Below are 115,343 nucleotides of genomic sequence, written 5' to 3'. Positions count from 1 at the left end.
GATTCCACCGACGCGCTGGAACTGGCCGAGGTACCGAAGAAGCTGCTCGTGGTCGGCGGCGGCATCATCGGCCTGGAGATGGCCACCGTGTACAGCGCGCTGGGCAGCCAGGTCACCGTCGTCGAGTTCATGGACCAGTTGATCCCGGGCGCCGACAAGGACCTGGTCAAGCCGCTGGCCGACCGGCTGAAGAAGCAGGGCGTCGAGGTCCACCTCAAGACCAAGGCCGACAAGGTCGAGGCCGGCAAGAAGGGCATCACCGTGCATTTCCTCGCCGCCGAGGAAGGCGCCAGGCCGGCGCTGGAATCGGGCACCTGGGACCGCGTGCTGGTGGCGGTGGGACGCGCGCCCAACGGCGGCAGGATCGGCGCGGAGAAGGCCGGCGTGCAGGTCGGCGAGCGCGGCTTCATCCCGGTGGACCGGCAGATGCGCACCAACGTGCCGCACATCTTCGCCATCGGCGACGTGGTCGGCAATCCGATGCTGGCGCACAAGGCCACCCACGAGGGCAAGCTCGCCGCCGAAGTGGCCGCCGGAGAGAAGAAGGAATGGGTGGCGCGGGTGATCCCGTCGGTGGCCTACACCAACCCGGAGATCGCCTGGGTCGGCGTCAGCGAGACCGAGGCCAAGGCCAGGGGCCTGAAGGTCGGCGTGGCCAAGTTCCCGTGGGCGGCCAGCGGCCGCGCCATCGGCATCGGCCGTACCGAGGGCTTCACCAAGCTGGTCTTCGACGAGGACACCCATCGGGTGATCGGCGGCGCCATCGTCGGCGTGCATGCCGGCGACCTGCTGGCCGAAATTGGTCTTGCGATCGAGATGGGCGCCGAGGCCGAGGACATCGGCCATACCATCCACGCCCATCCCACCCTCAGCGAGTCGGTGGCGATGGCCGCGGAGATCTACGACGGCACCATCACCGACCTGTACATCCCGAAGAAGAAGTAACGGCTCGCCATTGTGGCTGGAACACGACGCCCCGCCCGCCGGGGCGTCGTCGCGTCCGGGACGCGCTAGGCGGCGATGCATCGACCGGCTATGTTGTGTGCCTTCGATGACGATCCGTCGGGATGGTGGCGTGATGCGCAAGGGCCTGGGTGTCGCACTGCTGTTGCTGGCGCTGCCGGCGTGGGCACAGGAAGACGACCCAAACTTGCCGCGGCGCTGGCCCAGTGCCCTTCGGCGGCCGAATTCGTGCGCCTGCACGGCAAGCCCTCGGCCGAGCGCGCCGCGCCCCATGCCGATGCCGGTCCGCCGGGCGCGCCGGCGCTGCGGCAGCAACTGCTGGACATGGCACGGGTCGACCAGAAGGCGCGCAGCGGCGGCTGGTCGCAGGCGGAAATACAGAGGATGCTGGAGGTCGATGCGGCGAACCTGCCGCAGATCAAGCGGATCGTCGCCGAGCACGACGGCCTGCCCACCGTGGCCGAGGTCGGCGCCGACGGCGTGGCGGCGGCGTGGTTGCTGGTGCAGCATGCCGATCGCGATCCGGCATTCCAGGCCCAGGTGCTGGAGAAGATCTCGCCGCTCGTGCGCAGCGGCGAGATCACCTCGCACGAATACGTCCTGCTGACCGATCGCGTGCTGGTCAACCAGAACAAGCCGCAGCGCTACGGCAGCCAGTTGCTGGCCGTGGACGGCAAGTGGGTCCCCAAGCCCATGGAGGCACCGGAGCAGGTGGATCGGCGCCGTGCGGAGGTCGGCGAGATGCCGCTGGCCGACTATGTCTGCGTCGTCTCGCATCTCGCCGGACCCCCGCCCGCAGCGCCGTAGCCGCGACTCGCATTCGCCTGCCACGGACTGCACCCAGCGCGGGCTGGCAGGCGACCGGTCACGCGCTGCGGCGCCACCCCGGCGCTGCGTCTGTTCACAATCTCCCGTAGGAGCGACTTCAGTCGCGATGGGGCTTTACCGATACGGCCCCATCGCGACTGAAGTCGCTCCTACAGCTGCCTGGCCTACAGCCGCCTGTCATTTCCTGCGCCACGGCGCGATCGGCATGGCTGTGCCATGCCGATCGTGAACGGGCTTTCAGGCGTGCAGGGTGTCGGGGATGAGCACATCCAGCAGTGCCGCATGGGCGGCGATGTGGCGGCGGCGCATCCGGTACAGCGCCAGCGCCAGCGGCGGGCGCTGCAGCGGCGCCGGGGCGGCCGCCGGCGGCTCGGCATGCCAGGAAGGGACCGCATGCGCCACGACTGCGGCGTGCGGCTGCGTCATGAGGCGGTCGGTCTTGTGCATGGCACAGGCTCGGAAAACGGGGTCGTCCCGATCCTGCGCCGTACCGGCGGCGGTGTCCAATGGAAACGAGAAAACCCCGCGATAGCGCCTGGCTATCGCGGGGTTCGTGTTTGCTGCGCCTTCGCTGGAGCGGATCAGAACGCGAAGGTCACGCCGGCCACCGGGCCCTTGAACTCCTGCTTCAGGCCGATGGTGGCATCGCTGCCCTTGCGGTCGACGTCCAGCTTGAACCAGTCGTAGCCGGCGAAGATGCCGAAGTTCGGGGTGAAGCGGTACTCGACGATGGCGTTGGCGCGGCTCAGGTCGCCGTCGTAGTCGTCGAAGGTGCCCCACTTGGTGTTGAGGTACTGGCCCTGCAGGTTGATCAGCCAGTGCTCGCCGGGCTTGGCGGTGAAGCGCAGGCCGACCACCGGCGCCACGCCGTCTTCCTTCTCGTCCACGAAGCGGCCCGAGTACAGGTCGCCGAGGTCGGCATAGGCGTTGGCCTCGACCTTGGCGGCCTCGGCGCCGATCTGCAGGCCCAGGCTGTAGTTCGGGTCGTCCAGTACCGAGTAGTCGTACACCAGGCTCGCCACCTGGTACTTGAGCTTGCCCTTGACGAAGCTGCCGGACGGGACGGTGACGTCGCCATAGCCGACATCCTCGCCCAGCGTCTCGCGGCGGTCCTTGTCGTACTTGAAGTAGTCGAAGATCAGGCGCTGGCGGGTGCTCAGGCGGAACACGCCGTCCACGCGCGGCTCCCACTCCTTGCCGCCCAGGCCGAAGTCCTGCGAGCCGGACAGTTCCTGGCCGCCGATGGTGGTACTACCGCGGATGGTGTTGTCCGAATCGATGTTCATCGCGCCCAGGCGCAGGCTGAAGCGATCGTCGCTGTCTTCGGCATGCGCGGGCAGGGCGCAGGCGGCGGCGAGCGCGCAGGGAAGGGCCAGGGAAAGCAGGTGTTTCATGGACGAACTCCGAAAGTCTTTGGGGGCTTCGGCGGCTCGCTTGCCGCCAATGCCGGCCACTATCGGAAGGTCGATGTCCACCATTCGTGAAAGTACGGTGCGTGCGCAGTGATGCCGCGCTCCGGCAACAAGGTCCCGTTCATTGTCCGCCGATGCCCGCGCCTGCGGCGGGAAGGGCTGCGCGACAAGAGGGAAGCCCCGGTCGCCCGGGGCTTCCTGTGGCCTGCCAAGGAGCTGTCGACGAGGAAAAGCTACAGGCCCGACATCACAGACCGGCGCTCGCGGGCAAAGTTCCCGGCGGATGTATCGCCCTCGAGCGCGGCTGTCTGTTCATCCAGCCGCACGCCGGGCGGATCGAAACGCAGGGGTGCGGCAAAACAGCGCGGTTGTTTCACAAATGTCGGGGTTGCTATAATCCTGCGGCTCGACGAGGCCCTTAGCTGTTCCTTCCTCCAATCCGTAATTCCAGGATATTCGTGTGCTGAACTCCGTAGATGCGGGTCGGCGGCTGATGTTGCGCGCAGCGATATATCCGCTGGTTGCGGTGGCCGTCCTCGCGCTTGCCTTCCTGCTGGTGGGGCCGCGTCATGCGCTCGCCGCGCTGGCAACGGGAGTGGCTACGGTGGCGGGGGGCTGGATGGCGGCGTGGGTGGCGTTGGGCGGTGGCGTGCAGGCGGCCGGTTCGGCCGTGGCCAGGCTGGTCCTGGCCATGGTGCTGAAGTGGGTGCTGCTGTTCGTGGTGCTGGCGCTTGCCCTGCTGTGGTGGCGACTGCCCGCGATGCCGCTGCTGGCCGGTGTGGCCGTCGGCTTGATTTTCCAGGTTCTGGCCTTGGCCAGGCGTTGATATTTTCCAGGTCCTGGCCTCGGCCAGGCACTGACAGCATTCAAAAGGCTACGGACACATGGCAGGCGAGGCAGAAACCCCTACCTCCTACATCCAGCATCACCTTCACAACCTGACCTTCCACATCCAGGAAGGCGGGTTCTGGGCGATCCACGTCGATACCATCGTGACGTCGGTGCTGATGGGGCTGTTGATGGTGTTCGGCTTCTGGATGGCCACCCGCAAGGCCACCGCCGGCGTGCCGGGCAAGTGGCAGGCCTTCGTCGAGATCTGCCTGGAGTTCGTCGATCGCCAGGCCCGCGACACCTACCACGGCACCAGCAAGCTGGTCACGCCGATCGCGATCACGCTGTTCTTCTGGATCCTGTTGATGAACCTCATCAAGATGATCCCGGCCGACTTCATCGCCATCCCGCTGCAGTGGGTCGGCATCAACTACTGGAAGCCGGTGCCGACCGCCGACGTCAACGCGACGCTGGGCATGTCGATCAGCGTGTTCTTCCTGATGCTGTTCTTCGCGCTGCGCTCCAAGGGCCTCGGCGGCTTCACCAAGGAATTCCTGACCGCGCCGTTCGGCAAGTGGCTGATGCCGTTCAACCTGATCCTCAACATCGTCGAGTGGCTGAGCAAGCCGATCTCGCTGGCGATGCGACTGTTCGGCAACATGTTCGGCGGCGAGATCGTGTTCCTGCTGATCTGGGTGCTCGGCGGCGCAGGCCTGCTCGGCGCGCTGGCCGGCGGCGTGTTCGGCCTGGGCTGGATGCTGTTCCACCTGCTGGTGATTCCGCTGCAGGCATTCATCTTCATGATGCTGTCGATCGTGTACCTGAGCCTGTCTGAAGACAGCCACTGAGTTTCTGTACCCTTTTGCGTTAGTCCTTCATCCTTTTCATAACCCTCAAGCACTACGTTCCCGGAGATCAACATGTACCTCGCCGCCCTGACCAACCTTGCCCAAGTCCAGAGCTCCACCGCCATCGCTGTCGGCCTCATGATCGGCCTGGCCGCGCTGGGCGCCGGCCTCGGTCTGGCCATCATGTCCGGCAAGTTCCTGGAGTCGGCCGCGCGCCAGCCGGAACTGATCCCGGTGCTGCAGGTGCGCATGTTCATCACCGCCGGCCTGATCGACGCCGCGTTCATCATCAGCGTCGCCGTCGGCCTGCTGTTCGCCTTCGCCAACCCGCTGATCGGCGAATTCGTCTCGCGCCTCGGCTGATCGGGGCCGAGCGGCGACCGTCGGCTGACGGCCGCCGCCGATGAAGGTTCGGGGATGCTGCCCGGCGGCATCCCCATCCCCCTCACCATCGACTGAGCGAATCCCATGGAAATCGGTTTTACCATCGTTGCCCAGGCACTGGCGTTCGCCGGTCTGATCTGGATCGTCGCGACCAAGATCTGGCCGCCGCTGCTGAAGGCGATCGAAGAACGCCAGCAGAAGATCGCCGAGGGCCTGGCCGCTGCCGACCGCAGCCAGAAGGACCTGGCGCAGGCGCAGGAAAAGGTCAACGAGACGCTGAAGGACGCGCGCGTCAAGGCCAACGAGATCATCGACCAGGCCCACGCCCGCGCCAACCAGATCGTCGAGGCCGCCAAGAACGAGGCCATCGCCGAGGCCAACCGGCAGAAGGACCTGGCGCTGGCCGAGATCGAGTCCGCCGCCTCGCGTGCCCGCGAAGACCTGCGCAAGCAGGTGTCCGTGCTGGCCGTGGCCGGTGCCGAGAAGCTGCTCAAGCGCGAGATCGACGCCAACGCCCACAAGGCGCTGCTGGACGACCTGGCGGCGCAGATCTGAACAGGAAGAGCTGAACGATGAGCCTGGCCCTCACTGTCGCGCGTCCCTACGCCCGTGCCGCATTCGCCGTCGCGCGCGACGAAGGCAAGTTCGGGCCGTGGTCCGAGGCGCTGGCGTTTTCCGCACGCATCGCCGCCGACCCGCGGGTGGCGGACCTGCTGCTCGATCCCGAGCTGGCCGACGCCGACGCGGTGGCGCTGCTGGCGCCGTCTTCGTACGACGAGTCGTACGGCCGCTTCCTGGCGCTGCTGGCCGAGTCCGGCCGGCTGTCGCTGCTGCCGGAGATCTCCGGCCTGTACGAGCAGCTGCGCGCCGAGGCCGAGCAGGTGGTGCATGCCACGGTGACCTCGGCCGCCGAGCTCTCCGACGGCGAGCTGGACTCGCTGGTGGCGGCGCTCAAGCAGCGCTTCGGGCGCCAGGTGCAGGTGCGCACCGCCATCGACCCGTCGCTGATCGGCGGCGCGGTGATCGCCGCCGGCGACGTGGTGATCGACGGTTCGATCAAGGGCAAGCTCTCGCGCCTGCAGAACGTGCTGGCAAGTTAACGCAACTTCGTAGGGCGGGCCCTGGGCCCGCCGAACAGGACGGCGGGTCACGGACCCGCCCAAGACGGCGGGCCCAGGCCCGCCCCACCGGGAAATAAAAATGGCAACCACGCTCAATCCCTCCGAAATCAGCGAACTGATCAAGAACCGCATCGAGAAGGTCAAGCTGGCCGCGGAGTCGCGCAACGAAGGCACCGTGACCAGCGTGTCCGACGGCATCGTGCGCATTTTCGGCCTGGCCGACGTGATGCAGGGCGAGATGATCGAACTGCCGGCCGACGAGCACGGTGTTCCCACCTACGCGCTGGCGCTGAACCTGGAGCGCGATTCGGTCGGCGCCGTGGTGCTGGGTGCCTACGGCCACCTGCGCGAAGGCAACGTGGCCAAGACCACCGGTCGCATCCTGGAAGTGCCGGTCGGCCCCGAGCTGCTGGGTCGCGTGGTCAACCCGCTGGGCGAGCCGATCGACGGCAAGGGCCCGATCGACGCCAAGCTGACCGCGCCGGTGGAGCGCGTCGCCCCGGGCGTGATCTGGCGCAAGTCGGTCGACCAGCCGGTGCAGACCGGTTACAAGTCGGTCGATGCGATGATCCCGATCGGCCGCGGCCAGCGCGAGCTGATCATCGGCGACCGCCAGACCGGCAAGACCGCGCTGGCCATCGACGCGGTGATCAACCAGAAGAACAGCGGCATCAAGTGCGTGTACGTCGCCATCGGCCAGAAGGCCTCGACGGTGGCCAACATCGTGCGCAAGCTGGAAGAGAACGGCGCGCTGGCGCACACCGTGGTGGTGGCCGCGACCGCGTCCGAGTCGGCCGCGCTGCAGTACATCAGCGCCTATGCCGGCGCCACCATGGGCGAGTACTTCATGGACCGCGGCGAAGACGCGCTGATCGTCTACGACGACTTGTCCAAGCAGGCCGTGGCGTACCGCCAGATCTCGCTGCTGCTCAAGCGCCCGCCGGGCCGCGAAGCCTATCCTGGCGACGTGTTCTACCTGCACTCGCGCCTGCTCGAGCGCGCCGCGCGCGTGTCCGAGGAGTACGTGGAGAAGTTCACCGAGGGCAAGGTCACCGGCAAGACCGGTTCGCTGACGGCGCTGCCGATCATCGAGACCCAGGCCGGCGACGTGTCCGCGTTCGTGCCGACCAACGTGATCTCCATCACCGACGGCCAGATCTTCCTGGAGACCGACCTGTTCAACGCCGGCATCCGCCCGGCCGTGAACGCCGGCATCTCGGTGTCGCGCGTGGGCGGCGCGGCGCAGACCAAGATCATCAAGAAGCTGTCGGGCGGCATCCGCATCTCGCTGGCGCAGTACCGCGAGCTGGCCGCGTTCGCGCAGTTCGCCTCGGACCTGGACGAAGCCACCCGCAAGCAGCTCGAGCGCGGCCAGCGCGTCACCGAGCTGATGAAGCAGAAGCAGTACTCGCCGATGTCCATCGCCGACCAGGCGCTGTCGATCTACGCGGTCAACGAGGGTTACCTGGACGACGTGCCGGTGGCCAAGATCGGCGCCTTCGAGGATGGCCTGCACGCACACTTCGCCAACACCCAGGGCGAGCTGGTGCAGAAGATCAACGGCAGCGGCGCCTGGAACGACGAGATCGAGGCCGCCTTCAAGAAGGGCATCGAAGAGTTCAAGGGCACGGGTAGCTGGTAAAGAGCCTGGATTCGGGATTGGGGATTCGGGATTGGCAACAGCCTCCCGGGTACCCGCTTCCGCGAATCCCTGATCCCCGATCCCGAATCCCACGAGCGGAGCGAGTATGGCAAGCGGACGCGAAATCAAAACCAAGATCAAGAGCGTGCAGAACACCCGCAAGGTGACGCGTGCGCTGGAGATGGTCTCTGCCTCCAAGATCCGCAAGGCGCAGGAGCGGATGAAGACCTCGCGCCCGTACGCGCAGGCGATGAAGCAGGTGATCGGCCACCTGGCGCAGGCCAGCACCGACTACCAGCACCCGTTCCTGGTCGATCGCCCGGCGGTGTCGCGCGTGGGCTACATCGTCATCTCCTCCGACCGCGGCCTGGCCGGCGGCCTGAACAACAACCTGTTCCGCAGGCTGCTGGGCGAGATGCGGCAGTGGAAGGAGAAGGGCGCCGAGGTCGAGATGGTGACGATCGGGCAGAAGGCCTCCACCTTCTTCCGCCGCGTCAAGGTCGATATCGTCGGCAGCGTCGCCCAGCTCGGCGACGTGCCGCAGGTCGAGCAGCTGATCGGCGTGATCAAGGTGATGCTCGACGCCTTCACCGAGGGCAAGCTCGACCGCGTCTATCTGGTCTACAACCGCTTCGTGAACACGATGACGCAGAAGGCCAGCTTCGACCAGCTGCTGCCGCTGCCGATCACCGAGAGGGTGTCCGCGCACGACTGGGACTACATCTACGAACCCGATGCGGAGACCGTGCTCGAGCACGTGATCACCCGCTACATCGAGTCGCTGGTGTACCAGGCGGTGCTGGAGAACGTGGCCTCCGAACATGCAGCGCGCATGGTGGCGATGAAGGCCGCCAGCGACAACGCCAACAAGCTGATCGGCAACCTGCAACTGGTCTACAACAAGGCCCGCCAGGCGGCGATCACCCAGGAAATCTCCGAAATCGTCGGCGGCGCGGCGGCGGTGTAAGGCCGGGATTCGGGATTGGAGATTCGGGATCGGCAAGAGCAGCGCAGCGCGCTTCCACCCATCCCCAATCCCGAATCCCCAATCCCGAAATCCATAGAGATGGCGCAGGCCATCCGGACAGAACGAAAGTTAACCGGAGCAGCAAAATGAGTCAGGGCAAGATCGTTCAGATCATCGGCGCGGTCGTCGACGTCGAGTTTCCGCGCACCGAGGTGCCGAAGATCTATGACGCGCTGAAGGTCGATGGCACCGCCATCACCCTGGAAGTGCAGCAGCAGCTGGGCGACGGCGTGGTGCGCACCATCGCGCTGGGCTCCACCGATGGCCTCAAGCGCAACCTGGTGGCGAGCAACACCGGCCGCGCGATCTCGGTGCCGGTGGGCAAGGGCACGCTGGGCCGCATCATGGACGTGCTGGGCCGCCCGATCGACGAGGCCGGCCCGATCGACGCCAGCGACACCTGGGAGATCCACCGCGAGGCGCCGTCCTACGAGGACCAGTCCTCCTCGACCGAGCTGCTGGAGACCGGCATCAAGGTGATCGACCTGATGTGCCCGTTCGCCAAGGGCGGCAAGGTCGGCCTGTTCGGCGGCGCCGGCGTCGGCAAGACCGTCAACATGATGGAGCTGATCAACAACATCGCCAAGGCGCACAGCGGCCTGTCGGTGTTCGCCGGCGTGGGCGAGCGTACCCGCGAGGGCAACGACTTCTACCACGAGATGAAGGACTCCAACGTCCTGGACAAGGTGGCGATGGTCTACGGCCAGATGAACGAGCCGCCGGGCAACCGCCTGCGCGTGGCGCTGACCGGCCTGACCATGGCCGAGTACTTCCGCGAAGAGAAGGACGCCTCGGGCAAGGGCAAGGACGTGCTGCTGTTCGTGGACAACATCTACCGCTACACGCTGGCCGGTACCGAGGTCTCGGCACTGCTGGGCCGCATGCCGTCGGCGGTGGGCTACCAGCCGACCCTGGCCGAGGAAATGGGCGTGCTGCAGGAGCGCATCACCTCGACCAAGTCCGGTTCGATCACCTCGATCCAGGCCGTTTACGTGCCCGCGGACGACCTGACCGACCCGTCGCCGGCCACCACCTTCGCCCACCTCGACGCCACCGTCGTGCTGAGCCGCAACATCGCCTCGCTGGGCATCTACCCGGCGGTCGACCCGCTGGACTCCACCTCGCGCCAGCTCGACCCGCTGGTGATCGGCACCGAGCACTACGAGACCGCGCGCCGCGTGCAGTCCACCTTGCAGAAGTACAAGGAGCTCAAGGACATCATCGCGATCCTGGGCATGGACGAGCTGTCCGAGGAGGACAAGCAGTCGGTGTCGCGCGCGCGCAAGATCGAGCGCTTCTTCAGCCAGCCGTTCCACGTGGCCGAGGTGTTCACCGGCTCGCCGGGCAAGTACGTGCCGCTGAAGGAGACCATCCGTGGCTTCAAGGCCATCGTCGACGGCGAGTACGACCACCTGCCCGAGCAGGCGTTCTACATGGTCGGCGGCATCGAGGAAGCGGTCGAGAAGGGCAAGAAGATGCTCGAGAAGGCCTAAGGGCCGGGATTCGGGATTGGGAATTTGGGATTCGAAGGCGGGGATCGAGGTCGGTTGAATTCGGGACGATGGACAGGCGGCGCGACTGCTTCCACCGATCCCGAATCCCGAATCCCGAATCCCGCCTCACACAGTGAGGCACCATGAGCACCATCCGTTGCGACATCGTCAGCGCCGAGCAGCAGATCTTCCACGGTGAAGCGACCCTGGTCGTGGCGACCGGCGAGCTCGGCGAGCTGGGTATCGCGCCCATGCATGCGCCGCTGATCACCCGCCTGAAGCCGGGCAAGGTGGTGGTGACCACGGCTGCCGGCGAGCAGCTGGATTTCGCCATTTCCGGCGGCATCCTGGAAGTGCAGCCGCAGGTGGTGACGGTACTGGCCGACACCGCGATCCGCGCGCAGGACATCGACGAGGCGTCCGTGCGCCAGGCCAAGGAGCAGGCCGAGCGGGTGCTGGCCGGACGCGGCGATGCCATGGAAGTGGCCGAGGCCGAGGCCAAGCTGGCCGAGGTCACCGCGCAGCTGCAGGCACTGGAACGCCTGCGCAAGAACGTCAAGCACTGAGCGCGGCCGCAGGGCCGGCTGGTGGCAGCAGCGAACGCCGGGCATTGCCCGGCGTTTTCGTTGGTTCCCCGTGGATTCCCTGAGGATCGGCAGGCCGGGTCCACGCCGGGATGGAGACGCGCCGGATCGCCGAAGGAAAACGTGGCGGCTGCGGCGCCACCGGCGCGGACACGGCGGCTTCCTTCGAAGCGCCGGCAGCGCCAGGCGCCTGCGCCGCGTCAGCGATACACGAACTGGCGCAGCAGCACGAACGAGAGCATCGCCAGCGCGCCTTCGACCACGGGCTTGGCCAGCCATGCCAATTTCAGTCCCAGCAGGTTCGCGCTCGTGGCCACCAGCCAGGTGCTGAGCGCGGTCAGCACCAGCCACATGCACAGGAAGCGTGCCAGGTGCCGCCGGTTCAGGCGTCCGCCGGCCTGCTCGGCAAAGGTGATGCGGCCGTTCAACCAGAAGCCCAGCAGCGCGCCGCTCACCCGCCCCAGAAGATTGCCGGGAACGGCCGGCAGCCCAAGCGCGGTGGCGGCGACGAACACGCCCCAGTCCACCAGCAGCTGCAGCAGCCCGATCAGTATGAAGTGCCCGCCCTGGCGGAGGATTCCCATGTGAGTCCGAACGTCGCGAAAGACGCCATGCTAACCACGGCACGGCATAAAATTACGTTTTTCCCTCGAGAATGCCGCCCATGAGCCTGCCCCTGCACGTGATCATCCTGGCCGCCGGCGAAGGCAAGCGCATGAAGTCGACGCGGCCGAAGGTGCTGCAGCCCATCGCCGGCAAGCCGATGCTGGCGCACGTGATCGCCACCGCGCGCGAACTCGAGCCCGAGGCGATCCACGTGGTCTACGGCCATGGCGGCGATCAGGTGCGCGCCGCCTTCGACGACCAGCCCGACCTGGTGTGGGCCGAGCAGGAGCAACTGCTCGGCACCGGGCACGCGGTGCAGCAGGCGATGCCGGAGATCCCCGACGCGGCCACCGTGCTGGTGCTGTACGGCGACGTGCCGCTGATGCGCAGCCAGACCCTGCTGCGGCTGCTGCAGGCGCCGGGGCGGCTGGCGGTGCTGGTGGCCGAGCCGGCCGATCCCACCGGCTACGGCCGCATCGTGCGCGATGCCGAGGGCCGGGTCGCCGCGATCGTCGAGCACAAGGACGCCGACGCGGCGCAGCGCCGCATCCGCGCGGTCAACACCGGCATCATCACTGCCGAATCCACCGCGCTGCATCGCTGGCTGTCGCAGCTGTCCAACGAGAATGCGCAGGGCGAGTACTACCTGACCGACATCTTCGCCTTCGCCGCGGACGAGTTCACCCCGGCGGAAATGGTGCTGGTGCCGGATCCGACCGAGGCCGAGGGCGCCAACGATCCCTGGCAGCTGGCGCGGCTCGAGCGCGCCTGGCAACGCCGCGCGGCGCAGGCGCTGTGCCTGCAGGGCGCGCGCCTGATCGACCCTGCGCGCTGCGACCAGCGGGGCACGGTCACGGTGGGGCGCGACGTGGAGATCGATGTGGACGTGGTGCTGGAAGGCCAGGTCGAGCTCGGCGACGGCGTGCACATCGGCCCGTTCGTGCGGCTGCGCGACGTCAAGCTCGCCGCCGGCACCCAGGTGCGTGCGCACTGCGACCTGGAAGGGGTGGTGACCGAGGGCGCGGTGCAGATCGGCCCGTTCGCGCGCCTGCGCCCGGGCACGGTGCTGGCCGACGGCGTGCACATCGGCAATTTCGTCGAGACCAAGAAGGCCACGCTGGGCGTCGGCAGCAAGGCCAACCACCTGACCTACCTGGGCGATGCCACGGTGGGGGCCGGCGTCAACATCGGCGCCGGCACCATCACCTGCAACTACGACGGGGTGAACAAGTCGCAGACGGTGATCGGCGACGGCGCCTTCGTCGGCTCCAACTCCTCGCTGGTGGCGCCGGTGGAGATCGGCGACAACGCGACCATCGGTGCCGGTTCGGTGATCACGCGGCCGGCGCCGGCGGAGAAGCTGACGCTGGCGCGCGCGCGCCAGACGACCGTCGAGGGATGGAGCCGCCCGCGGAAGAAGTAGAGGCCGGCCGGCGCCGCCGCGCCGCGCGCAGGGCACGGGCTTTGCGGCAAGATGTGCGGGCGCCGCCGTTCCGTGCAGGGGACCTGCCCGCGGATCGCATGGTGCCCCTCTTCCAGGAGAACCGCGCATGGCATCCAGCCCGAAAGCCGCATTGATCGCACTCGTCCTCGCATTGCCTGCCGCGAATGCGGCATCGGCAGTGGAACGCGTGCACTACGAAAGACCCGACGGCAGTACCGCGCCGTACTCGAGCGCGGTGCGGGCCGGTACCACGGTGCACGTTTCCGGGCAGCTCGGCCTCGGCGCGGATGGCAAGCTGGCCGAGGGCTTCGAGGCACAGGCCAGGCAGGCCATGGACAACGTCGCCAAGGTGCTGGCGACGATGGGGCTGGGCATGGAACAGGTGGTGCAATGCACCGCGATGATCACCGACCGTGGCCAGTGGAGCGCGTTCAACACGATCTATGCCGGCTACTTCCGGCCCGAGCGGTTGCCGGCACGCAATGCGCTGGTCGCCGCCGGACTGCCGATGGACGCGCTGGTGGAGGTCGGCTGCAGCGCCTACGGCCCGTAGCCCAGCAGGCGGCACCGGGCCGATAGCCGGACAGCAACCGCGTTGCGCACGGATCGGCTGCGCTCGCGGTTGCGCAGCCGCCCGCGGCGATGGTGGGCCTGGGCGATCCCGGGCGAAGGCCGGGCCGGCTGGATCAGGGCGTGCACGCCCCTGCCGTCATTGTTTCAACCAAGGCCGAGCATGTTCCCGGCGCAGTGGCGGCTATCGCCCACCCTTGCTCAAGCGCCGGACTTACGGCGTCCGCCGGTCCTGGTGGCGTTCGCCCGCTCCGGGATGTCCGCGGCGGCATGGGACTGGTCGCGTTTGCGGATCTCGTCCAGATAGTTGTAGATGGTGAACCGGGTCACCCCGAGCGCCTTGGCCGCCTGGCCCACGCTGTTCCTGACCAGGAACAGGCCGCGCCGCATCATCGCCTCGACCGCATAGAGCTTTTCCTCCTTGTCCATCAGCTTGGCCGGCTTGGTGAAGCGGGTGACCGCGTCGGCGATGATCTCCTGCATCAGCGTGTCCATCTGCGAGGAGGTGACGGCGGGCGCGGCCGGCTGGCTGCGCCGGTGCAGCATCTGGTCGAGCCAGGAGTGCGCCATCTCCACCACGGTCATGTCCGCGTTCAGGCACAGCGCCGCAAACGGTTCGCCGGCGCCGTCGCGATAGAGCACGGTCGCCGAGCGCAGCTTCCTGCCGCCGCCGGTCGCGGTCGGGTAGTCGTTGATCACGCTAGAGGAGATCCTGCCGTTGCCATGGACCTCCCGGTGCAGTTCCACGAAGCCGGCATCGTCCTTGGGGCCGCTGAGAATGGAGTCGCCGACGCCGCGGCCGGAGACGTGGCCGTTGCCGATGGCGACGATCGACCGGGCCGGGGACCTGAGGTCGTGGAGGACGATCTCGATGTTGTCTCCAAGCATGCCGCCCAGCATTTCCACGACGGGACGCAGGGTGTCCAGCAGCGCGTCCTGTTCGCTCTGCGGGGGCGGAGCGGCGGGGCCGCGCGGCCGTGCGGTGGCGGTGGTTCTCGGTCGCTTGGATTTCGTGGGCATGGAAACCTCGGGGAAAGCCCAGGCAGTGTAGTTCGCCGACCGCGCTGGACACCATGCCGCCGGGCCGCGGGATCGTCGCGCAGGCAGGGCCGGTACCGGCCCTGACATGGCCCGCCCGGCGTCGTCCATGCCGTGGCCGGTGTCGGTGCGAACTGCGGCATGCACCTGCAAGGTGCATGCCGATTCCAGGCGAATAAAGCGTCCTGGCGAAGGTTTGCCGGATCATGGTGCGAGGCTTGCACGGCGATGGCGCAAGGTGCGGAAACGAAGTGCGGCGAGAGTGTTTGACACCCTCCCGATCGCTGTGTATATCAACAAAATGTTGAACTGGATGACACTAGTTCATCTTGACGCCGGGAAAGACGCGGCGTCCGTCTTTCGGCAGGCGGTCCCGTGAGGGAATGCACGGGGCGGCAATCGGCCGCCGCCTGCCGATGAATCGGTCGTACGTCAATCAACCACACAGGGGTCAACGATGAATCGTGCAGCGAGCAGGTGTTCCGGAGTTGCGGTGGCGGCCAGGCCGCTGAGCAGGGTGTTGCGGCAGGTGCTGCTGGCAGGCGCGGGTGGCCTGGCGGCGCTGCCGGCGCTGGTGCAGGCGCAGGATGGCGGGGAAGGCGGATATGCCACCCAGCTCGACGCGGTGACGGTGACCGCGCAGAAGCGGATCGAGCGGATCCAGGACGTGCCGATGGCGATCAGCGTGCTCAATGCGCAGCACCTGGCGGCGCAGGGCCAGGTGCAGCTGACCGACTACTTCGCGCAGGTGCCGGGGCTGAGCATGAATGCCCGCGGTTCCGGCCGCAACCAGCTGCTGATCCGCGGCATCGCCGCCGGTACCGAGCAGAATCCCACGGTCGGCGTGATCGTCGACGACGTGCCGTTCGGCTCGTCGACCACGGACATCCAGGTGCCCGACATCGACCCGGCGGACATGGAGCGCATCGAGGTGCTCAAGGGGCCGCAGGGCACGCTGTACGGCGCCAGCAGCATGGGCGGCCTGCTGAAGTACGTCACCCTCGACCCGGAGACCGATGCGTTCAGCGGCCGCGCGCAGCTGGACGCCTCGACCACCGCCCACGGCGGCGAAGGCTATGGCGGCCGCGCCGCGTTCAACCTGCCGCTGGTCGAGGACGTGCTCGCGTTGCGCGTCAGCGCCTACGACCGCCAGGACCCGGGCTACATCCGCGACCTGCAGCAGGGCCGCGACGAGATCAACGAGGCCAGGGTCAAGGGCGCGCGCGTCTCGGCGCTGTGGAACGCGGGCGAGCGGACGACGGTCAGGCTGGCGGCGATGGCGCAGAACGCCGAGGCCGACGGCACCGCCAACGCCGACGTGGATTTCGACCACGTGCCGGCCTACGGCGGCTACGCGCGCATGCGCATGGCCGGCACCGACGGCTACGAGAACAAGGTGCGCCTGTACAACCTCAAGGTGAACGCCGATCTCGACTGGGCCGACTTCGATTCGATCTCCTCCTACGGCGAGTACGACTACACCTCGCTGCAGGACGTCAGCGCCACCTTCAGCCGCTTCACCGGCATCTTCCTCGGCGTGCCCAACGCAGGCGTGACCATCGACAACGACAGCCGCACCGAGAAGTACACCCAGGAGTTCCGCCTGAGCTCGAAGGGCGACGCTCCGCTCGGCTGGCAGGTCGGCGCCTACTACGCCAAGGAGGACACGACCGGCTACCAGGCATTGCGCGGCGTCGATCCGGACGACGGCGCGAACCTGGGGTATGCGCCGTTCTACCAGGCCACGGCACTGTCGCGCTACGAGGAGAAGGCGCTCTACGGCGATATCGACTACCAGTTCAGCGATCGCTTCGACATCCAGGTCGGCGGCCGCTACAGCGACGTCGGGCTGCAGGCCAGGACCGTCTACGACGGCCCGATGGCCGGTGGCCCTTCGGTGGACAGCGATCCCTCGGGTGGGGAGAAGGTGTTCACGTACCTGTTCTCGCCGCGCTTCAAGCTCGATGCCGACAGCATCCTGTACGCGCGCGTGGCCTCGGGCTACCGTGCCGGCGGCCTCAACGGGACGCTGCTGGGCGATTTCCCGCAGACCTACGACTCGGATACGCTGGTGTCCTACGAACTGGGCTACAAGGGCATCTACCTCGACAACCTGCTGGCCTGGGACCTGTCCGCGTTCTACATCGACTGGTCGGACATGCAGATCGGCGTGGTCGACCAGGCCACCTCGATCTCGTATACCGACAACGCCGGCAAGGCATCGAGCAGCGGCATCGAATCCAGCCTCACCTACCGCCCGCTCGACGGGCTGGAACTGACCTGGAACGCGGCCTACACCGATGCCAAGCTCGAGCAGGACCTGCCCAACGGCACCTTCGGCCGCAAGGGCGACCGCCTGCCGTACTCGGCGCGCTTCACCAGCAACCTCAACGCCACCCTGAACTTCCCGCTGGGGTCGCTGTACGGTTTCGTCGGCGGCGGGGTGAACTACGTCGGCAGCCGCCTGGCCGGGTTCAACAGCTCCGCGGCGACCGCGCGCTTCGTCATGCCCAGCTACACCACGCTGGACCTGCGCGCCGGCGTGGAGGCCGAGCGCTGGGCGCTGTCGTTCTACGTGAAGAACCTCACCGACGAGTACGCCTTCCTCAGCGCCACCGCGCGCAATGCCACCACCGGGCAGAGCCTGTACGGCGTCGGCATCCTGCAGCCGCGTACCTTCGGCACCTCGTTCAGCTGGAACTTCTGAACCATGGAACGTGACGGTGGGGCGGCGGCGCGGTGTCTGCGGGCCTGGCGCGGGAGCGTCGGCTGGCTGTTGCTGGCGGCGTGTATGGGCAGCGGCCCGGCCATCGCCCAGGCCCGGGACGGTGTGGCCGGTGCCACTGCGCTGCCCGCGGCCCGGGCGGGCGTGGTGCAGGAGTCGCTGTCGGTGGTCTCCAACGGCGAGGTCGTCGGACACCTGCAGGTCGATGGCGACGAGCGCCGCCAGCACGTCCGCTACGCGGTCGACAACAACGGCCGCGGACCGAAGCACGAGGAGATCCTTGAACTCGACGCCGGCGGCATGCCGCTGAGCTGGACGGTCAAAGGCAGCTCGCTGATGGGCGGCGAGGTCGACGAGCGCTACCGCTGGCATGCCGGCCGCGCGCAGTGGACCAGCGCGGCCGATGCCGGTGAGGCCGCCGCGGCGCGGCCGGGGCTGTATGCGCTCAACGACGCCAGCCCCTGGGCCAGTGCGGTCTACGCGCGGGTCCTGCTCGATGCATCCGGGGGCACGCTGCCGGTGCTGCCCGGTGGCGAGCTGCGGCTGCAGCGGCTGCGGCAGATGCAGGTCGGCGCGGGCGCCAAGGCGGTCGCGGTGACGGTGTATCGCCTCGGCGGCCTGTCGCTGGCGCCGAGTTACCTGATGCTGGATGCGCGGCGCCGGCTGTTCGCCGAGTTCACGCCGGAAGACATCGCCGTGCGCGGCGGCTACGAGGACCAGGCGCCGGCCCTGCTCAGGCTGGCTGGCGAGCTGGAGATCGAGCACGCGCGCGAGCTGCAGCGCCGGCTTGCGCACACCGGCGCCGAGCCGCTGCGCATCGCCAACGTACGCGTGTTCGACCCGCGCGAGGGCCGGCTGGGGCCGCCGGTCTCGGTGCTGGTGCGCGAGGGCCGCATCGCCGCCATCGAGGCCGGCGCCGGCGTGGCCGCGCGGCCCGGCGAGCGCGTCTACGATGGCGAGGGCGGCACCCTGATCCCGGGGCTGCACGACATGCACTCGCATACCACGCTGTCCTCCGGCCTGTGGTACCTGGCGGCCGGGGTGACCTCGACCCGCGACATGGGCAACGACAACGACTTCCTGCTGGACCTGGTGCCGCGCATCGAGGCCGGCGAGATCGCCGGGCCGAGGATCGTGCGCAACGGTTTCCTGGAAGGGCGCAGCCCGTACTCGGCGCGCAACGGCTTCATCCCGGCGACGCTGCCCGAGGCACTGGAGGACGTGCGCTGGTACAAGCGGCACGGCTACTGGCAGATCAAGATCTACAACTCGATGGACCCGGACTGGGTGCCGGCGATCGCCGCCGAGGCGCACCGCCTCGGCATGACCGTGACCGGGCACATCCCGGCCTTCGCCACACCGGAGCGGATGATCGAGGCCGGCTACGACGAGCTGACCCACGTCAACCAGCTGATGCTGGGTTGGCTGCTGCGCCCGGACGAGGACACCCGCACGCCGCTGCGGCTGACCGCGATGGCGCGGGCCGGGTCGCTGGACCTGGACGCGCCGCAGGTCCGGCGCACGCTGGCGTTGATGAAGCAGCGCGAAATCCCGCTCGACCCCACCGCGGTGATCCTGGAACGGCTGATGCTCAGCCGCGCCCGCCAGGTCGGCGAAGGCGATGCCGCCTACCTGGCGCACATGCCGATCGGCTACCAGCGCTATCGCAAGCGCACCTTCGTGCCCGGGCTCACGCCCGAGCTGGACCGGGACTACCGGCGTTCGTTCGACACCATCCTGGCCCTGCTCAAGCGCCTGCACGACCAGGGCACGCGGCTGCTGCCCGGGACCGACGACACCACCGGCTTCACCGTGCTGCGCGAGCTGGAGCTGTATGCCAAGGCCGGCATCGAACCGGCCGAGGTGCTGCGGCTGGGGACGCTGGGCTGCGAGGAATACCTCGGCCGCGCCGGCCAGCTGGGCACGATCGAACCGGGCAGGCGCGCCGACTTCGTGCTGCTGGCCGGCGACCCGGTCGAGGACATATCGGCCATCCGCCAGGCACGGATGGTGGTCAAGGACACGCAAATGTACTTTCCCGAGGAAATCTATCGCGCGCTGGGCGTGGTGCCCTTCGCCCCCGCGCCGGTACGGATACGATGAACACGCTGCCACAGGATCTCCCGCAACCCCTTTCGTCCATGGCGGACGCCCAGGCCGGCCCGATCGAGCAACGCCTGCAGCGCATGGGGCTGGTGCTGCCGCCGGCACTGACGCCGCCGCCCGGCGTGGTGCTGCCGTTCGCGATGGTGCAGGTGCGCGGCAACCGCGCGCTGATCTCCGGGCATGGCCCGCAGCGCCCGGATGGCTCGATGGACGGGCTGGGCGGCAAGCTTGGCGGCGCGGTCTCGCTGGAGCAGGGCTATGCGGCGGCGCGGCTGACCGCGCTGTCGATCCTCGGCAGCCTCAAGCGCAGCCTGGGCAGCCTGGAGCGGGTGCGCTGCTGGGTGCGCGTGCACGGCATGGTGAACTCGGCGCCAGGCTTCAACCGCCAGCCGAGCGTGATCAACGGCTTCTCCGACCTCATCCTCGAACTGTACGGGCCGGAGCGGGGCATGCATGCGCGCAGCGCCGTGGGCATGGCGGAACTGCCGTTCGACGTGCCGGTGGAGATCGAGGGCGAGGTGGAGATCGAGTCCTAGCGTGGTCAGCGATCCTTTGGCAGCGATTTGGAGTACCGAGATGAGCGACGACAGCGACAGCGGGAGACTGCCGGCCATGGCCGCCGGCAACGGCTTCGACCCGGCGCGCAGGCGCTGCCTAGGTGTGCTCGGGGCGCTGCCGGTGGTCGGCGCGCTGGCGCCGCCCGCGGCAGCGGGTGCGGCGGGACGCGGTGCAGCGACGGCCGGCGGGCTGGACGGAGCACGCGGCCAGTTCGAGATCGACGGCATCCATCTCAACGGCGCCTACACCCATCCGCTGAGCCGCACCACCGCGCAGGCGCTGCGCGACTACCTCGACGGGCGCCTGCTCAACGCCGCCAGCCGCGCCCCGGGGCGGCCGAGCGAGCCGCCGCCGAACCCGGCGCTGTTCGCGCGGCTGATCCATGCCGACGAGGACGAGATCGCCCTGGTCCCGAGCACGATGGTGGGTGAGAACCACGTGGTGTCCGGGCTGGGCCTGCCGGGCAGCCGCCAGCGCGTGGTCACCGACGCGTATCACTTCGACGGCTCGCTCTACATGTACCAGGAGCTGGCCCGGCAGGGGCTGGAGGTGGAGATCGTGCGCCCACGCGACAACCGCATCCGGCTGGAGGACCTCGACAGGGCGATCACTCCGGGCACGCGCCTGGTCGCGGTCACCCTGGTGTCAAGCATCAACGGCTTCCAGCACGACCTGAAGGCGGTCTGCGACCTGGCCCATTCGCGCGGGGCGCTGGTCTACGCCGACATCATCCAGGCCGCCGGCACCACCCCGATCGACATCCATGCCAGCGGCGTCGACTTCGCCGCCTGCGCCACCTACAAGTGGCTGATGGGCGACTTCGGCATGGGTTTCTTCTACGCGCGCCGGCACAGCCAGCCGCAGCTGCGGCGCAGCCAGTGGGGCTACCGGCAGATGGCCGGCCACACCACGCATTTCCTGCCTTTCGACCCGCCTGGCGCCAACGTGCAGGATTCCGTGGTGCGCGAGGACCTGCCGGGCAGGATCGAGGTCGGCACGATGAGCAATGCCGCGCGGGCGGCGCTGGGGCCGTCGCTGCGGTACCTGCTGGCGCTGACGCCGGAACGGATCGAAGCCTGGCGCCAGCCGCTGCTGCGGCGCCTGCACGAGGCGCTGCCGCGCCTGGGCTACCAGCCGATGACGCCGCCGGACTCGCGCTCGGCGCTGGTTTCCTTCGCCGGCGAGAACGTCGGCGCCAGGATCGCGCCGCGGCTGGCCGCGGCCGGCGTGGCGATCAGCGTGTACCGCAACCATTTCCGGGTGTCCCCTTCCTTCTACAACACGCTCGACGATGTCGAGCGACTGATCGAGGCCTTGTCGTGATGCGAAAGATCGCCGTGCTGGTGGCGCTGTGCAGTTGCGCCTGCGTGGGCCTGGCGCAGCCGGGCGGGCTTGCGTCCCCGGCCGAGCAGGACCGGTTGCCGGACTCCGTGGCGGAACTGGCGATCTTGCTGAGGCCGCTGCCCTCCGCCGATGGCAGCGGGATCGAGGCGCTGGAGGTCGTCGAGACACTGGCCGGCGCGACGGCCGAACCGGGCGGCGTCCTGCTGGAGATGCCGTACGTCAGCTCCAACGTGCCCACGGCCATCGCGCAGATCGGCGAATTGCAGGCCCGCGACGAGCGCGGCGCGCTGGCGCTGGCGGCGCACGACGAGGGAGCCGATCCCGAGCGGCGGCGACAGTGGCGCATCGATCGTCCCGTGCACGGGAGCATCCGGCTGAGCTACCGGGTCACACTGGCGGCGCCGCTGGCCGCGCGCGGCGCCGCGCCGCCGATCGAACTGCGCAGCGAGGACGGCGGTTTCTCCGGCGGCGGCGCGACCTTCCTGCTGCGCCCGCCTGGCGGGAGCTACCGGCTGCGTGCGGATTGGGACCTCTCGCGCCTGCCTGCCGGCGCGGTGGCCGCCAGCAGCCTGGATACCGTGGCGGACGCACCGCTGCCGGTGGCCACGCTCGACAAGGCCTACTTCATGGCCGGCAGCGTCGGCCGCTACCCGGCTGCGCCGAGTGCGACGGGGTTCTTCTCGGTATGGCAGGGCAGGCCGCCGTTCGACGCGACCGGACTGATGTCCTGGGCCGAACGCCTGCGCACGCACTACGAGGCGTTCTTCGCGGTCGAGCGCACGCCGTATGGCGTGTTCATGCGCCGCAACCTGGTCAACCCGGGCGGCGGCATCGGCATGTACCGCTCGTTCGTCATCACCTACGGCGAGCAGGAGGGCAGCGATCCGGAGGAGCTGAAGCTTACGCTGGCGCATGAGATGTTCCACACCTTCCAGCCGCGGATCGAGGATGCCGGCAACGGCCTGGAAAGCGCCTGGTTCAACGAGGGGCTGGCGGTGTTCTACCAGCGCTCGCTGCCGCTGCGCTACGGCATGCTCGACGCCGACGGTTTCCTGCGCGACCTCAACTACCATGCCGCCCGCTACTACACCAACGCGCTGGGCAACGTGCCCAACCGCGAGGTGCCGGCGCGGTTCTGGGAGGACACGCGGGTGCGCACGCTGCCCTACGATCGCGGCTTCCTGTACTTCGCCACGGTCGACGATGCGGTGCGCAAGGCTTCGCACGGGCGCCGCTCGCTCGACGACCTGATGCTGCAGATGCATGCGCGCCAGCGCCGCGGCGTGGCGATCGACAACGCCGACTGGGAGGAGCTGCTGCGCCGCGAACTCGGCCAGCCCGGCGTGGATGCGTTCCACGCCATGCTGCAGGGCGCCACGCCGTTGCCCGCGTCCGATGCGTTCGGGCCCTGTTTCCGGCGCATCTCGGTGCCGCTGCGGCGCTATCAGCTCGGGTTCGAGCCCAAGGTGCTGACCGAGCCGCGGCGCATCGTGCACGGGCTGATCCCGGGCTCGGCGGCCGAGGCGGCCGGGCTGCGCGACGGCGACGAGATCATGGTCCCGGTGGGGCAGGACGCGATCCAGGGACGCCAGGACGGGGTACTGGTCCTGCAGGTGCGGCGCGACGGACAGGACCTGCGCATCGCCTACCGTCCGCGCGGGGAGACCGTGGACGCCTGGCAGTGGCAGCGGGTCGACCCGGTGCCCGGGCAGCGCTGCAGCCTTGCGCCGGATGCCGCCACAACCGATCGCCGTGCGCCGGCGATCTTCCCGGTCGCCCGCATCGGACTGGCGGGTCCCCGTGTCGATCGACGGTAGGCCGGGACGGCACAGTGCGGTCGAGGACGCGCAGGGGCTGATCGGAGCCGCCCTGGTCGCCGCCGTGGGCATTGCGGTGTTCAGCGCCGGCGGGCTGATGCTGGGCGGCATGGCCGGGGTGGCGCTGCTGCTGCACTACGTGACCGGGATGGGATTCGGGGTGCTGTTCACGCTGTTGAACCTGCCGTTCTACTGGCTGGCGGTGCGTCGCATGGGATGGACGTTCACCCTCAAGACCTGCTTCGGCGTGGCGGCCTGCGGCGCACTGGCGGATCTGCTGCCGCGCTGGGCCAGCTACCAGCAGGTCACGCCGCTGTACTCGGCGGTGGTCGGCGGCATGCTAACCGGGCTGGGCATCCTGATGTTCATCCGCCATCGCGCCAGCCTGGGTGGGCTCAACATCCTGGCGCTGTTCCTGCAGGAGCGCCGCGGCTGGAGCGCGGGCAAGCTGCAGATGGCGTTCGACATCACCCTGATGGCCATCGCGCTGCTGGCGATCGAGCCGTCGCGGGTGTTCTATTCGGTCATCGGGGCGATCGTGCTCAACATGGTGCTGCTGTTCAATCACCGTCCTGGCCGCTACACGGGCATGTAGGGATCGGGAAGCGTCCGCCCGCAAAGCGGCCCGCCGGGAGCGCGCCGGTCGCGTGGCGTGGGTCTTGTGCGGGAGTCAGGGGCGGGCAGCGGCAGGTTCTGCAAGGGACGGGTGTTCTTCCAGCGGTAGCCGCGGAAATCGCGCTGGTCGTTGAAGAGGATGCGGCCTTCGTGCAGCTGTTCGGCCAGGCCCATCCGCGAAGGCGTCGGCCAAGTTCATCGGCAGGTCGCGGTGGCGCCGCATCAGGTGGGCGCCGCGGGCCGGGCCGTCGTCCGGTGGCGCGAACACTGCGCAGGCACCCTGCGCCACGGCGTCGACGAAGGCCAATGCCTGGCGGTTACCGATACGTGCGTTCAATGGATGCGCGACCCCGGCCGGCAGCGGCCAGGTGCTGGCGAAGCCCTTCAGCGTTCGGCCGCCGCGCGCGCGGCGCCGTGGTGGCGGTGGCGCAGGGCTCCCCGTAGGAGCGACTTCAGTCGCGATGGGCTCTACCGGTAAAGCCTCATCGCGACTGAAGTCGCTCCTACAGGTCGCTACAGGGGATGTCGAACGGGGCCTCAGGCCAGCGGCAGCAGCAGCGTCACGCACAGCCCGCCGTTGTCGCGGTTGCGCAGCGAGATGCGGCCGTCGTGCGCCTCGACGATCTCGCGGGCGAGCGCCAGGCCCAGGCCGGTGCCGTTGCGCTTGGTGGAGTAGAACGGGGTCAGCGCGTTCTGCAGCACGGCCTCGTTCATGCCGCTGCCGCGGTCGAGCACCTCGATGCGCAGCCATTCCGGGATGCGCGACAGGCGCACCACGACGTCCTCGCCCCTGGACGCCTCGCCGCTCGCCTCGTGGGCGTTCTTGATCAGGTTGAGCAGCGCCTGCTCGATCTGTGCCGTGTCGATGCGGGTGCCGGCATCGCCTGCCTGGTTGTCCAGCTCGAACGGGATCTGCTGGCGCAGGCCCTGCAGGAACAGGTCCCAGCGGACCGGCTGCAGCCGCGGCTGCGGCAGCTTGGCGAAGCGGGCGTAGCCGCGGATGAAGCCTTCCAGGTGGCGCGCGCGTTCCTCGATGGTGGCGAACACCTCGCCCAGCCGCTCGCCGCGGTTGCGCCGCAGCAGCTCGGCGCCGGAGTGCGCCAGCGAGGCGATCGGCGCCAGCGAGTTGTTGAGCTCGTGGCTGATCACCCGGATCACCTTCTTCCAGGTCTGCACTTCCTGGCGGCGCAGCTCGGTGGTGAGCGAGCGCAGCAGCAGCAACTCGTGCTGGCGCCCGTTGAGATGGAACTGGCGGCGCGAGAGGTGATACACCTGCTCGCTGTCCTCGTCGTCGCTTTCGCCGCGCACCGCGAACAGGCTGTCGCTGCCGCGGCCCAGGGCTTCGCGCATCTCGGCGGGCGCGTTCTCGAGCACGCTTTCGATGCGCTTGCCTTCCAGCTTCCAGCCGCCGTGCAGCAGCTTGCGCGCGGCGATGTTGGAAAACACCACGCGGCGCACGCCGTCGCCGCCGGCGGCCAGCAGCAGCATCGCCACCGGCGTGTTCTGCACCATCGTGTCCAGCAGCAGTTCGCGCTGCATCAGGCCCTGGCGCTGCTCGCGCAGCACCTCGCCGAGTTCGGCGTGGGCGCGCACCAGCTGCGACAGCTCGTCGTTGCCGCCGCGCCAGTGCACGCCGAAGTTGTATTCGCCGTCGCGGTAGCTGCTGGTGGCGCCGGCCAGGGCACGGAACAGCGAGCGCATCGGCGCGGTGGCGCGGCGCAGCGTCCACCACATCAGCGCCAGCAGCAGCACGGCGGACACGACGATGACCTCCCAGCCGCGATCCATCCAGTAGGCCAGCAGCCACGGCATGGCGGCGGCCAGCACCAGTAACGGCAGCAGGCGCAGGAACAGGTCGAAGGTGAAGGAGCGGCGGATCATGCGCGCCGGCTCATTTGGGCGCGATGCCGTGGCGCTCCATGCGCCGGTACAGTGCCTGCCGGCTCATGCCCAGGTCCGCGGCGGCCTGGGCGATGACGCCGCCGGCACGGGCCAGCGCCTGCTCGATGCGGACCTTGTCCGGCTCGGCCGCGGGGCTGGGGCGTGCCGGTGCCGGGCGCGGCAGGTTGAGGTCGGCCGCCTCGATGCGATCGCCGGGGGCGAGCAGCTCGGCGCGCTGGATCACGTTGCGCAGCTCGCGCACGTTGCCGGGCCAGGCATGCCGCTGCAGCGCCGTGCGCGCGGAGGCGGCCAGCGGCTTGCCGGCGGCGAGGAAGTGCTCGGCCAGCGGCAGGATGTCGCCGGGCCGCTCGGCCAGCGGCGGCAGCGCGATCTCCACGGTGTTGAGGCGGTAGTACAGGTCCTCGCGGAAGCTGCCGTCGCGGATCATCGCCGGCAGGTCGGCGTTGGTGGCGCTGATCAACCGCACCTTGACCCGGCGTTCGCGGTTGGAGCCCAGGCGCTCGAAGCGCCCGGTCTCCAGCACGCGCAGCAGCTTCATCTGCCCGGCCGGCGGCAGGTTGCCGATCTCGTCCAGGAACAGGGTGCCGCCGTCGGCCGCCTCGAACTTGCCCTCGCGCGCCTTGTTGGCGCCGGTGTAGGCGCCGGCCTCGGCGCCGAACAGCTCGGCCTCGATCAGCTCGGCCGGCAGCGCGCCGCAGTTGAGGGTCACGTAGGGGCCGTGGGCGACCTGCGAGTTGGCCTGCACGATCTCGGCGATCTTCTCCTTGCCGCTGCCGTTGGCGCCGGTGATCAGCACCGGCAGTTCCGAGCGCGCGACCTGGCAGGCCAGGGCGATGGCGCGCTCGCTGGCCGGGTCGGCGAAGACCGCGCCGCGCAGGTCGTAGCGGCCCTGCAGCTGGTCGCGGTTGCGCTGCTCGCGCATGCGCCGGTGTTCGAGTTCGCGCCGCGCCTCGGACAGCTCGATCAGGTTGTTGACCGTGGTCAGCAGCTTGGCGTCGTCCCAGGGCTTGGCGATGTAGTCGGCGGCGCCGGCCTTGACCAGCTCCACCGCGCTGCCCAGATGGGTCCAGGCGGTGAGCAGGATGACCGGCAGGTCCGGGTGCGCGGCGCGGATCTGCCGGAACAGGGCCTGGCCCTCCTCGCCGGAGGTGGTGTCGGCGCTGAAGTTCATGTCCTGGATCGCCAGGTCGAACGCCTGCGCGGCCAGCGCCTGCAGCCCGGCCTGCGGCGAATCGGCATGCATCGTGTCGATGTCGTGCAGCGAGAACAGCACCTCCAGCGCGGTGGCCACGGCGGGGTTGTCGTCGATGATGAGGATCTGGGGCATGGGTCAGGCCGGGTCCGGGCAGATCAGCCGCAGTCTGGGAAAGTGGCTGCGATGGCGCCGTACGTCGCGTGTGAGCTGCGGCAGCCTCGCGACGGCGGCGTGGGCGCCGATCAGGAAGTCCGGCAGCGGCGAGTGGTGCTGGCCGCCGTCGCGGGGATAGCGCACGAACGCCTTGCCGGCCAGGAAACCGGCTTCCCAGCGCAGCGGAAGGCGGGTGAAATCGGCCGGGGGCAGCGCTTCGTCCAGCTCCTCGATGCGTTCGAAACCGACCGAGACTTCCGCGTAGATCAATGGATTGCTGCAAAGCGGCGCCTGGGCCGCTTGGTCCTCCAGCGTACGTGCCGACCAGTCGAACCAGGCCGGGGCCTCGGTCGGCACGTCGAGCAGGACGTTGGCGTCCACCAGCACCTGGCTCACGGGGTCTCGCCGCGGGTCAGGGCCATGATCTGCTCCGTGCTCGGGCGGGCCGTTGCGGGGCCGCGCAGGCGCGTCACCAGCCCACGTGCCTGCGCGGCGCCGGGCGCGCGCCTGCGCAGCCAGACGCGGCCGCCTTCGCGGACGAACCCGATCTCGCTGGAAGGCCCCAGGTCCAATGCTTCGCGGATGTCCTGGGGAATGGTGACCTGCCCCTTGGATGTCATGGGCATGGGGGAATCTCCTTGGATCCTCGGTAAGAGTATTACTGCGTGCAGGCTCTTTCCAATGCACGCGACTGCCGATCGAGAGAACGCCATTCACGCGCTGCGCGTGGCCACCGCCGGCGGCACCGCGGCGGCGCGGCGGGCCGGCCAGAACACCGCGAACTGGCCGAGCCCCCACAGCAGCGCCGCGCCGACCGGCAGGTAATGCAGCGGCAGTCGCGGCAGTTCGTAGTACTGCATCAGCCACAGGTTGGCGGCGTAGGCCAGCGGCATGCCCAGCAGCAGGCCGAGCAGGGTCAGCAGCAGGTTCTCGGCCTGGAAGTGGCGCAGGATCTGCCCTCGGGTGGCACCGAGCGCGCGGCGGATGCCGATCTGGCGGGTGCGCTGGTCGATCCAGTAGCCGGTCAGGCTGGCGATGCCGATGGCGGTGATCAGCGCCACCACCGCGCTGACCGTGCCCAGCAGCCACACCGCCGCCCGGCGCGGCCTGAAGGCTTCGCGCCGCAGGCTCTCGTAGTCCTCCACCTTGGGCTCGATGCCACGCAGCAGGCCGTCGCCGAAATCCCGCTTGAGCAGCGCCGGGATCGCCGCCTTCGCCGCCTCGCGCTGCGCCGGGTCGACGCGCACGGCATAGCTCAGGATCGGGGTGCCGACGATGCGATGGGGCAGCAGGATCGAGTACTCGGCCTTGCCGTCGTCCAGCTCGCCGATCTGGTAGCGCAGCAGGTGGCGGACGATGCCGACCACCACGAAGCTGTCCGAGCCATCGGCTTCGTCGCCGGGGAGGACGCCGCCCAGTGCGCCGCCGTCCGGGAACAGCTTGCGCGCCAGTGCGGCGGTGAGGATCACCGGAGAGCTGCGCGAGCCCAGGCCCTTGGAGAGATCGGTGTCGCTGTAGTCGGCGCTGTCGAAGTCGCGCCCCTGCACCAGTTCCAGCCCCAGCGTCTGCACCAGGTTCTCGCCGGCGAAGGCGCTCGCGTTCACGGCAACGCCGCTGGGGCCGGTGAGATCGTAGGCCATCGTCATCGACTGCAGCATCGGCAGGCCGAGTGCCGGCGACACCGCACGCACGCCGGGCACGGCGCGCAGGGCGTCGGTCCCGGCACGGATCCGGGCGCCGTTCCACGGTCCCTTGCCGCCGATCAGCTGATCGACCAGCAGCAGCTCGCCGCGGGCGATGCCGTCGGGCAGCAGCATCGGCGCCAGCCGCTGGCCGAGCAGGAACAGCGCATTGGCAAGGATGGCGCAGGCCAGGGCGATCTGCACCACCAGCAGCAGCGGCATCAGCCGCTGGCGCAGCAGGGGAGCGACGATGGGACCGGGGAAAGGCATGGAAAGCATGGGGGATCCTCGTCAGAGACTCTTCACTTGCAGCGCCGGCTCCAGCCGTGCGGCGCGCCAGGCCGGCAGCAGGCCGACCAGCAGTCCGGTGAGCGCGGCCAATGCCAGCAGCGCCAGGAACAGGCCCGGGCTGAAGTGCGCCTGCTCGGTGTAGTCCTGCTCCTGCATACGCACCACCCACAGCCCGAACAGCGTCAGCGGCAGCGCCAGCAGGCCGCCGGCCAGGCCGGCCAGCCCGGACTCGACCAGGCACTGCAGCACGATCGCGCGGCGTGGCGCGCCGAGCACGCGGCGCACGCCCAGTTCGCCGGAGCGGCGCAGGAAGCGCGCGGCGAGCAGCCCGGCGACGTTGACCATGCACAGCGCCAGCAAGCCCAGCGCCAGCCACAGGTTCAGGCGCACGCCGTCGGGCACCACGCGGTTGGCGGCGAGCCATTGCCGCACGCTGTAGAGCCGGGCCTGTGGCGCTCGCTCGAAGGCGCCGGCGGCGCGGCGGTCGCGGGCGTAGGCCAGCAGCGCGTCGTCGAATGCGGCCACCTGCTGCGGCGTGTGCAGCTCGACCCACAGCTGCAGCCAGCGGCAGGCCTGGATGTCGAGCTCGTTGAACTTGAAGCCGCCGGTCAGTTCGCGGTCGCATAGCTGGGTGGCCATCGGCACGACGCCCGCATCGGCCGCGGCCTGCGCCGGGACGAACACCGTTTCGCCGCGGTTGCCGCCCCACCAGACCGGGCTGCCCGATCCGAGCGCGTAGAAGCGCGGCTGCGGCGCCCAGCGGCCGCTGATGCCGACCACACGGAACAGGTTCCTGCCCAGGCGCACGTTGCGGCCGACGCCGTTCTGCGTGCCCAGCAGCTTGAGGCTGATGTCGCGGTCGATCACGATGACGCGCTCGCGCGCACGCTCCTCCTGCGCGGTCCAGTAGCGCCCGTGCAGCAGCGGCACGCCGAACATCGACGGCAGCGGCCCGGTCGCCAGGATCCCCTGGCCGGAGTCGCTGCGTTTGCCGTCCTCGCTGGACAGGTTCAGCGGTGTGGACACCAGCGCGGCCTGCCGCACCTGCGGATGCGCCGCGGCCATGGCCTGAACGTCGGCCAGCTTCCACAGCGACGGCGGCGCGGCGCTGTCGTCCTCGGGCTTGCTGCCGGGCTTTGATGCCTGGCGCGAGTCCACCCAGCCCAGGTACAGGTTCTGGCTGAGGCCGGGCAGCGGGTCGGCCGAGAGCATCGCCAGCAGGCTCAGCATCGTCATCGTCGCGGCCAGGCCCAGCGCCAGCGTCAGGATCGACAGCGCCATCGTGCGCGGATGCCGGCGCAGCCCGCGCAGGCCGAGTTCGAGCGTGTAGTTCACCGGATGCCTCCTTCCTGCATGTCGTGGTTCCTCTTCATGCGCTGCGCGTGGCCACCACCGGCGGCACCGCCGCGGCGCGGCGGGCGGGCCAGAACACGGCGAGCTGGCCGAGCGCCCACAGCAGCAACGCGCCGATGGGCAGGTACCAGATCGGCAGCCGCGGTAATTCGTACTTGCTCATCAGCCACTGGTTCAGGGCTACCGCCGCGAGCATGCCGGCGACCGCACCGGTCCCGACGATCAGGGTGTTCTCTGCCTGGAAGTAGCGCAGGATGTCACGGCGCGTGGCACCGATGGCGCGGCGGATGCCGATCTGGCGGGTGCGCTGCTGCACCCAGAAACTGGCCAGCCCGCCGATCCCCAGCGCGGTGACGAACAACAGCGCCAGGGTGGTGGCCAGCAGCAGCCCGACCATGGTGGTGTCGCGCTGGAAGTAGCGATGGCGCACATCGGCGAAGGTCTTCTGGTCCTTGTCGGAGAGCAGTCGCATCGGTCCGGCCTTGATCAGCGCGTCGCGTGCCTGGCGCAGTACGCGCTGGCGGTCCCCGGGCGCGCTGCGCAACAGGTACTGGGTGGTGGTGGCGTCCGGCAACTGCGGCGTCAGCGCCACCAGCCGATCCTGGTCGGAGCTGCGCAGCCTTGGCCGCAACAGGTCATCGATCACCCCGACTACCACGTGCGGGCTGCTGCCGTAGATGGTCTTGCCGACTGCCTGCTGGTCCGGCCACATGCGCTGGGCCAGCGACTGGCTGACGATGACCGGCAGGTTCCTGATGTCCGTGGCGTACTCATCGGGCAGGAAGTCGCGCCCGGACACCAGATGCGCGCCCAGCGCCTGTGTGAAGCCGGGGGAGCCGGCGTAGTAAGTCGCCTCCACACAGGAAGCGATTCCATCGGCCGAGCGCGCGGCCATGGCTTGCTCCAGTGCGGCCTGTGACGCGCAGCCGCCCATGTCGTTGGCGCCGCCGGACAGCGGCAGCGTCGATTCCACGGCCGCGGCAGCGGTGACGCCGGGCACGGCACGTAGCGCGGCCAGGTCCGTCTGCTGCTGGGCCTGCACGTTGGTGTCGTCCTGCACGCCCTGGACCGAGATCAGCGAGATCTCGCCTTCTGGCAGGCCGGTGGGCGTGCCGATGCGTTCGACGCGAACGCCAATCAGGAATACGGCATTGATCACGATCGCACAGGTCAGCGCCACCTGCAGCGACAACAGCGTGGTGGTCATGCGGTGATGGCGCAGGCTTGCCAGGATGGGGCGGAGGGGCAGGGACATGTCAGCTGGCCTTGATCTGCAGGGCGGGGGCGATGCGGCTGGCACGCCAGGCCGGCAGCAAGCCGGCCAGCAGCGTGGCGGCCAGTGCCAGCAATACGGTCACCACGAGCATCGTGGTATCCATCTGCGCTACCTTGGCATAGGCATCGGGGCGTTGGCGTACGCTCCACAGGCCCAACTGGGCCACGCCGATGCCCAGCACCCCGCCCAGCACGCCGATCAACACGGCTTCTGCGCCAAGTTGGGTGAACACATCGCTGCGACGCGCCCCGAGCGCGCGTCGGATGCCGACCTCGCTGCCGCGGCGCAGGAATTTTGCGAGCAACAGCGCCACGATGTTGAGCAGGCTCACCACCAGGAAGCCCACCGCCAGATGGGTCTGCAGGCGCAGGTCGTCGGGCACCAGGCGCAGATGCGCCAGCCAGTCCATCAGCGGATACAGTCTGGCGGTGTCGGGGCCTCGCTCGAAACGGCCGCTGGAATGCTGCTGCGCGGCGTAGTCGTAGAGGAAGCGCCGATAGTCGGCCACCTGTGCGGGGGTGTCCAGTTGGACCCACATCTGCAGCCAGCTGGTGGACGGATCGGTATACATGTCCTTGCGCTCGGCACGGGCCCAGCCGGCGACGTGATTGGACGTGCCCAGTTCCAGCTCCATTGCCGTGGACAGCGGCAGGAAGAAGGCATCTTCTTCGCCGAAGCCGCCCTTCTGGCCCGCGTCGGCATAGAACTGCGGCTGCGGGTTCCAGTCGGCGGCCACGCCGACGACGCGGAAGCCCACCCGCTTGCGTGTCACCTGGACCATCCGGCCGACCGGATCGGCGCTGCCGAACAGCTTGCGTGCGGTGGTATTGCTCAGCACCATCACACGGGCGCGGGCCGTGTCGTCTGCCGTGCTCCAGCCCTGTCCATGCTCCATCGGTACACCGAACATGGGGAAGAAGTCGGCCGTGGCAAAACGGCCCGGTAGTTGCACCGGCAGCGGCTCGCCTTCGACGGGCCACAGCAGCGCTTCGCCACCGGCCAAGATTGCCTGGCGTGCCGCCTTGCCGTTGCGCAGCAGCGCCATCGCATCGGGCCAGGTGAGGTTGTCGGCTGGGCTTCCCCATTCGTTGTCGCGCGGGAAATTCTTAGGCAGCGGATCCAGGTGAGGCACGAACAGCATGCTGCTGCGTTCCGGGATCGGGTCGCGCGACATCACGTGCAGTACGGTCAGCATGGTCATGCTGGCGCCGATCCCCAGGCCGATGGCGCTCACCATCAGCGCGGTCATCACCGGTGTACGACGCAGACTGCGCAGCGCCAGGCGCAGGTAGTAAACGATCAAGGCGTGCTCCTTGTCATGAACGAATCCATGCGGTTCATGCGCTGCGCGTGGCCACCACCGGCGGCACCGCGGCGGCGCGGCGGGCGGGCCAGAACACGGCGAGCTGGCCGAGCGCCCACAGCAGCACCGCGCCGATGGGCAGGTACCAGATCGGCAGCCGCGGCAGCTCGTACTTGCTCATCAGCAGCTGGTTGAGCGCGTACGCCAGCAGCATGCCCAGCACGATGCCGCTGGTGGTGAGCAGGAAGTTCTCGGTCTGGAAGTAGCCCAGGATCTGCCCGCGCGTCGCGCCGAGCGCGCGGCGGATGCCGATCTGCTTGGTGCGCTGCTGCACCCAGAAGCTGGCCAGGCCGACGATGCCGAGCGCGGTGACGATCAGCAGCGCCACGATCACCGCTCCCAGCAGCCAGACCATCGAGCGCGGCTGCCGGTAGAACTCGCTGCGCAGCTGCTGCACGGTCTTGGTGTTCTTGTCGAGAATGATGCGGTTGTTCGCGTTGGCGCGCAGGGCGGCGACCGCCGCCTTCAGTACCTCGTCGCGGCGTTCGGGCTGCGTGCGCAGCACGTAGTTGCCGCCGACGTTGTAGTGCGTGCGCACCGGGAAGACCATGCTGTACTCGCGCGCGGTCGGTCCGCCCTGCATGCTGGGCCGCACCAGGTGCTCGATCACGCCGATGATGCGCGTGGGGCTGTCTCCCCAGCTGTAGAACGTCTTGCCGACCGCATCCTCGCCGGGGAACAGCGTCTCGGCCAGCTGGCGGGTGACCAGCGCGACCGGGATGTGGGTGGCGAAAGCGTCGGTCCTTTCGATGACGCTGTAGTCCATGTATTCGCCGGGCTCGAAGTCGCGGCCGGAGACGATGCGCAGGCCCAGGGTATCCACGAACTGGTCCGCAGCCATGTACACGGTTGCGTTCAGCGTGTCCCGGTCCTGCTCCTTTTCCAGCTGCAAACCGCTGTTCCACGAGGAGTTGACGAACGGCACCTGGTTGAGCACGGTCGCCGCCCGCACTCCCGGGATGGAGCGCAGCGACGCCAGGTCGGTCCGGGTCAGTGCGTCGGCGTCGTCGTCGCCGCCGATGCTGGTCAGCTGCACCCGTACCAACTCGTCTTCGGCCAGCCCGCTGACCTCGTTGATCTGTTCGAGCCGGCTGCCGACCAGGAACAGCGCGTTGCAGACGATGGCGCAGGCCAGCGCGATCTCCAGCACGATCAGGCTGGCGGCGGTCTTGTGCCGGCTCAGGGTGGAAAGGATGGGGCGGATTTCCATGGTGTTCTCCGGGCGGTGCGGTTCCGGCCATCGCCGGAACGGCTGGATCATTGCGATTTCAGCTGCATGGCGGGTGCGATCTGCATGGCGCGCCAGGCGGGCAGGGCGCCGGCCAGCAGGCTTGCGACCAGGGACAGTGCAAAGGTGAGCAGCAGCATGGCCGGGTCCAGCCGCGCCAGGTCGGCATAGTCGACCGGCTGCTGGCGCACCGCCCACAGCCCGAGCAGGGCCAGGCCCAGGCCGAGCACGCCGCCGCACACGCCGATGGTGCCGGCCTCGACCATGCACTGCCGGAACACCGCACTGCGGGTGGCGCCCAGGGCGCGGCGCACGCCGATCTCGCTGCCGCGGCGCAGGAACTTGGCCAGCAGCAGGCCGATGGTGTTGAGCAGGCAGACCAGCAGGAAGCCGAAGGCCAGCCACATCTGCATGGCCACGTCGCGCGGGACCAGGCGATGGAAGTCCATCCATTCGGTCACGTCGCGCAGGCGCACGTTGGTCGGACGCTCGAAACGCCCGGCGGTGCGTTGCTGGTCCGAATAGTTGGCCAGGTACTGGCGGTACGCGCTGACCTTGTCCGGCGAGTCCAGCTGCACCCAGTACTGGATCCAGGCGCACGGGGCGGTGGGGCTGGTCGGGTCGCCGCCGTTGTCGCCCCAGCAGTCCATGCTGCCGTTGCGGTCCATCTTCAGGTCGCGCGAGGTCGAGAACGGCAGGAACACCTGCTCGGTCTCGCCATAGCCGCGCTGCCCGAACACGTCGTAGAACTTCGGTGTCGGCCGCCATTCGTCCAGCACGCCGACGATGGTGAAGTCGGCGGTGTCCAGGCGCAGCGTCCTGCCGACGCTGTCGGCACCGCCGAACAGCTTGTCGTTCAGGGAGCGCGAGATCACCGTCACGCGTGCATGCGCCTGGTCCTCGCCCGCGTTCCAGGCGTTGCCGAACAGGAACGGCATGGCGAACATCGGGAACATGTCCGCGGAGGTATAGCGAGCGTCTGCCAGGAACGGTGGTAGCTGCTGCTGTTGCGGCGTGATCGAAACGGAGCCGCCTGTCATCATGGCCTGGCGGTCGCCCTTGTTCTCGCGCAGCAGTGCCTCGGCGTCGTAGCGGGTCAGTTGCGGCTGCGGTTCCTCGCCGGCAACGTATCCGCTCATGCTCTGGGCATCGAGCTGGGGATGGAACAGCATCTGGCTGCGCCCGGGCAGCGGATCGCCGGACAGCACATGGAACACCGTCAGCGTGGTCATGCTGGCGCCGATGCCCAGCGCGATCGCCAGCACCATCAGCGCGGTGAGCACCTTGTTGCGCCTGAAGCTGCGCAGGGCGAGGTTGAAGTAGTAGCCGAACATGGGTCGATCTCCTCGGGGTTCTCAGGCGCTGCGGGTGGCGACGACGGGGGCGATGGCGGCGGCGCGCAGGGCAGGGCCGAGCACGGCGAGCTGCCCCAGCGCCCACAGCAGCACGGCACCGGCGGGCAGGTAGGCCAGCGGCAGCCGCGCCAGCTCGGAGTGCCGCATCAGCAGCAGGCTGCCGGCGTAGGCCAGCAGCATGCCCAGCACGATGCCGGCCGTGGCGAGCAGGAAGTTCTCGGCCTGGAAGTGGCGAAGGATGTCGCCGCGGGTGGCACCGAGCGCGCGGCGGATGCCGATCTGCTTGGTGCGCTGGGCCACCCAGAAGCTGGCCAGGCCGACGATGCCCAGCGCGGTGACCAGCAGCATCGCCGCGATCACCGCCACCAGCATCCAGGCCATCGCGCGGTCGCTGCGGAAGTAGCGTTCGCGCAGGCCGGAAAGGGGCAGGCTCTGCGCCTGGTCGAGGACCGATTCGGGCACCGCGCGGGCCACCACCTCGCGCGCGGCCTGCATCGTGCGCGGCAGGTCCAGTGGATCGGCGCGCAGCACGTAGCTGCCCGATTGCGCGTCGCTGCGCACCGGCACGATCACCGACCATTGCGCGCCGGCCACGCCTTCCTCGCTGCGGCCCGGTGCGGGGACGGCGAAATGCTCCAGCACGCCGGCCACGCGGAAATGCGCGTCACCGCTCCAGAACTCCTTGCCCAGCGGGTTCTCGCCCGGCCACAGGTGCTCGGCCAGCGAGCGGGTGATCCAGACCGAGGCGTCGTTCGGCACGAAGCTGTCGATCGGCTGGAAATCGCCGGCGGCAAAATCGTTGCCCTGCGCGGGATGCAGGTCGAGCGCTTCGATCGCCGCGGAATCGAACAGGTAGAAATGCAGCACGCCGCCGAAATGCTCGCCTTCGCGGTCGAGGTGGATGCCGGCATAGGCGGCAGGCGGGCCGAATGGGAGGGCGTTGACCGTGCCGGCCGCGCGCACGCCAGGGATCGCGCGCGGCGCGCCGAGCACCCGCGCGTTGAGGTCGGCGTGGTTGCAGCCGTCGCAGCCGCTCAACGTGATCGTTCCCAGCGAGTGCTCGTCCATGCCGCTGTCGATGCGGGTCAGGCCAAGGCGGGTGGAAACCAGGAAGAAGGCGTTGCACAGCACCGCGCAGGCCAGGGCGATCTCCAGCACGATCAGCATGGTGGCGATGCGGTGGCGGCCGAGGGCGGAGAGGATGGGGCGGATATGCATGGAAGGTGCTCCGGTCTGCTTCCGCACGTCATTCCCGCTTTCGCGGGAATGACGGCATTGGGGTTCGGCGAACGTCGACATTCGATCATTGCGCCTTCAGCTGGATGGCCGGGGCGATGCGGCTGGCGCGTGAAGCGGGGAATACGCCGGCGATCAGGCTGGCGGCGATCGCCAGCGCGAAGGTTGCCGCGAACATCGGCAGGTCCAGTCGCACCAGGTCGGCGTACTCCACCGGCTGGCTGCGTATCACCCCCAGCCCGAGCAGGGTCAGCAGCAGACCGAGCACGCCGCCGAGCAGGCCGATCAGCCCGGCTTCGGTCAGGCACTGGGCGAAGATCGCGCGCCGCGAGGCGCCCAGCGCGCGGCGCACGCCGATCTTGCCGCCGCGGCGCAGGAACTTGGCCAGCAGCAGGCCGACGGTGTTGAACAGGCAGATCGCCAGGAACGCCAGCGCCAGCCAGCCTTGCAGGCGCGCGTCGCGCGGCACCACGTGGTTGTAGTCCAGCCATTCCATCAGCGACAGCAGGCGCGCATTCTGCGGGAAGCGGATGCGTCCCAGCGCCTTCTGCTGCGCGGCATAGTCGGCCACGAAGCGGCGGTAGTCGGCCACCTTGGCGGCGCTGTCCAGTTGCACCCACAGTTGCAGCCAGACGCAGTCGGTGTTCTGCAAGTGGCCCGGCACGGGCGGCGGCGCATTGCAGGTGAACTGGAAGAAGTGACCGTCGTTGATGTCCAGCCCGGTCCGGAACGGCACCATCACATCCTCGGACTTGCGATAGAAGTCCGCGGTATCGCCTTGCGCGTAGTTGCCGCCGGCCACGGTGTAGAACTGCGGGGAGGGCCGCCACGGCTTGAGCACGCCGACGATGCGCAGGTCGGCGTCGCGGATGCGCAGGGTACGGCCGACGCTGTTCTCGCCGCCGAACAGTCTCTGGTTGAGGTCGGACGAGATCACCGCGACCCGTGCATGCCGGTCGTCGTCCTCTGCGCTCCAGCCGTTGCCGTAGGCGAACGGCACCTGGAACATCGGGAAGAAATCCGCGTGGGTAGACAGCATCGTGGCCATCAGCGGCGGCTGCCCGGTTTCCGGCGCCTGCAGCTTGACCTCGCTGTCGTTCACCAGCGTCTGCCGGTCGGCGCGTTTTGCACGCCACAGGTCCATCGCCGAGGTGTAGTCGAGCATGTCCGGCGGATTTTGCTGCGCCTGTTTGATGGACAGCGCATCCACCTGCGGATAGAAGATCTGCTGGCTCCTGCCCGGCAGCGGATCGCCGGACAGCAGGTGCAGCACCGTCAGCGTGGTCATCGCCGCGCCGATGCCCACCGCGATGGACAGCACCATCAGCGCGGTGAGCACCTTGTTGCGGCGGAAGCTGCGCACGGCCAGGTTGAGGTAGTAGGCGAACATGGAGTCTCCGCGCTCAGGCGCTGCGGGTGGCCACGGCCGGCGGCACCGCGGCCGCCTTGCGTGCCGGGGCGAGTACCGAAAGCTGGCCCAGCGCCCACAGCAGCAACGCGCCGACCGGCAGGTACCACAGCGGCAGCCGCGGCAGTTCGTACCTGCTCATCAGCAGCTGGTTGAGCGCGTACGCCAGCAGCATGCCGAGGACGATGCCGATCGTGGCCAGCAGGAAGTTCTCGGTCTGGAAATAGCGCAGGATCTGCCCGCGCGTCGCGCCCAGCGCGCGGCGGATGCCGATCTGCTTGGTGCGCTGCTGCACCCAGAAGCTGGCCAGGCCGACGATGCCCAGCGCGGTGACCGCCAGCAGCAGTGCGCAGACCACCAGCAGCAGGCCGATCATGTCGCGGTCGCCGCTGAAGTAGTCGCGCCGCATTGCCTGGTAGCTGTCGTGCTCGAGCAGGATCCGGCTGGCGTCGTTCTTCAGCAGTGCATCGGTTGCGGCGGCCATCACCTCGTCGCGTCGCGCCGGGTCCTTTACCCGGACCACGTAGGAACCGCCATTGCCGTAGTTCATGCGCGCCGGCAGGACCATCGCGTAGGCGCCGTCGTTGCCCGCGTTCGCTCGCGCCAGAGTGGAGACGATGCCGACCACGGTCAGCGGCAGGTCGCCGGTATAGAGCTTGCTGCCGAGTGCATTGCCGTCCGGGAACAGCCGGCGCGCGGTCTCCTGGTTGATCAGGACCGGGGCGCGCAGCTTGCTGAAGTCGATGCTTCCGCTTTCGATCGCCGAGTAGTCCAGGCAGTCGCTGGCTTCCAGGTTGCGTCCGGCCACCACGGCCAGGCCGAGGGTCGGCAGCAGGTCTGCGCAGGCCAGGTACAGGGACGTCGACAGGGTGGGGGCGTCCTGGTCCGGCAGCAGGCCCAGCGAGGTGTTGAACTCGCCGTTCTGCGACAACGGCATCTGCTGGACGATGGTCGCCGCTTCCACACCCGGCAGCCCGCGCAGGATGGCCAGGTCTTCCCGGGTACGGGCGTCGGCGTTGGTGTCCTTGCCGACGCCGCCGAGGTTGATGCGCAGCAGCCGGTCCTCGTCGATGCCGCTGGGCTGGTGCAGGGCGTTCCAGCGCTGGCCGACCAGGGACAGCGCATTGCAGATGATCGCGCAGCTCAGCGCGATCTCCAGCACGATCAGCGCCGCGGCGATCCGGTGGCGGTTGAGGGTGGACAGGATGGGACGGATTTCCATGGGGTCTCCGTGGATATGCATGGTCCGGGCAACCGGCGTTCTTTCGTTCCCTGTAGGAGCGACTTCAGTCGCGATGAGGCTTTCCCGGTAGGGCTTCATCGCGACTGAAGTCGCTCCTACAGACCGCTCCTGCATGGGTCATTGCGATTTCAGCTGCAGCGCCGGTGCCACCCGCATCGCGCGCCAGGCCGGCAACAGGCCGGCCAGCAGGCTGGCGGCGAGCGCCAGGACGAAGGTCAGTACCAGCATCGAGCCGTCCAGCCGGGCCAGGTGCGCGTACTCGGCGGGACGGTTGCGTATGGCCCACAGTCCCAGTGCGGCCAGGCCCAGGCCGAGCGCGCCGCCGGCCAGGCCGATGGTTCCCGCCTCCACCAGGCACTGGCGGAAGATCGCGCCGCGCGAGGCACCCAGCGCGCGGCGCACGCCGATCTCGCCGCTGCGGCGCAGGAACTTGGCCAGCAGCAGGCCCACGGTGTTGACCAGGCATACCAGCAGCAGGCCCAGCGAGAACCACAGCTGCAGGCGCACGTCGCCGGGCACCACGCGCTTGTGGTCCAGCCATTGCATGACGTCGCGCAGCCGGGTATTGGGCGGGCGCTCGAAACGGCCGGCGTCGCGCTGGCGTGCCGAGTAGTTGTCGAGATAGGCCTTGAAGTCGGCGGCCTGGGCGGCGCTTTCCAGTTCCACCCAGTAGTGGATCCAGGTGCAGGGCGCATTCAGCGCCATCTGGTCGGAGGCGACCTTGTAGCAGTTCACGCTGCCGTTGTGGGACTGGCCCAGCTCGCGGGCGACGGAGAACGGCTCGTAGACCTGCTCGTTGCTGGCGAAGCGCCCGCCGCTGAAATCGAAGAACTTCGGCGTCGGCTTCCAGTCGGCGAGCACGCCGACCACGCGGAAATCGTAGCCGTCGATGCGCAGCGTCCGGCCGCTGCTGTCGGCGCCGCCGAACAACTGGTCGTTGAGCTTCTTGCCGATCACCACCACCCGCGCCCGCGCCTCGTCGTCGTCCGCACTCCAGCCGCGGCCATGGACGAAAGGTGTCTCGAACATCGGGAAAAAGTCGGCGGTGACGTTGCGCGAGGCGATCCGAAACGGTTTCACGGCGCTGTCGTCGGGCTCGACGGTGACGACCCCGCCGTTGGTCTGGGTCTGCCGCAGTGCGTGGCGCTCGCGCAGCAGCTCCTGTGCATCGAAGCGGGTCAGCAACTCCGTCGGTTCTTCGCCCGGCTGATGACCCTGGAGCGGCTGCGGGTCGAGCTGCACATGGAACAGCCGCCCGCTCTTGCCCGGGATCGGGTCGCCCGACAGCACATGGAACACCGTCAGCGTGGTCATGCTGGCACCGATGCCCAGCGCGATCGCCAGCACCATCAGCGCGGTCAGCACCTTGTTGCGCCTGAAGCTGCGCAGGGCCAGGTGGAAGTAGTAGCCGAGCATGACCACGCCTCCTCAGGGCTGGGACGACTGCATCGCCTCGGGCCGCACCAGCACCGGTTCGCGCTGCAGGTCGGTGGCCTGGCCATCGACGATGTGCACGTTGCGCTGCGCGCGCGCGGCCAGTTCCGGGTCGTGGGTGACCATGACGATGGTGGTGCCGGCGGCGTTGATCTCCTCCAGCAGTTCCAGCACGCCACGCGCCATCTGCGTGTCGAGGTTGCCGGTGGGTTCGTCGGCCAGCAGCAGGCGCGGGCTGCCGGCCAGGGCGCGGGCGATGGCCGCGCGCTGCTGCTGGCCGCCGGACAGCTCGGCCGGGTAGTGCTTCATGCGCGAGCCCAGGCCGACCTTGGTCAGCGCCTCCTCGATGCGCTGGCGGCGCTCGGACGCCGGCATCTTGCGGTAGCGCAGCGGCACGTCGACGTTGTCGAACAGGTTGAGGTCCGGGATCAGGTTGAAGCCCTGGAAGATGAAGCCGATCTTCTGGTTGCGCAGGCGCGAGCGGGCATCGTCGTTCAGGCCGGACACGTCCTGCCCATCGAGCAGGTACTGGCCGCTGCTGTAGGTCTCCAGCAGCCCGGCGATGTTGAGGAAGGTGGTCTTGCCGGAACCGGACGGACCGGTGACGGCGACGAACTCGCCCTCGCGCACGTGCAGGTCGAGCGAGCGCAGGGCATGCGTCTCGACCTGTTCGGTGCGGTAGACCTTGGAGACCTGGCGCATTTCGAGCATGGCGGTGTTCCTTCGTTGGGGAATGGGGAATGGGGAATCGGGAATCGGGAATGGGGGGACTTCGGAAGCTGCGTCGGGAGACCCTGGATTTCGCTCTCCCGATTCTCCATTCCCGATTCCCCATTCCCTGCTTCAATGGATCGTCACCCGCTCGGCATCGCCGAACAGGTCGCTGCCGGAGACGACGACGCGCTCGCCCGGCTGCAGCCCGGACAGCACCTCGACCTCGCCCAGGCTGCTCAGGCCCAGCTGCACCGGCCGGCGCACCGCCGATTTGCCGTCCATGACGTAGGCATAGCGGCCGCCGGACTGCTCGACGAACGGGCCGCGCTCGAGCTTGAGCACGTCCTTGCGCGTGCCCAGCAGCACCCGCGCGCTCATGCGCTGGCTCTGCCGCAGGCCCGGTGGCTGCTTGTCGGAGAAGCGGATGCGCGCGGTGACCTCGCCGTTGACCACCTCCGGCGACACCGCCGAGATCTCGCCGGGGAAGGGTTCGCCGCTGCCGCTGGTGAGCTGGGCCGGCATGGCGATGGCCAGGTCGCGGGCGAAGCTCTCCGGCACCTTGATCTCGACCTCGAACTTGGTCAGGTCGACCACGCCCAGCACCGGCGCGTTGGCGATGACCTGGGTGTGCTGCACCGCCTGCACCTGGCCGACCTGGCCGTCGAACGGCGCGCGCAGGGTCAGCGCTTCGACCTGGCGCTTGACCTCGGTCACCACCGCGCGCTGGCGGTCGGCCAGCAGGCGCTTGTTGCGCGCGTCCAGGTCTGCACCCTGGCCCTGCAGGCGCGCGTCCTGCTGCGCGTGCTGCAGCTCGATGTCGGCCTTGCGCAGCCCGTCCTGGGCCTTGGCCACATCCACCTGCGCCACCGCGCCGCCGTCGAAGCCGCGCTGGTAGCGCTCCAGGTCGCGGCTGGCGGCCTGGCGCTCGATCTGTGCCTGGTCGGTGAGCTTGCTGGCGTTGGCGCGGGCCAGGGTGGCATCCAGCGCGGCGCGGCCGGCCTCGGCCTCCAGGCCGGCCAGCGTCGCCTCTTCCTGCGCCAGCTTGCTGCGCAGTTCCGGGCTGTCGATCACCGCCAGTTCCTGGCCCTGCCTGACCACGTCGCCGGCCACCACCTTCAGGTCCACGGTGCCGGCGGAGATGGCGTACAGCACCGGGCTGTTGGCGGCGATGACGCGGCCATCGGCGGCGATGTCGCGCACCAGGTCGCCGCGCTTGACCTCGGCGATGCGCACGCGCGAGGCGTCGAACGAACGCGAGCCGCCCAGCCAGCCGGAGATGGCGTAGCCGATGGCGGCCAGCAGCACGACGGCGGCCAGCGCCGGCCACAGCCAGCGGCGCCAGGCGGCGGAAGCGCCGGGAGAGGAGAGGACCTGGTCCTGTGCGGAAGTGTCGCGGATCATCGATCGAATGACTTGCCGGTGGTGGATGCACGGATCCAAAGCATGCCGCGTGCCAACTGCAATGTGTTGAAAAGAAAGGGGATTGTTGCGGTGTGCAAGGTGTCCGGGTGTCCGCGGACACCGGGGGCGGACACTTCATTGGGGGGGGATTGGGGATTCGGGATTGGGGATTCGCAAAAGCGGGGGGGCGGGCTCAGGCTTTTCCCGAATCCCGAATCCCGAATCCCGAATCCCGAATCCCGAATCCCCCAAGCGGTAGAATCTCCGGTTTCCCAATCCATCGGCTTCTCCTATGTGCGGCATCGTTGGCGCGATCGCGGATCGCGATGTGGTTCCGGTCCTGATCGAGGGCCTCAAGCGGCTCGAGTACCGCGGCTACGACTCTTCGGGACTGGCGGTGATCGAGGGCGGGCAGATCCACCGCGTGCGCCGCACCGGCCGGGTCGCCGAGATGGAACGCGCCGCGCTGGCCGAGGGCCTGCAGGCCGACATCGGCATCGGCCACACCCGCTGGGCCACCCACGGCGGCGTCACCGAGGCCAACGCGCATCCGCACGTCAGCCACGGCGTGGCGCTGGTGCACAACGGCATCATCGAGAACCACGAGCAGCAGCGCGAGCGGCTCAAGGCGCTGGGCTACGTGTTCGAGTCGCAGACCGACACCGAGGTCATCGCGCACCTGATCCATCACCACCTGAGCGCCGGCGACAGCCTGCTCGCGGCGCTGCAGCGCACGGTCAAGGAGCTGACCGGCGCCTATGCGCTGGCGGTGATCGACAACAAGGAGCCGGACCGCGTGCTGTGCGCGCGCATGGGCTGCCCGCTGCTGATCGGCCTGGGCGAGGGCGAGAACTTCGTCGCCTCCGACGTGTCGGCCATCGTCCAGGCCACGCGCCGGGTGATCTTCCTGGAAGAAGGCGACACCGCCGAGCTGCGCCGCGAGGGCGTGCGCATCTTCGATGCCGACGACCGCGAGGTGGTGCGCGAGGAGCACCTGTCCGACGTGTCGCTGGCCTCGCTGGAGCTGGGGCCGTTCCGCCACTTCATGCAGAAGGAGATCCACGAACAGCCGCGCGCGCTGGGCGACACCATCGAGGCGGCGATCGACGCGGCCGGCTTCCCGGCCTCGCTGTTCGGCAAGAACGCCGGGGACGTGCTGCGCGGCATCGAGGGCGTGCAGATCCTCGCCTGCGGCACCAGCTACTACGCCGGCCTGACCGCGCGCTACTGGATCGAGTCCATCGCCAACCTGCCGTGCAGCGTGGAGATCGCCAGCGAGTACCGCTATCGCAAGGCCTACGCCAATCCCCGGCACCTGATCGTCACCATTTCCCAGTCCGGCGAGACGCTGGACACGATGGAGGCGCTCAAGTACGCCAAGGCGCTGGGGCATACGCACACGCTGTCGATCTGCAACGTGCCCGAGAGCGCGATCCCGCGCGCCAGCGAGCTGGTCTGCTACACCCGCGCCGGCGCCGAGATCGGCGTGGCCTCGACCAAGGCCTTCACCACCCAGCTGGCGGTGCTGTTCCAGCTGGCGGTGGTGCTGGGCAAGCTGCACAACGGCATCGACGCCGCGCAGGAGGCCGACTACCTGGAACAGCTGCGCTTCCTGCCCGGCAGCGTGCAGCACGCGCTGAACCTGGAGCCGCAGATCGTGGCCTGGGCCGAGCGCTTCGCGCGCAAGGAGAACGCGCTGTTCCTCGGCCGCGGCCTGCACTACCCGATCGCGCTGGAAGGCGCGCTCAAGCTCAAGGAAATCTCCTACATCCACGCCGAGGCCTACCCGGCCGGCGAGCTCAAGCACGGTCCGCTGGCGCTGGTGGACGACACCATGCCGGTGGTGGTCATCGCCCCCAACGACAGCCTGCTGGAGAAGGTGAAGTCCAACATGCAGGAAGTACGCGCGCGCGGCGGCGAGCTGTTCGTGTTCGCCGACCAGGACAGCAACTTCAGCGAGTCCGAGGGCGTGCACGTGATCCGCACCCCGCGCCATGCCGGCCTGCTGTCGCCGGTGGTGCACACCATCCCGGTGCAGCTGCTGGCCTACCACACCGCGCTGGCGCGCGGCACCGACGTGGACAAGCCGCGCAACCTGGCCAAGGCGGTGACGGTGGAGTAGCCGGCGGCCGGCGGCGCGCGCCTCGCAGGCTGGAGCGTGCTTGCCGCCGCCTGATTCCCCGGCAGTCGCATCCCACCGCTTCGAAGTTCCCATGCTCGACAGTGCCGCTTGGGTTCGCGGCGGCGGCGTCCCTGCGCAGGCGGATCAACGCCGGCGAAAGTGCAGGATCGAGCAATCACCGGTCGAAGTGGCGGAACTCATGGATGCTTGAACGGGGCGTCCCCGCGGCTTTCCGCAGCCGAAGCGCCTCGCTACGGCCGTCCTGCGGCAAGGTCGCTGGCCTCTCGCCTGTGCGGGAACGGGCATTGCGCGGATCTCGTTCGAGAACGCTGCAGCCGTGGCGGCCTCGGTGTTGTCATATCGGGTCGGCATCATCGACTCGGCACGCGGGCGCAGGGCCATGCGTGCCGATGTCTCTCCGCCGACCGTCGAAACTGCAATGAATCCCGCCCGCAACCGCCTTGGCCTCGCCTGCGCGCTCGCGCTGGCCGTATCCGCCGTTCTCGACCGTCCTGCCGCTGCCGCCGAAGCCGCCGAGGAATTTCCTCCGCTCAAGCTGCTGGATGGCGTCCAGGACGGAATGTGGTGGCATATCCGCAAGGTCAGCCCGGAGCATCCGGTGTTGCGCGACGGCTCGGAAAGCGGCTGCGTGGCGATCGCAGACTTCATCCAGGCGACGGCCAATCTCCAGCGCCCGGCGGGCATGCGCTGCACTGTCGCGCAGGTGCTCAAGGACCGCGCCCGCTCGGCCGAACTGCTGGCGCGCTGCGTAGCGGCCGATGCCGCGGGGCAGGCCGGTGCGGCGGCAATGGACCCCGACGACGGCGTGGTCCGCTACACGTTGAAGAAATCCGGTGCCGACGAGATCGAACTGCAGGCCGAGCAGGGCGGGTACCGCCACAGCAGCCGCTTCCTGCGCATCGGCGAGTGCGACCCGTAGTAGCGGTGTCGCCGTCGCCTGTGCCCGATCGGCGTCGAGTGCCGGCAACCTCGGCCCCTCTTCCAATGGCACGAAGAAGTGCCTGGCTTGTACCGCACGGGAGCGCGGTGGGCGAAGTGCGGCCGGCGCCCGGTACCAATCGGACGCCCCGGTGTCGCAGGCGACTGCCGTGCATGCCGGCCCCAGCCCTGGCCGCGAACGTCGGCGCGCGAGACGAGACCCGCGAACGCGCCGAGTAGCTTGACGGCACGGTGCGCCACCGCCAGCCGGGCAAAAACGCAGGCATAATACGCAACTGTACCGGTTGGTACAGTACAGGTTTCACTCACCCCACCTCCCGCCCGGCCAGCCCGGAATTCGCCCCGTCAGGTCGCGGAGGTCCTGTTCGAGCATCGATACATGAATACATCTGCATACAAAAAGGCGCCGCGCCGTCGCTGGCCGGCGACGCTGTTCGGCGTCGTCCTGCTGGCCATCGGACTGGTCCTGGCCATCGGCGGCGCACGGCTGGCGACGCTGGGCGGCTCCTGGTACTACCTGCTGGCCGGCATCGGCCTGCTGGCCTCCGGCGTGCTGTACGTGCTGCGCAAGGCGGCCGCGGCATGGCTGTTCGGCCTGGTCGCGCTGGCGACGGTGGCCTGGTCGCTGTCCGAAACCGGCCTGGCGTTCTGGCCGCTGGTGCCGCGGCTGGCGCCGTTCCTGGTGCTGGCGCTCGTTGCCGCGCTGGTGCAGCCGCAGCTGCGGCCGGCGGCGCCGCGCAAGGCGGCCTACGGCCTGGGCGCGGTGCTGGCGCTGGGCATCGTCGCCGGCTTCGTCGCCATGTTCTTCCCGCACGGGGTGATCCATGCCCCGGCCGGCACGGCCGCGCAGGTGGCCGATGCGGCCGCCGCCGGCAGCCAGGGGCCGCTGGACTGGCGGCACTACGGCCGCACGCCGGCCGGCACCCGCTTCGTACCCGCGCGGCAGATCGACCAGGACAACGTGGCCGACCTCGAGGTGGCGTGGAGCTACCGCACCGGCGAGATGGCCGAGGGCGCCTCCGAGTTCCAGAACACCCCGCTGCAGGTCGGCGACCTGGTGTACGTGTGCACCCCGCTGAACAAGGTCATCGCGCTGGATGCCGACACCGGCGAGGAGCGCTGGAAGTTCGACCCGCAGGTGCAGGACCGCCACACCTGGAATCGCTGCCGCGGCCTGGGCTACTACGAGCCGGGCGCGGTGCGGCAGCCGTTCGAGTTCGCCGAGGACGCCGCACTGCGCCAGGCGCGTGCCGCCGCCCCGGCCGCCCCGGTATGCGCCGGCCGAATCGTGATGACCACGATCGACGCGCGCATGATCCAGATCGACGCCCGCACCGGCAAGCCGTGCGAGGACTTCGGCAAGGGCGGCGCGGTCGACCTGACCGTGGGCCTGGGCAAGGTCGATTACGACAACGTGCTCTGGTACTACCTGACCTCCGCGCCGACGGTGGTGCGCAACATGGTCATCCTCGGCGGCTGGACCTTCGACGGCCGCTCGGTCGACGAGCCGTCCGGCGTGGTGCGCGCCTTCAGCGCCGACACCGGCGAGCTGATCTGGGCCTGGGACATGGGCCAGCCCGGGATCACCAAGCTGCCGCCGGAGGGCGGTACCTATTCGCGCGCCACCCCCAACGTGTGGTCCACCCCGTCGTTCGACGAGCAGCTCGGCCTGGTCTACCTGCCCACCGGCAACCAGCAGCCCGACTTCTGGGGCGGCAACCGTCCGGAAACGACCGAGAAGCACTCATCGGCGGTCGTCGCGCTGGACATCGCCAGCGGACGCGAGCGCTGGACCTTCCAGACCGTGCACCACGACCTGTGGGACTACGACGTGCCGGCGCAGCCGGCGCTGTACGACGTGCCCGACGGCAAGGGCGGCAAGGTGCCTGCGCTGGTGCAGCTGACCAAGCGCGGGCAGATCTTCCTGCTCGACCGCCGCGACGGCAAGCCGCTGGCCGAGGTGGTGGAGAAGCCGGTGCCGCAGGACGTGGCCGCCGGCGACCGGGTCTCGCCGACCCAGCCGTACTCGGTGGGCATGCCGGCGCTGGGCAGCGAGCCGCTGACCGAGCGCGACATGTGGGGTGCCACCTTCCTCGACCAGCTGGCCTGCCGCATCGCCTTCCGCCAGCTCGACTACAAGGGCGAGTTCACCGCGCCGTCCACCCGCGACACGCTGATCTACCCGGGCTACTACGGCGGTTTCAACTGGGGCAGCGCGGCGATCGACGAGGACACCGGCTACCTGTTCCTCAACGACATCCGCATCCCGCAGGTGGTCAAGCTGATCCCGCACGACCAGGTGGACGAGAGCAAGCTGGTGGCCGGCCACGGCGTGGGCAGCACCTATCCGATGCACGGCACCCCGTTCGTGATCGATCACAAGGCGTTCAACTCGCCGCTGGGCATTCCCTGCCAGGCGCCGCCGTGGGGCGTGTTCGCCGCGGTCGACCTGAAGTCGCGCCAGCTGGTGTGGCAGCGCCCGGCCGGCACGCTGCGCGATGTCAGCGTCGATGGCCTGAGCTTCCATGCGCCGTTCCCGGTCGGCATGCCCACGCTGGGCGGCGGCGTGGCCACCGCCAGCGGCCTGGTGTTCTACGCCGGCACGCAGGACTACTACCTGCGCGCGATGGACATCGCCACCGGCAAGGAACTGTGGAAGGGGCGGCTGCCGGTCGGCGGGCAGGCCACGCCGATGAGCTACGTCTCGCCCAGGAGCGGGCGCCAGTACGTGGTCATCGCCGCCGGCGGCGCCCGCCAGTCGCAGGACCGCGGCGATTACGTGATAGCGTACGCGCTGCCTTCCAAGCCCTGACGCACGCAGCATGAGCCCCACGCGCCCCCGCATCCCGCCCGTGCAGCCACGTGGCGAGATGCGGCGCACGCGCATCCTGCACTCGGCCAGCGAGGCCTTCCTGCGCCACGGCTACGCCGGCACCAGCGTGGATGCGCTGGTGGCCGAGGCGGGCGGCTCCAAGGCCTCGATCTATCGCTACTTCGGCAGCAAGGACGGGTTGTTCATGGCCGCCGTCGAATACCTGTGCGGCCGCTTCCTGGAGAACCTGAAGGCGATCGACATCGCCGAGGGCACGCTGGAACGGCGCCTGGACGCGATCCTGCGTGAGCTGGTGGCGGTGGTCGCCTCGCCGCGGCACGTGGCCTTCTACCGCATGGTGGTCGAGGGCCAGGCGCACGTGCCCGGGGCGGGCGCGGCCTGGTTCGAGCACGGGCCGCAGGTCTGGTACCAGTTGCTGCGCCGGGTCATCGAGGGTGCCGGCGGCGCCCCGGCACGGCGCCGCCGGAAGGTGCCCGCGGTCGTGCCCGAACTGCTGTTCGACGCGTTGTTCGCCCGGCTCACCATCCAGACCGTGATGCTGGGACAGGATGCGTCCGCCGCCGATCACGAAGCCAGCATCGCCGCGCTGATCTCGATGGCGAAGCGCTACCTGGACGATCCGCCGTAGGGCATTGCCAGTCGATCCTTTGCAGGATCCTCGCTCCCGCGCAGGCGAGAGCCCAGCGACTTCGTCTTCGATGGATTGCCGGGAGTTCTCCTGGCTGATCGACTTCCCCGGCAGGATGTCGCCGGTTCCCGCCAGCGCGGGGCTCGGCTGTTCCCGGGGTCTCCGTTGCTCGCATTACGGGCTACGTTCAATGCAGTCGTCGCAGCAACGGCCTGTAGGAGCGACTTCAGTCGCGATGGGGTTTTACCGGTAGAGCCCCATCGCGACTGAAGTCGCTCCTACACGGGAAGGGGCGGCCGCGTTCGAGCGCGATGGCTCCGTGCGCGCAATCGGCATGCCGACATGCCTCAGCCGGCCGGCGGCGGGTAGCGGCGCCGGTTCTCGCGCACGTAGTCCAGGAAGGCGTCGGCCGGCAGCGGCCGCGAGAACAGCCAGCCCTGCGCATACTCCACGCCCTGCGCGCGCAGCCGCTGTGCCTGCCGCTCGGTTTCCACGCCCTCGGCCACGGTGCTCAGGCCCAGTGTGCGCGCGATGTCGATGATGTGGGAGGTGATCGCGCAGGCATCCTTTTCGTCGTCGAGCGGATCGACGAAGGACTTGTCGATCTTCAGCGCATCCAGCGGCAGGTGCTGCAGGTACTTCAGGCTGGAATAGCCGGTGCCGAAGTCGTCGATGGCCACCATGTGGCCCTGGGCGCGGGCGCGGCCGATGGTCTGCAGCGCGGCATGGTGGTCCATGAAGCCGCGCTCGGTCGCTTCCAGCCAGATCTGCGCGGTCTGGATCCCGGTGTGCTCCAGGGTCCGGGCGATGACGTCCAGCACGCGCCCGCTCTGCAGGTCGGCCGCGCACAGGTTGATGGCGATGTGCAGGGTGCGGTCGGCGACCAGTGCGCGGTTGAGGTCGTGCACCACCCGTTCGATCACCTGGTCGGTGATCGGCATGATCAACCCGCTCTGCTCGGCCAGCGGGATGAAGTTGTCCGGCGACACCAGCGTGCCGTCCTCGCGCCGCCAGCGCACCAGCGCCTCGGCGCCGACGCAGACGCCGTCGCGCATGTCGATCACGGGCTGGTAGTGCACCAGGAACTCGCGCCGGCGCACCGCCCGCTTCAGTTCGCCCAGCGGCGACAGGCGCCGGCGCGAGAGCAGTACCACGGCGGCGACCAGCAGCGCGGCCACGCCCGCGCCCGCGGGAACCAGCAGCCAGGCCAGGTGGCGGAAGCCGGCGGCCAGGTCCGAACGCGGCGCCGTCGCCACCGCGGTCCATTCCCCCTGCCGCGCCAGCGCATACACGCTGCGTTCGGTCAGGCCGGCGGCGGGCAGCCCGTCGAGTCGCTCGGCGAGTTCCGCCTCGGGATGGTGCAGGGTGGCGACGACCTTGCCGTGCGAGGTCAGCAGCACGGCCACGTGTTCGGCGATCACGATGTCGGCCAGGCTGGATGGCGGCACCAGCACGTCGTATCGCCCGGAGCGGAACGCCATCATCGGCGTCTGCGGATTGATCATCGGGCGGATGCCGAGCGCCACGTCCAGGCCGTCGGCGGTGGTGAAGGCGGGCGCGGCAGGAATCAGCGGCCGCTCGTTCCTGCCCCACGAATTGCACACGAGCCTGCCGCCGTCGAAGTAGCCGGCCTCCAGCACCGGCGAGGCCTCGACCACCAGCGCGCGCATGCGCGCCACGTGTTCCCTCGAGCAGGGCGCGGCCTGCAGTGCGTTCAGTGCATCCAGCGTGGCGCGGATATCGGCCAGCGTGCTGCCGGTGCGCTGCAGCGCGCGCAGGGCGAGCGTGTGCAGCTGTTGTTGCTGCTGGGCGACGGACTGCGACCAGGAAAGCCGCAGCGAGATCACCAGTGGCACGACGGCGCCGAGCACGGCGAGCAATGACGCGACGGCGATGACCTGGAACCGTTGGCGGTTCATGGGCGGGCCTGGCAGGGAGGAAGGAGGGCCGGCCGCAGGCGCATCAGTGCCGGCCCCGGTACATCATGCGCGCGAAGTGTTGGAAATGATCTCCACCCAGTAGCCGTCCGGATCCTTGATGAAGGCGATGTTCTTCATGCGGCCATCGCTCAGGCGCTTCTGGAACGGCACCTGCAGCTGCTCGAAACGGGCACAGGCCGATTCGATGTCCGGCACCGACACGCAGATGTGGCCGAAGCCGCGCGGATCGCTGTTGCCGTCGTGGTAGACCGGGCCTTCCTGCCGCTCGCTGCCGTGGTTGTGGGTGAGCTCGAGCACGCCGGGTATGCCGGCCATCCAGGTGCGGCGCTCGGCATCGTCCTCGGGCAGCGGCGCCTGCGGCGGCAGGATCGCGAGGAAGTACAGGCTGAACTCGGCCTCGGGGAACTCGCGGCGGTCGATCAGGCGGAAGCCGAGCACGCGCGTGTAGAAGTCCAGCGACTTCACGATGTCCTTGACCCGCAGCATGGTGTGGTTGAAGACGAATCCGGTGGTCTGCGGGTCGCGCTGGGCTGCCACGCCCGGCTGGGTCTGGATGGATTGGAATGTCATCGGGGCCTCGCTGCGGGGAAGGGACGGGCGGCGCGGGTCGTGGCGCTGCCCGGCAATGGGATGGAATGGTGGATTTTACGCGCCGCGCCGCATGCGCCATGTCTAGCCGGCGATGCCATGGCCGGCGCATGCGGTCGATCCGTTCTTGCGATCTATGGCTCCGGGCCCTGGCCGCGTCCCGCTACGCGGCCGCCATCGGTCCGTTTTTGCGTGGCGCCGGCCATCGCCGTGCCCGGCATCCACGCCTCCCGCCACTCAGCGCCGCGTTCGCGTGCCGCCGTCGCCGGCCTGCCGGGCGATGGCGACTTCCTCGGCCAGGATGTCCAGCACCGGGTTGTCGCAGGCCACGGCGACATTCAGGCGCATGTGGGAGGTGTTGCGCGGTGAATGGCTGAAGACGTCCTGGGCCGGCGCGGCGACGTGGCCGCGCCGGTCCAGCGCCTGCGCGATCGCCTTGCCGTTCACGCCCTGGCCCAGCGACAGCCACAGGTACATGCCAGAGGCGGTCGGCTCCGGCACGAAGCCGCGCGCCGCGAGCTGTGCGATCAGCCGCTCCCGGCACGCGTGCAGGCGCGATTGCAGCCGTTCGCAGTGGTGGCGGTACTTGCCCTGGGACAGCAGGTGGTAGACCAGGCGTTCGCCGAGGACGGGGCTGTTGATCGCGCCGACCGACTTGTGCAGTGCGATGCGCTCCACGCAGGCGGGGCTGGCGGCGAGGAAGCCCACCCGCAGGCCCGCGGCCAGGGTCTTGGAGAAGCTGCCGACGTGGACGACCCGGCGCAACTGGTCCAGCGCCGCCAGCGGAACCCGCTGGACCAGTGGCGAAGACGGCAGCAGGTCGGCGTAGGTGCAGTCGTCGACGACGGTCAGGTCGAATTCTTCGGCCAGCTGCAGGATCTGGAAGGCCTTGCCCGGCGAGAGGCTGGACGAGGTGGGGTTGTGCAGCAGCGAACTGCAGAAGAATGCGCGCGGCCGGTGCCGGGCGCAGACCTCGCGCATGGCCTCGATGTCGGGACCGTCGGCCAGCCGCGGCACGCGCACGATCTCCAGGCCGCTGGCCAGCATGCGCTGCACGTGCAGGAACGGGGCCGGGTCCTCCAGCAGCACGTAGGTGCCCGGATGGAAATGCGACCAGACGAACAGGTGCAGCGCGTCCGCCGCGCCCGCGCAGGTCACGATCTGCCGCGGATCGGCTTCGATCCCGTGCTCCAGCAGTTTCAGCTGCAGCTGCTGGCGCAGCGGCAGGTAGCCATGCGGGTCGGCGTGGCCGGCCAGCGACTGCAGCGAGGTGGCGCCGATGGCGCGGATCGCCGAAGCCAGCGCCGGCTTGTCCAGCCAGGCCTCGGGCAGCGTGCCGCAGCCGATCCGGCGCTCGTAGGGGCGGTCGGCATGCAGCAGCCGGCGCCAGTCGCTGGCCGCAGGCTTGGCCTGCAGCCAGGAGGGCTCGGCTGAGGTGGCGACGCGTTCCTTGTACCTGACGTAGAAGCCGGAGCCGCGCCGCGCCTCCAGGTAGCCCTGCGCGACCAGCTTGTCGTAGGCGCGCAGCACCGTCTGGATGCTGGTGCCGGCCTGCCGGGCGAGGCTGCGCACCGACTGCAGCCGCGTGCCCGCGGCCAGTTCCCCGCTGCGGATGCGCTCGGCCAGCGATTGCGCGATCCGGTCGACGCGGGTGGCGGCGTTGGCGCTACCCGAGGCGGCGTTGGCGCGTGCTGCGCGCATGTGCTTGGGCGATGTCGACATGAGCAAAGGCCATGAGCCGCCGCGGAAACGACCGGATACTCGTGGGATCGGAAATCGTTAGAGGTAATTGATCATAACAGTTTCGTTAAGAGCGCGAGAAATTGTATGCCCCATCGCCGTGTCGCCTGCGCATAGTCGAACCCGGTCCGCTGTTTCTTGTAACGGCAAAGACACGGACATCCTTATGTCACAAGGAAATGCTGCGGGATCCGCCCTGGCTCCCCGCTGCATGACACCACCGTTGCCCGCTGCTGCGATCGTCCTCCCCCACAGTTAGGAGTAGCGAATTGTTCAGTACACATTGCCCGATCACGGGCCGTGCTCCACTCTCGCTGCTGTGTGCCGCGCTGTTCGCGGCGATGCTGCAGCCGGCCCGTGCGCAGACGTCCGCCGTCGCGCCGGTCGTGGCCGAAGCCGGCAACGACTACGCGATTCCCGCCGGACCGCTGGCCACGACGCTGAAGGAGATCGCGCGGATCAGCGGCAGGCCGGTCCGCTTCGAGGCCCGGGACGTGCAGGGGCAACAGGCCCCGGCCCTGGTCGGGCGCCGCAATGCGGTCGCGGCGGTGCAGGAAGTGATCGCCGGCAGCCGCCTGACCATGACCAGCAACGCCAGCGGCGAACTGGTGGTGTTCGTGCCGCAACTGGACACGCTGCACGTCGTCGCCACCCGCGACGAGGCCGAGACCGGGTTCAAGGCCTCCAGTTCGGACACCGCCACCCGCAGCGGCAGCGACCTGCTGGACGTGCCGCAGTCGGTCACCGTCATCACTGCCAAGGTGATCGAGACCCAGCAGGCGCAGTCGGTGCAGGACGTGCTGCAGAACGTCTCGGGCGTGGTGACCCGCGAGAGTGCGCAGGGCCTGCCCAGCTACTCCATCCGCGGCTTCACCCAGACCAGCACGCTGTCCAACGGCGTCACCAATCCGTACTCGGGCACTGTCAATATCGCCAACGTCGAGCGGGTCGAGGTACTCAAGGGGCCGCAGGCCATCCTCTCCGGGGGCGAATCGCTCGGCGGTGCGGTCAACATCGTGACCAAGAAGCCCTCGGCCGAGACCATCCGCGACCTCAGCCTGCAGTACGGCTCGCACGCGGACAAGAGCGGCTCGCTCGACTTGTCCGGTGCAGTCACCGACGACAAGCGGCTGAGCTACCGGCTGATCGGCTCGTCCGCGCGCGCCGATCGCAACGATGCCGGCTTCGATGGTCGCGAATCCGATTCCGTCCTGGCCGAACTGCGCTGGAAGGACGAGGCCACCGACGCCTTGGTTGGCCTTTCCTACGACAACCAGTATTCGCCGCAGAATCGTTATACCTTCGGCCTGGCCGGCATCCAGCCGATCCCCAGCATGCGCCTCGGCGCCGCCACCGACGGCATGCGGGTACGCAACAAGGCGTTGTTCTACAGCGTGGAGCATGCGTTTGCGCCCTGGCTGACCCTGGTGAGCCGGATGCAGCGCACGCTCAGCACCCAGGATCTGCAGATATACACGCCCCAGTTCCCGCAGAGCACGGCGGACATGATCATCTCGATGGCGCCAGGAAGCACCGTTTCGGACTTTCGCACCACCAGCGGCGATCATTACCTGCGCATGACCTTCGATACCGGGCCGTTCGCACACAAGCTGTCGACCGGCTTCAATCACACCCGCATGGCCAGCAACGTGGTCAGCTACTCGGGCAGCAACATCCCGGTGCCGGTCTACCAGGCCGAGCAATACGACTTCGTCGCCTTGCCGCGCAATGCCGACACGCTGTACTCGTACTACGACTCGACCACCCAGCAGTATGCGTTGTTCGCCCAGGACCTGATCAGCTTCGGCGACTGGCATGCACTGCTTGGCGTGCGCAGGACCCGCTACGAGAGTGGTCCCGCCAGCACGGGGTACGTGCAGTCCGGCAGGACCACCTTGACCATCAAGAGCCGCATGGAGCAGACCACGCCGAACGTGGGGCTGGTCTACAACCTCACTTCGAACGTCTCGCTGTATGCGAGCTACGCCGAGGGCTTCCTGCCGCAGTTCGTCACCGTGAAGAACTGCGGTACCGGCGGCAACGGCGATTTCCCGCCGATGGAAACCAATAACAAGGAAGCCGGCATCAAGGTCAACAGCCGCGACGGGGCCTTCGCGTGGACCTCCGCGGTCTACCAGCTGGACCAGTCCAACACCCTGCAGTACGACAGCGCCGGCGCCTGCTACGACGTGCGCGAAGCCAAGCGGGTGCGCGGTTTCGAGACCGAGGCCGCCGGGCAGCTGCTGCCGGGCTTGAACCTGATCTTCAACTACACCTATGCCAAGTCGGAGGATACCGGCAACTCGACCACGCTTTATGCGGCCGAGCCCAGGCACCAGGCCAGCGTGTGGTCCACCTACGACTTCCAGTCTGGCGGATTGCAGGGATTCGGCGTGTCGCTGGGCGTCACCGGCTACAGCTGGACCCGCCTGGGGACCACCAGCGCATCGGTGGTTGCGCCGGGCGCGGCGCGGGTGGATGCCGGCATCTCCTACCAGCAGCCGGACTGGTCGCTGCGGCTGGGCGTGAAGAACCTGTTCGACCGCCAGCTCTATGGCTACTCGGCGTCGACCATGTACGTTCCGGTCCAGGAAGGGCGAACGGTGGCCCTGACATGGCGCAAGAGCTTCTGACCATCGCTCTTGCAGCAATCTCCGGCAAGCCTGCCGCTGCGCATCAAGCGCGGTGGCAGGCTTGTCGCTGTGACGACAGGAAAAAGCCTTGATGAATTCCTCGGCCAATGCCCGGCCCGGCGTAATGCAGATCATCCTTCCCTACTGGAAGTCGCGGCAGAGCTGGAAGGGCTGGCTGCTGCTGGCGCTGCAGCTGACGCTGATGTTCGGCGGCGTCTACATCGCGGTGTGGTCCAACAAGCTGGATGGCCTCGTCGTCGATGCCATGGTCGGCCGGCAATGGGACGGCTTGTGGCAGGTGCTGGCGCTGGCGCTGTGTGCCGGCCTGCTGGCGGTGATGGTGCGGTTGCTGTCGGCCTACCTGACCAGCGAGGGGCTCAAGTATCAGTGGCGCAGCTGGCTGACCCGCTGGTACGTGGATGCCTGGACGCAGCACGGCACCTACTACGGCATCGAACGCGATGCCTCCGTGGACAATGCCGACCAGCGCATCTCCCAGGACATCGAGATGTTCGTCGAGCTGACCCTGAGCCTGACGCTGGGAACGATCCGGGTCGTGGTGACCACCGTCACCTTCACCGCGGTGCTATGGGGGCTGTCGGGCACGCTGGAGTTCGATGTCGGCGGCCGCCATTTCGCCATCCCGGGCTACATGGTGTACCTGGCCTATGCCTATGCGCTGGGCAGCCTGCTGGTCTCGCACCTGGCCGGCCGCCAGTTGATAGGCCTGTTCAATCGCCGCCAGACAGTGGAGGCCGATTTCCGCTACCGCGGCATGCAACTGCGCGAGAATGCCGAGCAGGTCGCCTTCTACGATGGCGGCGAGCGCGAGCGCCAGCGCCTGCTCAGCAGCTTCGACGACGTGCGTGGCAACTGGCTGGCCATCATGCTGCGGACCTGCAAGATGATGCTGGCACGCGACATGTACGTGGAGGTCGGATCGATCCTGCCGACGCTGGCGTCCCTGCCGCGCTATCTGTCCGGCGCGATCTCGCTGGGCGACGTGACCCGGATCACGGGCGCCTTCAATACGCTCTACGGCAGCCTGTCCTTTTTTACCCAGGCCTACGTCAGCTTCACCACGTGGCGCGCGGTGGGCAATCGCCTGCGCGATCTGTCTGCGGCAATCGCCCACGCCCGGGACATGCCGCGGGGAATCGAGCTTGAGCGCATCACCGGACAGGAGATCGCCACCGGCCCGATCACGCTGGCGCGCCCAGCGGGCGAGTCGATTGCGACGCTGCCACCGTTGCAACTTGGCCGCGGCGAGCGCTGGCTGATCCGTGGCAACTCGGGCGCCGGCAAGAGCACGTTGCTGCGTGCGGTCGCTGGCATCTGGCCCTACGGCCGTGGCCGGGTGAGCCTGCCCGCCTCGGCCCGGCTGATGTTCCTGCCGCAGCGCAGCTACATCCCCTACGGTTCGTTGAAGGCGGCGCTGTGCTATCCCGGCGAGCCCCATGCGTTCAGCGACGAGGCCTGCCGCGAGGCGCTGGTGGCAGTGCGCCTGCCGGCGCTGGCCGAACGGCTGGGCGAGCGCGACCGCTGGCAGCAGAAGCTGTCCGGCGGCGAGCAGCAGCGCCTGGCGATCGCCCGCGCGCTGCTGCATCGGCCGGACTTCCTGTTCCTGGACGAGGCCACCAGTGCGCTCGATCCGGACACCGAGCAGGCGCTGTACGCCACGCTGCTGGAACGGCTGCCCGGCAGCACGTTGGTCAGCGTCGCCCATCGCCGCGAACTGGAAGCCTTCCACGACCGCGTCTTCGAGCTCGAAGGCACGGGTGCCGCCGCGGCGGCACCGGCCTGAGGCGCATAGCACGCTCTGGGCGACGTTCCACCTCCCTTATCGATACCGCAAGGATGTCCATGTCCGTTCCCATCGTTGATGTCACCGCCAACTCGCTGGAGGACGAGCTGCGCGCCGGTGGCACGCTACTGCTCGATTGCTGGGCCGACTGGTGCGTGCCGTGCCGCACGCTGTCGCCGCTGCTGGAAAGATTGGCGCCCGAGTACGAGGGCACGTTGCGCATCGCCAAGCTCGATATCCAGGCCTATCCGCAGCTGGCCGAGCGCCTGGCCGTGCGCAGCATTCCGTTGCTGGTGCTGTTCAAGGATGGCGAGGAGCAGGTGCGCCATACCGGCACCCAGACGCTGCCGCAGCTGCGCCAGTGGCTGGGCCGGCACGGGATTCAGGCCACTGCCCCTGCCACTGCCCCAGCTACGGCGGCCGACGATGCGGCGGCCGCGGCATCGCTGGGCGGTGCGTTCTACGGCGATCCGGAGTTGAAGGACTTCCTGATGCAGCGCCTGCGCCGGCATGCGGCAACCGGGGAGGTCGTGGTCTCGCGCTTCCCGTTCTGGCATGAAGGCAAGGGCACGGTTTCCGCGGCGCTGGTGCACAGCCAGAACGGGCAGGTGTTCGAGCGGGTGAGCGGGTTGCCGTTCTCGCTGGGCTGCGCCCTGCATTTCGCCGGCGTCATGGTCGAGGAGCACGTGACCGAGGTGCTCGGCGCGATCCGTCCCGGCAGCGACGTGGACGGCGTCGCCCCCGCACTGTTCGAGGCCTGGCTGGACGACGCGAGCATCGACTGGCCGACGCTGCTGGAGCACGACCCGGCGGTGGTGGAACTGCGCGAGGGCTGGCTGCGGCTGCGCCGCGCCGAGCGTGCCGGCGAGGCGGTGCCGCGGGCGCACTGGCACGCGCTGCGCGAGGTGGTGCAGCCGCTGCGCAACCCGCGCGATCCGCGCAAAGGCGCGCAGTACGCCTTCGCCGACATGATCGCCGGCCTGAGTCCGTTGCCCGAACCGGGCGACGAGGGCGCATGGGTCGGTGCGCTGCTGCTGATGGGCATCCAGTTGCAGCACCAGATCCTCCAGGTCGACCAGGGCTGGAGCGGCGAGCAGATCGCCACCGACGAGCTGCGCTTCCACTGGTTCGAGCAGCGTGCCAGGCGCGATGCCGAGGGCAACCTGGACCAGGAGCAGCTGCGGCAGCTGCGTGCGCAATGGGAAGGCGAGAACGCCGACTGGATGCGACTGAACGATGGGTTCTGGCGCCGGATGCCGGAGCTGGGAACCCCGCGCGCCGACAGGCTGCGCGCCCGCCTGGTCGAACTGCTCGAAGCCGCCCCGCCCGCGCCATGACCGCCAAACCCTTGCCGTAGCGCCCGGCTTGCCCGGCGGCTCTCCGGGCTGACGCCGGAGCGACTGGCAACGCCAGAGCCGGCAGCCGACGCCAACAGATCCATCCAAGCACCGCATCACCAGGAGATTCCCATGTCCGACCATGTCTTACACGCCACCGACGCCACCTTCGACCAACACGTGCTGCAGGCGCGCGGCCCGGTGCTGGTGGATTTCTGGGCCGAGTGGTGCGGCCCCTGCAAGCAGCTGTCGCCGGTGCTCGACGACGTGGCCGAGCAGTACGCCGGCGAGGTCGGTGTCTGCAAGGTCAACGCCGACGACAACAAGGATGTCGCCGCCCGCTTCGGCGTGCGCGGCCTGCCGACGCTGATCCTGTTCGTCGATGGGGTCGAACGCGAGCGCGTGCTCGGGTTGACGTCGAAGACGCGCATCGCCGGGCTCATCGACCGCCACCTGGAAGCCTGATGCGCATGCCGGCCTATCGCGGCGAAGCCGCATGCAAGCAGCAGCTGCTCGAACGCCTGCGCGAACTGGAGCGCAAGGGAAGCTGGGTGGCGCGCCCGATCCACTGGAACGGCGAGGCCGGCAGCCTGGTCGGCAGCCTGCTGCAGGGCGAGGATCTCGACGCCTGGGAGCAGCGTTTCGGACTGCCGAAGTGGCTGGCGCTGCTGCTGGACGGCCTGCTGGTCGCGGCGCCGGCGCTGCCGGAAGGCATCGCGCGCGCAGCCGCCCTGCTGGAAGCGCTGGAGGTGGGCGCCGATGCGGACGCCGCCGGCAGCCGCTGCGTGCTCGCCTTGCTGGACGGTGACGAACATGGACTGGCCACGCTGCATCCCGGCGATGCGGCGGCCGCGGCACTGGCGGCGGTGGCCGGGCTGCACCGGCGCCGGCTGTCGGGTGCCGAAATCGCGCCGGCGCAATGGCGCCAGCTGCGCCGCGATGTGGTCGCGCGGGTCGATGCGCTGCCGCCGGACAGCGCCGACGCCGCGGTCGGCGCCTGCATCGAGGCCGCGGCCTGGGATCCGGCCAGCTCGCGCACGGCGGTGTCGGACACGCTGCACGGCTGGCTGCGGGCAATGACGGCCGCGGCGGTGGCGCGCGAGGACTGGGGCGAGGCCGACGACGAACGCATCAAGGCGCTGCTGGGGCAGCTGCATGCCGAGGCCAAGGCCGCGGCGGACTACGATGGCGCCTTCATCGACGTGTTCCAACTGCTGGAGCGCAAGCATCCGCAGCAGGCGACGCGGCTGAAGGCGCACATGGCGCATGGTCGCGGGCAGGCAGCCGTGCAGTGGAGGCGGGCCGTGGAGGTGCTGCAGGCCGCGCTTGCCGCCGCCGAACCCGCCTTGCCGCCGTTGATCCCGCGCGCGCACCTGTTCGCCAACCCGGCACGCGCCGGCATCGGCATCAGTCCGGACGGGCAGTGGCTGGCCTGGCTGGCCAACGGCGACGGAGTGATGAACATCTGGGCCGCTCCGCGCACAGCCATGGAGCAGGCACGGCAGGTCACCTTCGACGCGCGCCGCGGGGTGCAGGGCTTCAGCTGGAGCCGGCTGCCGGGCCTGCTGCTGTTCTCGCAGGACCGCGACGGCGACGAGAACTGGCGCCTGTTCGCCGCCGACGTCGCCAGCGGCGAGGTGCGCGCGCTGACGCCGGCGACGCAGGGCGTGCGCGCCGGTGTGTTCAGTGTCAGCCGGTTCCACCCGGACCACGTGCTGGTGACGCTGAACCAGCGCGACCGCCGCTATCCGGACCTGTACCGGCTGGCGCTGCGCAGCGGCGAGCTGGAACTGCTGGAGGAGAATCCCGGCTTCTCCGGTTACCTGGCCGATGCCCACTATCGCGTCCGCCTGGCCTCGCGCAGCACCGCCGATGGTGGCAGCGAGCTGCTGCGCCGCGACCCGGCCGGGCAGTGGCAGCCGTGGCTGGCGCTGTCGGCCGAGGACGCGCGCAGCTCCGGTCCCACCCATTTCAGCGTGGATGGCCGCACCCTGTACTTCCGCGACAGCCGCGGCCGCGACACCGCCGCGCTGGTCGCCATCGACTTCGACAGCGGCGCGACGACCGTGCTGGCCGAGGATCCGCGCGCCGACATTGGCGGCACCATCAACGACCAGGACGATTTCCACCCGCTGGCCTACGCCGCTACCTACGAGCGCTACCGCCTGCACGTGCTGGACGAGGCGATCGCCCCGGACATCGCGTTCCTCGATGCCCAGGGCATCGGCGAGTGGCGGCTGGGCGGCCGCACCGAGGACGGGGCGTTGTGGCTGGTCTCGGCCTCGTCCGACGTGCGGCCGGGCGTGGTCTACCTGTACGACCGCCGCGCCCGCACGCTGGACAGGCTGCTGGAGCTGCGCCCGCAGCTGGCCGACGCGCATCTGGCGCGGATGCAGTCCACCGTGATCGAGTCGCGCGATGGCCTGAAGCTGGTCTCGTACCTGACCGTGCCGGTGGAGGCCGATGCCGGCGAGCTGCGCGCGCGCCGGCCGCTGCCGCTGGTGCTGCTGGTGCACGGCGGTCCCTGGTCGCGCGACGGCTTCGGCTACAGCGGCATGCACCAGTGGCTGGCCAACCGCGGCTACGCGGTGCTGTCGGTCAACTTCCGCGGCTCCACCGGCTTCGGCAAGGCCTTCATCGCCGCCGGCGACGGCGAGTGGGGGCGGAAGATGGACGAAGACCTGGAGGATGCGGTGCAGTGGGCGATCGCGCGCGGCATCGCCGACCCGGTGCGGCTGGCGATCTTCGGCGGCAGCTACGGCGGTTACGCGGTGCTGTCGGCGCTGACCCGCTACCCGCAGCGCTACGCCTGCGGCATCGACGTGGTCGGCCCGTCCAACCTGGAGACCCTGCTGGCGTCGATCCCGCCGTACTGGGAGGCGGCCCGCGCCATGCAGTACCGCGCCCTGGGCAACCCGGAGACGGAGCCGGGCCGCGCGCTGCTGCGCGAGCGCTCGCCGCTGCACCGCGCCGCCGCGATCCGCGCGCCGCTGCTGATCGCCCAGGGCGGCAACGACCCGCGGGTGAAGCAGGCCGAGTCCGAGCAGATGGTGGCGGCGCTGCGCGGCAACGGCATCGCGGTCGAGTACGCGCTGTACCCGGACGAAGGCCACGGCTTCGTGCGCGAGCCCAACCGGATGTCGTTCAACGCGCTGGTGGAGGACTTCCTAGCCCGCCACCTCGGCGGCCGCGCGGAGCCGGCGCCCGCGGACGGGTTCCCGGGCAGTACCCTGCAACTCTAGCGTCGCGCCAACGTCCGAATGCCGGCGGCGAACAGGCCGTGAAGCGCAGCCGCCCGCTTCCGTAGGAGCGACTTCAGTCGCGATGGGGCTTTACCGGGAAGGCCCCATCGCGACTGAAGTCGCTGCTACGGGCCGTTCGGTGAACGTGGTCGCGGATGCGATTGATGGAGAATTACGACCGGCATTTGAACATTGGCGACACCCCGGCGGCCGGGAAACGATCGATCCCCCGGCCAACCCTTGCAATGCACCGTCTCGCCCCGACCCTGGTGAGCGTGCCCACCTCGATGGAAGATTCCATGACCAATCCCCTGCTCGATTTCTCCGGCCTGCCGCGTTTCGACCAGATCCGCCCCGAGCACGTCGGCCCCGCCATCGACCGGTTGCTGGCCGAGGCCGAGGCGGCGGTGAAAACCGCCGAGACCGCGCCGCCGAGCTGGGAGGCGTTCGTGGTGCCGCTGGACGATGCCACCGAGCGGCTCTATCGCGCCTGGGGCCTGGTCAACCACCTGCAGGGCGTGGTCAATTCGCCGGCCCTGCGCGAGGCCTACAACGCCAACCTGCCGCGCATCACCCGCTTCGGCAGCGCGCTGTCGCAGAACCTGGCGCTGTATGCGCAGTACAAGGCGCTGGCGGCGGCGCCGGAAGCGGCCGGCTACGACGCGGCGCGGCGCAAGGTGCTGGACAACGCGCTGCGCGACTTCCGCCTCGGTGGCGCCGAACTGGACGAGGCCGGCAAGGCACGCTTCGCCGCCATCCGCGAGGAGCTGTCGTCGCTGTCGGCGAAGTTCTCCGAGAACGTGCTCGACGCCACCGACGCCTGGTCGCTGTACGTGCAGGACCCGGCCGAGCTGGCCGGGCTGCCGGCCGACGTGCTCTCCGCCTGCCGCGCCGCCGCCGACAGGGACGGCAAGCCCGGTTACAAGCTGACCCTGCAGATGCCGTGCTACCTGCCGGTGCTGGCCTATGCCGACGATCGCGCGCTGCGCGAGCGGCTCTATCGCGCCAACGCGGTGCTGGCCTCCGAGCTCGGCCCGGACCCTGCACTGGACAACGGCGGCAACATCGGCCGCATCCTCGCCCTGCGAGCCGAGCTGGCCGCGCTGCTGGGCTTCGCCAGCTACGCCGAGTACTCCGTCGCCACCAAGATGGCCGACAGCCCGGCGCAGGTGCTGGAGTTCCTGCGCGACCTGGCCGCGCGCGCCCGGCCCCATGCCCAGCGCGACCGTGCCGAGCTGGAGGCGTTCGCGCGCGACGAACTCGGCCTGCCCACGCTCCAGGCTTGGGACCTGGCCTATGCCAGCGACAAGCTCAAGCAGGCGCGCTACAGCTTCTCCGAGCAGGAGGTGAAGCCGTACTTCACCGAGGACAAGGTGCTGGGCGGGCTGTTCGACGTGATCGAGGGCCTGTACGGGCTCAAGGTGCAGCCCGACAGCGCGCCGGTGTGGCACCCGGACGTGCGCTTCTTCCGCCTGGTCGACGGCGACGGGCGGCTGGTGGGCCAGTTCTACCTCGACCTGTACGCGCGCGAGGGCAAGCGCGGCGGCGCCTGGATGGACGATTGCCGCAACCGCCGCGACACCGCGGACGGCGTGCAGACCCCGCTGGTGTACCTGGTGTGCAACTTCGGCAAGGGCGGCGACGGCCGCCCGGCCACCTTCAGCCACCGCGAGGTCACCACCCTGTTCCACGAGATGGGCCATGGCCTGCACCAGCTGCTGACCCGCGTCGGCGAGCTGGGCGTGGCCGGCATCAACGGCGTGGAGTGGGACGCGGTGGAGCTGCCCAGCCAGTTCATGGAGAACTTTTGCTGGGAGTGGCAGCGGGTGCGGGCGATGACCGCGCACGTGGACAGCGGCGAGCCACTGCCGCGCGCGCTGTTCGACCGGATGCTGGCGGCGAAGAACTTCCAGAGCGGCATGTTCACCGTGCGCCAGCTGGAGTTCGCCCTGTTCGACATGCTGCTGCACAGCCAGTTCGACCCGGCCAGCGACGACGTGCTGGAACTGCTCGAACGCGTGCGCGACGAGGTGGCGGTGAACCGGCCGCCGGCGTGGCACCGCTTCCCTCAACAGTTCAACCACATCTTCGCCGGCGGCTACGGCGCCGGCTACTACAGCTACAAGTGGGCCGAGGTACTCAGCGCCGATGCCTACGCCGCCTTCGAGGAAGCGCCAGACCAGGTCGCCGAGACCGGCGCGCGCTTCCGCCGCGAAGTGCTGGCGCGCGGCGGCAGCCGCGACGCGGCGGCCAACTTCCAGGCCTTCCGCGGTCGCGCGCCGAGGATCGACGCGCTGCTGCGGCACAGCGGCATGGCGGGCTGATTCCCCTTTAAACCGGACCTCATCTTCGTGCTCGTCGTCCCCGCGCAGGCGGGGATCCAGCGCCTGCGCCTTGAACGGCGGTTGCCGCGAGATTCCGCAGCCGATTGATTCCACCGCGAAAGTCCCTGGGTCCCCGCCTGCGCAGGGACGACGAGTTCAAGTTTTTCGAACCTGGGCGTTGCCGCTCCGGCTGACGGTTGCCCGCTCCGGTGTTTTCTCCGAACGGCAGTCCGCCTTCGCGGAGACGACGGCACGACCGCCATCCGTAGCGATGCTCCGGTTCACCTCGCGCAGCGTCTGCCCGTGATATTGCTTGCTACTGGCGGCCATGGGGCCATGGCCGCATTCGTGCACAGGAGTCCGCAACATGAAATCGATCGGGTGGATCGCGCTATCGCTGGCGGCCTTGCTGGCCGCGCCCACGGCGCTGGCGCAGTCGGACAGGGGCTATACCAACACCAACGCCAACCTGCGCGCGGGTCCGGATGCGGGCTATCCCCGCATCGCGACGATCCCGGGCGGCTCGCCGGTGCAGGTCTACGGCTGCATCAACGACTGGTCTTGGTGCGACGTCGCCTGGCGCGGCGAGCGCGGCTGGCTGTCGGCGGCGCTGCTGGACTACGACTATTCCGGCCGCCGGGTCCACGTGTCCGGGTACGGCGCGCAGATCGGCCTGCCGGTCCTGAGCTTCGTCTTCGACAGCTACTGGAACGACCATTACCGCAGCAGGTCCTGGTACAACGACCGCGAGCGCTGGCGCGGCCATCGGCCGACGCCGGTCGCGCAACGCCCGCAGCAGCCGTCGCGTCCGCAGCAGCAACGCCCGCAGCAACCGCAGCGGCCGGCGCAAGCACAGTCGCGTCCGCAGCAGCAGGCGCAACCGCATCAGCAAGCGCGGCCGCAACAGCAAGCGCGGCCGTCGCAGGCGCCGGCGCGTCCGCAGCAGGGGCCCAAGCCGTCGCAACAGGCACCGCAGCACCAAACGCAACCATCGGCCAGGCCCGCCGCCGGCCAGCCCCAGGGGCAACACGGCAAGCCGGAAGAAAAACGCCCGCTGTAGCGGGCGCCGCGCCGGCGCGGCGTAGCGCGGCCATCTCCGGGTAGCGTCGTCCCGCCGCTGCGGCGCGATCCGGCAGCGAGGCAGCCTGCCCGGCTGTGTTTCCAACGCGTGCTGGCTAAACAACCCGGACGCAGCCGAATCCGACAAGGCGCGCCCTGCAGATTGCTGTCTCTTCATTGCGAACGGCAACGGGCCGGCTCCCTTCTCCCGCGTGCGGGAGAAGGTGGCGCGCAGCGCCGGATGAGGGAGCTTTTGCTTTGGCTTTCCCATGCTCCAGGCAGCCCCCATCCGCCCTCCGGGCACCTTCCACCCCCGAGGGTGCCCGGCCCCGCAAGCGGGAGAAGGGAGTGGCGGACTTCAAATGTGAGCAAGAGGCAGCGCGGGTCGAAGTCGTGATCGAGACCGCTGCTCGCGCCTTGCTCAGCGCTCGGCGGCCTCGAACGCCGCGGCGATCTGCGCGGCGCTTTGCTGGATCGCGCCGGGACCGTTGCCGACCAGGTACCAGGTCGGCGCGTCCAGGTGGATCACCCGCTGCGCCTTCCACGCCGCGCTCTGGACGATCTGCGGGTGCCTGGCCAGCGCCTCGGCCAGCTTGCTTTCGCCGCCGGTGGCGGTGTCGCGGTCGAGCACGAACAGCCAGTCCGGCTCGGCCGCCAGCGCCTGCGCCAGCATGGCCTCCTGCTTGCGCCGCGCGGCCTGTGCCTCCGGCGAGCCGGCGGCGGGGCGGGGACCGGCCTCGGCATCCTGGCGCGGCAGCACCGAGGGAATGCCGGCAAGTTCGTGGACGACGCCGAAGCGCGAACCCGGCGCCTGCGCGTTGATGTTGCCGTTCACCGCGAACAGCATCAGCCCGGTGCCCTGGGACCTGGCCTTGGCATGCAGGTCGGCTACGGTGGCCTGCAACTGCCCGGCCAGCGCCTGCGCCTGCTCTTCCCGCGCGAAGATGCGGCCCAGCGTGCGCACGTTGGCGATCGCCCGGTCGATGAAGCCCTCGTCCCCGCTGTCCAGGTCGAGCGTCGGCGCCAGCTTGCTCAGCGCCGGATAGGCCGAACGCGAGCGGCCGCCGACCACGATCAGGTCCGGGGCCAGCGCCTGCAGCGCGGCCTGGTCCGGTTCGAACAGGCTGCCGACCTGGCGATGGCGGGGATCGCGGTAGGCGGACAGGTAGGACGGGAAGTTCGCCTTCGGCACGCCCGCGACCTCGACGCCCAGCGCCTGCAGGGCGTCGAGCGCGGCCAGGTTGAGCACGGCGACCTTCTGCGGGATGCCGGGCAGCACCGTCTCGCCTTGGGCATGCGCGACGCGGATCTCGTTGGCGGCCGCAGGCGCGGAAAGGAGCTGGCCGCAGGCCAGCAGCGCGACGAGGCCGGGAATCAGCCGGGCGCGAGCGCGGCGGCGGGTGGCGATGGACATGGAAGGCTCCCGTGGGGCGTTGGCGAAGGTCGACGCAGGCATCGGACCATCGATCGCGGCCGATGCGTCCTGAGAATCATTTTCACTGGCGATGATACGGGCCGGCAGCGGGCAACGCGAGCCATGCGTTGGCGTCGTCGTTGCTGCATGCCCGCCGCGCCGGAACGCCTGAGGGGGGAGTGCACCGGTGCCGTCGCCATGCGCGCATGCGTGGCTGCCCCGCGATCGGCCGGGCAGGCGAGGGATCGTCCGCCCCAGGACATGCGTCGCCCTACGCGGGGATGGGGACGCGGATGCCGTTGCGTCGCGACACAGGAAAACCGGGAAACTGGCTTCTGTCCGCTTCCGGGGGAGCCGTCGTGGCCGGAGGCGCGGGCATCCGGACCTTCTCCCGCCTGCGGGAGAAGGTGCCCCGCAGGGGCGGATGAGGGCGCTTTTCATGCGCCTATCGGCGCCGCCGCGAAACCTTCCCCGAGGGTCCAGGCCCCGCAAGCGGAAGAGGAGCAGCGTCCGACCCCGTGCCGGGCCGGACGCCGCCGGTCAAACGCGCCCGAACACCAGCGCCGCGTTGGTGCCGCCGAAGCCGAAGCTGTTGGACATCACCGTGTCCAGCTTCGCCTCGCGGCTCTCGCGCACGATCGGGAAGCCCTCGGCGCGCGGATCGAGTTCGTCGATATGGGCCGAGCCGGCGATGAAGCCGTCGCGCAGCATCAGCAGGCTGTAGATTGCCTCGTGCACGCTCGCCGCGCCCAGCGAGTGCCCGGACAGCGCCTTGGTCGAGGACAGCGGCGGCACCGCCTCGCCGAAGGCCTCGCGCACCGCGCCCAGCTCGGTGACGTCGCCCAGCGGGGTGGAGGTGCCGTGGGTGTTGAGGTAGTCGATCGGGCGGTCCAGCCCGGCCATCGCCATGTTCATGCAGCGCACCGCGCCCTCGCCTGAGGGGGCCACCATGTCGGCGCCGTCGGAGGTGACGCCGTAGCCGAGCAGCTCGGCGTGGATGCGCGCGCCGCGCGCCTTGGCGTGCTCGTACTCCTCCAGCACCAGCATGCCGCCGCCGGAGGCGATGACGAAGCCGTCGCGCTGCGAGTCGTAGGGGCGCGAGGCCACCGCCGGGCGGTCGTTGAAGCCGCCCGACAGCGCGCCCATCGCATCGAACATGCAGGTCATCGCCCAGTCCAGCTCCTCGCCGCCGCCGGCGAACATCACGTCCTGCGCGCCATGGCGGATCAGGTCGGCGGCCGCGCCGATGCAGTGCGCCGAGGTCGCGCAGGCGGCCGAGATCGAATAGCTCAGGCCCTTGATGTGGAACGCGGTGGCCAGCGAGGCCGACACCGCCGAGCACATCGTGCGCGGCACCATGTACGGGCCGACCTTGCGCACGCCGCGCGCGCGCATGATGTCGGCGCCTTCCACCTGCCAGCGGCTGGAGCCGCCGCCGGAACCGGCGATCAGGCCGATGCGCGGATCGGCGATGGCGTCGGCGTCCAGGCCGGCGTCGGCCAGCGCATCGCGCATGGCCAGGTAGGCGTAGGCGCTGGCATCGCCCATGAAGCGCTTGAGCTTGCGGTCGATCAGCGCGTCCAGGTCCAGCTCGACCGCGCCGGCGACCTGGCTGCGCAGGCCCATCTCGGTGTACTGCGGGATCGCGACGATGCCGGAGCGGCCCTCGCGCAGCGCTGCCGAGACCGTGTCCAGGTCATTGCCCAGGCACGAAGTGATGCCCATGCCGGTGACGACGACGCGGCGCATCAGAAGTTCTCCGTCGAGCTGAACATGCCCACGCGCAGGTCCTTGGCGGTGTAGATCTCGCGGCCGTCCACCAGCATGCGCGCGTCGGACTGCGCCATCACCAGCTTGCGGTTGATGACGCGGGTGATGTCGATCTCGTAGCTGACCAGCTTGGCGCTGGGCAGCACCTGGCCGGTGAACTTGACCTCGCCGCAGCCCAGTGCGCGGCCGCGGCCGACGGCGCCGCCCCAGGTCAGGAAGAAGCCGGTGAGCTGCCACATCGCATCCAGTCCCAGGCAGCCGGGCATCACCGGGTCGCCGATGAAGTGGCACTGGAAGAACCACAGGTCCGGGCGGATATCCAGCTCCGCGCGCACGATGCCCTTGCCCTGGGAGCCGCCGTCTTCACGGACTTCGGTGATCCGGTCGAACATCAGCATCGGATCGTTGGGGAGGCGGCCGCGTCCCGGGCCGAACAGCTCGCCGTGCGCGCTGGCAAGCAGCTGTTCGCGTGAAAATGCGTTGGGGCGTTGTGTCACAGGGATTTCCAGGTGCATTGGCAGTAACAGTCAACAAGCGTGCACGAGGCCAAAGCATTCAATCAAACGTTTTATCCGTACGCAGGCGTAGCGTGGATTGCGGATGCCGGGCTATCTGCATGAGTTGTATGCGTTATTCGCAGCGCCTGCGAACAACGCCCTTATCATGGGCATCCACCGTTCGCCGCCGTAGGGTCGCCTTACATGCGCAAGATCATCCACGTGGACATGGACGCGTTCTACGCCTCCGTGGAACAACGTGACGATCCCGCGCTGCGCGGGCGCCCGGTGGTGGTGGCCTGGCGCGGCGCGCGCTCGGTGGTGTGCGCGGCATCCTACGAGGCGCGGGTGTTCGGCGTGCGCTCGGCGATGCCGGCGCTGCGTGCCGAGCGGCTGTGTCCGGACGCGGTGTTCGTGCCGCCGGACTTCGTCCGCTACAAGGCGGTGTCGCGGCAGGTCCGGGAGATCTTCCTGCGCCATACCGACCTGGTCGAGCCGCTGTCGCTGGACGAGGCTTACCTCGACGTCACCGCGCCCAGGAGCGGCATCGCCACCGCCACCGAGATCGCGCAGACCATCCGCGCGCAGATCCTGGAGGAAACCTCGCTCACCGCCTCGGCCGGCATCGCGCCCAACAAGTTCCTGGCCAAGATCGCCTCGGACTGGCGCAAGCCCAACGGCCAGTTCGTGATCGGCCCGCACCGGGTCGAGGCCTTCCTCACCACGCTGCCGGTCAGTCGCGTGCCGGGCGTGGGCAAGGTGATGGAGGCGAAGCTGGCGGCACTGGGGGTGACCACGGTAGGGCAGCTGCGCGAACTGGCGCTCGAGGAACTGGAGGTCCGCTTCGGCAGCTTCGGCCGGCGCCTGCACAACCGCGCGCGCGGCATCGACGAGCGCCCGGTCGAGCCGGACCAGCCGGTGCAGTCGATCTCCTCGGAAGACACCTTCGCCGAGGACCTGCCGCTGGAGGCGCTGGAGCCGGCCATCCGGCAACTCGCCGACAAGACCTGGAGCGCGACGCGCAAGACCGAGCGCATCGCCCGCACCGTGGTGCTCAAGCTCAAGACCTCGCAGTTCCGCATCCTCACCCGCAGCCTCACGCTCGAGACGCCGCCGGCCTCGGCCGCGGCGCTGGCCGGCATCGCGCTGGCGCTGCGCGAGCGGGTGCGGATGCCGGAGGCCACCCGCTATCGACTGGTCGGCGTCGGCCTGTCCGGCTTCCGCGACCGCGACGAGGTGGCGCTGCAGTCGGACCTGTTCGCGCACGGCGAATAGCCTTGCGCGCTTGCCTGCGCGCTTGCCTGCGCGCTTGCCTGCGCTCTTGTTTGCGCTCTTGTTTGCGCTTTTGTAGGAGCGACTTCAGTCGCGATGGGCTTTACCGGTAGAGCATCGCGACTGAAGTCGCTCCTACGGTCGACTACGGGTCGGGCGCGGCTGCTATCGCTGCGGGTGGCTCGCTATCGACGGCCCCTGGCTGCAGGCCGCGAACCGGTCGCAGCGCATCCGGCGCATCGAGAAGTCGAGGGGGTGCGGCATCCGGCCACGGGTAGGCCGGCAGCGGCACGCATCCTAGAATGAACCATCCCGTTGCTGCCGTGCCGACATGCCGTTCCCGTACCCGCTGGTGATCTTCGACCTGGATGGCACGCTGGTGGACAGCGTCTCCGACATCGCCGAGGCGCTCAACCTCACCCTGCAGCAGTGGCGGCTGCCGCAGGTCGACGAGGCCGCGGTGCGCCAGTGGATCGGCGAGGGCGTGCGCGCGCTGACCGCCACCGCCCTGCGCGAACTGCGCGCTGGGGTCGCGGTGGACGAGGTCATGCCGGACATGATGCGCAACTACGGCCAATGCCTGCTGCACCACCCGCAGGTGTACCCGGGCGTGCGCGAGGCGCTGGCCCTGCTCCAGGGCGAAGGCGTCACCATGGCGATCTGCACCAACAAGCCGATCGGTTTCGTCGAGCCGCTGCTGGAGCACCTCGGGCTGGCCGGCTACTTTTCCGCCGAGGTCGGCGGCGATTCCCTGGCCGAGCGCAAACCCAGCGCGCTGCCGCTGCAGTACCTGGCCGGGATGTTCGGACAGCCGCCGCAGCGTTGCCTGATGGTCGGCGATTCGGCCACCGACGCCGCCGCGGCGCAAGCGGCCGGCATGCCCCTGGCGATGGTGCGCTACGGCTACCTGCGCGGCTTCGACATCGAGCGGGCGCATGCGGTGGCGGCGGTCGACGACCTGCGCGAACTGCTGGCGCTGCGCTGAGGCACGGCGGCAACTGCGTGCCGCGATGTGGCGCGGCATGCCGGGTGCGCAACAAAGCGCATCGCCACGGGCATTGGGAACGCGGACCGATCTCGTAAATTATTCGTGATGAAGCCGTGGCCAGCCTTCCCCGCAAGAGGGATGCGCACGGGATGACCGGCTTCCCTCATTCGACCTCAAGCCATCGCCAGAGGTACCACCCACTCTGAGAGGTCTATCGATGCCTGCTTGCAGTCGTTTCCGGATGTCCGCGCATCCGCATTTCCCGTCCCGTTCGATCCGCCGGCCGCTGGCCGCCGCGCTGGCTGCGGCGATGCTCGCGCTGAGCCTCCCGGCAGCCGCCCAGGACGCGGAGAAGGACAAGGCCGACGAGGCCCGCCACCGCGACGATCATCCCCGCGGCGGGCGCCACGGGGACGGGGACGACGCGACCACCTTCGATACCATCCACGTCACCGCCGAGCAGATCGCCAGGCAGGCGCTGGGCACCTCGATCATCACCCGCGAGGACATCGAGAGCCGCCCGCCGGCCAACGACCTGTCCGAACTGCTGCGCACCATGCCCGGCGTCAACCTGACCGGCAACAGCGCCTCCGGCCAGTACGGCAACAACCGCCAGATCGACCTGCGCGGCATGGGCCCGGAGAACACCCTGATCCTGGTCGACGGCAAGCGCGTCGGCTCGCGCGACTCGGTGCGCATGGGCCGCAGCGGCGAGCGCAACACCCGCGGCGACACCAACTGGGTACCGGCCGAGGCGATCGAGCGGATCGAGGTGCTGCGCGGCCCGGCGGCGGCGCGCTACGGTTCCGGCGCTTCCGGCGGCGTGGTCAACATCGTCACCAGGAAGCCGACCGGCGACCTCGAAGGTTCGCTCAGCCTGTACGGCCTGGTGCCCGAGCACAGCGACGAAGGCGGCAGCCAGCGCGTGGGCTTCACCCTCAGCGGCCCGCTGGCGCGCGACTGGTCGTTCCGCATGTACGGCAACCTCAACAAGACCGATGCCGATTCGCTGGAGCTGAACTCCGCCTACGCCGCCGACAACGGCGACATGTCGCCGGCCGGCCGCGAGGGCGTGCGCAACAAGGACATCAACGGACTGCTGCGCTGGGACCCGAGCGAGAACCAGGTGGTCGAGTTCGAGGCCGGCTTCAGCCGCCAGGGCAACATCTACGCCGGCGAGCGCGGCCTGGCGTCCACCTACAACGCCGACCTGATGGGCACGCTGGCCGAAGGCGGCGCCGAGACCAACATCATGATCCGCCGCACCGCCGCGATCACCCACCGCGGCAAGTGGGGCTTCGGCACCTCGCGCGTGAGCCTGTCCTACGAGGAGACCGACAACACCCGCCTGGACGAAGGTATGGCCGGCAGGACCGAAGGCGCACTGACCAGCACCTGGTCGACCTCGCTGCTGAAGAACTGGATGCTCGACGGCGAACTGAACATCCCCAGCGTCCTGGGCGGCGTGGACAACATCTGGACGGTCGGTTTCGAGGCGCGCGACAACAAGCTCGACGATCCCTATTCGGTCAGCTCCAGCGCCACCACCTTCGTCGACGGCGTCGACTACGGTGACGGCAGCGACGTCAACGAGCAGAAGTCGGCGGCGCTGTTCGTCGAGGACAACATCTACCTGGGCGAGCGCTGGATCCTCACCCCCGGCCTGCGCCTCGACCACTACGACCAGTTCGGCAACAATTTCAGCCCCAGCCTCAACGCGCAGTACAAGCTCGGCGGCGACTGGCTGCTCAAGGGCGGCGTGGCGCGTGCGTTCAAGGCACCCAACCTGTACCAGTCCAACCCGAACTACCTGTACCAGTCCAACGGCGGCGGCTGCTACTACGCCTACGGCGGCAGCTGCTACATCCTCGGCAACGCCGACCTGGACCCGGAGACCAGCATCAACAAGGAGATCGGCGTGGAGTGGGCGCCGGACACCGGCTGGCACGCCTCGCTGACCTACTTCCACAACGACTACCAGAACAAGATCACGGTCAGCACGACGCCGGTGGGCGCGGTCGGCACGCGCTACGTCTACCTGTGGGAGAACGCTTCCAAGGCCATCGTGCAGGGCATGGAAGGCAACCTCGGGGTGCCGCTGCTGGGCGAGCGCGGCGACGTGCTGAAGTGGAACACCAACGTCACCTGGATGATCGAGAACAAGAACAAGCAGACCGACCAGCCGCTGTCGGTGATCCCCGACTACACCGTCAACACCTCGCTGGACTGGCACGCGACCGAGGCGCTCTCGCTGGCGTTGACCGGCACCTTCTACGGCCGGCAGCATTCGGCCACGCAGGACTCCACCGGCGCCGCGGTCGAGGGCGACGAACTCGGCGCGTACCACGTGCTCGGCATCAGCGGCCGCTATCGCATCACGTCCAAGGTCAGCCTCGGCCTCGGCGTCAACAACCTGGCCGACAAGCGCCTATACCGCACCGCCGTCCGGAACAGCTCCGGCTCGGTCAATGCATCGAGCTACAACGAGCCGGGGCGCGCCTACTGGGCCACCCTGAACATCGGGTTCTGACGATGCGGCGTCCCGGCACGGCCGCGCTGGCGTCCGGGAACGGCGCTCCGATGGAGCGCCCAATGGCGGAAAGCAAGGGGCCTGCGGCTGCCTGGGCGCGCTTGGAGCCCGGGCCGAGGCTTGCGCGCCGAGCCTTGCGTTCCCGAGTTTCACCGCAGCCGGACGCCTCACCACCGCCGAGCGCTTTACTACGGCCGGGCGCTTCATTACAGCCGAATGGCCGGCCATGGCTGGTCATGGCGGGACGCCCGGGCCGAATCACGGCAATGTCATGGGCTCCCGCCTGCGCGGGAGCGACGATCGCAGTTCGCCCGGACGGCAGCGCGGACCTGGGCGTGAAACGGGGCCCGGCCGCACCGCCAGCGGGGCCGCAGTGCCCGTTCCGGCCGGAGCGGCCGGATTTGGTTGATAATCACTCGCATCTTTGTAGAATGGCCGCGATGGCTCCTGCATCGTCCAGCCCGTTTCCAACAGCGAGCCGATGCATTGCCGCAGGCGGTCTTCCACGGGCGTGGTCAGCATCTCACCGGACTGTCGGCGGATGAGGAACGTGCCGTTCCTGCGGCTGCCGGCGGCCGCTGCGATGCCTGCAACGAATCCGGCCGTGCCGACTGGGCCAGCCCGGACATTGAGTTCTGATCCGGGGATGAGGATGAAGCAAGTAGATCGGCGTGGCGGTCCTCGGGGCCGGGATGGAGTGCCCCTGCCCTGGCTTTCCGGGCTGTTCGTGCTCGCGTTGCTGTCGGCAGCGCCGGAGGCGGCCGCGCAGCGGCGCGATTTCCAGCGCGAGATCGGCCCCACGATCGCCGACCACACCGCGGCGCAGTACCGTTTCGAGCGTTTCGTCGTCACCAGCGCCGACGGCGCGCGCAGCTGGCGGGTCAACCTGGGAATTCCCAAGGTGCCACCTCCGGAGAGAGGCTTCCCGGCGTTCTGGATGCTCGATGGCAATGCCGCGCTGATGGAATTCGACGACGCGCTGCTGGACGAGTTGGCCGCAGGCCAGCCGCAGGTGCTGGTGTTCGTCGGCTACGACAACGAGAAGCGCGTGGATACCGCCGCGCGCACCCGCGACTACACTCCGGTGGCGGCCATGCGCGGCGAGGGCGAGCAGGCCGCCATGGTCGGCGGCGACGCCGACGCCTTCCTCGACGTCATCCTGGGCGCGATCCGCCAGGAGGTGGCCCGGCGCGCGCCGCTGGACGCGCGTCAGCAGACGCTGTGGGGACATTCGTTCGGCGGGCTGTTCACGCTGCATGCGCTGTACAGCGGTGCCGGCGGTTTCCAGACCTATGCGCCGGCGAGTCCTTCGCTGTGGTGGGGCGAGGGCTACATGCTCGGGGAGCCGGAGCAGCGCTTCTTCGCCGGCAACGCGGGACGCACTGCGCGCGTGCTGTTGATGCTCGGCGGCGGCGAGCGCCATCCCGACCGGTCCGGTCGCAACATGGCCGATCCGCGCGTTGCCGCGCATATGCGCTGCGTGGCATGCGTACCGTCGGATTCGGCGTTCCAGCTGTCCGAGCGGCTGCGCAAGCTGCCCGGCCTCGAGGTCGAGTACCACGAGTTCCCCGGCCTGGGCCATGGCCCGATGCTGCGCGCCTCGCTGCTGTATGCATTGCACGTGGTCGCCGGCATCCCCGATCACAGCGGCGACGCGCGGCAATGAACGGCGGTGCCTGCCGACCTGCGCTGCACGAGCATGCCCGTGCCGGGCAGCCGGCCCGCGGGGACCTGCGCTGGACCGGCATCGAGGCGCTGCCGGGGGAGCTGCTGCCGTAACCGGTCGTTGCGCCCGTCGGGTGCGAGCCGGTCCATCCACCATTGTTCGTTCCATCCCATGTTGCCGAGGCAGCTCCATCCCAGGCAGATCGCAACCGCGCCTTGCGGCGCCCCTGAAGAGGTCCAAGCCATGAAACACCGCTCCTCCGCCTTCCGTTCCTCCCGGCTCCTGCGTACGGCTTTGCTGGCGCTGGTGCTGGGTTCTGCCACGCCGCTGGCGCTGGCGCAGAGTGCGTTCACCGCGCCCGACACCAGCTTCGCCGGCCGCCTCAGCCTCAAGACCCCGGTGGCCTATGCCGGCGACCGCGTCGAGCTGGCTGGCGAGGGTTTCAAGCCGGGCCAGAAGATCACCCTGCTGCGCGGTGCCTCGGTGCTCAACGCGCAGCCCTACGTGGCCGATGCCGAGGGCAAGTTCGGCGCCGAGCTGGCGCTGCCGGCCGATGCCGCCGCCGGTCGCCATCCGCTGCTGGTGCGGGTGGACGGCCCGGATGCGGCCCAGGTGTTCGAGCTGAAGGTCTCGCCGAAGCTGGCGCTGAAGGGAGAGCAGGATTTCAGCATCCGTTCCGAGCCGCTGGTGCGCGGGCTTTACCAGTCCGCGTACAGCGCCAGGAACCACGCGCTGTTCGTCACCGCGGCGGTCGGGCGTCCGCCGGTCAAGCAGTCCGAGCTGGTCAAGGTCGATCCGAAGACGCTGAAGATCGTCGCCCGCGTCACCCCGGCGGCGGCCCCGGCCCCGGAAGCGCGCCCGGGCCAGCCGCCGCGCGAGGGCGGGGTGTACGCGGTCTACGGCGTGGGCGTGGACGACGCCAACGGCAACGTGTGGGTGACCAACACCCGCCAGGGCACGGTGGCGGTGTACCGCCAGTCCGACCTGTCGCTGGTCAAGCAGTTCCCGGCCGAGGCCGTGCCGCATTCGCGCGACGTGGTGATCGACGGCAAGCGCGGCAAGGCCTACGTGTCGGCGGTAGGCGAGACCCACGTGTCGGTGTTCGACACCCGCACGCTCGAGCACGTCAAGGACATCGAGATCGCCACCCGCCAGCGCGGCGAGAAGTTCACCCCGACCAGCCTGGCGCTGGACGAGGCCGGCGGCAAGCTGTTCAGCGTGAGCCTGTCCACCCCCGAGGCGGTGGTGATCGATACCGCCAGCGACCAGGTGGACAAGGTGATCCCGCTCAGCAACGTCACCAGCGCCATCGGCCTGGCCTGGGACCCGGGTGCCAGGCGCCTGCTGGTGGTGGCGCAGGGCAGCGACAACCTGCTGATCGTCGATCCGGCCAGCGGCAGGATCGAGCACGACGTGGCGGTGGGCGCCGGCCCGCTGAACGTGGCGGTGGATCCGGTGTCGGGCCTGGCCTACGTCAGCAACCGCGCCTCGGGCACCATCGCGGTGGTCGACCGCGCCGGTACGCTGGTCGCCAACCTCGACGGCGGCACCTTCCCCAACCACGTCCACGCCGACGGCGCGGGCGCGGTGTTCGCGGTCAACAAGTCGCGCGGCGAGGACGACCCGAAGGGCGACCGCGTCACCCGCATTTCGCACAAGGCGAAATAGGCGCTCGCGTGTCGCGCCGCCGCCGGCGCCGCGACACCGCCAGGGAGCGGCAGCGACGAACGATCGCGGCGGCGCAGGTCGCCGCGATCGGCCCGCCCGGCGGCCGACAACGGCAGGCGGTTCGGGCAAACTGTAGGCGATACATCGATCTTTGGCGGATGGGCGAGATGTCGGCATTGAAGCGTGGATTCGGTTGGCTGGCTGTGTGCGGTCTGGGCCTGGCCCTGGCTGCCTGCAGCCGCGAGGGTGCGGGCGTGGCGACGTCGGAAACGCAGGCTGCTGCGGCCTGGCGCAGCTTCGACAACGCCGATGGCACCGTCACCGCGATCCCGAAGCCGCCCGAACGCATCCTGTCCACCTCGGTGGCGATCACCGGCACCTTGCTGGCGATCGACGCGCCGGTGGCGGCCAGCGCATCGACGTCGAAGAACCAGTTCTTCGCGCAATGGGCCGACGTGGCCGGGCAGCGCAGCGTGGAGAACGTCTGGCCGGCGGGCAGTGTCGACCTGGAGACCGCCTACGCGGCCAAGCCGGACCTGATCGTGGTGGCCCGCACCGGCAACGATTCGGCGATGCAGCAGCTGGCCGAGCTGAGGAAGATCGCGCCGACCATCGTGCTCGACTACGGCGACCGGACCTGGCAGGACCTGGCCGTCGAGCTGGGCCGCGCCACCGGGCACGAGGCCCAGGCGCAGGCGCGCATCGCCGCCTTCGACCGCCATGTCGCCGAGGCCAGGGCGAAGATCCGCGTGCCCGAGGGCAAGACCAACATCATCAGCTTCAACGGCCCCGGCATGGGCAACCCGATCGCCACCCGCGAAAGCGCCCACGGGCGCCTTCTCGGCGCGCTGGGCTTCGACATCGAGGAGCCGGATCCGTCCTGGCAGACCAACAGCGCCGGTTCGCGCAAGGACTTCGTGTGGGCGCCGTACGAGAACCTGGGCCGCTTGAGCGCGCGCACCACCTTCCTGCTCAGCGTCGACGACGACGGCACGCGCGCCTTCCTCGCCGATCCGGTGCTGGCCAACCTGCCGTCCGTACGCGCACGCCAGGTGCACGGGCTGGGGCGCAATTCGTTCCGCATCGACTATTTCAGCGCGACCGAGATCGTCGACGGCATCGTCGAAAAATTCGCCAAGTGATGCACGGCCCGGGTGTGGGACGCAGGCATGCGCAGGGCATAGGCACGAACCGTGACGGTTGAGGTATCCCGCCTGGGGCCGCGCGCGCGCGCGCGGCGGCGCCGCGACGGCCTGCTGCTGGGCCTGCTGGTGCTGGTGTTGCTGGTGGCGGCCAGCTTCTGCGTGGGTACCCACACGATCCCGCTGGCGGTGACCTGGGAGGCGCTGCATGCGTTCGACCCGGGCAACAGCGACCATCTGCTGGTGCGGCTGCTGCGGGTTCCGCGCACGCTGATCGCGGTGGTCGTCGGCTGTGCGCTGGGCGCGGCCGGCGCGGTGATGCAGGCGCTGACCCGCAATCCGCTGGCCGATCCCGGGCTGCTCGGGGTCAACGGCGGTGCGGCGACCGCGATCGTGGTCGCGGTGGCGTTCTTCGGCATCACCGACGTCGTCGGCTACCTGTGGTTCGCGCTGGCCGGCGCGGCACTGGCCGGCGGCGGGGTCTACCTGCTGGGCGGCGCCCGCCGCGGCATCGACCCGGTGCGGCTGGTGCTGGCCGGCGTGGCGCTGACCGTGGTGCTGCAGGCGGTGGCCCAGGTGATCCTGCTCAACAGCGACGATTCGGTGTTCGACCAGTTCCGCCACTGGTCGGTGGGTTCGCTGCAGGGACGCGGCCAGGGCGTGCTGCTGCCGGTGGCGGTGACGGCGGCACTGGGGCTGGGGCTGGCGCTGGTGCTGGCGCGGCCGCTGGATGCGGTGATGCTGGGCGAGGAGCTCGGGCATGCGCTGGGCGCCAACCCGGCCCGGGTCTGGACCCTGGCGATGCTGTCGGTGGTGATCCTGGCCGGCGCCGCCACCGCGGCCGCCGGGCCGTTGAGCTTCATCGGCCTGACCGCGCCGCACCTGGCGCGCAGGGTGGTGGGGCCGGAGCACCGCTGGCTGATCCCGTACTCGATGCTGGTCGCGGCGATCCTGCTGGTGGCGGCCGATACCCTGGGCCGGATCGTCGCGCGCCCGGGCGAGATCGGCGTGGGCATCATGGCCGCGCTGATCTGCGGGCCGTTCTTCGTGGCGCTGGCACGCCGGCGCCGGATCGCGCACCTGTGAGCGGCAGCCTCTCCCGCATCGGCCCGGGCCGGGCCTGGCGCGGTGCCGACTGGTCGGTGGTGCTGTACCCGCGGGCGTGGACGGTCGCCGCGGTGCTGTCGCTGCTGGCGCTGGCGTTCGTCGCGGCCGAGCTGCTGGCCGGGCGCATGGCGCTGGCGCCGGCACAGGTGCTCGACGCGCTGCTGGGCCGCGGCGACGGCGGTATCGTCGACCGCGTCGTGCTCGAGATCCGCCTGCCGCGCGCGCTCACCGCGCTGTTCGCCGGCGCCGCGCTGGGGGTGTCGGGCGCGGTGTTCCAGTCGGTGTCACGCAATCCGCTGGGCTCGCCGGACGTGATCGGCTTCACCACCGGCGCGGCGGCCGGCGCGATCGCGCAGATCGTGCTGTTCGACCAGGGCGTGCTGCAGGTGGCGCTGGCCGCGGTCGCCGGCGGCCTCGCCACCGCGGTGCTGGTCTACCTGCTGTCGCTGCGCTCGGGCGTGACCGGCGGCTACCGGCTGGTGCTGGTCGGCGTCGGCGTCGGCGCGATCCTGGACGCGCTCAACGGGCTGATGCTGGTCAAGGGCGATCTCGACAACGCGGTGATGGCCAACCTGTGGCGTGCCGGCTCGCTGGACGCGCGCGGCTGGAACCATGTCGTCCCGGTGGCGATCGGCGTGCTGCTGCTGCCGTGCGTGCAGGCGCTGGCACGCCGGCTGGAACTCATCGAGATGGGCGACGACATGGCCCGCCAGCTCGGCATCGCGGTGGAGCGCACGCGCCTGCTGGCGATCGCCGCCGCGGTGGTGCTGGCGGCACTGGCCACCGGCGCCGCCGGGCCGATCGCCTTCGTCGCGCTGGCCGCGCCGCAGCTGGCGGCACGGCTGTGCGGCGGCGGCAGGCTGCCGGTGCTGGCCTCGGCCGCCATGGCCGCGTGCCTGCTGCTGTTCGCCGACCTGCTCACGCAGTCGCTGCCATGGCGCTTGACCTTGCCGATCGGGCGCACGACCGGGATCGTCGGCGGGATCTACCTGATGTGGCTGCTGACCCGGACGCGCAAGGCTTGAGAGGGAACGGACCGATGACCGACACGGGCGCCGACGCGATCGCATCGCCGCTGTACGGCGAGAAGCTCACGCTGTCCTACGAGTCGCGGCAGGTGACGCGCGCGCTGGACGTGCGCATCCCGGCGGGCCGGATCACCGCGATCGTCGGCCCCAACGCCTGCGGCAAGTCCACGCTGCTGCGTGCGCTGGCGCGGCTGCTGGCGCCGCAGTCCGGACGGGTGGTGCTGCACGGCCGGGACATCCGCAGCTATCCCACGCGCGAGGTCGCGCGCATGCTCGGCCTGCTGCCGCAGTCGCCGGTGGCGCCCCCGGGCATCTGCGTCGCCGACCTGGTGGCGCGCGGCCGCTTCCCGCACCAGACCCTGCTGCGGCAGTGGTCCGAGCAGGACGAACGCGCCGTGCTCGCGGCGATGCGGCAGACCCAGGTGGACGCGCTGGCCGAGCAGCCGGTCGATGCGCTGTCCGGCGGCCAGCGCCAGCGCGTCTGGCTGGCGATGGCGATCGCCCAGGAAACGCCGATCCTGCTGCTCGACGAGCCGACCACCTTCCTCGACATCGCCCACCAGTACGACCTGCTGGAGCTGTGCCGCCGGCTCAACCGCGACGGCGGTCGCACCCTGGTGATGGTGCTGCACGACCTCAACCAGGCCGCGCGCTACGCCGACCACATCATCGCGATGAAGGCCGGCACCATCCTCGCCACCGGCGCGCCCGCCGAGGTGATCACCCCGGAGCTGATCGAATCGGTGTTCGGCATCCGCTCTCTGGTCGTGCCCGATCCGGTGACCGGCACGCCGATGGTGGTACCGGTCGCGGGAGGCGCGCACGAGTAGGCCCCGGATGCGGCGGGGCCGTCGATTCCGTCCCTTGAACCCGGGGCGTGGCCCGGGCAAGCGAAGCGCGCCCGGCATGCCGTGAGACCCCGGGTGCGCTTTGCCTCCCCGGGCTGCGTGGCCAAGGTTCTACCGGTGAAGCCTGCGGCCGGGGCAGGCGCCGTCCGTTCCGTGCGGCGCCGATCCATGGACTTCAGGGGGCGTCGTGCGTCTCCGCCGCTTCCTCGCCGCTGTCGGCGTCGTCGGCCTGTTGCGGATGGCTCGAATACACCGGCGCGGCGACCGGGCGTCCGCGCGGCGGCGGCAGGTCGGCAGCGGCCGCCTCGTACTCGGCCACCAGTTGTTGCCGGCGCGCGGCGGGGATGTCCTGCCAGTGGCAGCCGATCAGCGCACCCTCCAGCGAGTACAGCAGGTTGAGGCTGGGCTTGAAGCCGGCGCGCCTGACCTTGACGAAGGCGGCGACCGCACCCGCATCGGCCAGGTCCTGCTGCGTGCGCACGCCGACCTGGCGCAGCCAGGCCGCGCTCTTGGGGCCGATGTTGCGCAGCTGCGAGGTGCTCACGCCAGTGCGCCGAGGAAGACTCCGGCGATGGCTTCCAGCCCGCGCTGGTCGTCCGCGTCGAAGCGCGCCGGCAGCGGGCTGTCCAGGTCGAACACCCCGACCAGCGCGCCGTCCTTGACCAGCGGGACCACCAGTTCCGAGCGCGACGCCGCATCGCAGGCGATATGCCCGGGGAAGGCGTGCACGTCCTCGATGCGCTGGGTCTGCCGGCTGCTGGCCGCCGCGCCGCACACGCCCTTGTCCAGCGCGATGCGCACGCACGCCGGCAGGCCCTGGAACGGGCCGACCACCAGCTCGCGGCCGTCGAAGAAGTAGAAGCCTGCCCAGTTCAGGTCGGGCAACGCGTGGTAGACCAGCGCCGACAGGTTGGCGGCGTTGGCGATGCGGTCGCCTTCGCCATCGACGAGGGCCTGTGCCTGCGCCAGCAGCTGGGCGTACTGTTCCGGCTTGCTGCCGGCGAGCGTGGAAGTGGAAAAGGACATCGGCCGATTCTAGAGCCAATCGGCCGGCGCCGCGTACGCCGGACGCCACGTGGCGGCGGAGTGCCGGCGCGCGCCCGTATCCGTCGACCCGGCGGGGGTGCCACGGGCGCGGCGAGACGCGAGAATGGCGGATTCCGGCCACCATCGTGGCCGCAGCGGAAACCCACCTTGAGTCCCATCGCCTCGTTGTACGTCACCGGTACCGATACCGGCATCGGCAAGACCTTCTCCAGCTGCGTGCTGCTGCATGCGCTGCGCGCCGCCGGCCTGCGCGCCGTGGGCATGAAGCCGGTCGCCAGCGGCTGCGAACGGGTCGACGGCCAGTGGCGTAACGAGGACGCGCTGGCGCTGCTGTCGGCCAGCGATCCGCAGCCGTCCTATGCCGACCTCAATCCATACGCGTTGCCGCAGCCGCTGGCGCCGGAACTGGCCGCCGCCGAGGCCGGCGTGGACATCGGACTGGATCTCGTCGCCACTGCCTACGGCCGCCTGCGGTCGCTGGCCGATACCGTGGTGGTGGAAGGCGTCGGCGGCTGGGCGGCGCCATTGAGCGCGGACATCGACCAGGCCGACCTGGTGCGCGCGCTGCAGCTGCCGGTACTGATGGTGGTGGGCCTGCGCCTGGGCTGCATCAACCATGCGCGGCTCACCGCGGCGGCGATCGCCGAGGCTGGGCTGGAATGCATCGGCTGGATCGCCAACGAGGTGGATCCGCAGATGGCGCGCCGCGACGAGAACTTCGCGATGCTGCGCCGGCGCCTGGCGATGCCGTGCTGGGGACGGTTGCCGTGGGCTCCCGGCACCGAGCCGCGCCGGCTCGCCGGGCGGTTGTCGCTGCCGGATTGACGGGCAGCGGCCGCGTCAGCGGCTCTCGCCGGCGCCTCAGCCCGGCGGCGGCAGCCAGTCCGCGCCGCGGCGGATGCGCGGCCGCAGCCAGCCGACGAGGGCCACCAGCAGCGAGCCCAGCACCAGGTATTCCAGCAAGCGGAACGGCATGACGATCCAGCTGCTGATCCCGCCGACCTTGCTGCCGGAGGCGTCGACGAAGACGAAGTCGTAGTTGATCCCGGTGCTGCCGCCGCCATGGCTGATGATCTCGTCCACCGCAAGCGTCGCTCCCGCCGGCGCGAACAGCCATTGCAGAGGTGCGTTGTAGAGCGTGTTGCCGCGCGAGTCCATCAACATGCCGAAGAAGGCGAACAGGCACACCGCGATCGAGGCTGTGGTCGGGCCGTTCCAGTTCAGGCGGAATTTCCACAGCAGCAGCACGAACACCGCCAGCAGCAGGCAGCTGGCGAAGCCGTCCAGGAACACCATGCCGTTGAAGGCCACGAAGATGCCGCCGGCGATGGCACCGAGTCCCGCCAGGAGCAGCAGGAATCCGCCGAAGATCGTCAGTGCCGTCCTGAGGCGGCCGGGTTGTCGCTGGGGAGTCAAGCGCGTGTCCTTGCCGGTGCAACGGTCGCTGCCGTTCGCAGCGGCCCGCGATTATAGCGGCGGGACGATGCGCGGCTGCCGTCGATTGCGGCCGCCCCGCTCCCGGCCGGGCGCGCGCGGGCGTCGCTCCGCGCGGAAGGATCGTGCCGAAGAAACGACCGCGCAAAAGAAAAGGCCCGGCAGAGGGAGGGATCTGCCGGACCTTGGATTTGCATGGGGGGGAGGGACCCCATGCAAATTCGGTGAACTCGTGTTGTCAGCGTCCGCGCGTGGCCCTGGCGGCCTTCACTGCGGCGCTCTGGAACCGATCGCTTGCCGCTTCCATCTCCTTCCTGGCCAGCTGGCCGATGGCCTCGCCGGTCTTCAGGCTCAGGTCCACCGCTTCGTGGTTGGCCGAGGCCAGGCGGTCCAGGTTGTCGCGAACGATCTTCCAGCCTTGCGGCAGCAGCGTCTGGTAGGCGCCGATGTCGCGGATCTCGGCGAACTGGCCGAGAAAGCCGGCCGCCGCGTTGATGTTCTTCTCGAAAGTCTTGAGCTGCATGCCGAACACGCTCTCCGCGTTCTCCAGCGCCAACCGGTTCGCACGGGCCGCGGTCGCCGCGAACTGGTGCGTGTAGCTGCTGAGGTCTTCGTTGAACGGCGCTGCCATCTGCAAAACCACGAACTTCCCTATTGGTTCGCAGCATACCGCATCCGTGCTGCGTTGCAACAACCTGCGCGAAAAATTTACCTGCGCCGGGATATCCATTGAAAATCAACGGGTTGGCAGGTGGCGGCGGCGGTCAGCCGCGGTAGCGGCAGCCGGAAGTGCAGGTCTCGTGGACCACGACCTCGCTCAACTGCGGCAGCGCGGGCTTCAGGCGCTCCCAGATCCACATCGACAGGCGTTCGCTGGTCGGGTTGTCCAGGCCTTCGATCTCGTTGAGATAGTGGTGGTCGAGCTGGTCGTACAGCGGCTGGAACGCGGCCTTGATGTCGCCGAAGTCCATCACCCAGCCGCTGTGCGGATCGGCCTGGCCGGAGACGTGCAGCTCGACCCGGAACGAGTGCCCGTGCAGCCGTGCGCACTTGTGGCCGGGCGGCACGTTCGGCAGCCGGTGCGCCGCTTCCAGGGTGAAGACCTTGAAGATATCCATGGGGGGCATTGTAGCGGGCGCGCGTGCTCCGGCAGGGCGGTGCCACGAAAGGCAATGTGTCGTCGCCGACACGCGTCGTCACATTTCGCCATGAGGACATGAGCCAAGGCCATTTTTTCCCTGAACCGGCGGATGGCCCAATTGCGGATTCTCCCTACGTCCTCTGGATTCAGCGATGCCGAAAGCTGCACCCCTGGCGGCCGCCCTGGCGCTGTCGTTGTCGGCCCTGCCCGCCGCCGCGCAGGATGGCTCCGACAGCAAGACCCTGGCCACGGTCACCGTCACCGGCTCCAACATCAAGCGCACCGATACCGAGACCGCCAATCCGGTGCAGGTGATCGAGCGCCAGCAGCTGGAGCAGTCCGGCAAGGCCACGGTGGCCGACGTGCTGCGCTCGATCTCGGCCAACACCGGCAACGCCGCCAACGAGACCAGCAACAGCGGCTGGGCCTCCGGCTCGGCCGGCATCGGCCTGCGCGGGCTGAGCCAGAAGAACACCCTGGTGCTGCTCAACGGGCGCCGGCTGGCCAACTACGGTTTCCCCGCCGGCGGCCTGTCGGACACCTTCGTCAACCTCAATGCGCTGCCGCTGGTGGCGGTGGAGCGCATCGAGGTGCTCAAGGACGGCGCCTCGGCGGTGTACGGCTCGGACGCCGTGGCCGGCGTGGTCAACATCATCACCCGGCAGGGCTTCGAGGGCGCCGAACTGGGCGCCAGCGCCGGCACTTCCGACCAGGGCGGGCTGGACGAGCACAGCGTCAGGTTCGTCGGCGGCCTGGGCGACCTGGAGCGCGACGGCTACAACATCCTGGTATCGCTGGAGGGCTACAACCGCGAGCGCCTGGACCAGGACCAGCGCCGCCTGACCCGCTCGGGCATCTATACCGACCTGCCGGGCGGGCGCTGGAACGGCTGGTCGGCCAAGGGCGCGCGGTTCCTGATCGATGGTGCGTCGGTGCCGATGCTCGATGCCGATGGCAACTGCCCGGCCGGCAGCGTACTCACCGCCAGCGCGCCGATCGATGGCCTGGCCGGCGACACCTGTGCCTTCAACCAGGCGCCGTACACCACGCTGATCCCTTCCACCAAGCGCTGGCAGGGCTACGCCAGCGGTACCTTCCGCCTGGGCGACAACGTCGAGGCGTTCGGCGAGGTGCTCTATAGCGACATCAAGGGCGTGTCCTGGTTCGGCTCCAGCCCGTTCTTCACCCTGGAGGGCGGCCGCTTCGCGCTCAATGCCGACAGCGGGCTGGCCGAGCCGGTGTCCTCGCTGCTGCCGGCCGGCAATCCGTACAACCCGTACGGCTACGACGTGCCGATCGAGTACACCTTCTTCAACCTCGGCAGCAGCATCAAGACCAACCGCTCGCGGGCCTACCGCGGGGTGCTGGGCCTGCGCGGCTCGCTAGCGGGCTGGGACTGGGAAGTGGGCGCGTTCCAGGCCGAGAGCCACGAGCGCGAGACCGTGGCCGGCGGCTTCGCCGACCGGTGGGCGCTGGCCGACGCGCTGGCCAGCGGCAGCTACAACCTGCTGGACCCGGCGGCGACTGCGCCGGAGGTGCTGCAGGCGATCAACCTGAGCACGCTGCGCCCGGCCGATTCGGTACTCAAGGGCGTCGATGCCCGCATCACCGGCACCCTGGGCGAGCTGCCGGCCGGCAGCATCGGCTTCGCCGCCGGCGCGGAATGGCGGCAGGAGAAGCTGGATTCCTACAACCCGTGGCAGATCGATGCCGGCCTGCAGGTGCGTCCGGCGATCGCCGAGGTGCACGGCCAGCGCCAGGTGACCGCGGCCTACGCCGAGGTCAACGTGCCGCTGGCCAGCACGCTGGAACTGCAGGCGGCCGCGCGCGGCGACCGCTACAGCGACTTCGGCGATGCGTTCTCGCCCAAGCTCGGCCTGCGCTGGCAGCCGGCCGACTGGCTGCTGCTGCGCGCGGCCGCCTCGCGCGGCTTCCGCGCGCCGTCGCTGTCGGAGAACTCGCGCAGCACCAGCATCTCCTACGGCACCGTGGTCGATCCATACGACCCGGACGTGCCGGGCTCGCGCCAGAGCCCGACCTTCTTCACCGTCGGCAATGCCGACCTGGACCCGGAGCGCACCCGCAGCTTCAACGCCGGCTTCGTGCTGTCGCCGTGGGCCGGCACCAGCCTGAGCGTGGACTATTACCGCATCAAGCTGGACAACCTGATCGGCACCAACAACAGCACCACGCTGGTGGAGCAGAACGATCCGGCCAACGTCTCGCGCGACGAGCGCGGCAAGCTGCTGGCGGTCTACAACCGCTACCAGAACCTGTCCGAGCTGGAGACATCCGGCATCGACGTGGAACTGCGCCAGCGCTGGAACAGCGAGCGCTGGGGCCAGTTCGGCCTGTCCAGCGCGCTGACCTACGTGATCGACTACAAGCGCCCGCAGGTGGTCGGCGGGGAAACGGTGGACTACGCCGGCAGCAACCTCGGCCCGTCGCTGCCCGACACCAAGGCCACCACCACGCTGGACTGGTCGGTCGGCGACTGGCGCAGCGCGCTGACCTGGTACTACACCAGCGGCTACGACCAGAAGGGCAGCGCCGCCGCCTCGGCGGTGCAGGACACGGTGGCCAGCTACAGCCAGCTCGACCTGTACCTGGGCTACGAGGGCATCGAGCGGCTGACCGTGTACGCCAAGGTGCAGAACCTCGGCGACCGCGAGCCGCCCTACGATGCCACCTTCCCCGGCGTGCGCGCGCCCTACGACTTTACCCAGTACGACCTGCGCGGGCGCTACTTCACCGTCGGCTTCGACTACCGCTTCTGATCGTATTCCCGGTCCTGATCAGCATCGAGTGCCAGCAATCAAAGCCCCTCTCCCTGCGGGAGAGGGGGTGGGGTGAGGGTAAGGGGCGAAGCCCTCGCGATGTCCGGCTACATGAGGCTTCGCCCGTACCTTCATCCGCCCCTTCAGAGGACACCCGCACCCTCGCGGGGCAGGCTCTTCCCGAAAAGGGGGCCGTGGTCCTGCGGGGAGAAGGGAAACCGACACTCGATGCCAATCAGGCTCCCTTTCCCACTCGCGGCCGCGATGGCGGCCGCACGACAGGGGCCACGCACATGCCGTTCCGCCACCGTTTCCGCCGCTGGGCCGCCTTGCTGCTGCTGGCGGTCCTCGCCTCGGGCAATGCCGCCCTCGCCCAGTCCGGTTACTTCTTCCCGGCCGGCGGCGACTTCGATCCCGCCATTCCCTCGCCCGAGCAGTTCCTCGGCTATCCGATCGGCAGCCGCTACACCCGCCACGACGAGCTGGTGGCCTACCTGAAGGAACTGGACCGGCTGTCGGACCGCGTCAGCGTGGAGCAGATCGGCCGCAGCTACGAGGGGCGCCCGCTGCTGCTGGCCACCATCACCGCGGCGGAGAACCATGCGGACCTGGAACGGCTGCGCCAGGCCCATGCCAGCCTGGCCGATCCGGCGGCGCCGGAGTCGGCCGCGGCGCAGGCGCCGGTGGTGACCTGGCTGGCCTACAGCGTGCACGGCAACGAGACCTCCAGCGGCGAGGCCGCGCTGCTGACCGCCTACTACCTGGCCGCCGAGCGCGGGGCGCAGACGCAGCGCTGGCTGCGCGAGTCGGTGGTGCTGATCGACCCGGCGCAGAACCCGGATGGCCGCGACCGCGCCGCCAACTGGCACAACGCCTGGGGCTCGCGGCCGGCCTCGCCCGACCCGGCCGACAAGGAGCACGTCGAGCCGTTCCCCAACGGCCGCGTCAACCACTACCTCACCGACCTCAACCGCGACTGGCTGGCGCTGGCCCAGGCCGACAGCCGGCCCAAAGTGGCACACTTCCACCGCTGGTATCCCAACGTCCAGATCGACTTCCACGAGATGGGCAAGGACAGCACCTACTATTTCGAGCCTTCGCCGCGCAGCACCGAGAGCCCGCTGTTGCCGCGCACCTCCTACGAGGCCAACCGGTGGCTGGCGCGCTACCACGCCCAGGCGCTGGATGCGCTTGGCTCGCTGTACTACACCGGCGAGAACTTCGACAACTTCTCGCCGGTGTACGGCTCGACCTATCCCGACTTCCACGGCGGCGTCGGCGTCACCGTGGAGCAGGCCAGCTCGCGCGGGCTGGTGCAGGAATCGGCCAACGGGCTGCTGGAATTCCGTTTCACCATCCGCAATCAGGTCGCCACCGGCCTGGCCTCGGTGCGCGGCGCGGTGGAGGAGAAGCCGCGGCTGCTCGCGCTGCAGAAGTCGTTCTTCCGCAGCGCGCTGGAGCAGGCCGCCAAGTATCCGGTGCGCGACTGGGTGTTCGGCGACGCCGCCGACCCGACCCTGACCCGCCAGTTGCTGCAGGTGCTGCTGCAGCACCACGTCGAGGTACGCGCGCTGGCGCAGCCGGTGGCGGTGGACGGCCGCCGCTTCGAGCCGGGCTCGGCCTACGTGGTGCCGGTGCGCCAGCGCCAGTTCCGGCTGGCGCACGCGATCTTCGAGTTCACCCCGCCGGTGAAGGGCGACGTGTTCTACGGCGGTACCTCGTACGCGCTGGCGCCGGCCTACGGCCTGCACTACGCCGGCAGCCGCCGCGCGCTGCCGGCCGGCGCCGCGGTGACCGCGGCAGCGGCCGGCGAAGGCGGGGTGGCCGGAGGAGTGGCCGGCTATGCCTATGCCGTGGACCTGCGCGACTTCGGCGCCTACCGGCTGGTCGGCCGCCTGCTCGCCGAGGACCTGCGCCTGCGCGCGGCGTTCGCGCCGTTCACTGCCGGCGCGGCGTCCGCGGAGACGGCATACGGCCACGGCACGCTGGTGATCCCGGTGGCCGGGCAGGCGCTGCAGGGCGAGGCGCTGTGGCGCCGAATCGACGCGCTGGCGCGCGCGAGCGGCGTGCGGGTACAGGCACTGGCCAGTGGTCGCAGCCTGGCCGGCATCGATCTGGGCAGCGACAGCATCAAGGCGCTGCGCAAGCCGGCGGTGGCACTGGTGATGGGCGAGGGGGTGACCGCCACCGAGATCGGTTCGGCCTGGTATGCGCTCGACCATTCGCTGGGCCTGGCCTCCAGCAAGATCGATCCCGCGCAGCTGGCCACGGCGGACCTGGGCCGCTACACCACCATCGTGCTGGCCAGCGGCCGCTACGAGCGGCTCGGCGACGACGCGGTGGCCGCGCTCAGGCGCTGGAGCGAGAACGGCGGCTCGCTGGTGGCCTGGGGCACGGGCGCGCGCTGGGCGATCGACAAGGGCCTGGCCCGGGCCAGGATCCGCCAGGGCGGCGAGCCGCCGCGCGAGCGCCGGGACTTCGGCACCCAGCGCGACGTGTTCGCGCTGGACCGGGTCAGCGGCAACATCCTCAGCGCCGACATCGACCCCACCCATCCGCTCGGGTTCGGCGTGCAGCAGCGCGCGCTGCTGGTGAACAAGGAAACCGCGCTGGCGCTGGAACCGGGCGACAACCGCTACCTGGACGTGGTGCGCATCGACGATCCGCCGCGCGTCAACGGCTACCTGTCCGAGGCCAACCGCGCGCGCGTGGCCGGCTCGGTGTACCTACAGGTATCGCCGGCCGGGCAGGGCAACGTGGTGCTGTTCGCCGACGATCCCGGCCATCGCAAGTACTGGCACGGCACCGAACGCCTGCTGCTGAACGCGGTGCTGTTTTCCAACCACCTCAACCCGGCGCGCCAGCGCGGGGAGTAGCGCCTGCCGGCCGGGGCCGGGATTGCGAAGCCGATCGCAAACGAAGAAGGCTGCGCAATGCGCAGCCTTCTTCGTTCCGTTTGCCGTGGGCGCCGTGCGGCGACGCTCAGCCCTGGCGCGGCGCCGAGCTGCGGCGCTGGCCGCCGTCGCGGCGTCCGCCGCTGGGCTGCTGCTGGCGCGGTCCGGCGTTGCGCTGGCCGCCGCCGGGCTTCTTCGGCCCGGCATGGGCGCGGCGCGGGGCCTCGCCCTGCGGGTGCGGACGGCGGGCGTGGCTCTTGCGCGGGGCGCGCTCGCCGCCGGGCTGCTCGGCCTTGCCCGGGGCGCTGTTGCCCCAGCGGATCGGGGTCTGCAGCTCGAAGCCGGGCACGTCGCGGATGTCCATGTCGCGGCCGAGCATGCGCACGATCTGCCGCAGCAGCTTGGCCTCGTCCTGCGCCACCAGCGAGATCGCCTCGCCGGTGGAACCGTTGCGGCCGGTGCGGCCGATGCGGTGCACGTAGTCCTCGGCCACCATCGGCAGGTCGAAGTTGATCACCCGCGGCAGCTGGTCGATGTCGATGCCGCGCGCGGCGATGTCGGTGGCCACCAGCACGTTGACGCGGCCGGCCTTGAAGTCGCTTAGCGCGCGCTGGCGCTGGCCCTGGCTCTTGTTGCCGTGGATCGCCGCGGTCTTCACCCCGGACTTGTCCAGGAACATCGCCAGCTTGTCGCTGCCGTGCTTGGTGCGGGCGAACACCAGCGTCTGCACGCGCGCGTCCGCGCTCAGCAGGTGCAGCAGCAGCTCGCGCTTGCGGCTGCCGTCGACCGGGTGCACGCGGTGGGCGATGGTGTCGGCCACGGTGTTGCTCGGGGTGACCTGCACCTGCTTCGGGTTGTGCATGAACTCCAGCGCCAGCTGCTTGATGTTCTCCTCGAAGGTGGCCGAGAACAGCAGGGTCTGGCGGTTCTGCTTGGGCAGCTTGGCGAGGATGCGCTTGATCGAGGGCATGAAGCCCATGTCGAGCATGCGGTCGGCCTCGTCCAGCACCAGGATCTCGACCCCGGACAGGTCCACGCTGCGGCGCTCGAGGTGGTCGATCAGGCGGCCCGGGCAGGCGATCACCAGGTCCACGCCGCGGCGCAGCGCATCGATCTGGTTGCCCATGCCGACGCCGCCGTAGATCACCGCGCTGGGGATGCGCAGGTACTTGCTGTAGCCGCGCAGGCTGTCGTGCACCTGCGCCGCCAGTTCGCGGGTCGGGGTCAGTATCAGCGCGCGCGGCCGGCGCGGGCCGTTGACCGGCTGCGGGGTGGTGCCCAGGTGCTGCAGCAGCGGCAGGCCGAACGCGGCGGTCTTGCCTGTGCCGGTCTGTGCGCCGGCCAGAAGGTCGTGGCCTTCCAGCGCAAGCGGGATGGCCTGTTCCTGGATCGGGGTGGGATTCTCGTAGCCCTGTTCGGTCAGCGCACGCAGCAGGAAGGGCGCAAGGCCCATGGATTCGAAAGACATTGGTGGAGACGCTCCAAGAAGCAAAAATTTAGGGCCCCGCACATTGATGAGCGGCGCTGTTGCGAAGGATTCGCAAAACGACGCACACCCTGCGGCGTACGGATGATCCAATAGATCGGTGACTCGGAGCGTTCCCGTGAACCGCGCTGCGAGCAGGGGGAACAACCGGCGCGGATGCGCAGGCTGGAATGCATGACGAAGGGCGTCGGGTTGGGGGCGGGTGCGGAATCGCTAGGGATTCCGGGCACCGGCGATCCCGGAAGGGAAACGGACGAGCGCAGGCAGACCGGCCGAGTATACAGGCAAATGCACGGGGCCACAAAGACATGCGGCGCTGCAGCGGGAGGCGAGGGCGCGCGGCTGCCTACAATCGCCGGCTCTCCGCTCAATCCCGGTTGGCCCATGAAGCTCGGATCCCTCAAGGAAGGCGGCCGCGACGGCACGCTGATCGTGGTCTCCCGCGACCTGTCGCAGGCGGTGCGGGCCACCGCCGTCGCGCCGACCCTGCAGCGCGCGCTGGAGACCTGGCAGGACACGCAGCAGCGGCTGCAGGCGCTGGCACGGGCGCTGGAGGACGGTACCGCCGCGGGCGCGTTCGCGCTGGAGGCTTCCGCGCTGGCCGCACCGCTGCCGCGTGCCTACGAGTTCGTCGACGGCAGCGCCTACCTGCCGCATGTCGAGCGCGTGCGCCGCGCGCGCGGCGCCGAGGTGCCGGCCAGCTTCTACACCGACCCCTTGATGTACCAGGCCACCAGCGCCGCCTTCCTCGGCCCGCGCGACGCGGTGAAGGTGGCCAGCGAGGACTACGGCATCGACCTGGAGGCGGAGATCGTGGTGGTCACCGACGACGTGCCGATGGCGGTGACGCCGGCCCGGGCCGGCGGCCACATCCGCCTGGTCGGGCTGGTCAACGACGTCTCGCTGCGCAACCTGATCCCGGGCGAGCTGGCCAAGGGCTTCGGCTTCCTGCAGTCCAAGCCGCGCTCGGCGCTGTCGCCGGTGTTCGTCACCCCGGACGAGCTCGGGCCGGCCTGGCACGGCAACAGGCTGCACCGGCCGCTGCTCACGCATGTCAACGGACGCTGGTTCGGCGCGCCCGAGGCGGGGGAGGACATGCAGTTCGATTTCGCCCAGCTGCTGGCCCACGCCGCGCGGACCCGGCCGCTGGAGGCGGGTACGCTGGTCGGCTCGGGCACCATCGCCAACCACGACACCTCGCGCGGGGCCTCGTGCCTGGCCGAGCTGCGCACCGTGGAAACGCTGCGCGACGGCCAGCCGTCCACGCCGTTCCTGGGTTTCGGCGACGTGGTGCGGATCGAGATGCTCGACGCCGCCGGCGCCAGCATCTTCGGCGCGATCGAGCAGCGGATCGAGCCGCTGCCGCAGCCGTGATGCCAACCGGCGGCCGCGGCCCGGTCCCGCCCGGGACACGCCGGCATGGCTGACGAGCGCCTGCGGCTTTACGGCTACTGGCGCTCGAGCGCGGCCTACCGGGTCCGCATCGGCCTGGCGCTGAAGTCGCTCGAGTACGAACCGGTGCCGGTCAGCCTGGTGCACGGCGGTGGCGAACAGCGCCTGCCGGCCTACGCCCGGGTCAACCCGCAGCAGCTGGTGCCCGTGCTGCGCCACGAGGGGCAGGTGGTCCGCCAGTCGCTGGCGATCCTGGAGTACCTGGACGAACTGTGGCCGGCGCCGCCGCTGCTGCCGCCCGATGCCGCCGGCCGCGCGCGCGTGCGGGCATTGGCGCAACTGGTCGCCTGCGACATCCACCCGCTCAACAACCTGCGGGTGCTGCGCTTCCTCGAAGAACGCTGGGACGTGCCGACGCCGCAGCGCCAGGCCTGGATCGCGCACTGGATCGGGATCGGCCTGCACGCCTTCGAACAACTGCTGGCCGATCCGCATGCCGGGCGCTTCTGCCATGGCGACGTCCCCGGCCTGGCCGATTGCTGCCTGCTGCCGCAGCTGTACAACGCGCACCGCTTCGACGTCGACCTGACGCCGTATCCGCGGATCCGCCGGATCGAGGCGCACTGCCTGGCATTGCCGGCCTTCGCCGCCGCCCGGCCGGAGAACCAGCCCGACGCGCCGGCCTGACCGGCGCATACGCCACGACCGGGCTTCACGCCCGTACGCGAACCCTCAGCCGAAGCCGTGGCTGATGCGCGGGGCGCTGGCGCTGTCGTAGTCGGCGTACGGGTCGTGCTCGCCCGGAGCGCCCTCGGACAGGCGGAACTTCAGCGCCAGGCCGTCGCGCGAGTCGGCCGCGCGCAGCGCTTCCTCCTGCTCGATCTTGCCCTGCTTGACCATGCGGAACAGGCACTGGTCGAAGGTCTCCATGCCCTCCTCCAGCGAGTTCTCCATCGCCTGCTTGATCTCGTGCACCTGGCCGCGGCGCAGCAGGTCGCGGATCACCGGGGTGTTGATCAGCACCTCGGTGGCCGGCAGCCGGAGCCCGTCGCTGCCCTTGACCAGGCGCTGCGAGACCACTGCGCGCAGGTTCAGGGCCAGGTTCATCAGCACGTTCCTGTGCGCGTTCTCCGGGAAGAAGTTGAGGATGCGCTCGATGGTCTGGTCGGCGTTGTTGGAGTGCAGGGTGGCCAGGCATAGGTGGCCGGTCTCGGCGAAGGAGATGGCCGCCTCCATGGTCTGCGCATCGAGGATCTCGCCGATCAGGATCACGTCCGGCGCCTCGCGCATGGCGTTCCTCAGCGCGTTGTGGAAGGCGTGGGTGTCCAGCCCGACCTCGCGCTGGTTGACGATCGACTGCTTGTGCCGGTGCAGGTACTCGATCGGGTCCTCGATGGTGAGGATGTGGCCGGTGGTGGTGCTGTTGCGGTGGTCGATCATCGACGCCAGCGAGGTCGACTTGCCCGAGCCGGTCGATCCGACCACCAGCACCAGCCCGCGCGGGGTCATGATCACGTCCTTGAGCACCTGCGGCAGCTTGAGCTCCTCGATGCTGGGGATCTTGCTGCGGATGGCGCGGATGACCATGCCCACCTCGCCGCGCTGCTTGAACACGTTGACGCGGAAGCGCCCGGCGTCCTGCAGGGCGATGGCCATGTTGAGCTCCAGTTCGCGCTCGAACTGCGGCACCTGGCCCTCGTCCATCAGCGAGTAGGCGATCTTCTTCACCATGCCCGGGGGCAGGCCGGTGCTGCCCAGCGGGTACAGCTTGCCCTCGATCTTGATGTAGACCGGTGCCCCGGTGGTCAGGAACATGTCCGAGGCGTTCTTTTCGGTCATCAGCTTCAGGAAGTAGCCGATATCCATGCGCAATGGTTCCCCAACGATCGGCGGCGTCCCGTTGCAAGCGCGCCGCTGGCTTCCGACAATGGCCGTGCACCGAACTTCGGCACGACTCCCCATGAATCCAAGCTTCGCACAAATGCGCCGGTCCCTGTACGTGATCGGATGCGCATCCGCGCTGTCCTTCGCCGCCCCGGCGCAGGTCCTGCCTCCCGAACTGCTGGCTGCCGAGCAGGCGGTGGCGCGGGCCGCGCAGGCCGATGCCGACCAGTACGCCCCGGACCTGCTGGCCCAGGCCCGGCAGGGCCTGGAGAATGCCCAGCGGGCCGCGCTGGACCGGCGCGAGCGCAAGCAGGCGCCGGTGCTGGCCCAGCGTGCCGCCGCCGACGCCGACCTGGCGCGCAGCCGCAGCGAGGAGGCGGTGGCCAGCGCCCAGCTCGAGCAGCGCCGCGCCGAGGTGCGCCAGTTGCAGCGCACCCTGGGTACGGGAGAGACGCCATGAAGTTCCGTCACGCCTGCCTGCTGGTCGCGTTGGCGGCCTCGCCCGCCATCGCCCTGGCCGCCGATGACCCCGCCGTCGCCCAGCTCACCCAGCGCCTGGGCGCGCTGCAGGCCGATCCGCAGACCGCCGACGCGGCGCGCTACGAGCGCCTGCAGGCGCAGCAGGCCATCGCCACGCTGGCGCAGGCCAAGCGCCGCGACCTCGACAATGCCCGCTACCTGGCCGAGCGGCGGGTGGAGATCGCCGAGACCAGCGCCCGTACCGCCGTGCTGCGGCAGCAGCTGGCGCAACTGGAAGGCACCCGTAACGACCTGCTGCTCGAGGCCAGCCGCCGCGAGGCGACGCGCGCGCGCCAGGAGGCCGAACGGCTGCGGGTGCAGGCACAGATCCAGGCCGAGGAGGCCGAGCGCCTGCGCCAGGCCACCGAGGCCGAGACCCTGGCCCGGCAGGACGCCGAGCAGGCACTGACCAAGGTGGCCGGACAGCAGACCGCCAGGCTCGGCGCGGCCCAGCAGAAGGCCGCGCAGCTGGCGCGCGAGGAGGCCGAACTGATGGCCGGCAGCAAGTTGCCGGCCTCGCGCTTCGAGTCCCGCGGCGAGGTCTTCACCTTCGCTGGCGCCGCCTTCGGGTCCGGCAGCGCGACGCTTTCGGCCGAGGCCAAGGGCCAGAGCCAGGCACTGGCGCAGTACCTGCAGATCGGCAAGAAGGGGCGGGTACGGATCGAGGCCTACGACGGCAATGCCGGCGTGGCGCAGAAACGTGCCGACGCCCTGCGCGACGCCCTGGTGGCCGCCGGGGTGAGCGCAAGCCGGCTGCAGGCCAGCGGCAAGAAGGCGGCTGCGACCAGCGCGCGCAGTGCCGAGGTGGTGATCGCGCCCTGATCGCCGCTGCGGTCGATCGGCCGGCTCTGCTCCCGCTCGCGGAGCAGCGCGGCCTTGCGGTGGCGGTGGCATGCAGTGCCGGAGGGGCCTGGGACTTGGTCCTGACGCCCTGTGGAGGACCTCCTGCGGCTTTCTCCAGCCAGCATGAATGGCGGGCGCCTCATGCCGTGCGGCCATTGCCGCGATGCAATGCCAGGCTTCGTCGCGATCGGCTGGCGGACGTCTTCCAGGGCTTTCTCAAGTAATTGATTTAACGAATAATTCATTGATATTTGAGGGTTTCGGAAGACTGCCCTGAACCCCGCCGCGCGTGCCGCCGGCAGGACGTGATCGTTGCCCTTGCCGGATGCGACGGGGAGGGGTAGGGTCGGTTATCCGGGAGGCGTTCAAGGCCTTCCGGATACGACGGAGGGCCCAGCGATGAACCAGCGGTACGAATCGGAGCGCAATCGCCTGTTGTTCGAGGGCATTGCGGCCGATGACGAAGCGCTGGCATTCGGCTTCGGGCCCCTCTCCCAGGCAACGCCCCGTGCCGTGCAGGCATGGGGCGTTCTTGTTTTTGGCTGAAGGAGGTCAACATGTTCGAAGGGCAACCACAATCCGAGATCGACGCATTGGTCAAGGCCGATCCCGAGTTCAAGCAGCTCTACCAGCGTCACAAGACCCTGGACAAGAAGTGCATGGATGCCGAGCTTGGCGTGCTTCCCATCGACGCGGACACGCTTGCGCAGATGAAGCGCGAGAAACTGCTGGCCAAGGAGCGCCTGCAGCGGCTCTACGATCAAAAGGTGAACTGACTCCCCCCGTTCGACAGACAGCTGGACGATTTCATCGCCGCAGGCGATGGCAGCCTCCTCGTCGGCTGGCCATCGTCGGCGGCGAATTCTTGACGGGCGCCGTCCATTCCGTCCCAGGACCTGACTTCCGGGTGCCGTCGCGCCGATAATGTCCCACTCATGCCGACCGTCGGCGCAAGCATGCATTGGTGAACATGGCTATCCATTCCTCGGTACTCGAACTGATCGGCGAGACCCCCATCGTCAAGGCGCAGCACCTGGACACCGGCGTGTGCGAGCTGTACCTCAAGCTCGAGAACAGCAATCCCGGCGGTTCGATCAAGGACCGTATCGGCCTTTCGATGATCGAGGCGGCGGAGAAGCGCGGCGATCTCGTGCCCGGCGCGACGCTGGTGGAGGGCACCGCCGGCAACACCGGCCTGGGCCTGGCGCTGGTGGCGCAGCAGAAGGGCTACCGGCTGATCCTGGTGGTGCCGGACAAGATGAGCCGCGAGAAGATCTTCAACCTCAAGGCGATGGGCGCCGAAGTGGTGCTGACCCGCTCCGACGTCGCCAAGGGCCATCCCGAGTACTACCAGGACCTGGCCGCGCGCATCGCCGCCGAGACCCCCGGGGCCTACTTCATCAACCAGTTCGGCAACCCGGACAACCCGGCCGCGCACGAGTTCGGCACCGGCCCGGAGATCCTGCGGCAGATGGACGGCGAGCTCGATGCCATCGTCTTCGGCTGCGGCAGCTCGGGCACCATGACCGGCCTGTCGCGCGCCTTCGCCAAGCTCTCGCCGGACACCGAGCTGGTGCTGGCCGACCCGGTCGGCTCGATCCTGGCCGAGTACATCAACGACGGCACGCTGAACGAGAAGTCCGGCAGCTGGCTGGTGGAAGGCATCGGCGAGGATTTCCTGCCGGCGATCTCCGATTTCAGCCGGGTATCGAAGGCCTACGCGATCACCGACGCCGAGAGCTTCCACACCGCGCGCGAACTGCTGGCCAGGGAGGGTGTGCTGGGCGGCTCGTCCACCGGCACCCTGCTGGCGGCCGCGCTGAAGTATTGCCGCGAGCAGACCGAGCCCAAGAAGGTGCTGGTGCTGGTCTGCGACACCGGCAACAAGTACCTGTCGAAGATGTACAACGACTACTGGATGCTGGACAACGGTTTCCTCGAGCGCCCGCAGTACGGCGACCTTCGCGACCTGATCCTGCGCCCCTACAGCCAGCGCGACACCGTGGTGGTCGGCCCCAACGATGCCCTGACCACCGCCTACCAGCGCATGAAACTGTACGACGTGTCGCAGCTTCCGGTGATGGACGGCAGCGAACTGGTCGGCATCGTCGACGAAAGCGACGTCCTGCTGCACGTGTACGGCGACGAGGCGCGCTTCCGCGACCCGGTGTCCACCGCCATGGTCAGCAAGCTCGACCGGCTGGACGTGAAGTCGCCGATCGAGGCGCTGCTGCCGGTGTTCGACCGCGGCCAGGTGGCCATCGTCATGGACAGCACACAGTTCCTGGGCCTGATCACCCGCATCGACCTGCTGAACTACCTGCGGCGGCGGGTGCAGTAGGCGCGGGTTCCTGGGCGCCGTCCCGGCATGGGCGGACTGGCATCCGTACGGGAAATCTCGCCGCTGTGACGCGCGCGGTGCTTGGAATGTACGGCTGCTGGCGCGCCAGGGCGCCCTCGGAGCTCGGTTCGGGGCTTGCGCGCCAAACCTTGTGTCTCGGTGTCACAGCAGCGGCGGGAGGTGAGTTTTCGGCAGCCGATGCGCCTCATGGCAGCCGAAACGCTTCAGCTGAATGGCTAGATCATGGCTGGTCATCCAAGGACGTCCGGGCCGATCGCGACGACATCCATGGACCTCCGCCTGCCCGTGACGATCAATCAATACTTTTCCGGGCAGCAGTGCGGTACAGGCGGGAGCGGCGGCGGCTTCGGTGCGCAATCCCCGATGCCGGAGACATCCCGCTTAGGGGCACAGGAACGGGCTGCCGACTGGTGCCGGAGCGTCGCCGGCGAGGCCGAGACCGGCATTCACGCGGCATAACGCTCCGCCCGGCACCCGCTGCTAGAATCCCAGCCTTAATTCTCGGAAGTATCCATGTCGGACCCAAGCAATCGCAGCCAGGACGGCGAGCGCGCATTGGCGCTTGCGACCCTGGCGATCCACGGCGGCCAGTCGCCTGATCCCAGCACCGGCGCGGTCATGCCGCCGATCTACGCCACCTCGACTTACGCCCAGTCCAGCCCGGGCGAGCACCAGGGCTTCGAGTACTCGCGTACCCAGAATCCCACCCGCTTCGCCTACGAGCGCTGCGTGGCGGCGCTGGAAGGCGGCAGCCGCGGCTACGCCTTCGCGTCCGGGATGGCCGCCACCTCCACCGTGATCGAGCTGCTCGACAGCGGCGACCACGTCGTCGCCATGGACGACCTGTACGGCGGCAGCTTCCGTCTGTTCGAGCGCGTGCGCCGCCGCAGCGCCGCGCTGGACTTCAGCTTCGTCGACCTGACCGACCCGGCCGCCTTCGAGGCCGCGATCACGGCCAAGACCCGGATGGTGTGGATCGAGACCCCCACCAACCCGATGCTGAAGATCGTCGACATCGCCGCCATCGCGGCGATCGCCCGCCGCCGCGGCCTGATCGTGGTGGTCGACAACACCTTCGCCTCGCCGATGCTGCAGCGTCCGCTGCAACTGGGCGCGGACATCGTCGTGCACTCGGCCACCAAGTACCTCAACGGCCACTCGGACATGGTCGGCGGCATCGCCGTGGTCGGCGACAACCCGGAACTGGCGGAGAAGCTGGCATTCCTGCAGAACTCGGTCGGCGCCATCCAGGGCCCGTTCGACAGCTTCCTGGCCCTGCGCGGCCTGAAGACCCTGCCGCTGCGGATGAAGGCGCACTGCGACAACGCCCTGGCGCTGGCGCAGTGGCTGGAGAACCAGTCGATGGTCGACAAAGTCATCTACCCCGGCCTGCCCAGCCACCCGCAGCACGAACTTGCCAAGCGGCAGATGCAGGGCTTCGGCGGCATCGTCTCGATCGTGCTCAAGGGCGGCTTCGACGCGGCCCGGCGCTTCTGCGAGCGCACCGAACTGTTCACTCTGGCCGAGTCGCTGGGCGGCGTGGAGAGCCTGGTCAATCACCCGGCGGTGATGACGCATGCCTCGGTGCCGGTGGAGCGTAGGGAAGCGCTCGGCATCAGCGATGCGCTGGTGCGGTTGAGTGTGGGGGTGGAGGCGGTGGAAGATCTGCAGAACGATCTGCGGCATGCGCTGGAGCAGACGGTTACCTGAAATGGGAATCTTCTCTGTATTTGGCAGATACCGCTCGCTGGCCTTTGAGCTGACACAACGTGAAATTCTCGGGCGCTATCGCGGTGCCAGTTTCGGGCTGATGTGGTCATTAATCAGTCCATTCCTGATGCTGTTGGTTTATACGCTGGCATTCGGCTTCATTATGAAAGGGCGTTGGCCGGGTTCCTCCGGCTCAACCACGGATTTCGCGTTGATCCTGTTCGCCGGCCTGATCGTGCACGGTTTCTTCGCCGACTGCTTCACCCGTGCCCCGCAACTGATCATCAGCAACACCAGCTACGTGAAGCGCGTCGTGTTCCCGTTGGATATCCTGGGCTGGAGCGTGGCGTTTTCCGCGTTGTTCCATCTTTTTATGAACATCGTGGTGCTGCTGCTGCTTCACCTGTGCGTCAAGGGCAGCATCCCGGCAACCGCCATACTGGTGCCGCTGGTGCTGCTGCCGTTGGTCATCCTTACCGTCGGCGTGTGTTGGATCGTTTCAGCGCTGGGCGTGTACCTGCGCGATATCGGCCAGATTGCCGGCGTGATCGCCACCGCCATGCTATTCCTGTCCTCGGCCATCGTGCCGCTGGAGTCGGTGCCGGATAGCTATCGCATCGTGTTCGAACTCAATCCGCTGACTTTCATCATCAATCAGGTGCGTGAGGTGGTGATCTGGGGACGCTTCCCGGACTGGATCGGTCTGGGCATCTACACCCTTATCGCCTGCGTGATAGCCCTAATCGGCCATCGTGTATTCAACAAGCTGCGCGTGGGGTTTGCCGATGTGCTCTGACCGGGCCGATTCGGACGTGGTAATCGACGTACGGGGGGTCGGCAAGAGTTACCACATGTACGAGCGCCCCTCGCACCGTCTGTGGCAGGCGCTGGCTGGCAAGCGCAAGGCCTACTACAAAGATTTCTGGGCCTTGAGGGGTGTGAGCTTCAGCGTGCGCCGTGGGCAGACAGTCGGCATCGTCGGCCGCAATGGTTCGGGCAAGTCCACCCTGCTGCAGATGATTGCAGGTACTCTGACCCCCACCGAAGGCAGCATCCAGGTCAAGGGCAGGGTTGCTGCGCTGCTGGAATTGGGCAGCGGCTTCAACCCGGAGTTCACCGGCCGCGAGAACGTATATCTCAACGCGACGATTTTGGGACTGACCCGTCCGCAGATCGATGCGCGCATGGGCAGCATCCTCGCCTTCGCCGACATCGGCGAGTTCATCGACCAACCGGTGCGCAGCTACTCCAGCGGCATGTCGGTGCGCCTGGCCTTCGCAGTGATCGCCCACGTCGACGCGGATATTCTGATTATCGACGAAGCGCTGGCGGTGGGCGATGCGTTCTTCTCGCAGAAATGCATGCGCTTCCTGCGCGAATTCCAGAAGAATGGCACGCTCCTGTTTGTCAGCCACGACGCCGCTGCAGTGACCAATCTCTGCGAGAACGCGGTGTGGCTACAAAACGGCCAGATGCGCCTGTCCGGCACCTCGCAGGAGGTGGTGGAGTCGTATATGACCGAGCAGCATGTAGTCGGGCGCCGCGAAGTCGGCAATGAGGAAGTGGTGGTGACCCGCAAGGCGCCCCGCCGTGCCGATGCCAGTGCCGCCGATTTTCGTCAGCAGGCATTGCGCGAAGCCGGGGTTTGCAATCGAATCGCGCTGTTCGAATTCGACCCGGACAACGTCGGCCAGGAGTTCGGTGCGCAGGGTGCACGCATAGTCGATGTTCGCCTTGCCGACGCTGATGGTAATCCGATACTGATGTTCGAAGGCGGTGAGCTGGTTCGGCTGGAAATTCGTGTAGTCCTGGAACAGGCGCTGGACAACCTGATTGTCGGCTTCTATGTGAAGGATCGGTTGGGCCAGCGACTGTTTGGCGACAACAGCTATTTCGCATGCAAGGACGTACCAGTGGGTGGACAGCCGGGCGAGACCGTTGTTGGATCGTTCCTGTTCCGCATGCCAGTGATGCCGTCCGGCTCCTACATGATCGATGCCGCCGTCGCCTCTGGCGACCAGCATGATCATACCCAACAGCACTGGATCCATGATGCGCTGGAGTTCCGTGCGATTGACGAGACCATGCGGTTCGGTCTGTTAGGCCTGCCGATGCTAGAAATCACGCTGGAAAAACATGATGCATGAGCGGTCAGGGCTTCATGCCGACCTTAAGGAATCAACGATGGCAGCGATGGGTGAATTGACTGACGGCATGCCGGCTGATCCTACGATTCCGGTTTTCAGCAAACATGCGATGTTCATGCTCCCCGAGTTCCTCGAGAGCTCCGGTTGGCTGGAGCACGTGCCTTTTGCCTTCTGGATCATCCAGGCGCACCGCCCTCGGTCGCTGGTCGAACTGGGTACGCACCGGGGAATCTCGTATTTCGCGTTCTGCCAAGCGGCGAAGTTGTTGGGCGTACCGGTTCACTGCCGCGCTGTGGATACCTGGGAGGGTGACTCCCAGGCGGGCTATTACGCGCAGGACATCTATCGCAGCGTGGTCGAACGTAACGAGCGCCACTACGCTGATTTTTCCACACTTTTAAGAATGACGTTCGACCAAGCACTGGATGAAGTGCCGGATGGGACGGTGGACCTGCTGCATATCGATGGCCTGCATACCTATGAAGCGGTTGCACATGATTTCACTACTTGGCTGCCGAAGATGTCCGAGCGCGGCGTGGTGTTGTTCCATGACACCAACGTTCACACTGAGGGGTTCGGTGTGCAGCGGTTCTTCGCTCCGCTGCGTGAACGCTACCCTAGCTTCGAGTTCCAGCATGGCAACGGATTGGGCGTGATCGCGGTCGGCTCGGAAATCAACGAATCGATGGCTGCCCTGTTCGCTTGTGCCGATGTGGTATCTGCAAAACGCGATGTGCTTGCAGCATTCTCGCGCTTGGGTGCTGCGTGTGCCGATCGAGTTCAGGTCGAGACGGCTCAGGTTGAGGCGGTCCAGCTGTCCGAAGAGAAGGATCGGATCTACAAGTGGGCACTCTCGCTCGAGGCCGATCTGGTTACCTCTCAAGGCGACTACCGTCGATTGGAGGGAGAGTTCCAAGAACGAACCCGTTGGGCGTTGGAGCTAGATAAGGTCGTCCAAGGAATGAGCGGGAGAGATACCTTGGATGATCTCCATTCGCAGATCGTGCAGTTGCAGGAGCAGAATGCCAGAGAGAAGGCGCGGGTCGCACGTCTGGAATCGGCGATGGGTGTGATAGATGAGACCCGTAGCCGCCTACAGGCGCAGATCACGTCGGCCTCCGGCTTCACGGACGTGGCGCGCGCCGAATTGCAGCAGCGCCGCCAGCAGATCGAACAGTTGATGCAGCAGTCCGGGGTTTCTCATTCGCCGATCCAGCCTGACACTACCATTGAGGGTGAGGGGAGAGAAATCTCGGCGCTGTTGGCATCCTATTGCGCAGAGCTACAGTCGCTGCAGGACTTGATCGGCTCGTTGGTCCGCTCGCGCTCCTGGCGCATCACCAGGCCGCTGCGCTTTGCCGGGCGTGTCCTGCGTGGCGAGTGGCGTGTGGTGCTGCAGTCGTTGCGCGCTTCCGGCCTGGCGCAGCACCCGTTGCTCAAGCCGATGGCACCCATGGCCAAGCGCATGCTGCTGCGACAGGGCGAGTCGGCGCCGGCGCCGCTGGACGGCCTGTTGCTCGAAGACGCCAGATGCAACCCGCAGGCGATCTTGGAGAGCGTGCGCTTCGCCGACTTTCCCAACCCGATGGTGAGTATTGTCATCCCCACCTATGGCAACTACGAACAGAGCCTGGCCTGCGTGGCCTCCATCGCACGTGTTGGAGCGCACGTGCCGTTCGAAGTGCTGGTGTTGGAGGATGCCTCCGGCGATGCGAAGATCGGCGCGCTGGCCAGGATTCCCGGACTACGCTACCACGCCAATTCGAAGAACCTGGGTTTCCTGCGTTCCTGTAACCAGGCTTTGACCCTGGCCAGGGGCCGCTACGTCTATCTGCTCAACAACGACACCGAGGTCCGCCCGGGGTGGCTGGATGCCTTGGTCGAGGTGTTCCAGTCGCATCCGGATGCTGGTTTAGTCGGTTCCAAGCTGGTCTATCCTGATGGACGGCTGCAGGAAGCCGGTGGCATCGTCTGGGTCGATGGTAGTGCCTGGAACTTCGGACGCCTGCAGGATCCGTCGCGCCCGGCCTACAGTTACATGAAGGAAGCCGATTATGTGTCCGGCGCTTCGATCATGCTGCCGCTGGACCTATTCCGCGAGCTCGGTGGCTTCGATGAGCATTTCGCACCGGCCTACTACGAGGATACCGACATTGCCTTCCGCGTACGCGCGCGCGGCCTGAAGGTCTACCTGCAGCCGGAATCGGTGGTGGTGCACTATGAAGGTGTCTCTAGCGGCACTGATGAAGGCAGCGGGGTGAAAGCCTGGCAGGCGATCAACCGTGACAAGTTCTTTGAACGCTGGCAGGTGACGCTGCAGGAAGGACAGTTCGCCAACGGCGAGAACGTGTTCCTGGCCCGAGACCGTTCGCGCGCCAAGCGCCACGTGCTCGTGGTTGACCATTACATCCCGCAGCCAGACCGTGACGCGGGATCGCGCGCGACCTGCCAAGTGTTGCAGACGCTCGTGCAAGAGGGTTGCCAAGTCACGTTCTGGCCGGCCAATGCCTACTATGACGCAGAGTATGCTTTGCCGCTGCAGCGCATGGGTATCGAGGTGATGTACGGTTCCGAATGCGTGGGCGCCTCCGGCTTTGATGCGTGGATGGCCGAGCATGGGCGTTACCTCGATGTGGCGATCCTGAACCGGCCGCACATCTCCATCGAACTGATGGACAGCGTGCGCCGCCATGGCAATGCGAAGCTTGTCTACTACGGCCATGATATCCATCACCTGCGCATGCAGCAGCAGTTGGCATTGAAGGCCGACGAAGAACTGCAGAGGGAGATGGAGCGCTTCCGCGAGTTCGAGCATACGCTATGGCGTCAGTCGGACGTGGTGCTGTATCCCTCGGCTGAGGAAACCCATCACGTGCGCGATTGGTTGTCGGCCAATGTGCCTGGCTCCGTTACGCGTGCCGAGACCATTCCCCTGTATGCATTTGAGCAGATTGATGCTGTGCCGGGTCCGGAGCAACGGGCAGGCATCTTGCTGGTGGCCGGCTTCGCGCACGCGCCCAACGTGGATGCCGCCCTCTGGTTCGTCAACGAGGTGCTGCCGCTGGTCGATCGTGAGATGCCGGGCATGCGCGTCAGCCTGGTGGGCTCCGATCCGCGGCCTGAAGTTCTGGCACTGGCGTCCGAGCGCATTCAGGTGACCGGCTATGTCAGCGATGCGCGTCTGGAAGCGTACTACCAGCAGGCGCGGATATCCGTGGCGCCCTTGCGCTTCGGTGGCGGGGTCAAAGGCAAGATCCTGGAGAGTCTGCGCTACGGCGTGCCGTGCGTCACCACGTCCGTTGGCCTGCAGGGGCTGCGCGAGGCGGAGGTCTTCATGCGGTTTGCCGACGAACCGCAAGCGCTGGCCGACCATATCCTCGCGCTGCTGCGGGATGATGATCTGTGGCTTGCGGTCTCCGCTGCCGGGCAGGCCTTCATCCGCAACGGCTACTCCCGAGAAGCGCTGTGGTCGGTGCTCGACTCGGCCACTACGTCGCGAAGGGGGGGCTCGTGACGATCGTGGCTATGAACACCCCGATGAACCAGCATCGCACCAATCTGGGTGGCTGCGTGGTGGTTGCCGTCTTGGTGATGCTGGTAGCCGTGCTCCACTTCTCCGGCGTTGCGATCCTGCACGGACCAGACGCGGACGATGTGCTGGTGCCTATGTATTTCGATATCAGTCGTGCGATCGGTGAGCATGGTCTGTTCGCCGGCATGTACGACTCTGGGCTGGTTGCCGGCCTTTCCTACTGGGGCAGTCCCAGCTTCCATCCCCTGTATCCGTTCTACTTCAACTGGTTGGGCAGCGACGTCACCATTGTCGACACCCTGGACCGCCTGAAGCTGGTCTTCTTCATCCACATGGCCATCCAGGCGGCCGGCACCTACCTGCTCGGCCGTACCATCGGCCTGCGCCAGTGGGTGGCCATCGCGGTGGGCGTGGGTGCGCCCTTCCTGCCCGCATTCCAGAGCGTTTCCACCTGGCCACCAATCAGCGCTTCGCTAGCCTGGTTGCCCTGGGTGATGTTGTTCCAAGTCCGCATCTACCGGCAGGGTTGGTCGCCGCGGTCCGCACTGGGTCTGGCTGCGTCTGTCTCCCTGCTCATCTACGCCCAACCCGCACAGAACCTGGTGCTGGCCTTCGTGGGATCGGCAGTATTGGGCTTGGTGTACAGCGCGATGGTGCTGCGCCGGTCTGGACGCCAGCAGGGCCTTGCTCTGCTGCGCCCTATCTACGCATCGCTTGCTTTGGCCGCAGCGATCATCGTCGTGGCCTGCTATCCATATCTGTCCGGTGTCATGGACTTCCACAGCGACTCTATCCGTTGGCTGGGGGATGGGCGCGACATCAGTGGCAAGGACAAGCTGCCGCTGTCGGCACTGATGGCCCATGCCCTGGGGGGCAAGGCACTGTTGGCTCCGTTCGCGTTTGCTTCGCAGTTCACGCAGGTCGTGGGCAACCTCTACGTTGGCGCGCCGCTCGCCCTGGCGTGCATCGCCTATCCGTGGGTATTCCGGCGCAGGCCGTTGATGATGGGTCTGCTGGCATCGATCGCGGTGTCGGCTGCGTTTTGCTTCGTCTTCGTTAGCTGGCTGCTATACATGCTGCCGATGGCCAATAAGGTGCGCGAGGTAAACTGGTGGTCCTGTTATGTGGCTGCTCTGGCCCTGCCGGTGGGTGCGCTATGCCTACAGCGGCTGCTGCGCTTGCTTGGCCGTGTCCGCCAAGCAAGCCGGCGTCCCTGGCACGACCTGGTGCTGGTAGCCATCCCGGTGCTGGTGCTGGCTGGGATCGTAGTTACCGGTGAATTCCGCTGGCAGGTTTTTGTCGCAATTGCGATGGCCACGCTGCTCTGGGTTGCGATGCGAGTCGGTCGTGCATTTGCACCAGCTGTCATCGCGGTAGTCGTGCTGGCGTGCGTGGCCATTCCTTTCGTCAGTGCCGAACGGCCCTCGCTGGGCCAGTCGATGATCTTGCGGAGCGATCGTGTCGAACAGCGTCACGCTATGGCGGCAGTGTTCGCGGCCTTGCCGGATTCGCAGGGGTACCGGATCAAGGTGAGCGAAGCGTTCAATGACTACAAGGTGCTGACCCATCAGTTGGCAAACCTGGGCGCACGCGGCATCCGCGGCGATCTCAATCCGCAGAGGCGTTCCAAGTTCGAACTTCTGTACTTCCCCAATACCGCCGTTTCCCGTCTTTACGGCATCCGCTACCAATTAGTGCCAGCCGGAACGGAAGGGGCGAGCGAGGTGATCGGGCCATACGCGCTGCTGGAAGATAAATCAGCGTTGCCCCGCCTGTTCCTGACCAGCGGCGGACTGCAACTGGTCCCATCGCCGGCCGCTGCACTGCAGGGCGCCAATGGTGACCAGGTTGAACATGTCTACGCGCGCAAACGGGACATGGCAGGGTTGGGCGTGGATGTGGGCCTCCTGCAGCGGGGGGCCTTCCAGCCCACCTTGGTGCCGACCTGGAAGAACACGCCGGTGATGATCGAGGCCATCGTCGAGACCGGAGGGGCAGCATTGCTGATCCTCAATGAAGACGTGGAAGGGCGGTGGTACGCCGTTATTGATGGACAGGTCCAGCGCGGGGTGCCCATCAACGGCTTCCAGACCGCGTTCGCCGTCCGCGATGCCGGCAAGCACAGCATCGTCATCCGGCGCCCGGCGACCCTAGCTGGTACGCTGGCTGGCCTACCGGTCGGCCGCGAACCGTGAGCGTGCCCTTGCCACGCTCCGGCCCGCCAGGCCCGCTGCAGCGGCTGATCAAGGATCAGCGGGTGCTGTTCCTGTTGGTCGGCGGTGCCAACACCGCCTTCAGCACCGCCCTGTTCGCCGGTCTAGTGCTGCTGCTGGGGCCGGAGGTGCCCTCCGTAGTCAGCCTGGGTGTTGCCTGGGTGGTATCGCTGGTTCTGGTGTTCTTCGTGTACCGGCGGCTGGTCTTCCGCGTCACCGGCAATGGTTGGCGAGATTTCCTACGCTTCACCAGCGTCAATGTCGGCAGCCTGCTATTGAACATGGGCGCGCTGGCACTGCTGGCGGATGTGCTGGGCCTGCCGCCGATCCCTGTCCAGATCGCCATCACCGTGCTGGTGGTGATCTTCAACTATGTTGGCCACAAGTATTTCTCGTTCCGGCGCAGGCCGAAGCAACCTACCGCGGAGAAGAAGGAATGAGCCCTCGCGTCTCGGTCGTCGTGCCCGCCTACAGGAACGTGGAGTACCTCGCGCAGACCCTGGATTCGATCCTGGCGCAGGACTACGAAGACTTCGAGCTGGTCGTGGCCGACCATTCCTCCAACGACGGTAGCGACACGCTGCTGGCCCGTTACGCGGATCACCCCAAGGTGCGCGTGCTGAGCCCGACGCCCATCGGCGGCGGTGCCAAGGCCAACTGGGACCGGGTAAGCATGGCCGCCCGTGGCGAACTGCTGAAGCTGGTGTGCGGAGACGACCTGATCGCGCCCAATGCACTCAGCCGCCAGGTCGCGGCGATGGATGCGCACCCGTCGGCGGTACTGGTGGCCAGTAAACGCGATCTCGTGGACGCGCATGGCAAGGTGGTGATCGCTGCGCGCGGACTAGGTACGTTGCAGGGGCTGGTCAGCGGACGCGATGCGGTGCGTGCGTCAGTGCTGGCCGGGACCAATCTGTTCGGCGAGCCGGGTTGCGTGATGTTCCGGCGTGAACTGTTGGTACGAGCGGGCGGCTGGGACAACTCGCACCCTTACCTCATCGACCAGGCCAGCTACTCGGCTATCATGCTGCAAGGCGACATGGTGGCGCTGCGCGAGAGCCTGGCCAGTTTTCGCATCAATGCTGGGCAGTGGAGCGTGCGGCTGATGAATGACCAGGCGCAGCAGGCCATCGACTTCCACAACGCGCTGGCCACTGCGGATCCGGAATTGCTGCCGCCGATGACGTTGCGCCTGGGCAACCTCAAGGCCCGCCTGATGGCGCACGCACGGCGCCTGGCCTACCTGTGGCTGAGACGTCGGATGGGCGCGGCCTGAGGCCGCGCACATGCAGGTCAGGGGCGATCGTCTTCGTGCCGGCCTTCCATGTTGGTGGTGTGGCCGATGATGTACTGCGGCCGGTTGTTGATATTTAGCAGTACGCGGCCGGTGTATTCGCCGATCACGCCGAGCGCCAGAAGCTGCAAGCCTCCCATGAACAGGATTGTGATGATCAGAGATGGCCAGCCGACCGCCATCTGCGGGCTGTGCAGTTTCTGCCAGAACACGACCACGGCCAGTGCGAACGCGACGCACGATGCGAGCACGCCGGCTAGAGAAACGAAGCGCAGCGGCATGATGGAGAAACTCGTGGCCATCTGCAGCCACAGCGAAATCGACTTGCCCAGGCTGTAGCCAGAGCGGCCGTCGCTGCGCATATGGTGCTTGCCAATGATGGTCGCGATACGTTTGGGGCTGGTGCTCTGCAGCAGCAGGCCATCGAGGTAGACGAAGGGACCCTGGTAGCGGCGCGCTTCCTCTCCCAGTTCGCGCACGAAGCCGCGGAAGGGTGACAGGTACAGGCCTTCGGGCTTTTTCAGCAGCCGCGCGGCGACCATGTCGTTGAACCGGCTGCCGGCGCGTTTCCATAGCGCATGCTTGCGACCTTCGAACTGCACATAGCACAGGTCCGCACCATCGCGCAGGGTCTGTAGGATGCGCGGGATATCGGCCGGATCGTGCTGCAGGTCATCATCCATGGTGACGATGTAGCGGCCCTTCGCGAAGCCAAGCCCGGCCATGATCGCATTATGCTGGCCGGCGTTCCGGCGCAGGTCCACGCCCCGTAGCCAGGGATGTTGCCGGGCCTGCTCGCGGATCACCGACCATGCATCGTCGGGGCCGGAATCGTGGACCAGCACGACCTCGAAGCCATCCGCGCCCAGTTCGGGCATCAGCATCTCTTCCAGGCGACGGACCAAGTTGGGCAGGATCGAGGCACTGCCGTAGACGGGAATGACGACGGAAAGTTCAGGCTTCATGGCGGGGGGCGTAGTACTTCTGGAGCACGCGGAGCGGATAGCTTGGCCCAAAATCGATGCCGATGTCGCGAGCTATCTGTTCGGACCGGGCGCTGTCGATGGCCATTGCTTCGCCACGATCCACCAAGACACGATGCGCACGGCGGCCAAGCACCTGCTCGAATAGGTCGACGATGCGCGGCATGGGCAGTGACCAAGGGGAAGCGATAGTCACTATAGGCGGCACCGTTCTGCTGTCCAAAATGTGGGTGGCAATGGCGGCGACATCGTCGATGTCTATTAGATTGCGTTGTGCACCTGCCCATAGCGTCAACTGGCGTTCCTGCAAGATGCAATCGCGTATGAAGTTAGTCAGGGTATTCGGGTTACGGGTATGTCCGACCACCTGTGGCAGGCGCAACACCGTACCGTGTCCGGAATCGACAACCAACGCCTCCATCGCACGCTTGTGTTGGAAATAGGACGAATGCTCCAGCGTGTTTACAACGTTGCAGCTACCGAAGTAGACCAACCGACAGTGACTTCTTTCCAGTTGCTCGACTAGCATCGCGCGTTCACGTGCGAACGCCGCGGGGTTGGTCTCGTTGGAATTGGAAACGCCCGAAGCGAAGATGACGGTAGTCCTGTCTTCTTCGTAACGTGGTGCAAAGGCACGTGCGACCAGTCCGGAGCCGATGATCATCGGATATAGACCGCTAGCCCAAAATGCAAGGAAACCATTTGCATGTCTATGGTTATGTCAATAGGGCCAAGGCTCACGAAGCCGACGGCGAGAAGCATACGTAATGCATTGCTTTGCCAGCGAGCATCGGTTGATCAGCAGTTGTTGTCTTGGTCTCGTTGTAGGTATTCAGCTGAGTCCCTTTTCTAGTTCAGGCAGGATTGTGAACAAATCCCCGACCAACCCGATATCGGCGATCTCGAAGATCGGCGCCTCGGCGTCCTTGTTGATTGCCACGATGGTGCCGGCGTCCTTGATGCCGGTCAGGTGCTGGATGGCGCCGCTGATGCCCACCGCCACGTACAGCTCCGGGGCGATGATCTTGCCGGTCTGGCCGACCTGCAGTTCGTTGGGGACGTAGCCGGCGTCGACCGCCGCGCGCGAGGCGCCGACCGCGGCGCCGAGCTTGTCGGCCAGTGCGTAGATCACCTTGAAGTTTTCCTCCGAGCCGACGCCGCGGCCGCCGGAGACCACGCGCTTGGCGCTCTGCAGGTCAGGACGGTCGCTGCTGCCTGCGGCCAGGCCGAGGTAGCGGGTGTTCGTGGGCAGGTCGGCGGCCACCGACGCGGTCTCGATGGCGGCGCTGCCGCCCTTCGCCGCTTCCGGCCAGGAGGCGTTGCGCACGGTGGCGACCACGACCTGGTCGGCCGGCGCTTCCACGGTGACGATGGCGTTGCCGGCGTAGATCGGGCGCTTGAAGGTGTGAGCGCCTTCGACCGCCATCAGTTCCGAGACCTGGTTGACGCCGAGCAGTGCGGCGACCACCGGCATCAGGTCCTTGCCGAAGGTGGTGGATGGGCCGAACACGTGGGTGTAGCCGTTGGCCTTGACCAGCTGTGCGACCTGAGGCCCCAGCACCTGGGCGATGGCATGCTCGTTTGCAGGATTGGCAACGCCCAGCACGCGGGCGATGCCGGCGATCTGCGCGGCCTCGGCAGCCACGGCGGCGGGATCCGCGGCCAGCACGGCGATGTCGATGACTTCCGGCTTGAGCGCCTGCGCGGCGCTGACCGCCTTGGCGGTGGCGGAGTTGAGCTTGCCGCCCTGGTGTTCGGCGATGACGAGGACTTTGGACATGATTGTGGAACTCCGGTCAGTTCGCGTGCGCGACAGAAACGGGGAAGGCGGCCGATGCCGGCGCTCTCATCCCGGTTCTCTCCGCAGGCGGGGAAGGGGGGATCAAAGCAGGCCCTTGGCCTTCAGCGCGGCTACCAGCTCGGCGGCGTCCTTGACCATCACGCCCCTGCTGCGCCCGCTCGGCGGCGCGTACCGGGTGGTCTTCAGTTCGGGGCCGGCGTCGACGGACAGGTCGGCCAGTTGCAGCGTTTCCAGCGGCTTGCTCTTGGCCTTCATGATGTCCGGCAGCTTGATGAAGCGCGGCTCGTTCAGGCGCAGGTCGGCGGTGATCACCGCCGGCAGGTCCACTTCCAGCGTCTCCAGGCCGGCATCGACTTCGCGGATCACGGTGGCCTTGCCATCGCTCACTTCCAGCTTGCCAGCGAAGGTGGCCTGCGGACGGCCCCACAGCGTAGCCAGCATCTGCCCGGTCTGGCTGGCGTCGTCGTCGATGGCCTGCTTGCCCAGGATCACCAGGTCCGGCTGCTCCTTCTCGACCAGCTTGAGCAGGGCGCGGGCGGCCGCCAGCGGCTGCACCGGCTGGTCGCTGACCACGTGGATCGCGCGGTTGGCGCCCATGGCCAGGCCGTTGCGCAGATGCGGCTGGGCGTCGGCCGGGGCGATGGTGGCCACCACCACCTCGGTGGCGATGCCCTTGTCGCGCAGGCGCAGGGCTTCTTCCAGCGCGATCTCGTCGAACGGGTTGGGCGAGAGCTTGACGCCGTCGGTGATGACGCCGGAGCCGTCCGGCTTGACCTGGATGCGGACGTTGTAGTCCACCACGCGCTTGTAGGCGACGAGGATTTTCATGGGTTGCGAGATCCTTCGGCAGTGCGGGAAGGCCCGGCCGCGGCGGCTGGCTCGGGACAGTAGCCGATTCTAACGGTCGCCACGGCTCCGTGCGACAGCGTACGGATGTCGCGTCGGCACGCCCGAGGGCAGTCGTCCGAGGCGCGAAACAAGCGCGAACGCCTTATCCTTGTGTGTTCATCGACCGCGGAGACGGTCGTGGCAACATCGTCGGATTCAACTAAAGGAGAATGCGTGTGCCAACCTGGCTCGTAACCGGCGGTGCCGGTTTCATCGGCGGCAACTTCGTGCTGGAGGCGGTGGCGCGCGGCGTCCGCGTGATCAACCTCGACGCGCTGACCTACGCCGGCAACCTGGACACGCTGGCCTCGCTCGAGGGCAACCCGGACCACGTGTTCGTGCACGGCGACATCGGCGACCGCGAGCTCGTGGCCCGGCTGCTGGCCGAGCATCGGCCCGACGCGGTGCTCAACTTCGCCGCCGAGAGCCATGTGGACCGCTCCATCGACGGTCCCGGCGCGTTCGTGCAGACCAACGTGGTCGGTGCCCTGGGCCTGCTGGAGGCGGTGCGCGACCATTGGAAGGCGCTGCCGGCCGGCGCGCGCGAGGCGTTCCGCTTCCTGCACGTGTCCACCGACGAGGTCTACGGCACGCTGGGGGCCACCGGCAAGTTCAGCGAGACCACCCCTTACGCGCCGAACTCGCCGTACTCGGCTTCCAAGGCGG

96 protein-coding genes (1 of these 96 running past the window's edge) are annotated in these 115,343 nt (G+C 68.7%); 57 read left to right on the top strand and 39 right to left on the bottom strand.

Annotation, left to right across the window (positions count from 1 at the left end; all coding sequences use genetic code 11):
- Together lpdA and LRX76_RS12595 are read left to right on the top strand one after the other, a co-directional pair.
- Positions 1-945, top strand: the 3' portion of a protein-coding gene (gene lpdA / locus LRX76_RS12600; RefSeq protein ID WP_231805742.1) for a dihydrolipoyl dehydrogenase. It extends 873 nt beyond the left edge of the window; only the last 945 of its 1,818 coding nucleotides appear in the window; the start codon falls outside the window, past its left edge; the stop codon is at positions 943-945.
- A gap of 180 nt (positions 946-1,125) precedes the next feature.
- Complete coding sequence (locus LRX76_RS12595; RefSeq protein ID WP_231805740.1) at positions 1,126-1,770, top strand: DUF6624 domain-containing protein; 645 nt, start codon at positions 1,126-1,128, stop codon at positions 1,768-1,770.
- Between the two features lie 258 nt (positions 1,771-2,028).
- Here the strand turns inward: LRX76_RS12595 and LRX76_RS12590 are convergent, their stop codons facing one another.
- Together LRX76_RS12590 and LRX76_RS12585 are read right to left on the bottom strand one after the other, a co-directional pair.
- Complete coding sequence (locus tag LRX76_RS12590) at positions 2,029-2,238, bottom strand: hypothetical protein (protein WP_231805738.1); 210 nt, start codon at positions 2,236-2,238, stop codon at positions 2,029-2,031.
- Between the two features lie 134 nt (positions 2,239-2,372).
- Positions 2,373-3,185 carry a hypothetical protein gene (locus LRX76_RS12585; protein WP_231805736.1) on the bottom strand — a complete coding sequence of 271 codons (813 nt, stop codon included), beginning with the start codon at positions 3,183-3,185 and terminating at the stop codon, positions 2,373-2,375.
- 478 nt (positions 3,186-3,663) lie between these two features.
- Here LRX76_RS12585 and LRX76_RS12580 point away from each other — a divergent pair, with 478 nt between their 5' ends.
- The 9 genes from LRX76_RS12580 to LRX76_RS12540 all read left to right on the top strand — a co-directional run bounded on the left by LRX76_RS12580 (position 3,664) and on the right by LRX76_RS12540 (position 11,115).
- Entirely contained in the window at positions 3,664-4,029 is a 366-nt protein-coding gene (locus LRX76_RS12580) for a hypothetical protein (protein ID WP_231805734.1), read from the top strand.
- 58 nt (positions 4,030-4,087) lie between these two features.
- Entirely contained in the window at positions 4,088-4,882 is a 795-nt protein-coding gene (gene atpB / locus LRX76_RS12575) for a F0F1 ATP synthase subunit A (protein ID WP_231805732.1), read from the top strand.
- 72 nt (positions 4,883-4,954) lie between these two features.
- A complete protein-coding gene (gene atpE / locus LRX76_RS12570) occupies positions 4,955-5,245 on the top strand; it encodes a F0F1 ATP synthase subunit C (RefSeq protein WP_231805730.1) in 291 nt (96 codons plus the stop codon).
- Between the two features lie 105 nt (positions 5,246-5,350).
- Positions 5,351-5,821, top strand: a complete 471-nt coding sequence (locus tag LRX76_RS12565) for a F0F1 ATP synthase subunit B (RefSeq protein ID WP_231805728.1) — start codon at positions 5,351-5,353, stop codon at positions 5,819-5,821.
- 17 nt (positions 5,822-5,838) lie between these two features.
- Positions 5,839-6,366: a F0F1 ATP synthase subunit delta gene (locus LRX76_RS12560; RefSeq protein WP_231805726.1), complete on the top strand. Its 528-nt coding sequence runs from the start codon at positions 5,839-5,841 to the stop codon at positions 6,364-6,366.
- A 100-nt stretch (positions 6,367-6,466) separates the two neighbouring features.
- The gene (gene atpA / locus LRX76_RS12555) at positions 6,467-8,029 is read left to right on the top strand and encodes a F0F1 ATP synthase subunit alpha (protein WP_231805724.1); all 1,563 of its coding nucleotides are present in this window, start codon (positions 6,467-6,469) and stop codon (positions 8,027-8,029) included.
- 106 nt (positions 8,030-8,135) lie between these two features.
- A complete protein-coding gene (gene atpG, locus LRX76_RS12550; protein WP_231805722.1) occupies positions 8,136-8,996 on the top strand; it encodes a F0F1 ATP synthase subunit gamma in 861 nt (286 codons plus the stop codon).
- Positions 8,997-9,142: 146 nt separating this feature from the next.
- Positions 9,143-10,549 carry a F0F1 ATP synthase subunit beta gene (gene atpD, locus LRX76_RS12545; protein ID WP_231805720.1) on the top strand — a complete coding sequence of 469 codons (1,407 nt, stop codon included), beginning with the start codon at positions 9,143-9,145 and terminating at the stop codon, positions 10,547-10,549.
- Between the two features lie 143 nt (positions 10,550-10,692).
- Positions 10,693-11,115, top strand: a complete 423-nt coding sequence (locus LRX76_RS12540) for a F0F1 ATP synthase subunit epsilon (protein ID WP_231805719.1) — start codon at positions 10,693-10,695, stop codon at positions 11,113-11,115.
- Between the two features lie 218 nt (positions 11,116-11,333).
- Here the strand turns inward: LRX76_RS12540 and LRX76_RS12535 are convergent, their stop codons facing one another.
- A complete protein-coding gene (locus LRX76_RS12535; protein ID WP_231805718.1) occupies positions 11,334-11,717 on the bottom strand; it encodes a GtrA family protein in 384 nt (127 codons plus the stop codon).
- Between the two features lie 80 nt (positions 11,718-11,797).
- On the opposite strand from LRX76_RS12535, the gene glmU reads away from it, so the two are divergent.
- Together glmU and LRX76_RS12525 are read left to right on the top strand one after the other, a co-directional pair.
- A complete protein-coding gene (gene glmU, locus LRX76_RS12530; protein WP_231805717.1) occupies positions 11,798-13,162 on the top strand; it encodes a bifunctional UDP-N-acetylglucosamine diphosphorylase/glucosamine-1-phosphate N-acetyltransferase GlmU in 1,365 nt (454 codons plus the stop codon).
- A 199-nt stretch (positions 13,163-13,361) separates the two neighbouring features.
- Complete coding sequence (locus tag LRX76_RS12525) at positions 13,362-13,736, top strand: RidA family protein (protein WP_231805716.1); 375 nt, start codon at positions 13,362-13,364, stop codon at positions 13,734-13,736.
- A gap of 218 nt (positions 13,737-13,954) precedes the next feature.
- On the opposite strand, the gene LRX76_RS12520 is transcribed toward LRX76_RS12525, so the two are convergent.
- Entirely contained in the window at positions 13,955-14,938 is a 984-nt protein-coding gene (locus LRX76_RS12520) for a PAS domain-containing protein (protein ID WP_231805838.1), read from the bottom strand.
- A 346-nt stretch (positions 14,939-15,284) separates the two neighbouring features.
- Here LRX76_RS12520 and LRX76_RS12515 point away from each other — a divergent pair, with 346 nt between their 5' ends.
- From LRX76_RS12515 to LRX76_RS12490, 6 genes are read left to right on the top strand one after another with little or no spacing between them, the layout of a single operon-like run.
- A complete protein-coding gene (locus LRX76_RS12515) occupies positions 15,285-17,498 on the top strand; it encodes a TonB-dependent receptor (protein WP_231805715.1) in 2,214 nt (737 codons plus the stop codon).
- 3 nt (positions 17,499-17,501) lie between these two features.
- On the top strand, positions 17,502-19,619 hold the full coding sequence (locus tag LRX76_RS12510; protein ID WP_231805714.1) for an amidohydrolase family protein: 2,118 nt from the start codon (positions 17,502-17,504) through the stop codon (positions 19,617-19,619).
- Between the two features lie 38 nt (positions 19,620-19,657).
- On the top strand, positions 19,658-20,158 hold the full coding sequence (locus LRX76_RS12505) for a RidA family protein (protein WP_231805713.1): 501 nt from the start codon (positions 19,658-19,660) through the stop codon (positions 20,156-20,158).
- A 40-nt stretch (positions 20,159-20,198) separates the two neighbouring features.
- Complete coding sequence (locus LRX76_RS12500; protein ID WP_231805712.1) at positions 20,199-21,503, top strand: aminotransferase class V-fold PLP-dependent enzyme; 1,305 nt, start codon at positions 20,199-20,201, stop codon at positions 21,501-21,503.
- Positions 21,503-23,341 carry a peptidase M61 gene (locus tag LRX76_RS12495; protein WP_231805711.1) on the top strand — a complete coding sequence of 613 codons (1,839 nt, stop codon included), beginning with the start codon at positions 21,503-21,505 and terminating at the stop codon, positions 23,339-23,341. Before LRX76_RS12500 ends, LRX76_RS12495 begins: the two co-directional genes overlap by 1 nt.
- On the top strand, positions 23,325-23,936 hold the full coding sequence (locus tag LRX76_RS12490; protein ID WP_231805709.1) for a YitT family protein: 612 nt from the start codon (positions 23,325-23,327) through the stop codon (positions 23,934-23,936). Before LRX76_RS12495 ends, LRX76_RS12490 begins: the two co-directional genes overlap by 17 nt.
- Here LRX76_RS12490 and LRX76_RS12485 read toward each other — a convergent pair.
- The 17 genes from LRX76_RS12485 to LRX76_RS12405 all read right to left on the bottom strand — a co-directional run bounded on the left by LRX76_RS12485 (position 23,921) and on the right by LRX76_RS12405 (position 43,190).
- Positions 23,921-24,130, bottom strand: a complete 210-nt coding sequence (locus LRX76_RS12485) for a hypothetical protein (RefSeq protein ID WP_231805707.1) — start codon at positions 24,128-24,130, stop codon at positions 23,921-23,923. The two genes, LRX76_RS12490 and LRX76_RS12485, sit on opposite strands and share 16 nt — an antisense overlap.
- Before the next feature lie 363 nt (positions 24,131-24,493).
- Positions 24,494-25,837, bottom strand: a complete 1,344-nt coding sequence (locus LRX76_RS12480; RefSeq protein ID WP_231805705.1) for an ATP-binding protein — start codon at positions 25,835-25,837, stop codon at positions 24,494-24,496.
- 10 nt (positions 25,838-25,847) lie between these two features.
- Positions 25,848-27,185 (bottom strand): sigma-54 dependent transcriptional regulator, encoded by a 1,338-nt coding sequence (locus LRX76_RS12475; protein WP_231805703.1) that lies wholly within the window; start codon positions 27,183-27,185, stop codon positions 25,848-25,850.
- A 3-nt stretch (positions 27,186-27,188) separates the two neighbouring features.
- On the bottom strand, positions 27,189-27,602 hold the full coding sequence (locus LRX76_RS12470) for a type II toxin-antitoxin system VapC family toxin (protein WP_231805701.1): 414 nt from the start codon (positions 27,600-27,602) through the stop codon (positions 27,189-27,191).
- The gene (locus tag LRX76_RS12465; RefSeq protein ID WP_231805699.1) at positions 27,599-27,832 is read right to left on the bottom strand and encodes an AbrB/MazE/SpoVT family DNA-binding domain-containing protein; all 234 of its coding nucleotides are present in this window, start codon (positions 27,830-27,832) and stop codon (positions 27,599-27,601) included. Before LRX76_RS12465 ends, LRX76_RS12470 begins: the two co-directional genes overlap by 4 nt.
- Before the next feature lie 87 nt (positions 27,833-27,919).
- On the bottom strand, positions 27,920-29,167 hold the full coding sequence (locus tag LRX76_RS12460) for an FtsX-like permease family protein (protein WP_231805697.1): 1,248 nt from the start codon (positions 29,165-29,167) through the stop codon (positions 27,920-27,922).
- 12 nt (positions 29,168-29,179) lie between these two features.
- Positions 29,180-30,514 carry an ABC transporter permease gene (locus LRX76_RS12455; RefSeq protein WP_231805695.1) on the bottom strand — a complete coding sequence of 445 codons (1,335 nt, stop codon included), beginning with the start codon at positions 30,512-30,514 and terminating at the stop codon, positions 29,180-29,182.
- 34 nt (positions 30,515-30,548) lie between these two features.
- Positions 30,549-31,787, bottom strand: a complete 1,239-nt coding sequence (locus LRX76_RS12450) for an FtsX-like permease family protein (protein ID WP_231805693.1) — start codon at positions 31,785-31,787, stop codon at positions 30,549-30,551.
- A gap of 1 nt (position 31,788) precedes the next feature.
- A complete protein-coding gene (locus tag LRX76_RS12445; protein ID WP_231805691.1) occupies positions 31,789-33,111 on the bottom strand; it encodes an ABC transporter permease in 1,323 nt (440 codons plus the stop codon).
- A 34-nt stretch (positions 33,112-33,145) separates the two neighbouring features.
- The gene (locus LRX76_RS12440; protein ID WP_231805689.1) at positions 33,146-34,381 is read right to left on the bottom strand and encodes an FtsX-like permease family protein; all 1,236 of its coding nucleotides are present in this window, start codon (positions 34,379-34,381) and stop codon (positions 33,146-33,148) included.
- A gap of 47 nt (positions 34,382-34,428) precedes the next feature.
- The gene (locus LRX76_RS12435; RefSeq protein WP_231805687.1) at positions 34,429-35,733 is read right to left on the bottom strand and encodes an ABC transporter permease; all 1,305 of its coding nucleotides are present in this window, start codon (positions 35,731-35,733) and stop codon (positions 34,429-34,431) included.
- A 21-nt stretch (positions 35,734-35,754) separates the two neighbouring features.
- On the bottom strand, positions 35,755-36,972 hold the full coding sequence (locus tag LRX76_RS12430) for an FtsX-like permease family protein (RefSeq protein WP_231805685.1): 1,218 nt from the start codon (positions 36,970-36,972) through the stop codon (positions 35,755-35,757).
- 85 nt (positions 36,973-37,057) lie between these two features.
- A complete protein-coding gene (locus LRX76_RS12425) occupies positions 37,058-38,380 on the bottom strand; it encodes an ABC transporter permease (protein ID WP_231805683.1) in 1,323 nt (440 codons plus the stop codon).
- 13 nt (positions 38,381-38,393) lie between these two features.
- The gene (locus LRX76_RS12420; RefSeq protein ID WP_231805681.1) at positions 38,394-39,620 is read right to left on the bottom strand and encodes an FtsX-like permease family protein; all 1,227 of its coding nucleotides are present in this window, start codon (positions 39,618-39,620) and stop codon (positions 38,394-38,396) included.
- Between the two features lie 138 nt (positions 39,621-39,758).
- Positions 39,759-41,057, bottom strand: a complete 1,299-nt coding sequence (locus LRX76_RS12415) for an ABC transporter permease (RefSeq protein WP_231805679.1) — start codon at positions 41,055-41,057, stop codon at positions 39,759-39,761.
- Positions 41,058-41,069: 12 nt separating this feature from the next.
- On the bottom strand, positions 41,070-41,786 hold the full coding sequence (locus LRX76_RS12410) for an ABC transporter ATP-binding protein (RefSeq protein WP_231805677.1): 717 nt from the start codon (positions 41,784-41,786) through the stop codon (positions 41,070-41,072).
- Positions 41,787-41,918: 132 nt separating this feature from the next.
- On the bottom strand, positions 41,919-43,190 hold the full coding sequence (locus tag LRX76_RS12405; protein ID WP_231805675.1) for an efflux RND transporter periplasmic adaptor subunit: 1,272 nt from the start codon (positions 43,188-43,190) through the stop codon (positions 41,919-41,921).
- A gap of 292 nt (positions 43,191-43,482) precedes the next feature.
- On the opposite strand from LRX76_RS12405, the gene glmS reads away from it, so the two are divergent.
- The 4 genes from glmS to LRX76_RS12385 all read left to right on the top strand — a co-directional run bounded on the left by glmS (position 43,483) and on the right by LRX76_RS12385 (position 49,733).
- Entirely contained in the window at positions 43,483-45,312 is a 1,830-nt protein-coding gene (gene glmS / locus LRX76_RS12400) for a glutamine--fructose-6-phosphate transaminase (isomerizing) (protein WP_231805673.1), read from the top strand.
- Positions 45,313-45,751: 439 nt separating this feature from the next.
- On the top strand, positions 45,752-46,252 hold the full coding sequence (locus LRX76_RS12395; protein ID WP_231805671.1) for a hypothetical protein: 501 nt from the start codon (positions 45,752-45,754) through the stop codon (positions 46,250-46,252).
- Positions 46,253-46,651: 399 nt separating this feature from the next.
- Positions 46,652-49,084, top strand: a complete 2,433-nt coding sequence (locus tag LRX76_RS12390) for a membrane-bound PQQ-dependent dehydrogenase, glucose/quinate/shikimate family (RefSeq protein WP_231805669.1) — start codon at positions 46,652-46,654, stop codon at positions 49,082-49,084.
- A 10-nt stretch (positions 49,085-49,094) separates the two neighbouring features.
- Positions 49,095-49,733, top strand: coding sequence for a TetR/AcrR family transcriptional regulator (locus tag LRX76_RS12385; protein ID WP_231805667.1), 639 nt, complete (start codon positions 49,095-49,097; stop codon positions 49,731-49,733).
- 347 nt (positions 49,734-50,080) lie between these two features.
- Here LRX76_RS12385 and LRX76_RS12380 read toward each other — a convergent pair whose 3' ends face one another.
- From LRX76_RS12380 to LRX76_RS12370, 3 genes are all read right to left on the bottom strand, one after another.
- Positions 50,081-51,652 (bottom strand): EAL domain-containing protein, encoded by a 1,572-nt coding sequence (locus LRX76_RS12380; RefSeq protein WP_231805665.1) that lies wholly within the window; start codon positions 51,650-51,652, stop codon positions 50,081-50,083.
- Positions 51,653-51,715: 63 nt separating this feature from the next.
- Positions 51,716-52,243 (bottom strand): lactoylglutathione lyase, encoded by a 528-nt coding sequence (gloA, locus tag LRX76_RS12375; protein ID WP_231805663.1) that lies wholly within the window; start codon positions 52,241-52,243, stop codon positions 51,716-51,718.
- Between the two features lie 255 nt (positions 52,244-52,498).
- Positions 52,499-53,962 (bottom strand): PLP-dependent aminotransferase family protein, encoded by a 1,464-nt coding sequence (locus LRX76_RS12370; RefSeq protein WP_231805661.1) that lies wholly within the window; start codon positions 53,960-53,962, stop codon positions 52,499-52,501.
- 308 nt (positions 53,963-54,270) lie between these two features.
- Between LRX76_RS12370 and LRX76_RS12365 the strand changes: the two genes are divergently transcribed.
- The 6 genes from LRX76_RS12365 (at position 54,271) to LRX76_RS12340 (ending at position 65,341) form a co-directional block, all read left to right on the top strand.
- Positions 54,271-56,634 (top strand): TonB-dependent receptor, encoded by a 2,364-nt coding sequence (locus tag LRX76_RS12365; RefSeq protein WP_231805659.1) that lies wholly within the window; start codon positions 54,271-54,273, stop codon positions 56,632-56,634.
- Between the two features lie 124 nt (positions 56,635-56,758).
- Complete coding sequence (locus tag LRX76_RS12360) at positions 56,759-58,438, top strand: ABC transporter ATP-binding protein/permease (protein ID WP_231805657.1); 1,680 nt, start codon at positions 56,759-56,761, stop codon at positions 58,436-58,438.
- 59 nt (positions 58,439-58,497) lie between these two features.
- The gene (locus LRX76_RS12355; protein WP_231805655.1) at positions 58,498-59,775 is read left to right on the top strand and encodes a thioredoxin domain-containing protein; all 1,278 of its coding nucleotides are present in this window, start codon (positions 58,498-58,500) and stop codon (positions 59,773-59,775) included.
- Between the two features lie 132 nt (positions 59,776-59,907).
- A complete protein-coding gene (trxA, locus tag LRX76_RS12350) occupies positions 59,908-60,240 on the top strand; it encodes a thioredoxin (RefSeq protein WP_231805653.1) in 333 nt (110 codons plus the stop codon).
- A 5-nt stretch (positions 60,241-60,245) separates the two neighbouring features.
- Entirely contained in the window at positions 60,246-63,017 is a 2,772-nt protein-coding gene (locus tag LRX76_RS12345) for a S9 family peptidase (protein ID WP_231805651.1), read from the top strand.
- Between the two features lie 299 nt (positions 63,018-63,316).
- Positions 63,317-65,341 carry a M3 family metallopeptidase gene (locus LRX76_RS12340; protein ID WP_231805649.1) on the top strand — a complete coding sequence of 675 codons (2,025 nt, stop codon included), beginning with the start codon at positions 63,317-63,319 and terminating at the stop codon, positions 65,339-65,341.
- Positions 65,342-65,497: 156 nt separating this feature from the next.
- Here the strand turns inward: LRX76_RS12340 and LRX76_RS12335 are convergent, their stop codons facing one another.
- The gene (locus tag LRX76_RS12335; RefSeq protein WP_231805647.1) at positions 65,498-65,671 is read right to left on the bottom strand and encodes a hypothetical protein; all 174 of its coding nucleotides are present in this window, start codon (positions 65,669-65,671) and stop codon (positions 65,498-65,500) included.
- 37 nt (positions 65,672-65,708) lie between these two features.
- Here LRX76_RS12335 and LRX76_RS12330 point away from each other — a divergent pair, with 37 nt between their 5' ends.
- Positions 65,709-66,401 (top strand): SH3 domain-containing protein, encoded by a 693-nt coding sequence (locus LRX76_RS12330; RefSeq protein ID WP_231805645.1) that lies wholly within the window; start codon positions 65,709-65,711, stop codon positions 66,399-66,401.
- Positions 66,402-66,821: 420 nt separating this feature from the next.
- Here LRX76_RS12330 and LRX76_RS12325 read toward each other — a convergent pair whose 3' ends face one another.
- From LRX76_RS12325 to fabA, 3 genes are all read right to left on the bottom strand, one after another.
- A complete protein-coding gene (locus tag LRX76_RS12325) occupies positions 66,822-67,814 on the bottom strand; it encodes an ABC transporter substrate-binding protein (protein WP_231805643.1) in 993 nt (330 codons plus the stop codon).
- Between the two features lie 540 nt (positions 67,815-68,354).
- Entirely contained in the window at positions 68,355-69,563 is a 1,209-nt protein-coding gene (gene fabB / locus LRX76_RS12320; protein WP_231805641.1) for a beta-ketoacyl-ACP synthase I, read from the bottom strand.
- Positions 69,563-70,099, bottom strand: coding sequence for a 3-hydroxyacyl-[acyl-carrier-protein] dehydratase FabA (gene fabA / locus LRX76_RS12315; RefSeq protein WP_231805639.1), 537 nt, complete (start codon positions 70,097-70,099; stop codon positions 69,563-69,565). Before fabA ends, fabB begins: the two co-directional genes overlap by 1 nt.
- A gap of 186 nt (positions 70,100-70,285) precedes the next feature.
- Between fabA and dinB the strand changes: the two genes are divergently transcribed.
- From dinB to LRX76_RS12270, 9 genes are all read left to right on the top strand, one after another.
- On the top strand, positions 70,286-71,356 hold the full coding sequence (dinB, locus tag LRX76_RS12310) for a DNA polymerase IV (protein WP_231805637.1): 1,071 nt from the start codon (positions 70,286-70,288) through the stop codon (positions 71,354-71,356).
- A gap of 328 nt (positions 71,357-71,684) precedes the next feature.
- Positions 71,685-72,338, top strand: coding sequence for a phosphoglycolate phosphatase (gene gph / locus LRX76_RS12305; RefSeq protein WP_231805635.1), 654 nt, complete (start codon positions 71,685-71,687; stop codon positions 72,336-72,338).
- A gap of 244 nt (positions 72,339-72,582) precedes the next feature.
- Positions 72,583-74,871 (top strand): FepA family TonB-dependent siderophore receptor, encoded by a 2,289-nt coding sequence (locus LRX76_RS12300; RefSeq protein WP_231805633.1) that lies wholly within the window; start codon positions 72,583-72,585, stop codon positions 74,869-74,871.
- 697 nt (positions 74,872-75,568) lie between these two features.
- Positions 75,569-76,537 carry an alpha/beta hydrolase-fold protein gene (locus LRX76_RS12295; protein WP_231805631.1) on the top strand — a complete coding sequence of 323 codons (969 nt, stop codon included), beginning with the start codon at positions 75,569-75,571 and terminating at the stop codon, positions 76,535-76,537.
- A 243-nt stretch (positions 76,538-76,780) separates the two neighbouring features.
- Positions 76,781-78,205, top strand: a complete 1,425-nt coding sequence (locus LRX76_RS12290; RefSeq protein WP_231805629.1) for a YncE family protein — start codon at positions 76,781-76,783, stop codon at positions 78,203-78,205.
- A gap of 167 nt (positions 78,206-78,372) precedes the next feature.
- The gene (fepB, locus tag LRX76_RS12285; RefSeq protein ID WP_231805627.1) at positions 78,373-79,347 is read left to right on the top strand and encodes a Fe2+-enterobactin ABC transporter substrate-binding protein; all 975 of its coding nucleotides are present in this window, start codon (positions 78,373-78,375) and stop codon (positions 79,345-79,347) included.
- A 51-nt stretch (positions 79,348-79,398) separates the two neighbouring features.
- A complete protein-coding gene (locus tag LRX76_RS12280) occupies positions 79,399-80,433 on the top strand; it encodes an iron ABC transporter permease (RefSeq protein ID WP_231805625.1) in 1,035 nt (344 codons plus the stop codon).
- Positions 80,430-81,479, top strand: a complete 1,050-nt coding sequence (locus LRX76_RS12275; protein ID WP_231805623.1) for an iron chelate uptake ABC transporter family permease subunit — start codon at positions 80,430-80,432, stop codon at positions 81,477-81,479. Before LRX76_RS12280 ends, LRX76_RS12275 begins: the two co-directional genes overlap by 4 nt.
- A gap of 14 nt (positions 81,480-81,493) precedes the next feature.
- Positions 81,494-82,312, top strand: coding sequence for an ABC transporter ATP-binding protein (locus tag LRX76_RS12270; RefSeq protein WP_231805621.1), 819 nt, complete (start codon positions 81,494-81,496; stop codon positions 82,310-82,312).
- 193 nt (positions 82,313-82,505) lie between these two features.
- On the opposite strand, the gene LRX76_RS12265 is transcribed toward LRX76_RS12270, so the two are convergent.
- Both LRX76_RS12265 and LRX76_RS12260 read right to left on the bottom strand, forming a co-directional pair.
- Positions 82,506-82,874, bottom strand: coding sequence for a TfoX/Sxy family protein (locus tag LRX76_RS12265; protein WP_231805619.1), 369 nt, complete (start codon positions 82,872-82,874; stop codon positions 82,506-82,508).
- The gene (locus LRX76_RS12260) at positions 82,871-83,356 is read right to left on the bottom strand and encodes a GAF domain-containing protein (RefSeq protein WP_231805617.1); all 486 of its coding nucleotides are present in this window, start codon (positions 83,354-83,356) and stop codon (positions 82,871-82,873) included. The genes LRX76_RS12265 and LRX76_RS12260 overlap by 4 nt, the downstream gene beginning before the upstream one ends.
- 177 nt (positions 83,357-83,533) lie before the next feature.
- Between LRX76_RS12260 and bioD the strand changes: the two genes are divergently transcribed.
- Complete coding sequence (bioD, locus tag LRX76_RS12255) at positions 83,534-84,202, top strand: dethiobiotin synthase (protein WP_231805836.1); 669 nt, start codon at positions 83,534-83,536, stop codon at positions 84,200-84,202.
- 36 nt (positions 84,203-84,238) lie between these two features.
- Here bioD and LRX76_RS12250 read toward each other — a convergent pair whose 3' ends face one another.
- From LRX76_RS12250 to queD, 3 genes are all read right to left on the bottom strand, one after another.
- Complete coding sequence (locus tag LRX76_RS12250) at positions 84,239-84,793, bottom strand: hypothetical protein (RefSeq protein WP_231805615.1); 555 nt, start codon at positions 84,791-84,793, stop codon at positions 84,239-84,241.
- A 256-nt stretch (positions 84,794-85,049) separates the two neighbouring features.
- Positions 85,050-85,442, bottom strand: a complete 393-nt coding sequence (locus LRX76_RS12245) for a phasin family protein (RefSeq protein ID WP_231805834.1) — start codon at positions 85,440-85,442, stop codon at positions 85,050-85,052.
- 133 nt (positions 85,443-85,575) lie between these two features.
- Entirely contained in the window at positions 85,576-85,929 is a 354-nt protein-coding gene (queD, locus tag LRX76_RS12240) for a 6-carboxytetrahydropterin synthase QueD (RefSeq protein WP_231805613.1), read from the bottom strand.
- Positions 85,930-86,104: 175 nt separating this feature from the next.
- Between queD and LRX76_RS12235 the strand changes: the two genes are divergently transcribed.
- Complete coding sequence (locus tag LRX76_RS12235) at positions 86,105-88,729, top strand: TonB-dependent receptor (protein ID WP_231805611.1); 2,625 nt, start codon at positions 86,105-86,107, stop codon at positions 88,727-88,729.
- A gap of 293 nt (positions 88,730-89,022) precedes the next feature.
- Positions 89,023-91,605 (top strand): M14 family metallopeptidase, encoded by a 2,583-nt coding sequence (locus LRX76_RS12230; RefSeq protein ID WP_231805609.1) that lies wholly within the window; start codon positions 89,023-89,025, stop codon positions 91,603-91,605.
- A gap of 106 nt (positions 91,606-91,711) precedes the next feature.
- Here the strand turns inward: LRX76_RS12230 and LRX76_RS12225 are convergent, their stop codons facing one another.
- Positions 91,712-93,091, bottom strand: a complete 1,380-nt coding sequence (locus tag LRX76_RS12225; RefSeq protein ID WP_231805607.1) for a DEAD/DEAH box helicase — start codon at positions 93,089-93,091, stop codon at positions 91,712-91,714.
- A 402-nt stretch (positions 93,092-93,493) separates the two neighbouring features.
- Here LRX76_RS12225 and LRX76_RS12220 point away from each other — a divergent pair, with 402 nt between their 5' ends.
- Complete coding sequence (locus LRX76_RS12220; protein WP_231805605.1) at positions 93,494-94,483, top strand: fumarylacetoacetate hydrolase family protein; 990 nt, start codon at positions 93,494-93,496, stop codon at positions 94,481-94,483.
- 45 nt (positions 94,484-94,528) lie between these two features.
- Positions 94,529-95,188 carry a maleylacetoacetate isomerase gene (maiA, locus tag LRX76_RS12215; RefSeq protein WP_231805590.1) on the top strand — a complete coding sequence of 220 codons (660 nt, stop codon included), beginning with the start codon at positions 94,529-94,531 and terminating at the stop codon, positions 95,186-95,188.
- A 45-nt stretch (positions 95,189-95,233) separates the two neighbouring features.
- On the opposite strand, the gene LRX76_RS12210 is transcribed toward maiA, so the two are convergent.
- Complete coding sequence (locus tag LRX76_RS12210) at positions 95,234-96,367, bottom strand: PilT/PilU family type 4a pilus ATPase (RefSeq protein ID WP_231805588.1); 1,134 nt, start codon at positions 96,365-96,367, stop codon at positions 95,234-95,236.
- 94 nt (positions 96,368-96,461) lie between these two features.
- Between LRX76_RS12210 and LRX76_RS12205 the strand changes: the two genes are divergently transcribed.
- The 12 genes from LRX76_RS12205 to LRX76_RS12150 all read left to right on the top strand — a co-directional run bounded on the left by LRX76_RS12205 (position 96,462) and on the right by LRX76_RS12150 (position 110,987).
- Entirely contained in the window at positions 96,462-96,845 is a 384-nt protein-coding gene (locus LRX76_RS12205; protein ID WP_231805586.1) for a DUF4398 domain-containing protein, read from the top strand.
- Positions 96,842-97,726: an OmpA family protein gene (locus LRX76_RS12200; RefSeq protein ID WP_231805584.1), complete on the top strand. Its 885-nt coding sequence runs from the start codon at positions 96,842-96,844 to the stop codon at positions 97,724-97,726. Before LRX76_RS12205 ends, LRX76_RS12200 begins: the two co-directional genes overlap by 4 nt.
- Positions 97,727-98,146: 420 nt before the next feature.
- Positions 98,147-98,293, top strand: coding sequence for a hypothetical protein (locus LRX76_RS12195; protein ID WP_231805581.1), 147 nt, complete (start codon positions 98,147-98,149; stop codon positions 98,291-98,293).
- A gap of 11 nt (positions 98,294-98,304) precedes the next feature.
- Complete coding sequence (locus tag LRX76_RS12190) at positions 98,305-98,523, top strand: YdcH family protein (protein ID WP_231805579.1); 219 nt, start codon at positions 98,305-98,307, stop codon at positions 98,521-98,523.
- Between the two features lie 194 nt (positions 98,524-98,717).
- Positions 98,718-100,088, top strand: coding sequence for a pyridoxal-phosphate dependent enzyme (locus LRX76_RS12185; protein ID WP_231805577.1), 1,371 nt, complete (start codon positions 98,718-98,720; stop codon positions 100,086-100,088).
- Between the two features lie 534 nt (positions 100,089-100,622).
- Positions 100,623-101,819: a cystathionine gamma-synthase gene (locus tag LRX76_RS12180; protein ID WP_231805575.1), complete on the top strand. Its 1,197-nt coding sequence runs from the start codon at positions 100,623-100,625 to the stop codon at positions 101,817-101,819.
- On the top strand, positions 101,794-102,615 hold the full coding sequence (locus tag LRX76_RS12175) for an ABC transporter permease (RefSeq protein WP_231805573.1): 822 nt from the start codon (positions 101,794-101,796) through the stop codon (positions 102,613-102,615). The genes LRX76_RS12180 and LRX76_RS12175 overlap by 26 nt, the downstream gene beginning before the upstream one ends.
- Positions 102,605-103,966, top strand: a complete 1,362-nt coding sequence (locus LRX76_RS12170) for an ABC transporter ATP-binding protein (protein ID WP_231805571.1) — start codon at positions 102,605-102,607, stop codon at positions 103,964-103,966. The genes LRX76_RS12175 and LRX76_RS12170 overlap by 11 nt, the downstream gene beginning before the upstream one ends.
- Before the next feature lie 37 nt (positions 103,967-104,003).
- Positions 104,004-107,480: a class I SAM-dependent methyltransferase gene (locus LRX76_RS12165; protein WP_231805569.1), complete on the top strand. Its 3,477-nt coding sequence runs from the start codon at positions 104,004-104,006 to the stop codon at positions 107,478-107,480.
- An 11-nt stretch (positions 107,481-107,491) separates the two neighbouring features.
- Positions 107,492-109,693: a hypothetical protein gene (locus LRX76_RS12160; RefSeq protein WP_231805567.1), complete on the top strand. Its 2,202-nt coding sequence runs from the start codon at positions 107,492-107,494 to the stop codon at positions 109,691-109,693.
- On the top strand, positions 109,690-110,151 hold the full coding sequence (locus tag LRX76_RS12155; RefSeq protein WP_231805564.1) for a GtrA family protein: 462 nt from the start codon (positions 109,690-109,692) through the stop codon (positions 110,149-110,151). The genes LRX76_RS12160 and LRX76_RS12155 overlap by 4 nt, the downstream gene beginning before the upstream one ends.
- On the top strand, positions 110,148-110,987 hold the full coding sequence (locus LRX76_RS12150) for a glycosyltransferase family A protein (RefSeq protein ID WP_231805561.1): 840 nt from the start codon (positions 110,148-110,150) through the stop codon (positions 110,985-110,987). The genes LRX76_RS12155 and LRX76_RS12150 overlap by 4 nt, the downstream gene beginning before the upstream one ends.
- A 17-nt stretch (positions 110,988-111,004) precedes the next feature.
- On the opposite strand, the gene LRX76_RS12145 is transcribed toward LRX76_RS12150, so the two are convergent.
- The 4 genes from LRX76_RS12145 to LRX76_RS12130 all read right to left on the bottom strand — a co-directional run bounded on the left by LRX76_RS12145 (position 111,005) and on the right by LRX76_RS12130 (position 114,617).
- On the bottom strand, positions 111,005-111,970 hold the full coding sequence (locus tag LRX76_RS12145) for a glycosyltransferase family 2 protein (protein WP_231805559.1): 966 nt from the start codon (positions 111,968-111,970) through the stop codon (positions 111,005-111,007).
- Positions 111,960-112,652, bottom strand: coding sequence for an NAD-dependent epimerase/dehydratase family protein (locus LRX76_RS12140; RefSeq protein ID WP_231805557.1), 693 nt, complete (start codon positions 112,650-112,652; stop codon positions 111,960-111,962). The genes LRX76_RS12145 and LRX76_RS12140 overlap by 11 nt, the downstream gene beginning before the upstream one ends.
- A gap of 168 nt (positions 112,653-112,820) precedes the next feature.
- Positions 112,821-113,768 carry an electron transfer flavoprotein subunit alpha/FixB family protein gene (locus LRX76_RS12135; RefSeq protein ID WP_231805555.1) on the bottom strand — a complete coding sequence of 316 codons (948 nt, stop codon included), beginning with the start codon at positions 113,766-113,768 and terminating at the stop codon, positions 112,821-112,823.
- 102 nt (positions 113,769-113,870) lie between these two features.
- A complete protein-coding gene (locus tag LRX76_RS12130; RefSeq protein ID WP_231805553.1) occupies positions 113,871-114,617 on the bottom strand; it encodes an electron transfer flavoprotein subunit beta/FixA family protein in 747 nt (248 codons plus the stop codon).
- Between the two features lie 236 nt (positions 114,618-114,853).
- Between LRX76_RS12130 and LRX76_RS12125 the strand changes: the two genes are divergently transcribed.
- Positions 114,854-115,343, top strand: a 490-nt coding sequence (locus LRX76_RS12125) for a GDP-mannose 4,6-dehydratase (protein WP_231805551.1), incomplete at its 3' end; no start/stop codon positions are given.

This window comes from Stenotrophomonas sp. MMGLT7 (assembly GCF_021168555.1).
Taxonomy (GTDB): Bacteria; Pseudomonadota; Gammaproteobacteria; order Xanthomonadales; family Xanthomonadaceae; genus MMGLT7.
Note: the sequence above shows the minus strand (reverse complement) of the source record. Positions and strands in the feature narration are given on the sequence as shown.

Bases quoted from the DNA above. Each gene is read 5' to 3' on its own strand.
- LRX76_RS12590 (WP_231805738.1), bottom strand. From the start codon at position 2,238: ATGCACAAGACCGACCGCCTCATGACGCAGCCGCACGCCGCAGTCGTG.
- LRX76_RS12585 (WP_231805736.1), bottom strand. From the start codon at position 3,185: ATGAAACACCTGCTTTCCCTGGCCCTTCCCTGCGCGCTCGCCGCCGCC.
- atpB (WP_231805732.1), top strand. From the start codon at position 4,088: ATGGCAGGCGAGGCAGAAACCCCTACCTCCTACATCCAGCATCACCTT.
- atpE (WP_231805730.1), top strand. From the start codon at position 4,955: ATGTACCTCGCCGCCCTGACCAACCTTGCCCAAGTCCAGAGCTCCACC.
- LRX76_RS12565 (WP_231805728.1), top strand. From the start codon at position 5,351: ATGGAAATCGGTTTTACCATCGTTGCCCAGGCACTGGCGTTCGCCGGT.
- LRX76_RS12560 (WP_231805726.1), top strand. From the start codon at position 5,839: ATGAGCCTGGCCCTCACTGTCGCGCGTCCCTACGCCCGTGCCGCATTC.
- atpA (WP_231805724.1), top strand. From the start codon at position 6,467: ATGGCAACCACGCTCAATCCCTCCGAAATCAGCGAACTGATCAAGAAC.
- atpG (WP_231805722.1), top strand. From the start codon at position 8,136: ATGGCAAGCGGACGCGAAATCAAAACCAAGATCAAGAGCGTGCAGAAC.
- atpD (WP_231805720.1), top strand. From the start codon at position 9,143: ATGAGTCAGGGCAAGATCGTTCAGATCATCGGCGCGGTCGTCGACGTC.
- LRX76_RS12540 (WP_231805719.1), top strand. From the start codon at position 10,693: ATGAGCACCATCCGTTGCGACATCGTCAGCGCCGAGCAGCAGATCTTC.
- LRX76_RS12535 (WP_231805718.1), bottom strand. From the start codon at position 11,717: ATGGGAATCCTCCGCCAGGGCGGGCACTTCATACTGATCGGGCTGCTG.
- glmU (WP_231805717.1), top strand. From the start codon at position 11,798: ATGAGCCTGCCCCTGCACGTGATCATCCTGGCCGCCGGCGAAGGCAAG.
- LRX76_RS12510 (WP_231805714.1), top strand. From the start codon at position 17,502: ATGGAACGTGACGGTGGGGCGGCGGCGCGGTGTCTGCGGGCCTGGCGC.
- LRX76_RS12505 (WP_231805713.1), top strand. From the start codon at position 19,658: ATGGCGGACGCCCAGGCCGGCCCGATCGAGCAACGCCTGCAGCGCATG.
- LRX76_RS12500 (WP_231805712.1), top strand. From the start codon at position 20,199: ATGAGCGACGACAGCGACAGCGGGAGACTGCCGGCCATGGCCGCCGGC.
- LRX76_RS12495 (WP_231805711.1), top strand. From the start codon at position 21,503: ATGCGAAAGATCGCCGTGCTGGTGGCGCTGTGCAGTTGCGCCTGCGTG.
- LRX76_RS12485 (WP_231805707.1), bottom strand. From the start codon at position 24,130: ATGGGCCTGGCCGAACAGCTGCACGAAGGCCGCATCCTCTTCAACGAC.
- LRX76_RS12480 (WP_231805705.1), bottom strand. From the start codon at position 25,837: ATGATCCGCCGCTCCTTCACCTTCGACCTGTTCCTGCGCCTGCTGCCG.
- LRX76_RS12475 (WP_231805703.1), bottom strand. From the start codon at position 27,185: ATGCCCCAGATCCTCATCATCGACGACAACCCCGCCGTGGCCACCGCG.
- LRX76_RS12465 (WP_231805699.1), bottom strand. From the start codon at position 27,832: ATGCCCATGACATCCAAGGGGCAGGTCACCATTCCCCAGGACATCCGC.
- LRX76_RS12460 (WP_231805697.1), bottom strand. From the start codon at position 29,167: ATGCTTTCCATGCCTTTCCCCGGTCCCATCGTCGCTCCCCTGCTGCGC.
- LRX76_RS12450 (WP_231805693.1), bottom strand. From the start codon at position 31,787: ATGTCCCTGCCCCTCCGCCCCATCCTGGCAAGCCTGCGCCATCACCGC.
- LRX76_RS12440 (WP_231805689.1), bottom strand. From the start codon at position 34,381: ATGGAAATCCGCCCCATCCTTTCCACCCTGAGCCGGCACAAGACCGCC.
- LRX76_RS12435 (WP_231805687.1), bottom strand. From the start codon at position 35,733: ATGTTCGGCTACTACTTCAACCTCGCCCTGCGCAGCTTCAGGCGCAAC.
- LRX76_RS12430 (WP_231805685.1), bottom strand. From the start codon at position 36,972: ATGCATATCCGCCCCATCCTCTCCGCCCTCGGCCGCCACCGCATCGCC.
- LRX76_RS12425 (WP_231805683.1), bottom strand. From the start codon at position 38,380: ATGTTCGCCTACTACCTCAACCTGGCCGTGCGCAGCTTCCGCCGCAAC.
- LRX76_RS12420 (WP_231805681.1), bottom strand. From the start codon at position 39,620: ATGGAAATCCGTCCCATCCTGTCCACCCTCAACCGCCACCGGATCGCC.
- LRX76_RS12415 (WP_231805679.1), bottom strand. From the start codon at position 41,057: ATGCTCGGCTACTACTTCCACCTGGCCCTGCGCAGCTTCAGGCGCAAC.
- LRX76_RS12410 (WP_231805677.1), bottom strand. From the start codon at position 41,786: ATGCTCGAAATGCGCCAGGTCTCCAAGGTCTACCGCACCGAACAGGTC.
- LRX76_RS12405 (WP_231805675.1), bottom strand. From the start codon at position 43,190: ATGATCCGCGACACTTCCGCACAGGACCAGGTCCTCTCCTCTCCCGGC.
- glmS (WP_231805673.1), top strand. From the start codon at position 43,483: ATGTGCGGCATCGTTGGCGCGATCGCGGATCGCGATGTGGTTCCGGTC.
- LRX76_RS12395 (WP_231805671.1), top strand. From the start codon at position 45,752: ATGAATCCCGCCCGCAACCGCCTTGGCCTCGCCTGCGCGCTCGCGCTG.
- LRX76_RS12390 (WP_231805669.1), top strand. From the start codon at position 46,652: ATGAATACATCTGCATACAAAAAGGCGCCGCGCCGTCGCTGGCCGGCG.
- LRX76_RS12385 (WP_231805667.1), top strand. From the start codon at position 49,095: ATGAGCCCCACGCGCCCCCGCATCCCGCCCGTGCAGCCACGTGGCGAG.
- LRX76_RS12380 (WP_231805665.1), bottom strand. From the start codon at position 51,652: ATGAACCGCCAACGGTTCCAGGTCATCGCCGTCGCGTCATTGCTCGCC.
- gloA (WP_231805663.1), bottom strand. From the start codon at position 52,243: ATGACATTCCAATCCATCCAGACCCAGCCGGGCGTGGCAGCCCAGCGC.
- LRX76_RS12370 (WP_231805661.1), bottom strand. From the start codon at position 53,962: ATGCGCGCAGCACGCGCCAACGCCGCCTCGGGTAGCGCCAACGCCGCC.
- LRX76_RS12360 (WP_231805657.1), top strand. From the start codon at position 56,759: ATGCAGATCATCCTTCCCTACTGGAAGTCGCGGCAGAGCTGGAAGGGC.
- LRX76_RS12355 (WP_231805655.1), top strand. From the start codon at position 58,498: ATGTCCGTTCCCATCGTTGATGTCACCGCCAACTCGCTGGAGGACGAG.
- trxA (WP_231805653.1), top strand. From the start codon at position 59,908: ATGTCCGACCATGTCTTACACGCCACCGACGCCACCTTCGACCAACAC.
- LRX76_RS12345 (WP_231805651.1), top strand. From the start codon at position 60,246: ATGCCGGCCTATCGCGGCGAAGCCGCATGCAAGCAGCAGCTGCTCGAA.
- LRX76_RS12340 (WP_231805649.1), top strand. From the start codon at position 63,317: ATGACCAATCCCCTGCTCGATTTCTCCGGCCTGCCGCGTTTCGACCAG.
- LRX76_RS12335 (WP_231805647.1), bottom strand. From the start codon at position 65,671: ATGGCCGCCAGTAGCAAGCAATATCACGGGCAGACGCTGCGCGAGGTG.
- LRX76_RS12330 (WP_231805645.1), top strand. From the start codon at position 65,709: ATGAAATCGATCGGGTGGATCGCGCTATCGCTGGCGGCCTTGCTGGCC.
- LRX76_RS12325 (WP_231805643.1), bottom strand. From the start codon at position 67,814: ATGTCCATCGCCACCCGCCGCCGCGCTCGCGCCCGGCTGATTCCCGGC.
- fabB (WP_231805641.1), bottom strand. From the start codon at position 69,563: ATGCGCCGCGTCGTCGTCACCGGCATGGGCATCACTTCGTGCCTGGGC.
- fabA (WP_231805639.1), bottom strand. From the start codon at position 70,099: ATGCACCTGGAAATCCCTGTGACACAACGCCCCAACGCATTTTCACGC.
- dinB (WP_231805637.1), top strand. From the start codon at position 70,286: ATGCGCAAGATCATCCACGTGGACATGGACGCGTTCTACGCCTCCGTG.
- gph (WP_231805635.1), top strand. From the start codon at position 71,685: ATGCCGTTCCCGTACCCGCTGGTGATCTTCGACCTGGATGGCACGCTG.
- LRX76_RS12300 (WP_231805633.1), top strand. From the start codon at position 72,583: ATGTCCGCGCATCCGCATTTCCCGTCCCGTTCGATCCGCCGGCCGCTG.
- LRX76_RS12290 (WP_231805629.1), top strand. From the start codon at position 76,781: ATGAAACACCGCTCCTCCGCCTTCCGTTCCTCCCGGCTCCTGCGTACG.
- fepB (WP_231805627.1), top strand. From the start codon at position 78,373: ATGTCGGCATTGAAGCGTGGATTCGGTTGGCTGGCTGTGTGCGGTCTG.
- LRX76_RS12270 (WP_231805621.1), top strand. From the start codon at position 81,494: ATGACCGACACGGGCGCCGACGCGATCGCATCGCCGCTGTACGGCGAG.
- LRX76_RS12260 (WP_231805617.1), bottom strand. From the start codon at position 83,356: ATGTCCTTTTCCACTTCCACGCTCGCCGGCAGCAAGCCGGAACAGTAC.
- LRX76_RS12245 (WP_231805834.1), bottom strand. From the start codon at position 85,442: ATGGCAGCGCCGTTCAACGAAGACCTCAGCAGCTACACGCACCAGTTC.
- queD (WP_231805613.1), bottom strand. From the start codon at position 85,929: ATGGATATCTTCAAGGTCTTCACCCTGGAAGCGGCGCACCGGCTGCCG.
- LRX76_RS12235 (WP_231805611.1), top strand. From the start codon at position 86,105: ATGCCGAAAGCTGCACCCCTGGCGGCCGCCCTGGCGCTGTCGTTGTCG.
- LRX76_RS12230 (WP_231805609.1), top strand. From the start codon at position 89,023: ATGCCGTTCCGCCACCGTTTCCGCCGCTGGGCCGCCTTGCTGCTGCTG.
- LRX76_RS12225 (WP_231805607.1), bottom strand. From the start codon at position 93,091: ATGTCTTTCGAATCCATGGGCCTTGCGCCCTTCCTGCTGCGTGCGCTG.
- LRX76_RS12220 (WP_231805605.1), top strand. From the start codon at position 93,494: ATGAAGCTCGGATCCCTCAAGGAAGGCGGCCGCGACGGCACGCTGATC.
- maiA (WP_231805590.1), top strand. From the start codon at position 94,529: ATGGCTGACGAGCGCCTGCGGCTTTACGGCTACTGGCGCTCGAGCGCG.
- LRX76_RS12210 (WP_231805588.1), bottom strand. From the start codon at position 96,367: ATGGATATCGGCTACTTCCTGAAGCTGATGACCGAAAAGAACGCCTCG.
- LRX76_RS12205 (WP_231805586.1), top strand. From the start codon at position 96,462: ATGAATCCAAGCTTCGCACAAATGCGCCGGTCCCTGTACGTGATCGGA.
- LRX76_RS12200 (WP_231805584.1), top strand. From the start codon at position 96,842: ATGAAGTTCCGTCACGCCTGCCTGCTGGTCGCGTTGGCGGCCTCGCCC.
- LRX76_RS12195 (WP_231805581.1), top strand. From the start codon at position 98,147: ATGAACCAGCGGTACGAATCGGAGCGCAATCGCCTGTTGTTCGAGGGC.
- LRX76_RS12190 (WP_231805579.1), top strand. From the start codon at position 98,305: ATGTTCGAAGGGCAACCACAATCCGAGATCGACGCATTGGTCAAGGCC.
- LRX76_RS12185 (WP_231805577.1), top strand. From the start codon at position 98,718: ATGGCTATCCATTCCTCGGTACTCGAACTGATCGGCGAGACCCCCATC.
- LRX76_RS12180 (WP_231805575.1), top strand. From the start codon at position 100,623: ATGTCGGACCCAAGCAATCGCAGCCAGGACGGCGAGCGCGCATTGGCG.
- LRX76_RS12175 (WP_231805573.1), top strand. From the start codon at position 101,794: ATGCGCTGGAGCAGACGGTTACCTGAAATGGGAATCTTCTCTGTATTT.
- LRX76_RS12170 (WP_231805571.1), top strand. From the start codon at position 102,605: ATGTGCTCTGACCGGGCCGATTCGGACGTGGTAATCGACGTACGGGGG.
- LRX76_RS12165 (WP_231805569.1), top strand. From the start codon at position 104,004: ATGGCAGCGATGGGTGAATTGACTGACGGCATGCCGGCTGATCCTACG.
- LRX76_RS12160 (WP_231805567.1), top strand. From the start codon at position 107,492: ATGAACACCCCGATGAACCAGCATCGCACCAATCTGGGTGGCTGCGTG.
- LRX76_RS12150 (WP_231805561.1), top strand. From the start codon at position 110,148: ATGAGCCCTCGCGTCTCGGTCGTCGTGCCCGCCTACAGGAACGTGGAG.
- LRX76_RS12145 (WP_231805559.1), bottom strand. From the start codon at position 111,970: ATGAAGCCTGAACTTTCCGTCGTCATTCCCGTCTACGGCAGTGCCTCG.
- LRX76_RS12140 (WP_231805557.1), bottom strand. From the start codon at position 112,652: ATGATCATCGGCTCCGGACTGGTCGCACGTGCCTTTGCACCACGTTAC.
- LRX76_RS12135 (WP_231805555.1), bottom strand. From the start codon at position 113,768: ATGTCCAAAGTCCTCGTCATCGCCGAACACCAGGGCGGCAAGCTCAAC.
- LRX76_RS12130 (WP_231805553.1), bottom strand. From the start codon at position 114,617: ATGAAAATCCTCGTCGCCTACAAGCGCGTGGTGGACTACAACGTCCGC.